General features: G+C 37.9%; 108 protein-coding genes (1 of these 108 only partly in view). 2 read left to right on the top strand and 106 right to left on the bottom strand.

Going from position 1 to position 111065, the window contains the following annotated elements; genetic code table 11:
* Positions 1-323 precede the first annotated feature (323 nt).
* From AC1RNS_RS07140 to AC1RNS_RS06630, 103 genes are all read right to left on the bottom strand, one after another.
* Positions 324-1547 carry a M16 family metallopeptidase gene (locus AC1RNS_RS07140; RefSeq protein ID WP_492991620.1) on the bottom strand — a complete coding sequence of 408 codons (1224 nt, stop codon included), beginning with the start codon at positions 1545-1547 and terminating at the stop codon, positions 324-326.
* Positions 1548-1614: 67 nt separating this feature from the next.
* Positions 1615-3729 carry a polyribonucleotide nucleotidyltransferase gene (pnp, locus tag AC1RNS_RS07135; protein WP_492991619.1) on the bottom strand — a complete coding sequence of 705 codons (2115 nt, stop codon included), beginning with the start codon at positions 3727-3729 and terminating at the stop codon, positions 1615-1617.
* A 534-nt stretch (positions 3730-4263) separates the two neighbouring features.
* A complete protein-coding gene (gene rpsO / locus AC1RNS_RS07130) occupies positions 4264-4533 on the bottom strand; it encodes a 30S ribosomal protein S15 (RefSeq protein WP_492991618.1) in 270 nt (89 codons plus the stop codon).
* Between the two features lie 195 nt (positions 4534-4728).
* Positions 4729-5679: a riboflavin biosynthesis protein RibF gene (gene ribF, locus AC1RNS_RS07125; protein ID WP_492991617.1), complete on the bottom strand. Its 951-nt coding sequence runs from the start codon at positions 5677-5679 to the stop codon at positions 4729-4731.
* A gap of 12 nt (positions 5680-5691) precedes the next feature.
* On the bottom strand, positions 5692-6603 hold the full coding sequence (gene truB / locus AC1RNS_RS07120) for a tRNA pseudouridine(55) synthase TruB (protein WP_492991616.1): 912 nt from the start codon (positions 6601-6603) through the stop codon (positions 5692-5694).
* Between the two features lie 118 nt (positions 6604-6721).
* A complete protein-coding gene (gene rbfA, locus AC1RNS_RS07115) occupies positions 6722-7063 on the bottom strand; it encodes a 30S ribosome-binding factor RbfA (protein WP_492991615.1) in 342 nt (113 codons plus the stop codon).
* Between the two features lie 102 nt (positions 7064-7165).
* Positions 7166-7444 carry a DUF503 domain-containing protein gene (locus AC1RNS_RS07110; RefSeq protein WP_054770642.1) on the bottom strand — a complete coding sequence of 93 codons (279 nt, stop codon included), beginning with the start codon at positions 7442-7444 and terminating at the stop codon, positions 7166-7168.
* Complete coding sequence (gene infB / locus AC1RNS_RS07105) at positions 7444-9729, bottom strand: translation initiation factor IF-2 (RefSeq protein ID WP_492991614.1); 2286 nt, start codon at positions 9727-9729, stop codon at positions 7444-7446. Before infB ends, AC1RNS_RS07110 begins: the two co-directional genes overlap by 1 nt.
* A 14-nt stretch (positions 9730-9743) precedes the next feature.
* Positions 9744-10052, bottom strand: a complete 309-nt coding sequence (locus tag AC1RNS_RS07100; RefSeq protein WP_054770641.1) for a YlxQ family RNA-binding protein — start codon at positions 10050-10052, stop codon at positions 9744-9746.
* Complete coding sequence (gene rnpM, locus AC1RNS_RS07095) at positions 10049-10327, bottom strand: RNase P modulator RnpM (protein WP_492991613.1); 279 nt, start codon at positions 10325-10327, stop codon at positions 10049-10051. The genes AC1RNS_RS07100 and rnpM overlap by 4 nt, the downstream gene beginning before the upstream one ends.
* A gap of 163 nt (positions 10328-10490) precedes the next feature.
* Positions 10491-11630 carry a transcription termination factor NusA gene (gene nusA, locus AC1RNS_RS07090; protein ID WP_492991612.1) on the bottom strand — a complete coding sequence of 380 codons (1140 nt, stop codon included), beginning with the start codon at positions 11628-11630 and terminating at the stop codon, positions 10491-10493.
* Between the two features lie 24 nt (positions 11631-11654).
* Positions 11655-12131, bottom strand: a complete 477-nt coding sequence (gene rimP, locus AC1RNS_RS07085; RefSeq protein ID WP_492991611.1) for a ribosome maturation factor RimP — start codon at positions 12129-12131, stop codon at positions 11655-11657.
* Between the two features lie 402 nt (positions 12132-12533).
* The gene (locus tag AC1RNS_RS07080) at positions 12534-16865 is read right to left on the bottom strand and encodes a PolC-type DNA polymerase III (RefSeq protein ID WP_492991610.1); all 4332 of its coding nucleotides are present in this window, start codon (positions 16863-16865) and stop codon (positions 12534-12536) included.
* A gap of 206 nt (positions 16866-17071) precedes the next feature.
* A complete protein-coding gene (locus AC1RNS_RS07075) occupies positions 17072-18778 on the bottom strand; it encodes a proline--tRNA ligase (protein ID WP_492991609.1) in 1707 nt (568 codons plus the stop codon).
* Between the two features lie 369 nt (positions 18779-19147).
* A complete protein-coding gene (gene rseP / locus AC1RNS_RS07070; protein WP_492991608.1) occupies positions 19148-20404 on the bottom strand; it encodes an RIP metalloprotease RseP in 1257 nt (418 codons plus the stop codon).
* A 46-nt stretch (positions 20405-20450) separates the two neighbouring features.
* Positions 20451-21596 (bottom strand): 1-deoxy-D-xylulose-5-phosphate reductoisomerase, encoded by a 1146-nt coding sequence (gene dxr, locus AC1RNS_RS07065; protein ID WP_492991607.1) that lies wholly within the window; start codon positions 21594-21596, stop codon positions 20451-20453.
* Positions 21597-21660: 64 nt separating this feature from the next.
* A complete protein-coding gene (locus AC1RNS_RS07060; protein ID WP_492991606.1) occupies positions 21661-22461 on the bottom strand; it encodes a phosphatidate cytidylyltransferase in 801 nt (266 codons plus the stop codon).
* Positions 22458-23252, bottom strand: a complete 795-nt coding sequence (uppS, locus tag AC1RNS_RS07055; protein WP_492991605.1) for an undecaprenyl pyrophosphate synthase — start codon at positions 23250-23252, stop codon at positions 22458-22460. Before uppS ends, AC1RNS_RS07060 begins: the two co-directional genes overlap by 4 nt.
* A gap of 389 nt (positions 23253-23641) precedes the next feature.
* Complete coding sequence (frr, locus tag AC1RNS_RS07050; protein ID WP_427540398.1) at positions 23642-24199, bottom strand: ribosome recycling factor; 558 nt, start codon at positions 24197-24199, stop codon at positions 23642-23644.
* Positions 24199-24924, bottom strand: coding sequence for a UMP kinase (gene pyrH, locus AC1RNS_RS07045; RefSeq protein WP_427540400.1), 726 nt, complete (start codon positions 24922-24924; stop codon positions 24199-24201). Before pyrH ends, frr begins: the two co-directional genes overlap by 1 nt.
* Positions 24925-25137: 213 nt before the next feature.
* Positions 25138-26025 carry a translation elongation factor Ts gene (gene tsf / locus AC1RNS_RS07040; RefSeq protein ID WP_492991604.1) on the bottom strand — a complete coding sequence of 296 codons (888 nt, stop codon included), beginning with the start codon at positions 26023-26025 and terminating at the stop codon, positions 25138-25140.
* A 101-nt stretch (positions 26026-26126) separates the two neighbouring features.
* Entirely contained in the window at positions 26127-26846 is a 720-nt protein-coding gene (gene rpsB, locus AC1RNS_RS07035; protein ID WP_427540405.1) for a 30S ribosomal protein S2, read from the bottom strand.
* Between the two features lie 157 nt (positions 26847-27003).
* Positions 27004-27582 carry a hypothetical protein gene (locus AC1RNS_RS07030; RefSeq protein ID WP_492991603.1) on the bottom strand — a complete coding sequence of 193 codons (579 nt, stop codon included), beginning with the start codon at positions 27580-27582 and terminating at the stop codon, positions 27004-27006.
* Between the two features lie 9 nt (positions 27583-27591).
* The gene (locus AC1RNS_RS07025; protein WP_492991602.1) at positions 27592-27897 is read right to left on the bottom strand and encodes an RNA polymerase subunit sigma; all 306 of its coding nucleotides are present in this window, start codon (positions 27895-27897) and stop codon (positions 27592-27594) included.
* A 37-nt stretch (positions 27898-27934) separates the two neighbouring features.
* Complete coding sequence (locus tag AC1RNS_RS07020) at positions 27935-28705, bottom strand: FliA/WhiG family RNA polymerase sigma factor (protein ID WP_492991601.1); 771 nt, start codon at positions 28703-28705, stop codon at positions 27935-27937.
* 437 nt (positions 28706-29142) lie between these two features.
* Positions 29143-29514: a hypothetical protein gene (locus AC1RNS_RS07015; RefSeq protein WP_492991600.1), complete on the bottom strand. Its 372-nt coding sequence runs from the start codon at positions 29512-29514 to the stop codon at positions 29143-29145.
* Positions 29514-30017 (bottom strand): chemotaxis protein CheD, encoded by a 504-nt coding sequence (locus AC1RNS_RS07010; protein WP_286926830.1) that lies wholly within the window; start codon positions 30015-30017, stop codon positions 29514-29516. Before AC1RNS_RS07010 ends, AC1RNS_RS07015 begins: the two co-directional genes overlap by 1 nt.
* Complete coding sequence (locus AC1RNS_RS07005; protein WP_492991599.1) at positions 30018-30650, bottom strand: chemotaxis protein CheC; 633 nt, start codon at positions 30648-30650, stop codon at positions 30018-30020.
* 9 nt (positions 30651-30659) lie between these two features.
* Positions 30660-31106, bottom strand: a complete 447-nt coding sequence (locus AC1RNS_RS07000; protein ID WP_427540425.1) for a chemotaxis protein CheW — start codon at positions 31104-31106, stop codon at positions 30660-30662.
* A gap of 31 nt (positions 31107-31137) precedes the next feature.
* On the bottom strand, positions 31138-33537 hold the full coding sequence (locus AC1RNS_RS06995; RefSeq protein WP_492991598.1) for a chemotaxis protein CheW: 2400 nt from the start codon (positions 33535-33537) through the stop codon (positions 31138-31140).
* Positions 33538-33552: 15 nt separating this feature from the next.
* Positions 33553-34707 carry a protein-glutamate methylesterase/protein-glutamine glutaminase gene (locus tag AC1RNS_RS06990; RefSeq protein WP_492991597.1) on the bottom strand — a complete coding sequence of 385 codons (1155 nt, stop codon included), beginning with the start codon at positions 34705-34707 and terminating at the stop codon, positions 33553-33555.
* Positions 34708-35583: a MinD/ParA family protein gene (locus tag AC1RNS_RS06985; RefSeq protein WP_492991596.1), complete on the bottom strand. Its 876-nt coding sequence runs from the start codon at positions 35581-35583 to the stop codon at positions 34708-34710.
* Positions 35580-36776: a flagellar biosynthesis GTPase FlhF gene (gene flhF, locus AC1RNS_RS06980; protein WP_492991595.1), complete on the bottom strand. Its 1197-nt coding sequence runs from the start codon at positions 36774-36776 to the stop codon at positions 35580-35582. Before flhF ends, AC1RNS_RS06985 begins: the two co-directional genes overlap by 4 nt.
* On the bottom strand, positions 36773-38806 hold the full coding sequence (flhA, locus tag AC1RNS_RS06975; RefSeq protein WP_492991594.1) for a flagellar biosynthesis protein FlhA: 2034 nt from the start codon (positions 38804-38806) through the stop codon (positions 36773-36775). Before flhA ends, flhF begins: the two co-directional genes overlap by 4 nt.
* A gap of 23 nt (positions 38807-38829) precedes the next feature.
* Positions 38830-39918 carry a flagellar biosynthesis protein FlhB gene (gene flhB, locus AC1RNS_RS06970; RefSeq protein WP_492991593.1) on the bottom strand — a complete coding sequence of 363 codons (1089 nt, stop codon included), beginning with the start codon at positions 39916-39918 and terminating at the stop codon, positions 38830-38832.
* A 1-nt stretch (position 39919) separates the two neighbouring features.
* Complete coding sequence (gene fliR / locus AC1RNS_RS06965; RefSeq protein ID WP_492991592.1) at positions 39920-40696, bottom strand: flagellar biosynthetic protein FliR; 777 nt, start codon at positions 40694-40696, stop codon at positions 39920-39922.
* A 4-nt stretch (positions 40697-40700) separates the two neighbouring features.
* Positions 40701-40970, bottom strand: a complete 270-nt coding sequence (gene fliQ, locus AC1RNS_RS06960) for a flagellar biosynthesis protein FliQ (RefSeq protein ID WP_492991591.1) — start codon at positions 40968-40970, stop codon at positions 40701-40703.
* 13 nt (positions 40971-40983) lie between these two features.
* On the bottom strand, positions 40984-41649 hold the full coding sequence (fliP, locus tag AC1RNS_RS06955) for a flagellar type III secretion system pore protein FliP (protein WP_492991590.1): 666 nt from the start codon (positions 41647-41649) through the stop codon (positions 40984-40986).
* On the bottom strand, positions 41646-42323 hold the full coding sequence (locus AC1RNS_RS06950) for a flagellar biosynthetic protein FliO (protein WP_492991589.1): 678 nt from the start codon (positions 42321-42323) through the stop codon (positions 41646-41648). The genes fliP and AC1RNS_RS06950 overlap by 4 nt, the downstream gene beginning before the upstream one ends.
* A gap of 4 nt (positions 42324-42327) precedes the next feature.
* On the bottom strand, positions 42328-42690 hold the full coding sequence (locus tag AC1RNS_RS06945; protein ID WP_008180756.1) for a response regulator: 363 nt from the start codon (positions 42688-42690) through the stop codon (positions 42328-42330).
* Between the two features lie 21 nt (positions 42691-42711).
* Positions 42712-43932, bottom strand: a complete 1221-nt coding sequence (fliY, locus tag AC1RNS_RS06940) for a flagellar motor switch phosphatase FliY (RefSeq protein ID WP_492991588.1) — start codon at positions 43930-43932, stop codon at positions 42712-42714.
* A complete protein-coding gene (gene fliM, locus AC1RNS_RS06935) occupies positions 43925-44920 on the bottom strand; it encodes a flagellar motor switch protein FliM (protein ID WP_492991587.1) in 996 nt (331 codons plus the stop codon). Before fliM ends, fliY begins: the two co-directional genes overlap by 8 nt.
* A gap of 32 nt (positions 44921-44952) precedes the next feature.
* Positions 44953-45381, bottom strand: coding sequence for a flagellar basal body-associated protein FliL (fliL, locus tag AC1RNS_RS06930; RefSeq protein ID WP_427540461.1), 429 nt, complete (start codon positions 45379-45381; stop codon positions 44953-44955).
* Entirely contained in the window at positions 45371-45592 is a 222-nt protein-coding gene (locus tag AC1RNS_RS06925; protein WP_049668748.1) for a flagellar FlbD family protein, read from the bottom strand. The genes fliL and AC1RNS_RS06925 overlap by 11 nt, the downstream gene beginning before the upstream one ends.
* A gap of 157 nt (positions 45593-45749) precedes the next feature.
* Entirely contained in the window at positions 45750-46718 is a 969-nt protein-coding gene (gene flgG, locus AC1RNS_RS06920; protein WP_492991586.1) for a flagellar basal body rod protein FlgG, read from the bottom strand.
* Positions 46719-46795: 77 nt separating this feature from the next.
* Entirely contained in the window at positions 46796-47167 is a 372-nt protein-coding gene (locus AC1RNS_RS06915) for a TIGR02530 family flagellar biosynthesis protein (RefSeq protein ID WP_492991585.1), read from the bottom strand.
* Positions 47168-47182: 15 nt separating this feature from the next.
* Positions 47183-47872: a flagellar hook assembly protein FlgD gene (flgD, locus tag AC1RNS_RS06910; protein ID WP_492991584.1), complete on the bottom strand. Its 690-nt coding sequence runs from the start codon at positions 47870-47872 to the stop codon at positions 47183-47185.
* A gap of 2 nt (positions 47873-47874) precedes the next feature.
* Entirely contained in the window at positions 47875-49149 is a 1275-nt protein-coding gene (locus AC1RNS_RS06905; protein WP_492991583.1) for a flagellar hook-length control protein FliK, read from the bottom strand.
* A 25-nt stretch (positions 49150-49174) separates the two neighbouring features.
* Positions 49175-49783, bottom strand: coding sequence for a MotE family protein (locus AC1RNS_RS06900; RefSeq protein WP_492991624.1), 609 nt, complete (start codon positions 49781-49783; stop codon positions 49175-49177).
* A gap of 4 nt (positions 49784-49787) precedes the next feature.
* Positions 49788-50237 (bottom strand): flagellar export protein FliJ, encoded by a 450-nt coding sequence (gene fliJ / locus AC1RNS_RS06895; RefSeq protein ID WP_492991582.1) that lies wholly within the window; start codon positions 50235-50237, stop codon positions 49788-49790.
* On the bottom strand, positions 50238-51563 hold the full coding sequence (gene fliI, locus AC1RNS_RS06890) for a flagellar protein export ATPase FliI (RefSeq protein WP_427540479.1): 1326 nt from the start codon (positions 51561-51563) through the stop codon (positions 50238-50240).
* Between the two features lie 5 nt (positions 51564-51568).
* Entirely contained in the window at positions 51569-52357 is a 789-nt protein-coding gene (gene fliH, locus AC1RNS_RS06885) for a flagellar assembly protein FliH (RefSeq protein WP_492991581.1), read from the bottom strand.
* Positions 52350-53363: a flagellar motor switch protein FliG gene (gene fliG, locus AC1RNS_RS06880; RefSeq protein WP_492991580.1), complete on the bottom strand. Its 1014-nt coding sequence runs from the start codon at positions 53361-53363 to the stop codon at positions 52350-52352. Before fliG ends, fliH begins: the two co-directional genes overlap by 8 nt.
* 15 nt (positions 53364-53378) lie before the next feature.
* Complete coding sequence (fliF, locus tag AC1RNS_RS06875) at positions 53379-54974, bottom strand: flagellar basal-body MS-ring/collar protein FliF (RefSeq protein WP_492991579.1); 1596 nt, start codon at positions 54972-54974, stop codon at positions 53379-53381.
* A gap of 123 nt (positions 54975-55097) precedes the next feature.
* The gene (gene fliE, locus AC1RNS_RS06870) at positions 55098-55403 is read right to left on the bottom strand and encodes a flagellar hook-basal body complex protein FliE (RefSeq protein WP_492991578.1); all 306 of its coding nucleotides are present in this window, start codon (positions 55401-55403) and stop codon (positions 55098-55100) included.
* Between the two features lie 23 nt (positions 55404-55426).
* Positions 55427-55888 (bottom strand): flagellar basal body rod protein FlgC, encoded by a 462-nt coding sequence (gene flgC, locus AC1RNS_RS06865; protein ID WP_492991577.1) that lies wholly within the window; start codon positions 55886-55888, stop codon positions 55427-55429.
* A gap of 3 nt (positions 55889-55891) precedes the next feature.
* Complete coding sequence (gene flgB / locus AC1RNS_RS06860; protein WP_492991576.1) at positions 55892-56284, bottom strand: flagellar basal body rod protein FlgB; 393 nt, start codon at positions 56282-56284, stop codon at positions 55892-55894.
* A 677-nt stretch (positions 56285-56961) separates the two neighbouring features.
* Entirely contained in the window at positions 56962-57741 is a 780-nt protein-coding gene (gene codY, locus AC1RNS_RS06855; protein ID WP_283871157.1) for a GTP-sensing pleiotropic transcriptional regulator CodY, read from the bottom strand.
* Between the two features lie 87 nt (positions 57742-57828).
* Positions 57829-59229, bottom strand: coding sequence for an ATP-dependent protease ATPase subunit HslU (hslU, locus tag AC1RNS_RS06850; protein ID WP_492991575.1), 1401 nt, complete (start codon positions 59227-59229; stop codon positions 57829-57831).
* Positions 59229-59774 (bottom strand): ATP-dependent protease subunit HslV, encoded by a 546-nt coding sequence (gene hslV / locus AC1RNS_RS06845; protein ID WP_492991574.1) that lies wholly within the window; start codon positions 59772-59774, stop codon positions 59229-59231. Before hslV ends, hslU begins: the two co-directional genes overlap by 1 nt.
* 21 nt (positions 59775-59795) lie before the next feature.
* On the bottom strand, positions 59796-60695 hold the full coding sequence (gene xerC, locus AC1RNS_RS06840; RefSeq protein WP_492991573.1) for a tyrosine recombinase XerC: 900 nt from the start codon (positions 60693-60695) through the stop codon (positions 59796-59798).
* A gap of 262 nt (positions 60696-60957) precedes the next feature.
* Positions 60958-62271, bottom strand: coding sequence for an FADH(2)-oxidizing methylenetetrahydrofolate--tRNA-(uracil(54)-C(5))-methyltransferase TrmFO (trmFO, locus tag AC1RNS_RS06835; protein WP_492991572.1), 1314 nt, complete (start codon positions 62269-62271; stop codon positions 60958-60960).
* A gap of 18 nt (positions 62272-62289) precedes the next feature.
* Positions 62290-64368, bottom strand: a complete 2079-nt coding sequence (gene topA, locus AC1RNS_RS06830; RefSeq protein WP_492991571.1) for a type I DNA topoisomerase — start codon at positions 64366-64368, stop codon at positions 62290-62292.
* A 91-nt stretch (positions 64369-64459) separates the two neighbouring features.
* Positions 64460-65356, bottom strand: a complete 897-nt coding sequence (dprA, locus tag AC1RNS_RS06825; protein WP_492991570.1) for a DNA-processing protein DprA — start codon at positions 65354-65356, stop codon at positions 64460-64462.
* 187 nt (positions 65357-65543) lie between these two features.
* A complete protein-coding gene (gene sucD / locus AC1RNS_RS06820) occupies positions 65544-66446 on the bottom strand; it encodes a succinate--CoA ligase subunit alpha (protein WP_492991569.1) in 903 nt (300 codons plus the stop codon).
* Between the two features lie 17 nt (positions 66447-66463).
* Complete coding sequence (gene sucC, locus AC1RNS_RS06815; RefSeq protein ID WP_427540524.1) at positions 66464-67624, bottom strand: ADP-forming succinate--CoA ligase subunit beta; 1161 nt, start codon at positions 67622-67624, stop codon at positions 66464-66466.
* A 162-nt stretch (positions 67625-67786) separates the two neighbouring features.
* Positions 67787-68089, bottom strand: coding sequence for an EscU/YscU/HrcU family type III secretion system export apparatus switch protein (locus tag AC1RNS_RS06810; protein ID WP_492991568.1), 303 nt, complete (start codon positions 68087-68089; stop codon positions 67787-67789).
* Positions 68086-69984 carry a TP0910 N-terminal domain-containing protein gene (locus AC1RNS_RS06805; protein ID WP_492991567.1) on the bottom strand — a complete coding sequence of 633 codons (1899 nt, stop codon included), beginning with the start codon at positions 69982-69984 and terminating at the stop codon, positions 68086-68088. The genes AC1RNS_RS06810 and AC1RNS_RS06805 overlap by 4 nt, the downstream gene beginning before the upstream one ends.
* 4 nt (positions 69985-69988) lie before the next feature.
* Complete coding sequence (gene rnhB, locus AC1RNS_RS06800; protein ID WP_492991566.1) at positions 69989-70744, bottom strand: ribonuclease HII; 756 nt, start codon at positions 70742-70744, stop codon at positions 69989-69991.
* Positions 70745-70910: 166 nt separating this feature from the next.
* Complete coding sequence (locus AC1RNS_RS06795; protein ID WP_492991565.1) at positions 70911-71111, bottom strand: S-layer homology domain-containing protein; 201 nt, start codon at positions 71109-71111, stop codon at positions 70911-70913.
* A 1-nt stretch (position 71112) separates the two neighbouring features.
* On the bottom strand, positions 71113-71268 hold the full coding sequence (locus AC1RNS_RS06790; protein ID WP_492991564.1) for an S-layer homology domain-containing protein: 156 nt from the start codon (positions 71266-71268) through the stop codon (positions 71113-71115).
* Between the two features lie 213 nt (positions 71269-71481).
* A complete protein-coding gene (ylqF, locus tag AC1RNS_RS06785; protein ID WP_492991563.1) occupies positions 71482-72360 on the bottom strand; it encodes a ribosome biogenesis GTPase YlqF in 879 nt (292 codons plus the stop codon).
* 55 nt (positions 72361-72415) lie between these two features.
* Positions 72416-72985 (bottom strand): signal peptidase I, encoded by a 570-nt coding sequence (lepB, locus tag AC1RNS_RS06780; RefSeq protein WP_492991562.1) that lies wholly within the window; start codon positions 72983-72985, stop codon positions 72416-72418.
* Between the two features lie 106 nt (positions 72986-73091).
* Positions 73092-73436 (bottom strand): 50S ribosomal protein L19, encoded by a 345-nt coding sequence (gene rplS, locus AC1RNS_RS06775; protein WP_054770625.1) that lies wholly within the window; start codon positions 73434-73436, stop codon positions 73092-73094.
* A gap of 126 nt (positions 73437-73562) precedes the next feature.
* On the bottom strand, positions 73563-74291 hold the full coding sequence (trmD, locus tag AC1RNS_RS06770; RefSeq protein ID WP_492991623.1) for a tRNA (guanosine(37)-N1)-methyltransferase TrmD: 729 nt from the start codon (positions 74289-74291) through the stop codon (positions 73563-73565).
* Positions 74291-74806: a ribosome maturation factor RimM gene (rimM, locus tag AC1RNS_RS06765; protein ID WP_492991561.1), complete on the bottom strand. Its 516-nt coding sequence runs from the start codon at positions 74804-74806 to the stop codon at positions 74291-74293. The genes trmD and rimM overlap by 1 nt, the downstream gene beginning before the upstream one ends.
* Before the next feature lie 900 nt (positions 74807-75706).
* Positions 75707-75940 carry a KH domain-containing protein gene (locus AC1RNS_RS06760; protein WP_427540557.1) on the bottom strand — a complete coding sequence of 78 codons (234 nt, stop codon included), beginning with the start codon at positions 75938-75940 and terminating at the stop codon, positions 75707-75709.
* Between the two features lie 15 nt (positions 75941-75955).
* Entirely contained in the window at positions 75956-76228 is a 273-nt protein-coding gene (gene rpsP, locus AC1RNS_RS06755; RefSeq protein WP_004269411.1) for a 30S ribosomal protein S16, read from the bottom strand.
* A 94-nt stretch (positions 76229-76322) separates the two neighbouring features.
* A complete protein-coding gene (gene ffh, locus AC1RNS_RS06750) occupies positions 76323-77681 on the bottom strand; it encodes a signal recognition particle protein (RefSeq protein WP_492991560.1) in 1359 nt (452 codons plus the stop codon).
* Positions 77682-77693: 12 nt separating this feature from the next.
* Positions 77694-78029, bottom strand: coding sequence for a putative DNA-binding protein (locus AC1RNS_RS06745; protein WP_492991559.1), 336 nt, complete (start codon positions 78027-78029; stop codon positions 77694-77696).
* A gap of 481 nt (positions 78030-78510) precedes the next feature.
* On the bottom strand, positions 78511-79752 hold the full coding sequence (ftsY, locus tag AC1RNS_RS06740) for a signal recognition particle-docking protein FtsY (protein WP_492991558.1): 1242 nt from the start codon (positions 79750-79752) through the stop codon (positions 78511-78513).
* The gene (gene smc, locus AC1RNS_RS06735; protein ID WP_492991557.1) at positions 79749-83330 is read right to left on the bottom strand and encodes a chromosome segregation protein SMC; all 3582 of its coding nucleotides are present in this window, start codon (positions 83328-83330) and stop codon (positions 79749-79751) included. The genes ftsY and smc overlap by 4 nt, the downstream gene beginning before the upstream one ends.
* A gap of 3 nt (positions 83331-83333) precedes the next feature.
* Positions 83334-84098 (bottom strand): ribonuclease III, encoded by a 765-nt coding sequence (gene rnc, locus AC1RNS_RS06730; RefSeq protein ID WP_492991556.1) that lies wholly within the window; start codon positions 84096-84098, stop codon positions 83334-83336.
* Between the two features lie 339 nt (positions 84099-84437).
* The gene (acpP, locus tag AC1RNS_RS06725; RefSeq protein WP_403003449.1) at positions 84438-84674 is read right to left on the bottom strand and encodes an acyl carrier protein; all 237 of its coding nucleotides are present in this window, start codon (positions 84672-84674) and stop codon (positions 84438-84440) included.
* A gap of 58 nt (positions 84675-84732) precedes the next feature.
* A complete protein-coding gene (fabG, locus tag AC1RNS_RS06720; RefSeq protein ID WP_492991555.1) occupies positions 84733-85479 on the bottom strand; it encodes a 3-oxoacyl-[acyl-carrier-protein] reductase in 747 nt (248 codons plus the stop codon).
* Positions 85472-86425: an ACP S-malonyltransferase gene (gene fabD, locus AC1RNS_RS06715; RefSeq protein ID WP_492991554.1), complete on the bottom strand. Its 954-nt coding sequence runs from the start codon at positions 86423-86425 to the stop codon at positions 85472-85474. Before fabD ends, fabG begins: the two co-directional genes overlap by 8 nt.
* A gap of 256 nt (positions 86426-86681) precedes the next feature.
* The gene (gene plsX / locus AC1RNS_RS06710) at positions 86682-87674 is read right to left on the bottom strand and encodes a phosphate acyltransferase PlsX (protein WP_492991553.1); all 993 of its coding nucleotides are present in this window, start codon (positions 87672-87674) and stop codon (positions 86682-86684) included.
* An 11-nt stretch (positions 87675-87685) separates the two neighbouring features.
* A complete protein-coding gene (fapR, locus tag AC1RNS_RS06705; RefSeq protein ID WP_492991552.1) occupies positions 87686-88249 on the bottom strand; it encodes a transcription factor FapR in 564 nt (187 codons plus the stop codon).
* Positions 88250-88379: 130 nt separating this feature from the next.
* Positions 88380-90425 carry an ATP-dependent DNA helicase RecG gene (recG, locus tag AC1RNS_RS06700; protein ID WP_492991551.1) on the bottom strand — a complete coding sequence of 682 codons (2046 nt, stop codon included), beginning with the start codon at positions 90423-90425 and terminating at the stop codon, positions 88380-88382.
* Positions 90426-90985: 560 nt separating this feature from the next.
* A complete protein-coding gene (locus tag AC1RNS_RS06695; RefSeq protein ID WP_492991550.1) occupies positions 90986-92101 on the bottom strand; it encodes a mandelate racemase/muconate lactonizing enzyme family protein in 1116 nt (371 codons plus the stop codon).
* A 32-nt stretch (positions 92102-92133) separates the two neighbouring features.
* Entirely contained in the window at positions 92134-93279 is a 1146-nt protein-coding gene (locus AC1RNS_RS06690; protein ID WP_492991549.1) for a M20 metallopeptidase family protein, read from the bottom strand.
* 15 nt (positions 93280-93294) lie between these two features.
* Positions 93295-94710: a YfcC family protein gene (locus tag AC1RNS_RS06685; RefSeq protein ID WP_492991548.1), complete on the bottom strand. Its 1416-nt coding sequence runs from the start codon at positions 94708-94710 to the stop codon at positions 93295-93297.
* Between the two features lie 261 nt (positions 94711-94971).
* Positions 94972-95832 (bottom strand): LysR family transcriptional regulator, encoded by an 861-nt coding sequence (locus AC1RNS_RS06680; protein ID WP_492991547.1) that lies wholly within the window; start codon positions 95830-95832, stop codon positions 94972-94974.
* A 182-nt stretch (positions 95833-96014) separates the two neighbouring features.
* On the bottom strand, positions 96015-96923 hold the full coding sequence (gene sdaAA, locus AC1RNS_RS06675; RefSeq protein ID WP_492991546.1) for an L-serine ammonia-lyase, iron-sulfur-dependent, subunit alpha: 909 nt from the start codon (positions 96921-96923) through the stop codon (positions 96015-96017).
* Between the two features lie 13 nt (positions 96924-96936).
* Positions 96937-97599 (bottom strand): L-serine ammonia-lyase, iron-sulfur-dependent subunit beta, encoded by a 663-nt coding sequence (gene sdaAB / locus AC1RNS_RS06670; RefSeq protein ID WP_492991545.1) that lies wholly within the window; start codon positions 97597-97599, stop codon positions 96937-96939.
* Between the two features lie 350 nt (positions 97600-97949).
* Positions 97950-99599 (bottom strand): DAK2 domain-containing protein, encoded by a 1650-nt coding sequence (locus tag AC1RNS_RS06665; RefSeq protein ID WP_492991544.1) that lies wholly within the window; start codon positions 99597-99599, stop codon positions 97950-97952.
* A gap of 18 nt (positions 99600-99617) precedes the next feature.
* Entirely contained in the window at positions 99618-99980 is a 363-nt protein-coding gene (locus AC1RNS_RS06660; RefSeq protein ID WP_054770620.1) for an Asp23/Gls24 family envelope stress response protein, read from the bottom strand.
* A gap of 109 nt (positions 99981-100089) precedes the next feature.
* The gene (locus tag AC1RNS_RS06655) at positions 100090-101295 is read right to left on the bottom strand and encodes a GGDEF domain-containing protein (protein ID WP_492991543.1); all 1206 of its coding nucleotides are present in this window, start codon (positions 101293-101295) and stop codon (positions 100090-100092) included.
* Between the two features lie 574 nt (positions 101296-101869).
* Positions 101870-103186: a hypothetical protein gene (locus AC1RNS_RS06650; protein WP_492991542.1), complete on the bottom strand. Its 1317-nt coding sequence runs from the start codon at positions 103184-103186 to the stop codon at positions 101870-101872.
* A 259-nt stretch (positions 103187-103445) separates the two neighbouring features.
* A complete protein-coding gene (locus AC1RNS_RS06645) occupies positions 103446-105050 on the bottom strand; it encodes a M20/M25/M40 family metallo-hydrolase (RefSeq protein WP_492991541.1) in 1605 nt (534 codons plus the stop codon).
* 42 nt (positions 105051-105092) lie between these two features.
* A complete protein-coding gene (locus AC1RNS_RS06640) occupies positions 105093-106478 on the bottom strand; it encodes an amino acid permease (RefSeq protein ID WP_492991622.1) in 1386 nt (461 codons plus the stop codon).
* A gap of 147 nt (positions 106479-106625) precedes the next feature.
* Positions 106626-107387 carry a dimethylarginine dimethylaminohydrolase family protein gene (locus AC1RNS_RS06635; RefSeq protein ID WP_492991540.1) on the bottom strand — a complete coding sequence of 254 codons (762 nt, stop codon included), beginning with the start codon at positions 107385-107387 and terminating at the stop codon, positions 106626-106628.
* A gap of 75 nt (positions 107388-107462) precedes the next feature.
* Positions 107463-108335, bottom strand: coding sequence for a dimethylarginine dimethylaminohydrolase family protein (locus AC1RNS_RS06630; RefSeq protein ID WP_492991539.1), 873 nt, complete (start codon positions 108333-108335; stop codon positions 107463-107465).
* 243 nt (positions 108336-108578) lie between these two features.
* Between AC1RNS_RS06630 and AC1RNS_RS06625 the strand changes: the two genes are divergently transcribed.
* Both AC1RNS_RS06625 and rpmB read left to right on the top strand, forming a co-directional pair.
* Entirely contained in the window at positions 108579-109319 is a 741-nt protein-coding gene (locus AC1RNS_RS06625) for an IclR family transcriptional regulator (RefSeq protein ID WP_492991538.1), read from the top strand.
* A gap of 181 nt (positions 109320-109500) precedes the next feature.
* Positions 109501-109689 (top strand): 50S ribosomal protein L28, encoded by a 189-nt coding sequence (rpmB, locus tag AC1RNS_RS06620; RefSeq protein WP_004227417.1) that lies wholly within the window; start codon positions 109501-109503, stop codon positions 109687-109689.
* 249 nt (positions 109690-109938) lie between these two features.
* Here the strand turns inward: rpmB and spoVM are convergent, their stop codons facing one another.
* The 3 genes in view from spoVM to rpe are tightly spaced (at most 18 nt apart) and all read right to left on the bottom strand, a layout consistent with a single transcriptional unit that may run on beyond the window.
* The gene (gene spoVM, locus AC1RNS_RS06615) at positions 109939-110040 is read right to left on the bottom strand and encodes a stage V sporulation protein SpoVM (RefSeq protein WP_283872749.1); all 102 of its coding nucleotides are present in this window, start codon (positions 110038-110040) and stop codon (positions 109939-109941) included.
* A gap of 18 nt (positions 110041-110058) precedes the next feature.
* Positions 110059-110712 (bottom strand): thiamine diphosphokinase, encoded by a 654-nt coding sequence (locus AC1RNS_RS06610; protein WP_492991537.1) that lies wholly within the window; start codon positions 110710-110712, stop codon positions 110059-110061.
* Positions 110709-111065: the 3' portion of a ribulose-phosphate 3-epimerase gene (gene rpe / locus AC1RNS_RS06605; protein WP_492991621.1), read on the bottom strand. It continues 312 nt past the right edge of the window; the window shows 357 of its 669 coding nt (coding positions 313-669); its start codon lies beyond the right edge, outside the window; it ends in the stop codon at positions 110709-110711. The genes AC1RNS_RS06610 and rpe overlap by 4 nt, the downstream gene beginning before the upstream one ends.

Genomic DNA, 111065 nt, shown 5'->3' with positions numbered 1-111065 from the left:
AAAGCGAAGCGTCAGCGACAAAGCGAGTAGCCTGGAACGGAAATCACCTTCATTTGACTTAGTAGTATTCACAAAGATTCCCTTGACCATTTAGTTTTTCAACACTATGAGGCTACCAAAAACGGTAGCCTGTTTTTTATTAAAGTATTGTTTGTGATATCTATCGCTAATGCTCTAAAGGAGTTAGCTCGAATTGCAAAAAATCAAGTGAACGCAAAGTTCCACCATTTCGCTATCGACAGCCGAAAATGCTCAGTGATGCGGCTAGATTTCTTTTATTATTTTATTTATAATGTTTTCACTTTATTTATTCTACAGGTGTTTTATGCATTAGGACCAATTATCGCAATAGCTGGTTCCGCTTTTAATATTTTCGCAATTAAGCGTTCCACTGATTCCATTGAAACTGCATCAATAGCTGCTAATACCTCGTCTACAGAACGATGCTTGCCATGAACCAGTTCACTTGTACCATTACGATTCATACGTGCACCAGTACCCTCTAGTCCAAGTACAAAACTGCCCTTAAGCTGCTCCTTCGCATTATCAAGCTCCTCCTCTGTTATGCCATCAGCCACAATATCAAGCAATGTCGCATCAATTGTATGCTGGAGCTGCGATAATTGTTGAAGACTTGTACTACCGTATATCGTAAATGCTCCGACGTCAGCATAGCAGGATTGATAAGAAAAAATCGTATAAGCTAGACCACGGTCCTCGCGCACTTCTTGGAACAGGCGAGAGCTCATATTACCACCAATAATGTTATTAAGAGCAATAAAACAATACATATCTGGATCTTTTACACCAATTGCTGGGTAAGATATAGCTACATGTGCTTGCTCTGTATCACGTATTTTTGTCACCTCTCCCGGATGAAACTGCGGGTTTGTTAATACTGGAGCAACCTCAAGAGGGGATGCTTGATATTTTCCGAATAAATCCCTTATTGTTTGTATAAGTTTTTCGGAAATATTACCTGCTAATGAAATCACTACCGATTTCGGACCATAATGCTTTGCCATATAATCACGAATCGTATCTGCTGTAAATGTTTTTAACGTAGCAGCCGTACCCAATATTGGACGACCAAGTGCATCGTTGGGATACATTACTTCCCATAGCTTTTCATGCACATCGTCATCAGGTGCATCTTCACTCATTAGGATTTCCTCGAGTACCACTTGTCGTTCCTTCTCTAACTCTTCTTCTGCAAACGTAGAGTTGAAGAACATATCAGCTAGTATTGTGACAGCAAGCTCTGCATGATGATCTAAAACTTTTGCATAATAGCATGTATTTTCCTTAGAGGTAAATGCATTTAATTCTCCTCCAATACGATCAAATTCCTCAGCAATTTGACGAGCAGTACGCGTTGCTGTTCCTTTAAACAGCATGTGCTCAATAAAATGTGTAATTCCATTCTCTTCAGGTAATTCATAGCGAGAACCTGCATTCACAAAAATGCCTAAAGCTACAGATCTTACATGATCAATTTGTTCAGACACAATACGCACACCATTGTCACATGTATGTACTTGTACCATAAAATTCCCTCCATCTTGATTTAAAAAAGGCTGCGCAACATACGCAGCCTTTGCTATATCCTATTATTTACTTACCTTGCTCTGCGCGCTCTTTTTCCTCTTGAATAACAACTTTACGAGATAGATTCACACGTCCTTGCTTGTCAATTTCAATCACTTTTACAAGTAATTGATCGCCAAGTTTTAAAACATCTTCTACCTGCTTTGTACGCTCCTCTTGGATTTCAGAGATATGAAGTAAGCCATCCTTACCAGGGAAGATTTCACAGAATGCACCGAATTTTTCAATACGCTTAACTGTCGCTAAGTAGTACTCCCCTACTTTTGCTTCACGTACGATATCTTCAATAATTTGTTTTGCACGTGCATTCATTTCTTCATCTGCAGAAGAGATATAAATTGTACCGTCTTGCTCTGTATCAATTTTTACCCCTGTTTCTTCGATAATTTTGTTGATTTGTTTACCGCCTGGTCCAATAACATCACGGATTTTATCAGGGTTAATTTTCACAATGACAATTTTCGGTGCGAATTGAGATAATTTTCCACGCGGTTCAGCAAGTGTCGCAAGCATTGATTCTAAAATATGCATACGGCCAATTTTAGCTTGTGTTAATGCTTCTTCTAAAATATTGCGAGATAATCCATCGATTTTAATATCCATTTGAAGAGCTGTTACACCTTTAGCTGTACCTGCAACTTTAAAGTCCATATCTCCAAGGTGATCTTCCATTCCTTGAATATCTGTTAAGATGGAATAATGCTCACCTTTTTTAATAAGACCCATTGCAATACCTGCTACAGGCGCTTTTAATGGAACACCTGCATCCATCATTGCTAACGTGGAAGCACAGATAGAAGCCTGAGAAGTTGAACCATTCGATTCAAGCACCTCTGATACACAACGAATCGTGTATGGGAATACAGACTCATCTGGAATAACCGCATCAAGCGCACGTTCTCCTAGCGCACCATGACCGATTTCACGACGTCCTGGTCCACGAATCGGGCCTGTCTCCCCTACTGAGAATTGAGGGAAGTTATAATGATGCATAAAGCGTTTAGATTCTTCCACACCTAATCCATCAATAATTTGAACATCTCCAAGTGCTCCTAAAGTACAAATAGACAATGCTTGTGTTTGTCCACGTGTAAATAATGCTGAACCATGTGTACGTTGTAGTAATCCTGTTTCTGATGAAAGTGGACGAATCTCATCAAGTTTACGACCATCTGGACGAATTTTATCCTCTGTAATTTGACGGCGTACTTCGTCTTTTACCATCTTATCTAGAATCGTATAAACCTGCTTCATTGTTACTTCATCAGCTTCTTGCTCTTCGTAAGAAGCAATAACACGATCTTTTACTGCCTGAATCGCTTCATCACGTGCATGTTTTTCTGCTGTTTGAATAGCATCATGCATGTCAGTCTCACAAGCTGCTTTTATGTCTGTTTGAATCGCTTCATTAATTTCAAATAATGTTACTGGTAATTTTTCTTTTCCTACTTCAGCAACAATTTGCTCTTGGAAAGCAATTATTTTTTTAATTTCTTCATGACCAAACATGATGGCCTCTAACATTACCTCTTCTGGAACTTCAAGTGCGCCTGCTTCAACCATGTTGATAGCATCTTTGTTACCAGCTACAGATAAATGAATAGTTGAGTGATTTGATTGTTCCACTGTTGGGTTCACGATGAATTCACCATCAATATAGCCAACTTGTACACCTGCTATTGGTCCGTCGAATGGTATATCGGAAATAGCTAGTGCTAATGAAGAACCAACCATAGCTGCCATTTCAGACGTACAATCTGGATCATTGGACATAACCATTGAAATCACTTGGACTTCATTACGGAATCCATCTGGGAACATCGGACGAATCGGACGGTCGATTAGACGGCTTGCAAGAATTGCTTTTTCAGACGGACGACCTTCACGTTTAATAAAGCCGCCAGGAATTTTACCTGCAGCATATAGGCGTTCTTCATAGTTTACTGTTAATGGGAAGAAATCAAGTGGTTTTGGTGATTTTGACATTGTTGCTGTTGAAAGTACTGAAGTATCGCCATAGCGTACTAATACAGCTCCATTTGCTTGTTTTGCTAACTGTCCAACTTCAATCACAAGTGGACGGCCAGCCCATTCGTAGGAATAGACTTTCTTCTCGTTCATTCAATGAACCCCTCTCTATTATAAAAACACTTACTTCGTCTGTATGTACTAATAGTAAGTGTACCAAAAATGCTTGTTCTATGCTAAAAAATATTTCATGAAATAATCATACATTTAAAATCAGTTATTGCCAATTTATTTAAGATTTATTTTTATATTTTATTGAAAAAGCAATTTTATACTCTTGTTATATGAATTTGACTTAAATTGATTCCTTCCTGACGAAAAGTAATGGATACAACATTATTTTTAAATGCAGGTTTACACAATAGACTATCATACCACATCCTACTAGTATAAAGAAAGTTAGGTACATAGTAAAGTTTTAGTGGGCATCCAATAAACCCTTGCTCCACTAAAAATTTCCCTCATGGAACAAGGACATGCATTTTAACAATAAATCAAGATTATCACATGACTTTTTTAATTTTGGTTTTTATCAGAATCTAACTAACAATCCTAACTAAAAACAAAAAAAGACTATAGACAAACTTAATTGTCTATAGTCTAAAACAGGAGTAATCCTGCTTTTAATTAGCGACGTAAGCCTAAACGGTTAATTAATTCACGGTAACGTTGTACGTCAGCTTCACGAAGATATTTTAATAAGTGGCGACGACGACCTACCATTTTTAGAAGACCACGCTCAGAGTGGAAATCTTTTTTGTGTGTGCGTAAGTGTGTGTTTAGAGCGTTAATTTCCTCTGTTAACATTGCAACTTGTACTTCTGGTGAACCAGTGTCACTTTCGTGAGTGCGGTACTCAGCGATAATTTCGTTTTTACGTTCTTTTGTAATAGCCATTTGTATGGACCTCCTAAATTGTAATTAATCCCCATTAGCACAGTACACGTTGGAGTCATCGATATACCGAGCTAAGGTTAAGCATTTATGCACTTATGAATGTTACCATAAATCAAAAGGTCAAGCAAGCGATAACGTAATTCTCTTCAAATACTGAAGCAGAAAATACATCATATTAGGTGCTATCTAGCTTTATTATTGGAAAGCATTAAAATAGTCAATTGCTTCCTGTTTATCCTTTTCAATTTGTGCCTTTAATGCTTCTATACCATCAAATTTTCGTTCACTTCGAATACGTTTATACCAAGCTACATGCACCTCTTCGCCATAGATGCTCTTTTCGAAGTTTAATATATGGACCTCAATGGATAATTGCTTATCATTTGGGTCTTTAAATGTTGGTTTGTAGCCTACATTACATACGCCATCATACCAATTATTTTGAACAAATAAACGGACAGCATAGACACCGCTTGCTGGAATATAAGTACCCTCTAGTGCCTGAACATTTGCAGTAGGGAAGCCTATTGTACGCCCTCGCTTATCACCATGTATAACAATACCTGCGATTTCAAAAGGTCGACCTAGCAGCATTCTTGCAGCTTCCATGTCTCCCTCCTGTAAAAGTTTACGAATTCGTGTAGAGCTAATTTTTTCAATATCATCCGTTTTCTTTTCAACAATCGTCACATCATAATCGCCATTACTCAAAGCACGCATCTCCTCCATTGTGCCTTTACCGAATGCACCAAAGGAGAAATCAAAGCCCGCTGCAACATGTTGGATATTTAACCCACGGATAAATGTATCAATAAAGGCTGCTGGAGAAAGTTTGGCAAAATCTGATGTGAAATGTACGACAAATACTGTATCCACGCCTTGTTCTTGAAACAATTGCAATTTTTGCTGCAGCAATGTAATATAAAAAACCTTTTCATTTCGTCCACCAAGGACTATAGAAGGATGTGGATCAAAAGTCATCACTGCAGTTGAGATTTGACGCTTGTCCCCTTCTTCCTTCGCTGCCTTGATAACTGCCTGATGCCCTCTATGTACACCATCAAAAAAGCCAATTGCTAATGAATACGGCTGCATACTTTCTTGTTGCTGTAGTTGATGCGGGTATTTTAAATGAATGACCTCCATACAAAAATCCTCCTACTCTATCGTCGGAAACATCTTATGTGGTTTCATCAACCCTTCTTTCGTAGGATGTGATTGATAAACCGCCATCGCTTTCCCATTGATTCCAAAAACAATTTTATCATGTATCTTTAATAATGTATCTGCCGGAAGCACTTGTCCATTGAAAATTTCTTTTTCATTGGCAGCAGTGATTTCAATATATGGAAAGTCTGTTAATGCATACTCAACTGGTAACATACATCTATCAATTTGTTCAGCTTCCATCAGCTCAGCAACCTGTGACAATGTAAAGCAATTTTCTTGTGTAAATGTGCCTGAGGCCGTACGTACAAGCTCTTGCATATGTGCTGGATAACCAAGTGCTTCCCCGATTTGTACCGCAAATGTGCGTATATATGTCCCCTTACTACAGGCTATACGTACAGGGAACGTAATTTCTTGTCCTTCATATATTTCTCTCTCATCTAAAAGCTCTAAAGCATAAATTGAAACCTTACGTGTCGGTCTTTCAACCGTTTCCCCCTTACGTGCATATTCATAAAGACGTTTACCATTGACTTTGACCGCAGAAAACATAGGTGGTGTTTGTTCAATCACACCTGTTAAAGAAGCTAGTACCTCTAATAGTTGATCCCGAGTGAATTTCTTCATAGTGTTATCTTGTTGAACTGTTTCACCTTCTGCATCCTCAGTTGTCGTTGTTCGACCAATAGATATAATAGCTTCATAGGTTTTTCCTGCATCTGTTAAATATTCTGCAATCCTTGTTGCCTGTCCAATACAAATTGGCAGAACACCCTCTACTCCTGGATCAAGCGTACCTGTATGCCCTACTTTTTTTGTGCGTAAAATTTTTCGTAATTTAAAAACACAATCATGGCTTGTCATGCCACGTTCTTTCCAAAGCGGTAAAATACCGTTCATATAGTTCCTCCCAAAGTCTTCTTTGTTGTAGCTTTGCCAAAACAACAAATTTTTTCTACAATAAAAAGCCTGCCTGCATGAACATGCATGTGGCAGACTCTTTACCTTTACCTTTTCCTTATTCTTCGTGTAGACCTCGTAGCAATGTATCAATACGGTTCCCATATTCAATCGATGAATCAAATTCAAAGATTAATTCTGGTGTACGGCGTAATCGGATACGGGAACCGATTTCTGAACGAATAAAACCAGAAGCTTTTACTAAAGCTTTAAGCGTTTCTTCTCGTTCACGTTCATTGCCTAAAGATGTAATATAAATAGTCGCTTGCTGTAAATCACCTGTTACCTCAACACCCGTAACAGTAACAAACCCAACACGCGGATCTTTTATTTTACGGCCAAGAATATCACCGAGTTCTTTTTTCATTTGCTCAGCAACACGGTTTGAACGTAGAGACATAATTTGTCACCTCTATTTCGATGTACAGATAGTCGTGTGCTCATCCTTTTATAGGTATTAGAATCATCTCTACATATAAATGACACAGCTATCTTCAGTTACTTATAAATAGTCTCGCCACACATTGAGCTGTTCCCATGACGGATTTGACTGTAAGAAATGAAGCGCATGATTAATTTCTCGCTCGGCTGCTTCTTTTGAAGAAGAAACAGCAACAAGTGCTAATTTCGTGCGCTGCCATACATTTTGATGGTCAATTTCCGCAATAGATACATTAAATTTTTGCTTTGTGCGGGTAATCATACGCTGTAAGACAGCACGTTTTTCCTTTAACGAATGGGCAGTTTGAATGATGAATTCAACCTCTGCGTAGACAATCATTAGACGCGTTTAACTTCTTCCATAATATAGGCTTCAATAATGTCGCCTTCTTTAATATCATTGAAGTTTGTAATTGTAATACCACATTCGTACCCTTTCGCAACTTCTTTCACTTCATCTTTGAAACGTTTTAGAGTATCTAACTCACCTTCAAAAATAACTACATTATCACGAATGACACGTACGCCAGAATCACGCGTTACTTTTCCGTCTGTTACGTACGAACCAGCGATAGTACCAACTTTAGAAACTTTAATTGTTTGACGTACTTCTGCTTGACCAATAATTTTTTCTTCAAACTCTGGATCAAGCATACCTTTCATCGCTTGTTCAATTTCTTCAATTACTTTATAAATAATGCGGTGTAAACGAATATCTACGCCTTCTTGTTCTGCTGCACGTTTTGCATTAACGTCTGGACGAACGTTAAAACCAATTACAATGGCATTTGATGCCGCAGCAAGAGATATATCTGATTCTGTAATTGCTCCTGCGCCTGTGTGAATAATTTTTACGTTAACGCCTTCTACATCAATTTTCATTAAAGATGCAGCCATTGCTTCAACAGTACCTTGAACGTCAGCCTTCACGATGAGGTTAAGTTCTTTCATTTCACCTTGGCTCATTTGTTCAAATAGATTATCCAATGTTACGCGCTGTTTTTCAGAACGTTGTGCTTGAATGGCAGACATTGCACGTGTTTCACCGACTTGACGTGCTGTTTTTTCATCTTCAAAAACAACGAAGCGGTCACCAGCTTGTGGTACATCATTTAAACCAGTAATTTCTACTGGCGTTGATGGTCCAGCCTCCTTCACACGACGGCCCTTATCATTTACCATCGCACGTACTCGCCCGTAAGCATGACCAACAACAATCGGGTCTCCTACTTTTAGTGTTCCATCCTGTACTAACAGCGTTGCAACTGAACCACGACCTTTATCAAGCTGTGCTTCAATAACTGTACCTATAGCTAGACGGTTAGGGTTCGCTTTTAATTCGCCTACTTCTGCAACAAGTAAAATCATTTCAAGTAATGTATCAATTCCCTCGCCTTTTAATGCAGAAATCGGTACAAAAATTGTATCTCCGCCCCAAGCCTCTGGAACAAGACCATGCTCTGTTAATTCTTGCATCACACGATCAGGGTTCGCTGAAGGTTTATCCATTTTATTGACAGCAACAATAATTGGTACTTCTGCTGCTTTTGCATGATTAATAGCTTCTACTGTTTGAGGCATGACACCATCATCCGCAGCTACCACTAAAATTGTTAAGTCTGTTACTTTTGCTCCACGTGCACGCATTGTTGTAAAAGCAGCGTGACCTGGTGTATCAAGGAACGTAATTTTTTTGTCGCCTTCAGTTACTTGGTAAGCACCGATATGCTGTGTAATACCACCAGCTTCTCCTGCTGTAACTTTTGTATGACGAATAGAGTCTAATAACGTCGTTTTACCATGGTCAACGTGACCCATAATTGTTACGACAGGAGGACGTTCTGATAATTCTTCCTCATTAACTTCTTCTGTTTGTTCGAAGTGCGTTTCTAAATCCGTAATATCTACACGAATTTCTTCTTCAACTTCTACACCATAGTCTGCACAAATTAATTCAATTGCATCCTTATCTAATTCTTGGTTAATTGTTGCCATCACACCAAGCATAAATAACTTTTTAATGATTTCTGATGGTTCACGATGTAGTTTTTTTGCTAATTCCGCAACAGATAGTGATTCAACGAATGTAATTTTTTCTGGTAATTCCTTTTGTTTCACTGGTACTGATGGTTGATGTGTTTTTGGATGGCGACGTTTGCCTCCGTGAATTCCTGGTTTTGGACGTTGGTTAAAACCACCGCCACCTCTACGATTATTATTATTGTTATTATTATTATTATTTTGTGTCATATTTCGATTTTGATTACCTTTAGTATTCTTAGATTTTTCGTTAGACGAATTTGAGTTTTGACGCATTTGTTGCTGATTGTTTGCTTTAGGCTTAGAAGTAGCAGATTGTTGCATTTGCCCTTCTTGCCTTCTCATCGATTGCTGTGGTTTTTGTTGGCCATTTGCTTGTGTTCTTTGTGATATGTTTTGAGTAGGTGGTTTCACTTCTTTTTTTCCTGATGTACTAAATGATTGGTTTAACTTCGACACAATGTCCTTTTCTAACATAGACATGTGATTTGTTACACTCACATTTAATTTACTTAGTGCTTCAATAACCTCTTTACTCGTTTTATTCACTTGTTTTGCATATTCATGAACTCTGATTTTGGTCATCTGCTCACCCCCGATTATTTTTCGTTGAGTAGACTAGACAATTTACTTGCAAAACCTTTATCGGTAATAGCTAAAGCCACTCGGGCCTCCTTACCTGTAGCATGTCCTAGATCATAACGATCACCAATTACATGATACTCAACGTTGTAGTACGTGCATTTATCTTGAATTTTCTTGCTAGAGTTTTTAGAAGCATCGTTTGCAAGCAGTACTAGCTTAGCATTACCATTGCGGACTTCTTTCACTACTAACTCTTCTCCTGAAATAACTTTACGGGCTCTGGCCGCTATTCCAAGCAAATTAAACACTGCTTGCTGGATCATATAATAGACTCCCTGCGAATCAGCAACAGTAGTTCATCGTAAATTTCTTCAGGAATTTTCACATCAAGTTGGTGCCCTAAAACATTTTTCTTGCGGGCGATTTCAACTGCCTCCTCTGATTTAGAGACATAAGCACCACGTCCAGATTTTTTTCCAGAAACATCCACACTTACCTCGCCCTCTTTTGAACGAACAACACGAATCATTTCTTTTTTTGGTAGCATTTCTCCAGTAGCTACACATTTTCGAAGAGGTACTTTTTTATTAACAGCCATAAGAATCACCTTTCCTCTCTGAAGCTTGTCGTAAGAGGTGGACTAGCCACGCACTACCTCAGTTATGTCCTGATTAATCCTAAGTAGACAATGCCATTATTCAGTCGACGCCCTCAACGTCCACTGAATAATGGCAGTAGACTAGTCACACGGCCTTTCTTACTTATTCTTCGTCGTCTTGATATAAGTCAACTGCTACATCATCAAAATCACTTTCATCATCCTCAGCAGGAATGAAAGTGCTTGTAGCAGATGGATAAATTCCTAGCTCACGAGCATCTGTTTCACTCTTAATATCAATCTTCCAACCAGTTAGCTTTGCAGCTAAACGTGCATTTTGACCACGTTTTCCAATTGCAAGAGATAATTGATAGTCAGGTACGACAACCGTTGTAGATTTTTCTTCTTCGTTTACTTGAACATCTAAAACCTTTGAAGGGCTAAGCGCATTTGCCACGAAGACAACTGGATCTTCTGACCATTCAACGATATCGATTTTTTCACCGTTTAATTCATTGACAATAGTTTGAACACGAGCACCTTTTGCTCCTACACATGAGCCGACTGGATCTACCTCTTCATTGTGTGCATGTACAGAGATTTTTGAACGATCTCCCGCTTCTCGAGCAATCGATTTAATTTCTACAATACCTTCATAAATTTCAGGTACTTCCATCTCAAATAATCGGCGTAATAATCCTGGATGTGTGCGTGACACAATGACTTGAGGTCCACGAGTTGTTCTCTCAACCTTTGTAATATAAACTTTAATACGATCATGTGGGTGATATTTTTCACCTTGTATTTGTTCATTGACTGGCAGTGCAGCTTCAACTTTACCTAAACCTACATAAATATTGCGAGCATCTAGTCGCTCTACTACACCTGTAACAATATCGTCTTCACGGTCTACGTATTGTTCATAAATTAAGCCTCGTTCAGCCTCACGTACGCGTTGTGTCACGACTTGTTTCGCTGTTTGAGCAGCAATACGACCGAAGTTACGAGGTGTCACTTCTTGTTCAACCACATCTTCTAATTGATAAGCTGGGTTGATAGCTTTTGCATCCTCTAAAGATATTTGTAAACGATCATCCTCTACCTCTTCTACAACATCTTTACGCGAAAAGACACGAATAGAGCCCTTATCTAAATTTAAGTCCACACGAACATTCTGTGCTTGATTAAAGTTGCGTTTGTAAGCTGTAACCAATGCCGCTTCAATTGCTTCAATCAACACTTCTCTTGAAATTCCTTTTTGTTCTTCTAGCGCAGTTAGCGCATCTAACAAATCACTACTCATTTTGTTTTCACTCCTAAATATGCATTATGCTGAAAAATCGATGGCTAGTCGTGCCAATGCGATTTTTTCTTGTTCAATGGTTACTTTTATTTTGCGTGTTTTAATACTTACTTCCATCACTAATGTATGTTCATTGTATGACGTTAAGTAGCCTTGGAATTCCTTCATGTCCTTAATGGGCTCATAGGTCTTTACGTAAATAAATTTACCAACCGCTTTTTCAAAATCAGCATCTTTTTTTAGTGGACGTTCTGCTCCAGGTGAAGAAACTTCTAAATAATAGTTTTGTGTAATTGGATCTTTTTCATCCAGTAGTAGACTTAGTCTTTCACTTACTTGAGCACATTGGCCAATGTCAATTCCGCCTTCAGGTGTATCAACATAAACACGTAAAAACCAGTTACGTCCTTCTTTTACGAACTCGATGTCCACTAACTCAAGGTTTAACTCTTCTACAATTGGTTTAGCGAGCTCTTCAATTAAAGATGGTACTTTGCTCATTGTTGCCTCCTGTATCTATTAAATTCTAGCGTAATAAGGATTCATTACTAAAACAAAATGTTGTAATGAACCATAATAAAACAGAAATTCCACCATTGCTTTGGTGAAATTTTACGGTCTTACCTGCTGTTAGTCAAAAATTTGTTTTGCTACGGTATAACAACAGAAAAGAGCGGGAAGGCCCCACTCTTTTGCTGGAAAATTATCAACAAATTATTACCATAAGAATAGCACAGTTTACAGCACAATGCAAATTTCCTTATTCTAGACACCACTGGCACATGGCCATAAATGTGTCTAGAATTCGAAAATGTCCATTAGTTTACCATAAAAAATCATTTTCGCCTTATGTTTTCCATACAAAAACATTTGCTGAATGAAGATAAATAACATACGTAATCATTAGAAAAGTGATAGCTGATTAGCATCTGGCATGCCTTCTAGACAACCCAGTTGATCCATATATTCAATTAAAGTTTTAGACACACGACCTCGTTGCTGTAAATCTTCCTTCGATAAAAACTCACCATCCTCACGTGCCGCCACAATTGTTTTCGCAACGTTCGTACCAAGTCCAGGAATTGCATCGAATGGAGGGATTAATGTGTTACCATCTATCACAAATTCACTAGCCTTTGAACGGTACAGGTCAACCTTTTGGAAGCTCATACCACGCTCGCACATTTCAAGAGCAAGCTCCATTACGGTTAATAAGTTTTTCTCCTTAGTAGATGCATCTAAGCCTTTCATATTGATTTCATCAATTTTGGCACGAATCATTTGTGAACCCTGTACCATCGATATTAAATCAAAATCATCGGCACGAACTGTGAAATAAGCTGCATAATAAAGGATTGGGAAGTGTACCTTAAACCAAGCAATACGTACAGCCATTAACACATAAGCTGCTGCATGGGCCTTCGGGAACATGTATTTTATTTTTTTACATGATTCGATATACCAGCCTGGTACTTTATTTGCAAGCATCTCTGCTTCAAACTCTTCAGATAGTCCTTTCCCTTTACGCACGGACTCCATAATTTTAAAAGCCAATGACGGTTCTAGTCCTTGGTAAATTAAATAGACCATAATATCGTCACGACAGCCAATTACCTCTTTCAGTACACATGTACCGTTTTGTATTAATTCCTGAGCATTTCCTAGCCATACGTCCGTTCCGTGGGAAAGCCCTGAAATTTGCACAAGCTCTGAGAAAGTTGATGGCTTTGTATCTTCAAGCATTTGACGCACAAAACGAGTACCGAACTCTGGAATTCCTAATGTTCCTGTTTTACAGCCGATTTGTTTTTCTGTTACACCTAAAGTTTCAGGAGAACTAAAAATCTTCATAACGACTGGATCATCTGTTGGAATTGTTTTTGGATCTATCCCTGATAAATCCTGCAACATACGAATCACAGTCGGATCATCGTGCCCAAGAATATCCAGCTTTAAAATATTGTCATGAATGGAATGGAAATCAAAATGAGTTGTTCGCCATTCAGCATCCTGTGCATCTGCAGGGTATTGTACTGGGGAGAAGTCGTAAATATCCATATAATCTGGTACTACGATAATCCCCCCAGGATGTTGTCCTGTTGTTCGTTTAACACCTGTACAGCCCTGCACTAAGCGATCTACTTCTGCCCCACGAAAATGCAGGTTATTATCACTTGCATAGCCCTTTACATAGCCATACGCTGTTTTCTCGGCAACCGTACCGATTGTTCCAGCACGATATACATAATCTTCACCGAATAGAACTTTCGTATAGTTATGGGCATTTGGTTGATATTCACCAGAAAAATTCAAATCGATGTCAGGCACCTTATCTCCTTTAAAACCAAGGAATGTTTCGAATGGAATATCTTGTCCATCCTTTTTATAAGGTGTTCCACATTCCGTACAATCTTTATTCGGTAAGTCAAAGCCTGAGCTAACAGAACCATCATCAAAAAACTCGGAATGCTTACAATTTGGACAAACATAATGAGGTGGAAGTGGATTTACTTCAGTAATCTCCATAAAGGTCGCTACTAATGAAGATCCAACAGATCCACGGGAACCTACTAAATAGCCATCAGCTAATGATTTTTTCACAAGCTTCGCAGAAATTAAATAAATTACACCGAAGCCATGACCTAAAATCGATTTTAGTTCCTTCTCAATACGTGCCTTCACGATTTCAGGCAAGTCATCACCATAAATGCGATGGGCCATTTCATAAGTTAAATTTGTTACCTCATCATCCGAGCCTTCAATTTTAGGTGTATATAAATCGTCTTTAATAGGCTTCACATCACCAATCATGTTTGCAATTTTTTGAGAGTTGGTAACAACTACCTCTTTTGCAAAATCTGGTCCTAAAAAATCAAACTCTTTGAGCATTTCATCTGTCGTTCTGAAATGAACCTCAGGTAGCTTTGATTTATTTAAAATGTTGGCACCACCTTGTGAACCAATTAATATTTGTCTGAACATCCCATCTGTCGGATCTAAATAATGAACATTCCCTGTTGCCACAACTGGTTTATCCAGCTTCTTCCCAAGCTTTACAAGTTTTCGAATAATATCCTCAAGCGTCCATTCATCACGAACGACATTACGCTCAATTAATGGCGCATACACTGCCTTAGGTTGGACTTCAATATAATCATAAAATCTTGCAACTTTCTCAGCTTCCTCTGGTGATTTATTCATCATTGTCTCAAATACTTCACCATTACTACAGCCAGATCCGATCAATAAACCTTCTCTATATTGCTCTAGGACTGCTCGTGTAACACGAGGCACACGATAGAAAGTTTTTGTATGTGAGTGAGTGACGATTTTAAATAAATTTTTAAGCCCGGCATTATCTATTGCTAAGATTGTGCAGTGCATCGGTCTTCCTTTTTTATAAGCATCTCCACCACCAATATGCTTATTAAAATCATCATGGTATTTAATATTTAATTCATCTGCATCTTTTAATAGCTGTAAAAGTAAGTAACCTGTTGCCTCTGTATCATAAATAGCTCGGTGATGTTGAGTTAATTCAATATTGAATTTTTTACAAAGTGTATTTAAACGGTGATTTTTCATCGTCGGGTAGAGTAATCTGGCAAGCTCCAGCGTATCAATGACTGGATGAATGGTGCCCTCTAGCTCATATTTTTTATAGCCTGTATATAAAAAGCCAATATCAAATGATGCATTATGAGCTACAACAATGCCATCTCCAATAAATGCATGGAACTCCTTGATGACTTGCTCCACCTCTGGCGCATTTCGAACCATATCGTCTGTAATACCCGTTAATTCAATGGTCGTCGCTGATAACGGATGGTGTGGATTGGCAAAGCTTTCGTATTTATCAATCACATTTCCATCCTTAATTTTAACTGCTGCAAGCTCAATGATTGTATCATAAGCTGTGGAAAGACCTGTTGTTTCCACGTCAAATACAACATAGGTAGCATCAGTTAATAATTGATGCTCAGGGGCATAAGCAATTGGCACGCCATCATCCACTAAATTTGCTTCCATGCCATAGATTACTTTGATGCCATGTTTTTTTCCTGCTGCATACGCATCTGGGAAGGATTGTACTACTGCATGGTCTGTAATAGCGACAGCAGGATGCCCCCATTTTGCGGCCTGAGCCACAAGGCGATCAACTGGGGTAACAGCGTCCATTTGACTCATTGGTGTATGGAGGTGTAATTCAACACGTTTTTCACCCTCTGGTGCCTTATCCTGTCGTGTTTCCTTTTTGATTTCATTAATGTCATTGGCCATCACGATTAAGTCACGAATAAATGTATCTGTTTGAACAGAGCCTCGAACTTTTATCCACATACCCTTTTTCAAATATTGCATCAGTTCAGCATCATCATTATCGCGAGAGAACATCTTGACAATGATAGAATCCGTATAGTCGGTCATTTTGATTTGTAATAATGAGCGACCACTTTTCAGTTCCTTAATTTCTGTATCGAAGACAAAGCCTTCAATAATAACCCGACGTTCTTCCTCAACAATACGTTTAATTTCCATAATTTCATCGTCTTTAATATGCGTTCCCAGCTGGAATGGGCGATCACCAAGGTTCGCAATTGCTGGATTGTCTTTCTTCTCCTGCTCCCGTTTTTGGTAATCTTGTATCGCTTGCTGGGCTAATGCCGCTTCTTCCAAGCGTTTCTGTTCCATAAAAGCTTCCTGTGCTGCAATCATTTCTTCTGTTTCATCCTGCAACACAAAGTCTATAGCCATCTGTGGAAAACCAAATTGACTATAACTTATGGAAAGCTTTTCTGCATACTTCGTCTTTAGCATCATAAATTCCATTTCTTGCATACAGGATAAAGTAATCTTTTGACCATTCCACATTGGCATTTGAGATGCAAGACAGTTTTTAAGGGTTGGTGCCATTTCATCTATTTGTTCAACTACAGTTAACCAATATGCCTGAACAAGCTCTTCTGTCACATCTTTCTCTATCGTTTCAAAAGTTGTATGGATCTGAGCAATAGCAGAAAATTTCTCCGTTAAATGTGTACGAAAAAGCTGATATAACGGAAACGGAAGTATTCCTCGTAATTTAATGGTGAAATGCCATAGTCTGTTTTTTTTGTGAACGGTTAAACGTGATAATTCACCTTCTTCAAAAAAGGACATATACACATCTTCTGTTAACTCTAGTTGCTGCAAGAGCATTCGAAATCTCGTTCTTGCCTCTTGTTGCTGTTCCAATTTAGTGACACCTGCTTTCTACAATCTAAATTGAAGAAAAAAATTCGCACCCTCTCTACGGGCGATCTACAAACAACAACAGATACTTTCTGTCATTGCTTGATTGGTTCATTGTCCCGCAGAAGTGTCGCGAATTCTTTACTACTATCTTATCAAAATTAAAGGGCAGCCTCTATTGGAAGCATTTACACCTTTGTTAAAGGAAACTAGTTTTTACGGAAAAATTCATTTAAGCGATCAATAACCTCTTCTTTTTTCCATTCAAATGTCTCACCTGTTTGACGGAACTTGACTTCAACAATACCTTCAGTTGCTTTTTTACCAACGGTTACACGAACAGGTAAGCCAATCAAATCTGCGTCCGCAAATTTAACTCCAGCACGCTCGGCACGATCATCGAAAAGCACATCATAGCGGTAGGACTTTAATAAGCCGTATAGCTCATCTGCCAAGGCTACCTGTGTTTCATCCTTTGTATTTACAGGTACAACATGAATATCATATGGCGCTAATTGTGTTGGCCAAATGAAACCATTTTCATCTTGGAATTGCTCAGCCACAGCAGCTAAAATACGTGAAACACCAATACCATAGCAGCCCATAATAAATGGCTGTGCCTTCCCTTGCTCATCTAAGAAAGTACCATTCATTTTTGCAGAATAAGTAGTCCCTAATTTGAAAATATGACCAACCTCTATGCCTTCTGCAAATTTTATGATACCTTGTCCATCTGGTGATGGATCTCCCTCTTGAATAAAGCGAATATCTAAATAATTATTTACTGCAAAATCACGCTCTGGATTTACATTGATTAAGTGGAATCCATCCTCATTTGCACCAGCTACTCCATTACGGATAGATTTTATTGCATTATCCGCTACTACCTTGACATCTACTGGTAATTTAACTGGACCGATAGAGCCAACTCCACAGCCTAATAGGTCTTGAATTGCTGCTTCACTAGCAAGTTCAACTGAGCCAGCCTCTAGGGCATTTTTCAGTTTAATATCGTTTATTTCATGATCGCCTCGTGCAAGTACAACGACTAATTCACCATCAACATCAAATACTAACGATTTAATCACATTTGAAGATTCAATATTTAAGAAAGCAGATACTTCCTCAATTGTTTTTTGATCTGGTGTTGCTACTTTTTCAACGTCCTTTAATGCTTCATCTGATGCTTGATAGTCCACTACTACTTCTGCCATTTCAATGTTAGCAGCATAATCAGATGTGTCAGAATATGCAATTGTATCCTCGCCAATAGCAGAAAGCACCATGAATTCATGCGTACCTTTCCCACCGATGGAACCAGCATCCGCAATAACCGCACGATAATTTAAACCTAATCGAGAGAAAATATTAGAGTATGCACGGTACATATCATCATAGGTTTCATCTAAGCTTTCACGTGATGCATGGAATGAATAAGCATCTTTCATAATAAACTCTCTACCTCGTAATAATCCAAAGCGAGGACGTTTTTCATCACGGAACTTTGTTTGAATTTGGTATAGTGTTAATGGTAATTTTTTATAAGATTTAATTTCATCACGTACAAGAGTTGTAATGACCTCTTCATGTGTAGGCCCTAATGCAAAGTCACGATCATGACGATCTTTCAAACGCATTAATTCTGGACCATATTTCTCCCAGCGGCCAGACTCCTGCCATAGCTCTGCAGATTGTAATGCAGGCATTAACAATTCTATAGAGTTAATGGCTTCCATTTCTTCGCGAATAATATTTTCAATTTTTGATAACACACGTTTTGCAAGCGGTAAATACGAGTATACCCCACTTGTATTTTGTCGAATAAACCCTGCACGTAGTAATTGCTTATGTGATTTAACATCTGCATCAGCAGGTACTTCACGTAGCGTTGGGATAAATGTTTTACTTTGCTTCATTCAGTGTTCCACCTTTTTTCATCAATTTCGCTTTGGCGTAATTGCGTCTGGATTTTGAATTGTGCATGCATAATTCATTCCTTTGAAAATCCGTGACATCCGCCGGAGGTTTTATCTTCATTCAGCATGTGTTTGGACACCTACTGAAAAGGAACCAAAACTGCATTCATCTCACCACCTGTAATGGTGGAAGTCTTCTGCTGAATGAAGATAAATAAGTTTATACTCTAATTAGCATAAACAAATTTAGCTTTGAACGCAATGTTTCAAATAAATTGCGCTCAAAGCTATGTTTTCCATCCATGTTAGCCTTGACGTAATAATCACGCATAGGCTTCCTCTAACTATGATGTAATGTTATTCTTTCTTCTAAAAGAAGAATCGCTGTATATCATTCCATGTGACAACTACCATTAAAATCATTAATAGTACAATACCAACAAAATGGACCATACCTTCTTTTTGACGATCAATTGGCTTACCTCTTAAAGCCTCGAAGCCGAAGAATAATAGGCGGCCACCATCAAGAGCAGGAAGTGGTAATAAATTCATGATGCCTAGATTAATACTTAACATGGCTGCAAAATTCATTAAAGCAAAAATTCCCCATGTGGCAACAGTCTCTGTCGTTTTGTAAATTCCAACAGGACCTGATAATGCATCAATTGTAAATTGACCAGTAATAAGCATTCCCAGTAATTCAAATATACGCATTGTCATATGATATGTTTCTTGAGCACCATAGACGACAGCTTTTAACGGGTTATAGACTTTAGGACTTGTCACTCCAATTTGACCATATGTCTCCCCATTCTCTTTCTTCTCTTTCACTGTCATTGTGAGATTTTTCGTTGTTCCCTCTCGCTCAACTGTAACATTAATCGTCTTACCAGGTCGACTTTGTACAATGGAAACTAAATCCTGCCACGTCTCAACAGCATGTCCATCTATTGATTTCACCCTGTCACCTGCAAGCATACCTGCCTGTGCAGCCGGATGATCTTTTACTACATCTGTAATAATTGGCTCATTTGTTGGTACACCATTTAACAAACCAATCATTAAATAAATGAAAAATGCTAATATAAAGTTAAACAATGGTCCCGCAAAGATTGTCATCGCACGTTGTCCCACTGTTTTAGCGTTAAATTGACGGTCATATGGTGCGATCAATGTTTCTTTTCCATTTTCGACCAAAATACAATCCCTTGTTACACTATAACGCACTAAATTCTCTTCTTCATCATAGCCTTCAATATATAAATCTTTTTCTAAATCAGCTCGTTCAACTTCTAAAAATAATAAGTCTGGTAACTGCTTATTATTTTGATTGAAAATAATTTTTTTGACACGATTATCTTCATCAACAATAAGCCCTACACGGTATCCAGGTAGCAATTCAGTACCATCCATGTCATCACCAGCCATACGAACGTAACCACCAATTGGCAAAAGTCGTACCGTATAAATTGTTTCACCATGTGTTTTTCCATAAATTTTTGGACCCATACCGATAGCAAATTCACGAACCATAATTCCTGCGCGTTTCGCAAAAAGGAAGTGACCAAGTTCATGGAAGAATACGAGCAGACCAAAAATTAATATAAATGCAATGGCTGTTTGCATAATACCCCACCTTTAAAAGTGAATAGTTAACGTAATCTTACTTTTGTTATTTTACCATGTCTAACACTGTTTTTCTTGTTTCACCGTCTACCTGTAAAATTGTCTGCAAATCTGGCACTAATATGTTGTTATGTGCCTGCATTACACGTTCGATTGTTTCATCGATTTCTAGGAATGTTATTTTCCCTTGTAAAAAGGCTGCAACTGCTGCTTCATTTGCTGCATTCATGGCTGTCAAAATCGTACCGCCTGTTCGCCCAGCCTCATAGGCAAGACGCAATGCTGGATAACGTTTGAAATCCATTTCTTGAAAATGAAGTTGACCAATCTGTGCTAAATTGAGCCGTTGTCCGTTATGCAACGGCATTCGATCTGGGTAGCTTAAGGCATACTGGATAGGTACACGCATATCTGGAGTACCGAGCTGCGCAATGACACTAGTATCATGATACTCAACTAGAGAGTGAATAATACTTTCTCTATGTAAAAGTACATCAATTTTATCATAAGGCATATCAAATAGGACATGTGCTTCTATGACTTCTAGTCCTTTATTCATCATTGTAGCCGAATCTATGGTAATCTTCGCACCCATTGACCAGTTTGGGTGATTGAGTGCATCCGCAACGGTTACATGCTTTAAATCATCACGTGATTTGTCACGGAAGCTACCACCAGAAGCTGTAATAATTAAACGTTCGATATTTTTTGGATTTTCACCATTCATTGACTGAAAGATTGCAGAATGCTCACTATCAACTGGTAAAATTGTTACATTGTATTTCTTGGCTTCTGCCATCACTAAATGCCCAGCCGTTACAAGTGTTTCCTTATTTGCAATAGCAACTGTTTTCCCCATTCGAATTGCGGCTAATGTTGACTCAAGACCAACACTACCAAGAACAGCATTAACGAGAACTGTAGAATCAGGATGTGTAGCCACCTCAACAAGCCCTTTTTCTCCAAATGAAAATTGGATTTGAGGATACTCTTTAGCCAGTGTCAATGCATCCTCTTCTCGCTGAACAGATACCAGCTCTGGCTTCAAAGCTTCAATCATTTCACGCGTTTTTTCGATATTCTTCCCTGAAGAAAATGCGACTAGCTGAAAGGCATCACGTTCTTCCTTTAAAATATCATAGGTTTGCCAGCCAATGGACCCAGTTGCACCAAGTAAACTAATTTTTTTCACGACAAATTGTCCCCTTCTTCTCTCTAACAAATGAAATACTACGTTATCATTAATCTAGATGGCTTTAATTCCCTAAAAAATGCAAAAAGTGTAATAGTGGCACAACAAATAATAGACTATCAAAGCGATCTAAAATTCCGCCGTGTCCAGGTAATATAGTTCCTGAATCCTTTACATTGAAATGACGCTTTATGGCGGATTCCACTAAATCACCCATCTGCCCAATGATAGATGCAAAAATTGTGATGAAAATAAGTGAGATGTAGCCATTTGCAAATGGGTACATTGCCTGCATCCCTATTGCAAAGATTACTGCAATTACAATACCGCCTACAAAACCTTCTATCGTTTTCTTCGGTGAAATTTCTGGCCATAGCTTATTTTTACCTAGCTTTCTTCCAACAAAATATGCTCCTGAGTCCGTCGTCCAAACAACTAGTAAACAGTAGACAACATATACAAGTCCTTCATTTCTTGTTTCAACTAAATAATGGAAGCCCAAGCCTACATAAAACGCACCTAATAAAATAAAACCAACTTCATCAAATGTGATTTTATTTTTCACAAGAACTACATATATCAGCAAAAGCATAACGATGCCATACACAACCATCAAATTAGAGGAATAGCCAATTGCTTCTACTACCTTACCCGACCAATCCTTAGGTATAACAAGTAATATTAAAATCAGTAGCCCTAAAATACCGGGCACTGAAAAAAGTGATATACCTTTCATTTTTAGTATTTCATAAAAGCCGACAACAGCCATTGCAAGCACAAGTAGTGTAAATGGTACATTTCCATAAATAACAAATGGAATAAAAAGCGCAGCTGCAATTATTGCTGTGATGATTCTTTGTTTCAAGTTGTTTCTTCTCCCTTCAACCCACCGTAACGGCGATTACGTTTTTGATAGTTTTCCACCGCTTCCAATAAGGTTTCCTCGCCAAAATCTGGCCATAATGTATCTGTAAACCAAAATTCTGTGTAGGCGAGCTGCCATAGCATAAAGTTACTTAATCGTACTTCACCGCTGGTACGAATTAATAAATCTGGCTCTGGTAAATGAGCTGTCATTAAATGAGATGTTAAACATTCTTCTGTTATATCTTGTAACGTTAATTGACCATCTTGCACTTTTTGAAGCATCGTTTTCATTGCATTTACCATTTCAGAACGACTTCCATAATTCAAAGCAAAATTTAAGATTAACCCTGTGTTATGCTTCGTCTCCTCCATCGCTTCAAACAATGCCTTTTGTGTATGTGCGGGCAATAAAGCAGGATCTCCAATCATTTCCACACGTACATTACGTTCCATCATCTCTGGTAAAAAGGAGCCTAAAAATTCAACAGGTAAACGCATAAGAAAATCTACTTCTGTTTTTGGCCGCTTCCAGTTTTCTGTTGAGAACGCATACACCGTTAAAACCTTTATTCCAAGATCTGACGCAAACCTAGTGACTTTTCGTACCGTCTTCATACCTTCATGGTGCCCGGCAACACGAGGCATCGCGCGTTTTTTTGCCCAACGTCCATTTCCGTCCATAATAATCGCAACATGGGCAGGAATTGGCTCGCTTTTAGCAAGGGCAACACGTTCCCCCAATGATAGTGTATTCATATTTATTTGTTTACCTAATAGCTTTTTAAACATGCTAACTCCCCCACTACAACTAATCGGACGTATACTAACCTATCATAACAAACAAAAGCACGTTTTGTCTTTCTCTAAATTGACTATGTATGAACCAGCTTTATTTAGAACTATTTACAAGTAAGGCTTTTAAAGGGCTTTTCCCTTAATCTCATGCAATCCTCATCTGTGTTTCCGTTTCACGTAAAGAACTGTTCTTCTTAATCCAAAAAAGAAAGCAAAAATAGTTGAAAGGTATTTCTCTAAGACAATTAAAAGCTTGAATGTATGAGATTTGACTAAATCTGATACATTAAGATCTAATTGTAAAGAGAAAAGACGTCCTGATATATATAGGACGCCTTCATCTCCTTAAAAAGTTCCATCTTAGATAAATGTAAAGCGTCTGCTTACACCTCTAGAATTTCTTTTTCTTTTTCTTTCGTTACTTGATCTACTTTTACAATGAATTCATCTGTTAATTTTTGAATATCTTCACCGTAGCCACGTAGATCATCCTCTGTGATTTCGCCAGCTTTTTCAAGTTTTTTCAGATCGTCATTAGCATCACGACGAACGTTACGTACAGCGATTTTTGCATCCTCTGCTTCTTTTTTCACTTGCTTCACAAGATCTTTACGACGCTCTTCTGTTAAAGCAGGAATCATTAAACGAATGACAGAGCCGTCATTTGTTGGTGTAATACCAATATCTGATTTCATAATCGCTTTTTCGATTTCACCTAAGATTGTCTTATCGTAAGGCGTAATAACTAATAAACGCGCTTCTGGTACCGCAACACCTGCAAGCTGATTAATCGGTGTTGGTGCACCATAGTAATCAACCGTAATGCGATCTAATAGTGATGCGTTAGCACGCCCTGCACGGATTGATGATAATTCACGACTGAAGGCAGCGATTGTTTTGTTCATTTTTTCTTTAGCTTGTTCCAATACTTGTTTAGCCATTATGCATTCCTCCTAACAACTGTTCCAATTTTCTCGCCTAGTACGGCACGTTTAATATTACCTTGTTCTGTAATTGAGAAGACAATTAACGGAATATCGTTATCCATACATAAAGTAGAAGCTGTTGAATCCATTACTTGTAAACCTTGTTGAATAACGTCTAAGTATGTGAGTGTATCGTATTTAATGGCATTTGTATCTATTTTAGGATCTGCAGAATAAACACCATCTACATTATTTTTAGCCATTAAAATCGCATCTGCATCGATTTCCGCTGCACGTAATGCAGCAGTTGTATCAGTAGAGAAGAACGGATTACCTGTCCCTGCTGCAAAAATAACCACACGTTTTTTCTCTAGATGACGAACTGCTTTACGACGAATATATGGTTCTGCTACTTGTGTCATCACAATAGAAGATTGGACACGTGTTTCAATGCCTAATTTTTCAAGTGCATCTTGTAATGCTAGAGAGTTCATAACCGTTGCAAGCATACCCATATAATCGGCTGCCGCACGATCCATCCCCATTTCACTACCGATTTTTCCACGCCATATATTACCGCCACCTACAACAACAGCAACTTCTACATCAAGATCTACTACTTCTTTTACTTCCTCTGCAACAGCCTTGATTATTTTTGGTGATAAACCGAAGCCAGCTTCTCCCGCTAACGCTTCACCACTTAATTTTATAACTACTCGTTTATATTGTGGCACACTCATTGTAAACCTCCGTCAGACTTTATTTAAAACATCTCTATTCCCTTTTCCATTATAGTATATATTACAATAATTACTAGTTGTGAATAAGGCAGAATAGAAAATTATATCCTTCTTTTCGCTCTCTTCGGAAAAATAGGGAACACGTTAAATTGTGTTCCCCATTTTTTTCTAGAAAATCTAGATATTATTTGATTAGGATCAAATGTGACTAAATTAGTTACCTTTAACTTGGCTCATTACTTCTTCAGCAAAGTTATCTTCACGTTTTTCGATACCTTCACCTACAGCATAGCGTACGAAACCATTTACTGAACCACCAGTTGATGCAACGAAGTCACGGACTTTTTGGTCAGAGTTTTTAACGAATGTTTGGTCAAGTAAACAAACATCCTCGAAATATTTACCAAGGCGACCTTCCACCATTTTAGCAACGATGTTTTCTGGTTTACCTTCGTTAAGTGCTTGTTCAGTTAATACTTTACGCTCACGTTCAACTTCGTCAGCAGAAACTTCATCGCGAGAAACATAAGTTGGGTTGATTGCTGCGATATGCATAGCAACATCTTTAGCAGCTGCTGCATCAGTAGAACCTTCTAAAGTTACTAATACACCGATACGACCACCCATGTGTAAGTAAGAACCAAATGCATCTGCATCTGATTTTGTTTTCACTTCGAAACGACGTAGGTTGATTTTTTCACCAATTGTTGCAACTGCTGTTGAAATTTGGTCAACAATTTTTACACCTTCAGCGTTTGTAAGCTCTAATGCATCCTCAACAGATGCAGGTTTAGCAGCAAGTAATTGCTCAGCTAAAGATGTAACTAAAAATTGGAATTTATCATTTTTAGCAACGAAGTCAGTCTCAGCGTTTACTTCAAGAATAATTGCTTCGTTTCCATTTTCTAAAATGTAAGTTGTACCTTCTGCAGCGATACGGTCAGCTTTTTTAGCAGCTGAAGATAGACCTTTTTCGCGTAAGAAGTCGATTGCAGCTTCTAAATCGCCTTCTGTTTGTACTAACGCTTTTTTACAATCCATCATACCAGCGCCAGTTTTTTCGCGTAATTCTTTTACTAATTGTGCAGTAATGTTTGCCATTTAGTGTTTCCTCCTCAAATTGGTTGGACAAATTTTAGTGATAGGTTCTAAAAAAGGTGATAAGGGTTCTGAGCCACTTATCACCTTTTTGTAAACGTGAATTACTCAGCAGCAGCTTCTACAGCTGGAGCTTCTTCTTCACCTTGTTTTGACTCGATTAAAGCGTCAGCCATTTTAGCAGTTAATAGTTTAACAGCGCGAATAGCATCATCGTTAGCAGGGATTACGTAGTCGATTTCATCTGGATCACAGTTTGTATCAACAATACCTACTAGAGGGATGTTTAATTTACGAGCTTCAGCAACCGCAATACGTTCTTTACGTGGGTCAACCACGAACATTACGTCTGGAAGATCGTGCATATCACGGATACCGCCTAAGAATTTGATTAGACGTTCGTGTTCTTTTTTAAGTTGGATTACTTCTTTTTTAGGTAGAACTTCGAAAGTTCCTACTTCTTCCATTTTTTCGATTTCTTTCATACGTGCAACACGTTTTTGAATTGTACCGAAGTTTGTAAGAGTACCACCTAACCAACGTTGGTTGATGTAGTAGTTGCCTGAACGTTCAGCTTCATCTTTGATCGCTTCTTGTGCTTGTTTTTTCGTACCAACGAAAAGAACTTTACCACCGTCTTGACCAACTTGACGCATGAAGTCATAAGCTTCCTCTAATTTTTTAACAGTTTTTTGTAAGTCGATGATGTAGATCCCGTTACGTTCAACGAAGATATATTTCTTCATTTTTGGGTTCCAACGACGAGTTTGGTGACCGAAATGTACACCAGCTTCAAGTAATTGTTTCATAGAAATTACTGACATGTGAATTTCCTCCTAGTATGTTTGGTTTTTATCCTCCGCATTTATCGCTTGCAACAAGCTACCCTAATCTTAGAGCACCACTTACTACATCAAAATGCGTGTGTAGTAACAACACCATTTGCAACTATATCATAGCTTTACCCTATTCGCAACTGTTTTAGCCATGAAATTTCAATAAAAGCTCGATTTCTGTCTTGCCTTTTTGGAGTTGTTTCGCAATTTCCTCTGGTGTTTTTCCTTGTTTCGCTAATTCAATGGCTTGTTGCTCCGTTGTTAAAATCTTTGATTGTTCCTTTTCTGCTTCATTCGTCATATTAATACTAGCAGATTGTGCTGCTTTTGAAACAGTCTGTTGCTGACGTGAATAAGCACTCGCAACAATATTTTTAGGTATATACTTTCGCGAGTCCGTCTCTAAAGTAGCAGATTCTTGTTCTTTCTTTATTGTGCCAGTAAGAGGTTCCTGCTCCTTCTGAAAGACAATTTGTTCAGTTTGCTGCAAAGCATTTTCTTTCACTCCTGATTTTGAAACACTCTGCAGTTCTTGTATTAAACGATCATTCTCATCTTTCATGTCTGCTAAATAGACACTAATTGTATCATCCATTTCGCGCATTAAACGTTCCTGTTTTTTTTCTAAATCTTTAAATTTAGCTAATTTCGTATTTAAAATAATAAGGAAGTAAAATGAAAGCAACTGTAAAAAAAATAGAATCGTAATTAGTATGGTTGCCATAGTAAACTCCTATCCACTAAAATCCACAAAATTTCCTTTAAACGGATGTGGTGCCTGTTTTTCTTGCTGTTCACCCTTTTTCTTTTTTTTGCGAGTCCCCATAATGTATTCGCCACCTGCTTCTTCATCCTCACTAATTTCATCCATACCTTCTGAAGTATTCACAATTTTTTGCTTGCGATCTATTTCTTTTTTTAATGCTTCATTTGCATGTGCTTGTTGAGCCAAAGTTTGCTGCTGTGCCTGATCTGCCATTTTCCCTGCCTCAAACGTTTTTGGAATAGCAATTTGTAATTCGACACCCTTTAAACTCATTGGAATTCCTCCCTTAATGTTATGTATCTAATCATCATTAGGCATTAATCATCTCATTAGATAATAATTTTCGTAGCTTTAATAGCGCCTTTGAGTGAATTTGTGATATACGTGAAGTTGATAATTCAAGCATTTCACCGATTTCTGTTAAGGTCAATTCCTCTGTATAAAATAAACTAAGCACCAATTGTTCCTTTTCATTCAATTTTTGAATATTTTCCGCTAAATCACCCAATAATTCTGATTTAATAATAATCTGTTCAGGTGTTTTTGTTGTATCATCCCTAATAACAAATGACTTGCCATCCGTTTCTTCCTGATCTTGTTGTTCATTAATGGAAAGGACATTTGAAAAGAAATGCTCCTGTACAGTTTGGTAGACTTCCTCCACTGGTAATTCCAAATTTTCAGCAAGCTCCTCAGGTGTTACATGACGCATATATTTTTGTTCTAACCGTTCAATTTGGGCATCCAATTTTTTAGCTTTTTCACGAGCAGAACGCGGCAACCAATCTTCCTTCCGTAAACCATCTATAATTGCTCCTCTTACTCTAAAAGAAGCGTAAGTATCAAATTTCAAATCTCTCTTAATGTCAAATTTATTTAATGCATCAAAAAGACCTACCATGCCCAAGCTTGTTAGATCGTCTCGAGATACATTTTTCGGTAAGCTCGCACCAATGCGTTGTACATGATAAGATACTAGTGAAATATATTTTTTGATAAGCAAATCCCCAGCATCTGGATCACGGTCATATATCCAACGGTTCCACAGCTTTTGTTCATCGTTTAGATTTGGTTGTGTCATGAAATCCACCTCTCTTAAGAAAACGCCTCTACGCGCCTGTTCATTTAGAAAACACTAAGCTTTACTGTTGTGAGCCGCCAAGATCAATTTCGCCTTGGCATAATTGCATCCGGATTTTGAATTGTGCCCAAGCCTGGGAGTCTCCTCCTGAATGAAGATAAAATGATTACCATTCTTTCCTACATTATAGCAATAATCGACCATAATTTCATTTGTTTCTCCTACTCTCTCACATATTGTTTAAATTTTTGAGTGTGTATAATTTAGTTGATTGCTAGGTATTTAACTTAGTTTTTACAACTTGTGTATTTATGAAAAGATGTTTATAGAGAGGTAATTAACAAGAAATGAAGTTCTCATTCAAATTTCTTTCATTGCTTGATGCTATTCAAGTTCACTATAACAAAAAAAGAGCCGCAACTCGCGACCCCCTTATATTATGCATTTACTTGTTGTTGATCTTCTCGACTCATCATCGTTCGTACAACTTGTGCAATTTCTTCCGAGCTTTCATCCTGAAATTCAACAGTTGAATTAGCAGAAGATGCTTCTTGATTGCCTTCTTGAAGTTCGTCGGATGTGTTTTCTTCCAACTCACCTTCACCCATTTCTTCTTTATCCTCTGGTGTATATAAAATATAGGCAATTATAAAGCGAATTATATACATTGCGAAAAACACAATTATGGCTGCTACAAATGATCCTATAAGAATACGTAGTGGCGTAAGAGGTTTTTGAAATGTACTAAAAAAATAAATTGAAAAAGCAATTAGCGCTCCCCATAGGTTGTAAAAAATAGAACCAAACATTATATTTCGCTCACTCCTTGGTTAACTGTTCGAATATGTAATGTTGACGTCGCGGGATTAAATTCAATTGTTCTACCACTATTACCACCAGTGTCTTCAGCAACTAATGGGATGCCATGACGTTTCAACTCACGTTTTACAGCCTCTACATTACGTGGACCAATGCGCATCGAGTCTTTATCTGAAGTGAATTGGAACATCTGCGCACCACCTGCAATTTTTGCCTTTAACTTGAATTTTTGTACGCCTTCTATTTTTAATAAGTCAATCATAGCCGAAATACCTGTATCAGCAAATTTGGCTACGTTTATTGACTCTTGTCTACCTAAACTTGAATCTGGCAACATCACATGTATTAAACCAGCAATTTTTTTTGACTCATCATATAAAATAACACCCACACAAGATCCAAGACCTGATGTTCTGATGGTGTTTGGTAACTTTACCACATCCATTTGTGCAATTCCAACTTTAATCACTAGCCCACTACTATTCAGCATCATCTATGAAACTCCCAATGCCTTAAAAATAGCATCAAATGAGTCTGGATCAGGCAATAAGAAAAAGTGGCCCCTTACTGTTTCATGATCCTCTACACCGTCTTCAAAAATGGATGTGTTTATGACGATAACATTATCGCTTACATGTGATAATTCAATTAAGCCAATACTGATAATAGCACCAAACATATCAACGCTTAGTCCTGGTACAGTTGGATAAATTTTTAAATTTGTAAAGTCAGATAACGCGGATAAATAGGAACCCGATAAAATATTCCCCATTTCCTGCATGGCAGATAATCCTAACTCTGAAACTGGTCGTTTTTTAAAGTCAAATGATTCATCATAAATAAGACGACGAATAAATCGATTCGCTTGTTCTATTGGCAAGATAAAGAACATACTGCCTTCAGCATCACCTTCGATGCGTAGATAGATGCCAACTACAACATTTTCAGATCCACCAGCAAGCTCCATCATGTCATTAAACGACACCATTTCTACCTTTGGTACTCGCATATCAATTTTTTTTCCGAGCAAATTGGAAAGTGCTGTCGCAGCATGCGCAGCACCAATATTCCCAATTTCCTTCAATACATCTAAATGTAGTGATGTAATCTTTTGATTAAATGTCATTATCGATCCCTACTTTAGTGGATTTAGTACTTTCTCTAAATGCAATAAAATTAATAATCGTTTATCAATTTTAGCAACTCCTGAAATAAACTCTTCTTCAAGCGAGCCAACTACTTCTGGCTGTGGTTCGATTGAATTAGCAGGGATGTCTAATACATCATTTGCAGAGTCTACGACGAAGCCTACTTCCATATCTTCTAATGAAATAATGATAATACGCGTTGTTTCTTCGTGCTCAGAAATTGGTAAATCAAACCTTTCTCGTAAATCAACAATTGGTGTTACGACACCACGAAGGTTTATGACACCTTTTACATATTTCGCTGTTTTTGGTACACGCGTAATATGCATTAATTTTTCAATCCCTTGAACATGTGACACTGGGATTGCATATTCTTTATCGGCTAATTGAAAGACAATTACTTTAATACTTTCTTGTTCCACTGCATTTGTCATGATTAACACCTCTCTTATTCATTCACCTTACTTATTTTATAAGTGCGTTACAGTCCACAATTAAGGCTACTTTTCCGTTACCTAAAATAGTTGCACCTGAAATAGCAAAGATATTCGTTAAGTAATTGCCTAATGACTTCAGTACAATCTCTTGTTGGCCAATGAATGAATCCACAACTAGACCAGCAAGTTTCTCACCTTTTCGAACGATCACTACTGAATGGAATTCATCATCCTGCTGTTCTTTCCGAGGTACTTCAAAGATTTCTTCTAAGAACACAAGTGGGACAACTTTACCACGGAAGTCAATTACTTTTTGATTATGCGCATTCATAATCTCTGATGAACGGATAATAGAAGTTTCAATGATTGATGAAAGTGGAATAGCATAAATCTCTTTTTCAATTTCTACTAACATAACAGAAATAATCGATAATGTTAGAGGTAATTGAATTGAGAAAATTGATCCTACATCTTGTGTGGATTCAATTGAAATATTTCCACCTAAAGATTCAATTGTTGTTTTCACAACGTCTAATCCAACGCCTCGCCCGGATACATCTGAAATGACATCAGCTGTAGAGAACCCAGATGCTAAAATTAACTCGTTAATTTGCTTATCTGACATTGAATAGGATTGCTCTTGTGTCACAACACCTTTTGATATTGCTTTTGCTAATACTTTATCACGGTTAATCCCTGCGCCATCATCCTCAATTTCGATAAAGACATAGTTACCACTATGATATGCACGTAGTACAACTGTTCCTTCTTCTGGCTTGCCTTTAGCACGACGCGCAGTAGGATTTTCAATACCATGATCAACAGAATTTCGGATTAAATGAACAAGTGGATCCCCAATTTCATCGATAACTGTACGATCTAGCTCTGTTTCAGCACCAATAATTTCGAGGTTAATTTTCTTGTTTAGATCACGAGATAACTGACGAATCATTTTCGGGAAGCGATTGAATACTGTTTCAACCGGAACCATACGCATCGTTAAAATAATAGTTTGTAAGTCACCCATGACGCGGCTCATACGTTCCACTGTTTCATTTAACTCTCCATGGTTAACTTCAGTTGCAATAGACTGTAGTCGTCCTCGATCGATAACAAGTTCTTCAAATAAGTTCATTAATATATCAAGTCGCTCGATATTTACACGAATTGTTTTATTACCAACAGGCGCATGATTTTTTTCAGCCTTAGCAGGCGCCGCTGCTTTTGCAGGTGTAGGTTTTGCAGTATTTGTTTTTGGTGCAGTAGCAGGTTGAGCCTCAACTTCTACCGTTGCTGTTGCCACTACTTCTTGAATTGCTTGTTCTTTTGCGCTATGTTGCTTTAGTTCGATAATTGCGACAATCACTTCTTCGACTTCAGAAACTTTCATAATCTTTTTCCGCATATCTTCAGCAGATTCTTTTGTTACGAAAGCTACGTAAAATTGTTGGTCGAACTGTTCGTCTTCAAGCTTATCTACAGATGGAGTTGATTTAATGACATCCCCATCTTTTTCTAATATTTCAAACACCATAAATACACGTGCTGCTTTCAAAAGACAGTCCTCACGTAATTTCACTGAAATTTCGAATGCATTGAAACCTTGTTCAGCAGATTGTGAAATAACAGTTTGTTCAAAGCCGTCATACTCTAACACACTTGCTACATCAGTAGTTGGTGTCTCAATAGTTGCGACAATCACTTCTTCAACTTCTGAAACGCTCATAATCTTTTTCTGCATATCTTCAGCAGATTCTTTCGTTACGAAAGCTACGTAAAATTGTTGGTCGAACTGTCCGTCTTCAAGCTTTTCTACTGATGGATTTGCTTTAATAACTTCCCCATCTTTTTCTAAAATCTCGAACACCATAAATACTCGTGCTGCTTTTAAAAGACAGTCCTCACGTAATTTGACTGAAATTTCGAATGCATTAAAACCTTGTTCAGTAGATTGAGCAATAACTGTTTGTTCAAAGCTGTCATACTCTAACACACTTGCTAAAGCTGTAGCTGGTGTCTCAGTAGTTACTACTTCAGGAATCGCTTCCTCACCTAATTCAATACGCTTTAATTGAGCAACGGTTGAAGATACATCTCGCTTTCCATCTCCACCATTTGCAATGTCCATCACCATTTCTTCTAAATGATCTACAGACTCAAAGACAACATCTAGAATTTCTGGCGACACATGAATTTTCTCGTTTCGGATTGCATCTAATACATTCTCCATTTTATGCGTTAAATCTGCTAAATCCTCGAAGCCCATCGTTGCAGACATACCTTTTAATGTATGTGCCGAACGGAAAATTTCCCCAACAATCGCCAAATCTTCCGGATTTTTTTCTAATTCTAATAAATGTTCACTACATGCTTGTAAATGTTCTTTACTTTCTTCGATAAACATCTCTAAATATTGATTTACTTCCATAAGAGGACACCCCTTTTAAGGCAAATATTTCATTATTGTTTGTGCAATATCATCTACATCTGCAACTTCATCAATAAGCTGCGTTTCTACTGCTGCTTTTGGCATTCCATATACAATGCATGTTTCGGCTGACTCAGCGATAGCAATTACATTGCCAGTACTTTTTAGTACCTTTAGTCCATTTGAACCATCTTGACCCATACCCGTCATAATCACTGCTACCTTATCAAAATCTTTCCATTGACTCACATCTTCGAACATCACGTCTACAGAAGGTCGATGTCCGGATCTAGGTGGTTCATTATTATCTAGAACAATGCCAAAGGAGGTACCTACTTTCCGCAGTTTCAGATGATACCCTCCAGGTGCAATATAGGCCACTCCATTTTGGAGAATATCGCCTTGCTCGGCTTCTTTTACAGTAATTTCACTCAATTGATCAAGACGAGTCGCAAGTGATTTTGTAAACCCAGCTGGCATATGCTGGACAATTAAAATCGGTGCTTGAATTGTTTTAGGTATTTTCGTAATGACTTCCTGTAACGCTCTTGGTCCACCAGTAGAAGTACCAATCAACACAATTTTCCTACCTATTTTATTCCACTCCACACGTGACCTTGATAGCTCTACTCTTGTTGGAGAAATACTGACAGGAGGGGCTATCTTTCCTTCATTAAGTGATTCTCTTCTTATGGTACTCACGTTTAATGCCGGTTCTTGTTGTCTTTTACTACCAGAAGGCTTCTTTAATTTTGAAATAGGTACCAATGATGCTTGTTCAACCTTGTGGACAAGTTCAGTTTGGATTTTATGTAAATCAAGAGAAATTGTTCCGCTCGGCTTCGCAACAAAATCCACTGCTCCAAATTCGATTGCTGATAAGGCATTTTCAGCACCTCGTTGAGTTGTACTAGAAAGCATCACCACAGGTACTGGACATATTGTCATTATTTCTTTTAAAGCATCAAGTCCATTCATTTCAGGCATCTCAATATCCATTGTCACAACTGTCGGCCTCAATGTTTGAATTTTTTTTATCGCATCTTTCCCATTTCGTGCAGTTCCAACTACTTCAACCTTCGAATTACCAACAAAAAAGTCACTAATTAGCTTTCTCATAAAAGCAGAATCATCAACTACCAATAGCTTGCTTTTATGTAAAAAGTCCAATTAATCACGCCCTTTCGAAAAAATACTTCTTAATTTAGTTAAGAATTTACTCGCTGACTGATCATGTGCGTGAACTTCCTCCACACGGTGTTCCATAAAACGAGCCACTATAAGTTGAAGTGTCTTCGAAATAAGTGCGTCCGGATAAGCAAGTGAAAAAGGTACTTGCTCGCGCACAGCCTTACGCACAACTGCATCCTCGGGTAATGATCCTAAAACAGTAACCTCTTTGTCCAAAAAACGTTTCATGGTCTGCTTTAATCGTTCATTGGTTTCCATTCCTTCTTCCTTACTATAAGCACGATTACAGAGAATATAAAACTGTTTATCCATATCTCTTACATGAATATATTTCATCATCGAATAGGCGTCTGTAATAGAAGTTGGCTCAGCCGTTGAGATAACAATAATCTCATCGATTGATTTCAGTAAATCTAATGACCAGCTAGTTGCTCCTGCCCCCATATCAAATAAGATATAATCAAAATTTTTTTGTAGTTGCTCAAATGCATGTATGAGTCGTTCAAGCAACACTTCTGACCATTCTAGGACACTCGACATGCCAGATCCACCTGAAATATACTTTAAACCGTATGGACCCTCAAATACCACTTCATCTAGTAACTTATTTCCTTCCAAGTAATCTTTTAAACTATAAGAAACATTTTTTCCTATTAAGATATTGATATTCCCCATACCAATATCCATATCAACGATTGCAACTTTTTTCCCTTTATTCGCTAGCATAGTTGCAAAATTCATTGTGAAGTTACTTTTACCTACCCCACCTTTGCCGCTTACAACAGCAATTGCTCTACCTAAATCACCTTGCCGCCTTAGCATTTTCAAGCGTAATGTTTCAGCTTGGTCTCTCATTTTTCTTCACCTTGGAAAAACAAATTAAGCACTGCTTCTAGATTAGCTTCTTCAATATCTTCTGGTACTTCTTGACCATTTGTATAGTAAGCAAGTCCTTTATTATATTTAATCATTAAATTAATCATTGTGCCAATAGAATTTGTTTCATCTAGCTTTGTAAAAATGAATTTTTCAATTGATAATTGCTTAAATTGCTCTATAATGTTTGCCATGTCCTTCTCTTTTGTTGTCATGGCAAGGACTAAGAAGGATTCTGCTTGATCATCGAATTTAATTAGACGCTGTAAATCATCGACATATTTTACTTCTTTATAATTTCTACCTGCTGTATCGATAAATACTAAATCTAAATGAGCCAAACGATGAACGGCTTGTTCAAAGTCTGTTGCATTATAGGCAATCTCGACAGGTGCCTGTAAAAGTCCTGCATATGTTTTCAATTGCTCAATTGCTGCAATCCGGTACGTATCAGTTGTAATAAATCCTATTTTTTTCTTTTTCTCTAAAACTGCTCTAGCTGCCATTTTTGCGATAGTTGTTGTTTTACCAACACCTGTAGGACCAAGAACATTAATATATTTTCTTTCATAGGATATTCCTCCTATTGGGAGATCCTCTAGCCTTTTACGCAATAAATTTTTCGTTATCAGCTTGCATTGTGAAAAATTAATTTCTGATGCTTCTCTAAAATGCATAAAAAGCTCATCACCAATCTCCGTGATGAGCTCTTCACTTAGCTCCTGCTGTCTTAAGTATTCAATGAAGGGGAAGAGTTCATCGGGATATTGAGCTTGGGTAGTCTTTTTATGCATAGATTGCATTAAAGATTTTAAATCTGCAATTTCCTTCCTCAATTCATCAGGAATGCCTGTGTCTTCATGTAAGGACACATCTTGCTGCGGTTGTCCCTGGTGTATTTTGGCTTGAACAGCATGGGTAATTTCTTGCAGCCTTACATTTTCTTTTTTAAGCGGTATTTCTGGAACAACAGCAGGTGCTGGAGCCAAGTTCTTGGGCTCCATTGAATCGATACCTGCCACTACCTCAAAACTTTTCTTTTTTATGATCCCGAAAAATTTCTTGTTGATTACTACCTTTGAATTCAAAATGACAGCGTCCTCACCTAACTCAGCACGCACAAGCTTCATAGCCTCTGGAATGGAAGATGCATAATATTTTTTCATTTTCATTCTACATTCACCACCCCAACACTTTGAATTTCAACCGTAGCATCAAGTTCGTTATACGACAGAACAGGAATCTGCGGGAAGTAACGCTCTGTTAGCTGGCGCAGGTACATACGAACAGCAGGAGAGCATAAAATAATAGCTGATTGCTCCATAAAGGAAACACGTTCTATTTCTGCTGCAATGGATTCCAGTACAATTTGAGAATCTTGTGGATCCATTGCCAAATAATTACCATGATCGGTTTGCTGAATACTATCAGCAATCATTTTCTCTACTTTACCCGAAACAGTAATAACCTTCAATGATGAACCGTCTCCAACAAATTGTGAAGTAATCTGACGCGCCAGAGATTGACGCACATACTCCGTTAATATATCCGTATCGCTAGTTAATTTTGCATAATCAGCTAATGTTTCAAAGATAATTGGTAGATTGCGGACAGAAACATTTTCTCGAAGTAATTTACCCAGTACTTTTTGAATTTCCCCTGTTGATAAAGGAGTAGGCGTCAATTCTTCTACTAAAATTGGATGTGTCTCGCGTAAATGATCGATCAGCTGCTTTGTCTCTTGACGACCAAGTAGCTCATAAGCATTGGCACGAATCATTTCTGTGAGATGTGTTGAAACAACACTTGGTGGGTCAACGACTGTATAGCCAAACATTTCAGCATCTTCTTTCACTTGCTCAGTTATCCATTTAGCAGGTAAGCCAAATGACGGCTCGACTGTGTCAATGCCCTCAATAGAATCATCATCTCCTGGACTCATTGCTAAATAATGATCGAGCAATAGTTCACCTCGTGCCATTTCGTTCCCCTTAATTTTAATTCGATATTCATTTGGCTGTAATTGAATATTATCTCGAATACGTACAACTGGAATAACAATCCCTAATTCTAATGCTAATTGACGACGAATCATAATGACACGGTCTAATAAATCCCCACCTTGAGCTGCATCTACTAAAGGTATTAGTCCATAGCCAAATTCAAATTCAATAGGGTCCACATTTAATAAATTCACAACGTTTTCAGGGCTCTTCATGCCGTCTGTTGCCACTTCTTCCTCAATTTCAAGTAATTCTTCTTCATCCTCTGGTTTCTTACGCTCCATCATATATGCACCAGCAATTAGTGAGACACCAATTGGCAGTGTAACCCAGTTTGGAATAGGCGTAAATAACCCTAGTAATACAATCGTACCACCTGCAACATAGAGTAGTTTTGCCTGGGCAAAGAGCTGGCCCGTAATATCTTGTCCAAGACTTCCTTTAGAGGATGCACGTGTTACAACAATACCTGTCGCTGTAGAAATTAATAGCGCAGGAATTTGAGATACAATACCGTCACCAACAGTTAACTTAGAAAAATGAGTTGCTGCTTCTGCAAATGGAAGCTTCATCTGCACAACACCGATGATAATCCCAAATAACAGGTTGATAATAACCATTACCATAGAGGCAATGGCATCCCCTTTAACAAATTTTGTGGCACCATCCATTGCTCCGTAGAAATCCGCTTCACCCGATACTTTATCGCGTCGTTCACGTGCTTCTCGCTCAGAAATAACTCCTGCATTTAAGTCAGCATCAATACTCATTTGTTTACCAGGCATCGCATCCAGTGTAAACCGTGCCGCAACCTCAGCTACACGTTCTGCTCCTTTTGTGATAACGATAAACTGTATTAACACTAGAATTAAGAATACAACTAATCCAACAAGAACATTACCACCGACTACGAAATCACCAAAGGTTTCAACAACAGAACCAGCGTCTCCATTCGCCAAAATGGCACGTGTTGTGGAAACACTCAGTCCAAGTCGGAACAAGGTTAACAGTAAAATAACGGAAGGAAATATAGAAAAATCTAATGCTTCCTTCATACTCATTGCTGTTAAAAGTACGATTAATCCCAATGTAATATTAATGACGATTAAGAAACTTAACATCCACGGAGGAAGAGGGATGATGAGCATCGCAACGATTAAAATAACCGCACCTAAAACCCCTATATCGCGAACTTTCATTTGTGTCCCTCCTACTTAAAACTTTAAATTTTCCGCTTAATTCGATATACATAAGCAAGCACTTCTGCCACTGCTTTGAAAAACTCGTCTGGTACTTGATCGCCAACTTCTACCTGATCATACATTGCTCGTGCCAATGGTCTATTTTCAACCATAATGACATCATGTTCTTTAGCAATCAGTTTAATCTTTTGAGCGATAAAGTCTGTCCCCTTCGCCACAATACGAGGAGCATCCATATTATTCTCATCATATTTGAGAGCAATTGCATAGTGCGTAGGGTTTGTAATGACAACATCCGCGCTAGGAATTTCCGACATCATACGACGCATCGCCATTTCGCGTTGACGCTGTTTGATTTTTGATTTAATTAGCGGGTCACCCTCACTATTTTTATATTCATCTTTAATATCTTGCTTAGACATTTTAAGATTTTTTTCATAATCATGTTTTTGGTACATCCAATCTAAAATGGATACACAGAGCAGGACGAGAGAAGCTGCAATTCCCATGATTCCTACAAGCTTGCCCACTGTAATAAGCGTAATTCCAGGGCTTTTAAAGGATAATGCCAAAACCTCTGGCAAATTAGTCCATACAATAATTGTCGTAACGCCACCGATAAAGCCAATCTTTAATACGGATTTAATCAGCTCTACAATGGCCTTAACTGAAAATATTTTTTTTAATCCCTTGATTGGATCCATCTTCGTTAAATCAAATTTCATAGGCTCTAAAGTAAATAAAAAACCAAATTGTAGAAAGTTACCTGCTAATGCTCCTACAAAGGCTATTGCCATAATTGGAACAACGATATAAGCCATCTCCACCAACATTTCTATAAATAAATGCATGACACTTTCAATCGTTAGAGTTTCTACGTGTATATTATGAATGAAAGTTTGTCTGAAAAAGGCCAATAAATCGTCTCGCATTGAACCTGCGAAGAAGAATAAGAAGATAAAGACCATGAGCATGACAATTGCACTGGAAATATCCTGACTTTTGACAACCTGACCCTTTTTTCGTGCATCTTGACGTTTTTTAGGTGTCGCCTTTTCCGTCTTTTCTCCAGAAAAATATTGTAAATCTAAGTCTAGTAGTAGCTTCATTTTATCCACCACCTAAAATTGCCATAAAATCTCGCATTGCATAAATCATGATACTAATCAGCTTTTGGATAACCTGAATCATGACAGCCATCATTGTAAATAACACTAGAAAACTTACACCAATTTTAATAGCAAAACCGACTACAAAAATGTTTAACTGCGGGACTGTTTTAGCAGTAATACCAAGCGCTAAATCAACTAAAAACAATGTTGCTACTACAGGCGCAGCCATTTGAAAGGCAATAGCAAAAACAGCTGTAAATGTTGTAATAATAAACGTTATATAATTGTCACTCGAGAAATGAGGAAATCCTTGATCTATCGGTAAAAATTGATAACTATAATAGATGCCATCTAGAATCATATGATGTCCATTAATGGCTAATAGTAAGAGGATTGCTAACATATTAAAAAATTGACCAATTAAAGGACTTTGTGCACCAGTTTGCGGGTCAATTATATTGGCGATAGCAAATCCCATTTGAAAATCAATAAAGCTTCCGGCTATTTGAATTGCCGACATGATGATATAGCCTACTAGACCAAGTAACAGTCCTATGAGGGCTTCTTTCATCACTAACAGTATGTAATCACCATTAAAGGCTAATGGCTCGACGTCTATCGTATAATACATCATCCAAGCTAAAACGAGTGCGAGAGTTATTTTGACTTGTGGTGGAATCGTTCTGTACGAGAAGAAAGGAACCGTAACAAAAAATGCTGATACACGCACAAGCACTAACAAGAAAACCGTAAAGTGCGGAATTAATTCATTCATCTACTCACCCTATATAACGCGTTAAATTCTCAAAAATATCTCTCGCATAGTTTGTCACCTGGGATAACATCCATGGCCCGAAAAATACAATGGCCACTAATACAGCGATGATTTTTGGAACAAATGCTAATGTTTGCTCTTGAATCGAAGTTGTTGCTTGAAAAATACTTACCGCTAAACCTGAAATTAGTGCAACTAAGAGTAGTGGACCGCTTGTTAGAAGGATAACCATAATGGCACGCTCTGCAATTGAAATAACCAATTCACCTGTCATACTGTATCATCCCCTAAAAACTTTGTAGTAATGATTTCATCACGAGATACCAACCATCAACGAGAACAAATAATAAAATCTTAAACGGTAATGAAATCATAACCGGTGGTAACATCATCATCCCCATCGACATAAGCGTACTTGCAACTATCATATCGATGACTAGAAATGGAATAAAAATCATAAAACCAATTTGGAAAGCGGTTTTAATCTCACTTAATGCAAAAGCAGGTACAAGCATTGTTAACGGAATTTCTTCTAACGATGCAGGTTTTTCCGCCTGATTGTATGTTAAAAACAAATCAAGATCCTTTTGCCTTGTATGCTTACTCATAAACTCCTTAAAAGGCACACTGGCACGATCATAAGCTTCCTCAAGCCCAATTTCTTCAGAAAATAAAGGCTGCAATGCCTCTTTGTTAACCTCTTGGAATGTCGGAGCCATGATAAAGAAAGTTAAAAATAAAGAAAGACCAACAATGACTTGGTTTGGCGGCATTTGCTGAGTCGCCAACGCAGTTCGAACAAATGATAAGACAATAACAATTCGTGTAAACGAAGTCATCAAAATCAATATACTTGGTGCCAGTGAGAGAACCGTTAACAGTAAAAGGAGCTTCACAGAATTGGAGACATTTGTCGGGTCGCTGTTGGACAAAATACTGATTGCATCATTCATTTATCATCATTCTCCTTTTGCTTCCATCTCTCCAGTTCTTCATTTCGCTCCTGTTTAATTTCGGATATCTTTTTTTCAAATAGCTCACCAAATGAGTCTTTTCCTTGCTCTATGGATGAACTCCCATTATTTTTTCTCTTAAACTTTGAAAATACTTCTGCAATATACGGTGATGTTGCTGCAAGTTCTTGTCGTTCATTATAAAGTGCTAAAAGTGCTGCAACTTCTTCAGGATCAGTAATTTCACGTAACAGCTGAACATCCTCGCCAACCCCAACTAAATAGAGTGTTTTCCCTACTTGTAATAACTGCACTGACTTTTGTGCACCTAACGATAAACCGCCTAAATTTTGTACCAATTGATTACGTTGAAAGTTTAAATTTCTTTTATTTAAAAACTTCATTAATCCATAAAATAAAGCTACAACAAAAATAAGCGCCAAAACCATTTTTATGTATTCCCATGCAGATATATCTCCAGCTGCTGATACTTTTGAATCTTGCGGAGCAGCTGGATCAGTATCTTCTTTACATGCTTCTGTTTTATTGATGCAATCATCGACACTGCCTGTGTTAGATTCAGCGAAGACAGAAGCAGGTGCAGGGTACAAAAATAGGAAGGGTACAAGAAATGCAAAAATCATCGTTAGACGAAATGATTTTAACATTTGCATGCAATCATCCTAGAGCTTTTTGAATCGCTTCAATTACACGATCAGCTTGGAAAGGCTTTACGATAAAGTCTTTCGCACCTGCTTGAATTGCATCGATTACCATTGCTTGTTGCCCCATTGCTGAACACATGATTACAGTTGCACTTGGATCTGAGCCCTTAATTGCTTTAAGAGCAGCAATGCCGTCCATTTCCGGCATTGTAATATCCATTGTTACTAAATCTGGCTTCAGTTCATTGTACTTTTCGACAGCTTGTAAACCATCAGCTGCCTCTCCAACCACTTCAAATCCATTTTTCGATAAAATATCCTTGATCATCATGCGCATAAATGCAGCGTCGTCTACAATCAAAATTCTTTTAGACATGGTTAACTCCTCCAATTGAAACTATCTTAAATTATTTAAACGCTCTGCTTGACTTAAAACATCTGTAATGCGGACACCGAAGTTTTCATCAATAACAACGACTTCACCTTTAGCGATTAAACGGCTATTTACTAAAATATCAACTGGTTCACCAGCTAATTTATCCAGTTCAATAATCGAACCACTAGATAGTTCTAATATCTCTTTTACAGAACGTTTCGTACGTCCTAACTCTACAGTAACTTGCAATGGAATATCAAGTAGCATATTTAAATTTCTAGCTTCAGATTGCGAGATTACATTCGTATCAAAACTAGCAAACTGCGCTTGTTGAACATTGACAGGCTGAACAGGTCTTGTTGCATAAGGGATTTGTTGTTGCTCTTGATACATTGGTTGCTGCTGTACTGGCGCCTCCTGCTGTTGATAAACTGGCTGTGCTGGTGGTGTTGCTGGCGCTTGTGGTTGCATTGGCGGTGGCGCTACTGGTGCTTCAGGTGCAATCGTCGCAGCTACAGGTTCTTCTATTGTTTGTGTTTCTCCTAAAAGTGACTTAACAATATTTTGACTAAATTTAAGTGGTAATAATTGCATTAAATTTGAATCAATTAAATTACCAATACGTAATCTGAAGGATACTTTTACAAGCAGATCATCTTCTGGAATATTTTCTCGCCCTTCATTTTGAGAAATATTCATTAAATCAATTGTTGGTGGAGAAATATCCACTTTTTTGTTGAATACAGTCGACATGGACGTAGCCGCAGAACCCATCATTTGGTTCATAGCTTCTTGAACAGCACTTAACTGAATCTCACCTAAGTCTGGTTTTGGATTTAAACCATCTCCGCCTAACATTAAATCAGCAATAATCGCTGCATCAGATTGTTTAATAACAAGTAAATTCATACCTGTTAAACCAATCGTATATTCAACTTGGACTGCCACATAAGGATGAGGAAATTCCTCTTCTAACTTATTGCGGTTAATCATTGAAATACTTGGGGTAGTAATATCTACTTTTTGACCTAACAACGCTGAAAGTGCTGTAGCAGAGCTACCAAAAGATATATTACCTACCTCACCTAATGCATCTTGGGCAAACGAATCGAGATAATCCTCTACTCGTATATCATTCATATCATCAATTGTAGAAGCTTCAGAGCCGCTGTTTTTATCTTCCAACGTCTCGCCCCTTAATAACGCTTCAATTTCTTCTTGGGAGAGCATTTCATCACTCATCTTCGTCTCCTCCTTTCAAAGGGTCGATAATTTGGATTGCTAATTTTTTGCCTTGCTTACCTGGTTGAACAGTAAATTTCGGTAATGTTCCTACTTTTAACATTAAAGGATTTTCGAATTTTTGATCTAACTGTATGACATCCCCAACTTGCATTGTCAGGAAATCCTCAATCGTGATATCTGTATTACCTAATTCAACGGTAAGTGGTAATTGTGCTTGTTTAACACGTGTTTCAAGCATTTTTGTTTGTTCTGGAGACATCTCTTTCGTATTTGTTTGCATCCAGTAACGAACAGAAAGATTTGGAACAATTGGTTCCAGTACGACATGCGGAATACAAATATTAATCATGCCACTTGTTTCACCGATAATCGTATTTAAGGAAATGACTACAACTGTTTCATTGGGTGAAATCATTTGTAAAAATTGAGGATTCACCTCAAGCTCCACTAAAATCGGATCAATTTCCGCAACATTTTCCCACGCTTCACGTAAATTATCAAATGAACGTTCAAATAGGTTAGTCATAATCTTTGTTTCAATTTCTGTTAAATTATCCACATTACTATGACTTGACCCACTACCGCCCATTAAACGATCTAGCATGGAGTAGGCGATATTCGGATTTATTTCCATCAATATATTACCATCTAATGGCGGCACTTCAAACACATTAATGAGCGTCATATTCGGAATCGAACGTACAAACTCTTCAAATGGTATTTGGTCCACTGATGCAACCGTTATCTGCACATAGCTTCTCAGCTGTGCAGAAAAGAAGGTTGTCAGTAGTCGTGCAAAATTTTCATGTATTCGGGTCAAACTTCGGATTTGATCTTTGGAGAATCGAAGTGCTCGTTTAAAATCATAGACCTTAACCTTGCGCCCCTCGTCCTCTTTCTTTATGTCGTCCGCTGACATTTCCCCAGTTGATATTGCGGAAAGCAGCGCATCTATCTCGGATTGAGATAACACATCTCCTGCCATTTGCCCACCTCCATTTCAAGCAGTTTTTCGTTTTATGAAGTAATAAAGGAGGTAAAATAAATCTCCTGAACTTCTCCCTCTTGCATCAATTCATTTATTCGGGTTTTTAATGATTTTTGGAAAATTTGTTTACCTTGCTTACCTTCTAAATCTTTTTGCTCCATTTCGGAAAGCTCCTGAATAACAATATCTTGCACCTGGAACATACGTTTCGTTAATTCTTTAGCTGCATCTTCACTTGATGTTTGAATTTTTAACGAAAAGCGTACAACTCTGTTATCAGCTAGATTTGTCGTTATTTCTGGAACCTCTACAGAAGCTTTTACGATGTCATCAATCGATGGTTCAAGCGATCCAGCTGGCTTATTAAATTGGGTAAGCAATACAAACGCAATACCCCCGATAAGTATGATTGCTACTAGTACGATAATAATCATCGTCAACATTTTGTTATTCTTCATCTTCTTCACCTCGTAGATGCGGGTTTGATAGTATTTGTATATTTTTATAAAAGGCGGTTACCTTTTGTCGCACCTCATCTTCACTCTGTAAAACAATGATTTTGGTTCCAGTCGTTAATGTTATAGTCGTATCTGGAAAAGATTCGACCGTTTCTATGTATAAAGCATTCAATGTGAATGCTTTGCCATTTAGACGTGTTAGTTCAATCATTGAAATAGGGCCGGGTCTAGCGTGAGAGCCGGCCCGACCCTCCCTCATATGAAATTATGTTTTGATAAATCTGAATGCCGTATTCATATCCTAGTAATATATGCGTTAGTAAGTATTTCTTAACAAATAAAGCATACAAAATTAAAACTATTTTAGTCTATCGTTTTAAGTTTACTAGCTCTTGAAGTATTTCATCAGATGTTGTAATGATACGAGTATTTGCTTGGAAACCACGCTGTGCCACAATCATCTCAGTAAATTCTTCTGATAAATCAACGTTAGACATTTCTAATGCTCCCGGAGCAATTGTTCCCATTCCTGCTACTGTTGCTACTTGAGCATACGGTGCACCTGAGTTCGTAGTAGCTTGGAAATAATTACTACCCACTTTTTCTAGACCACCAGCATTAGGAAATTTAGACATAATAATTTGGCCTGCAAATTTTGGCTGTCCATTAAAATCAATATAAGTAATTGAACCATCATTACCAATACTAAATGATTGAGCAGTAGTAGGAATTCGAATAGTTCCTATTTCACCTTCATTTGGTTCTAGTACACCATCCACCATTAAATTCTCACCGTCTGTACCAGAAACATCTGGCTTGTCGTCTAACACAACACCGTTATCATTATTTGCGTCTACAGAATAATCATCTGCTCTTACACCAACTAAATATTTCCCTTCTGAGTTGACAATATACCCATTTTCATCCATATAGAAATTCCCTGCACGAGTATATAGAATATTGCTAAATGCTTCTTCTCCAGTTTCTTCAATAACTCCATCATCATTTGGTGCAGTTCCATCAGCTACCATAAAGAATCCCTCACCTTGAATGGCAAGGTCAAGTCCCCTAAATGTATTTTGACGTGATCCGGAGCCATGAACTGTATCTATCGTAGCAAGCGTTGAACCGAGACCAACTTGAATTGGATTCGTTCCTCCACGAGTAGCTGTTGGTGAAGAAGCACCTGATGTTGTTTGGGACATAAGATCTTTAAATACCACACGACCTTTTTTAAAGCCATGTGTGTTAACATTAGCGATATTATTTCCAATAACATCTAATTTAGTTTGGAAGTTTTTAAGACCTGAAATACCTGAATACATAGAACGTAACATAAATGCCGTTCTCCCTTCATTTTAAATTGTGTGCGTCTATCATTCAGCACACTAGGCTTCCAATTAAGGTCCAGCCCTTAAAGCACAATGGTGCCATCAATATTTGTAAATAATTGTTGCTTTGCCTCCGTGCGATCCATTGCTGTAATGACAGTAGCATTTTTAGCACTGACAATTAAAGCCGCTTGATCCATCAAGACTAATGGTTGTTTGACACCTTTTGAATGTGCCTCAAATACCTTGTCTGATACAACCTGCCATTCTTGATCAGAAATCGCTATTTTACGCTCAATAATACGTTCTTGGGCATGCTTGCTCACTTTTAGTTCTTGTTGTTTGGTAGCCTCCTGTAAATGAGCTTGAAACGATTGCTGCGATTTTATTGGCGAGGGCTGTGTTTGGCGAATAGATGGATGCAATGGTACACGATGAATTGAAAATTTATCCATCATTATTCTCCACCTTTATTCGCTTATTACTGTAAAATCCTTATCTGTTAACCTTTTGTCATTATCTAATATATATTGTATAATGCCATCTTTATTTGTAACAGAAACGATACGTCCTTGCAGTTCTTGTTCTCCGTCTTTATAAGTAACATTTTTACCAATCAATTTGCTTGCTTGTACAAGTGGCGATTCTGTAACAGAATTATTACCGTTTGAATTTGCTGTTGAGCCATTTAAAATAGCTGAGATATTACCAGGAGTTATTTCTTTTCCATCAGTTAATTTGAAGACTACATCGCCATCAACAAATTTAAGTGATTCGATAATCCCTGTTCCTTCATTGACAATAAAATCTCCTTTTTCATCCTTTTGTTCAGTTAGTTCATGCCACTTTATTTCTTTACCTATAAATGTTGAATAATTCATAAGTTGTGTTTGTTGCTGTGAAGCAAGTAATGATTCCATTGCTTTTGTCATGTTTTGCATTTGTTCTAACGAAGAGAACTGAGCCATTTGAGAGATAAATTCTCGGTCATCCATTGGATTTGTTGGATCCTGATGTTGTAACTGAGTAATTAATAATTGTAGAAAGGCATCTTTACCAAGTTCACTATTTCCAGTTTGCCTTGTTGGTTTTTGATAATTAGAATAGTATAAATCATCAGTTATTGTTTTATTTACAGTTTTTGTTGTTGCATCTGCCATACTTACACCTCCTCGTTTATTAGATAATCACTAAAGGATTTGCCTTCATCGTCATCTTCGCTGCTTTGCTCCTGTTCTTCTTGCTGTTGCTGCTTAAAGAAATTACTAAAGAAGCTTTGATCTCTTTGTTGACGATCTGCATCCTGTAGCGATTGAGCAATATCTAGACGCTCAATTTGGATATTTTGCTGAACAAATGCTTGCTTTAACTGATGAGCTTGACTATCCAGTAATTCTCGTCCATGTGCTGTTGAAGCAAGCAGTCGAGCTGTTAGGACTCCATCATTCTGCACTAGTTCAATTCGAATTGTTCCTAAATTCTCAGGATACAATTTCAATGTTAAACGTGTAATACCCTGCGCATTCGATATTTGAGCTTTATTCATGATAGCTTGCATCTCTTTTAATAATGCCTCAGACTGTGCAGGTTTCGCTGCTGGCAACGTTACTTGGAATGTATCTGCTTTTGTTTGCACTGTATTGGCCGTTACCATTTCATTGGCGCTTGTGTCAGTCTGCTTTGTTACCTGAACCTGCTGTATCACATTCTGAAAACCCTGCAATGGAAGAGTTACAGTTGTTTTTGTTGTTACCTGTGGTGTAGTTTGAATTGTCTCTACATTCGTTTGTAACACTGTTAAAAGGCTTTTAATATTTGTCAGCACGTTTTCTTGTGGAGCTGTTAAATCTGTTTTTTGTCCAACTAATTGTGCTAATTTTAATACTTGAAGTAATTGCGTTGCCTCTTTTGGTGTAACCTGTCCTTCACCCTGTAAAGCAGTAACCACTTGTGCCTGTAGTACAGGTGCCTGAACGTCTACTAATGCTAAAAGCTCCCAAACATCCTTTGCTTCTTTATCTTCACCTAGCAACTTCTGTACTAAATTTTGAAGCTGTTCAGAATCAATGCCTAATGCATCCATTAAATTCTCAAGATTGAGCATTTCATCAATCGCAACAGCTTTATCATCCTCACCAATTTGAAGCATTAACAGACCATCATCATGTGGAATATCTAGTAAGTCAAGTACTTCCTCAATTGATTCAGCGTTAAGAACAGCTGCTAACTGAGCAATCTCTCCTGTTGCTGTTGGTTGTGCAGGCTGAGTTGTTTGATTTGAAGCAGACATAATTTGTCCAAAAACTGAGCCAAATGCAGATAGGTTATCATTTTTTGACCCTCCACTAGCTTTAACATCAGAACCACCATTTGTAGCAGTAGCTGCTGTTTTAGGTGGTATTGCTTTGGATATCATTTGCATCATTGCTACATCCATCTTTTTTCACCTCCTTTCATGTGTGTTATTGCTTAGCCATCATTTCTGTATATTTCGCAGCATTCTCTGGACTCATTTTTTCTAGAATAGCTGCTAATTTATCTGGCTTTAAATTTGTTAAAATACGAAGAGCCTCAGCATCACTCATTTTGATTAACACGGGTGCTGCAGCTTTAGGAGACATTTTATCGAATGTTACTAAAATATCATTAAAATCTCGCTTTGCATCGCTTTGTTCTCTATTTAGTTTTTCAATTTCAAATTGGAGCTGCTCTTTTTCTGTCAATAATTTTTCCTTTTCAGTCGTTGTAGTATCCAATTTCTTTTGTAGCTGTGCAATTTCAGCTTCTTTTTCCTGTATTTCCGCTTGTAGATTTACAAGTTTTGAATCATTGTTAACGACTGCATCTTTTGCCTGTTGTTCTTGTGAAGGAACAAATGGCAAGCTTTCAAAAGCTTTCTTTCCTAAATCAAAGACATTCGTATTCATTAGCGTTGCTACAACAAGTAACACGGCTACCACAAACATAATAGGTATGACAAACCAGGTGAAAAATTTTCTCAAGCCTCCTGATTTACGCTTTGGTTGTTGCTCTGCTAATTCTACTGAAAGTCGATTTTCCTTTTTCGCCATGAAATCACCTGATTTCTCTCTTGTTATACGTAAGGGTTGAAATTTCATCTAAGAAAATACCTTCAATCCGATCTTGCTCCTGCTGGAATAACTTAAAATCCTTTTCTCGCATTTTTTCAAATTTACGTACTTCCAAGTTTTTTTCTAACAGTTTTTCTTCGTACCAATTCATTTTTGAACGTGCTTGCACTACCTTCTGTTGTACATCTACAATTGTTTTTTCGAGGCTATCAATAAATCTTGCATAATGATGAATCTCATCTATAGATGAGCCAACAGCTAAGCGCTCTTGTTGAAAGTCAATTAAATCCTCTTTCTTTTTCAACAGTTCATACAGCTTAGTTGCTATTTCTTCAAAAGAACGAACTGATTCTTTATAAGCTATTTCTGTTTCATTTTTTTCTTGTTCACGAATGGTTAACACTTTTTCAAAACGATATAAATAATTCACCATTTATTTTCCACCACCGTTCGATAATGTAATTAACTCATTCATACTTTCAATAAGAGTCACTTTATCTAAATAACCTTGCTTAAGATATGCTGTTATTAGAGGCTCATAATAGATGGCTTCATCGATTTCTTTGGATGTGCCGCGTTTGTATGCACCGATATTGATTAAATCCTCTGATTTGTCATATGTATAATAAAGCTCTCTTAATCGTTCTGCTGCCTTTTTATGCTCTGGTTCTGCCACATGATTCATCAAACGGCTAACGCTTTTTAAAACATTGATGGCTGGATATTGACCTTTATTGGCAAGGTTCCGATCAAGCACAATATGACCATCTAAAATCCCTCGTACAGTATCTGCAATCGGTTCATTCATATCATCCCCATCTACTAATACTGTATAGAAGGCTGTAATAGAACCATTTTCATTCGTTCCTGTACGTTCTAACAGTTTAGGTAAAATGGCAAACACCGATGGCGTATAGCCTTTTTGAGCTGGTGGTTCGCCAGTAGCAAGACCAATTTCACGCTGCGCCATCGCAACACGAGTGACAGAGTCCATCATCAACATGACATTTAAACCACGGTTTCTAAAATACTCTGCAATGGCAGTTGCGGTAAAAGCTCCTTTAATACGCATGAGTGCAGGTTGGTCAGAAGTGGCAGCAACAACGATTGAACGTTTTAAACCCTCGGATCCTAAATCACGTTCTATAAACTCACGTACTTCACGACCACGTTCTCCGATCAGTGCAATAACATTTAAATCAGCTTGTGTATTTCGTGCAATCATGCCCAGCAAGGTACTTTTCCCTACACCAGAACCAGCAAATATACCAACACGTTGACCATTCCCGACTGTCAGCATACCATCTATTGCCTTTACGCCCACTTCAAGCCTTTCATCTATTGGTGGACGTGTCAGTGGATTTGGTGGATCCTGCTCAGTTGGAACCGTTAATAATCCCTTTGGCAACACTGTTCCATCAATAGGATTTCCCATTGAATCTAGTACTTTACCAATTAGCTCGGGTCCTACTTTTACTTCAAGTGGTGCTCCAGTCCCTTCAACTAAGCATCCAATTGAAATTTCTCGCAGAGAGGTAAAAGGCATTAAGACAACTATTTCATCCTTAAAACCAACCACCTCTGCCAGTATGATTTGATGACCATTTTTTGAAGTCTCCACATGAATTTTACAAACATCGCCAATGGAACTATCTGGACCTTGGGACTCAATCATTAAGCCGACAACTCGAGTAACCCTACCAAACTTTTTAAAGGTTGATATATGAGGAATTTGTTCGATTAATTGAGCCGTTTTCATCTAGATCATTCCTTACTTTCTAATATTTCATAGAGTTTTAATCTTAATTCATTCAATTGTTCATCAATGCTGACAACAATTCGACCATGATTTGTTTCGATAAAACAATCTGTTTCATTTTCTAAGTCTTCATTAACAAAAATCATGAATGGGACATCAGTTGGAAACATTTCAGCTAATTCATCACGATTTGCAGTAATTAATGCATAGTAGTTCGGTGAAACATAAATTTTTATTTCTTTCATTTCTCTTGCTTCTTTAAGTCCTCTGCGAACGATAGAAACAAATAATTCATTTTCACGCTCCAAGGATGCATCAATAATTCGCTCTGCTGCTGTTAAGCCCAGCTCTAATATGACTGCCTCTTGATCCTCAATATATTTCCGTGCATTTTCCTTAGCATGTATGATGACCTCATTGGCAGTTTGGAGAGATTGCATCATCGCTTCATTCGCCTTGTTTGTCCCATCTTCATATCCTTGGCCAAATCCTTCATCATATGCCTCTTGCACGCGATTAGGGCGTTCTTCCTCCCAGTTATGCTTTAGATGCTCAATTTCCTGATAGAACATTTGCTTCTCCTGTTCAAAAGCTTCACGTTCTGCCTGCAATTCGGCTCTCGCTTCTGTCAATACACGGTCTCTCTCTTCGAGAATTTCTTCAATCGTAATTTGTTTTTGTAATGGTGTTTCTTCCCCTTCAATTTCGGGTATTTCAAACATATCACGAATTTTTATCGTTTTAACATTATCGCCATTGGACTCTGTATAGATAGAACGGATGATTCTAGACAATGACGTCATCTCCTCCACCACGTGCAATAATAATCTCACCAGCATCCTCTAAGCGACGAATCACTGCAACAATTCGAGATTGTGCTTCCTCTACATCACGTAAACGTACAGGTCCCATAATCTCCATTTCTTCTTTGAAGGTTTCAGCCATACGTTGTGACATATTACGGAAGATAATGTCCTTCACTTCCTCACTTGAAACTTTCATAGATAGTAATAAGTCTTCATTTTCACAATCACGAATAACACGCTGAATCGAACGGTTGTCGAGTGTAACAATATCCTCGAATACAAACATACGTTTTTTGATTTCCTCTGCAAGCTCTGGATCTTGAATTTCGAGTGCATCCAAAATTGTTTTTTCTGTTTGTCGATCTACACCGTTTAATACTTCAACGACTGCATCAATACCACCAGTTTCCGTGTAATCTTGTGTAACTGTTGACGATAATTTACGCTCTAAGACAGACTCAATTTCACTAATTACTTCTGGCGAAGTGGACTCCATCATTGCTATACGTTTGGCGATATCTGCCTGCACCTCTTGTGGAAGTGAAGATAAAATAACACCTGCTTGCCCTGCTTCTAAATAAGAAAGAATGAGGGCAATCGTTTGTGGATGTTCATTTTGAATAAAGTTAAAGATTTGCGACGGGTCAGCTCTACGTGCAAAGTCAAATGGCCGCACTTGTAAAGAAGATGTTAAACGATTAATAATCGTTTGTGCTTGTTCAACACCCAGTGCTTTCTCCAATACTGTTTTTGCATAGCCAATACCGCCTTGTGTAATATAATCTTGCGCAAGTGCAATATTATGAAATTCCTCTATAATCTCTTCTTTAACGTTTGCTTCTACCTTTTTAACACTTGAAATTTCTAATGTTAAGCGTTCAATCTCTTCCTCTGTTAAATGTTTATAGACAGAAGCTGAAACCTCAGGCCCCAACGAAATTAACAAGAGAGCGGCCTTTTGTTTTCCGGTTAATTCCTTATCTTTCTTGGACACAGCCGAACCTCCTAGTTAGTCTTCAGCAATCCAACTACGCAGTAACTTTGCAAAATCGTCTGGCTTTTCTTTTGCCATTTTTTCAAGCTGCTTACGACGCATTGTAGCTTCCGTTTCAATTTCTTCATTTATATCATCAATCATTAGTTCTTCTTGTTCTTCTAAGATGCTAAGTTCCTCTTCTTCCTTCGCACGTTTACGTGAGCGGATAATGAAGAATGCTAGCAATAGTATTACAGCTAATAAGATACCGCCAATGACCCAAACCCACCATGGAATAACAGGCGTTTCTTCAGCCACATCAGTTGCTTTACCATTTAAAGGTTGTACTGAAACAGCCACTTTTTCATTAATTTGCTCTTGAGTAAGCTCGGCTGCGACATCCTTTGAAATCGTTGTACGAACAATAGTACTTAAAATTTTCTCAATATCTTCTCGAACCCCATCAGGTAATGAAGCTGCATCAGTCGCTGTCGGTGGCTCTACAATTACTTGGATACCAATATCTTGAATTTTATAAGGTGCCTCTTGAATATCTTTGCGGATACGGTTTACGTCATTATTAATCGTTTCTTCTGTACGTTCATAATCCCCGTTCCCCATCGCACCTTCATTATAAGTTGTGAAGTTATCAGTAGTTGTTTCTGCTTCAGGTGTACCAGTGGCTGCAGCTCCAGTACCAGAATATTGTTCTGTAATGCGCTGCGCACTTATGGCGATCCCTTCCATATTCTCTTCATCAACTGGCGAAACTAAGTTTTCTTCACGATTTTCTTTTTTGAAATCAATGTCTGTTGTTACAGAAGCAATTACTTTATCTTGTCCCATCAGTGTACCAAGTATATTTTGCACTTGACGTTGTAGGTCACGCTCCACCAATTTCTTTGCTTGTAATTGACCCTCAGCTGTTGTTGTGGAAGCTCCATCAGCAGTTGCAGCGTTTAAATCAAAGTACTCAGAAAATTGGTTTGAGATTACAATATTATCCGTACTTAAGTTCGGAACACTTTTCGCTACTAAATTATACATTGTTGAAATTTGCTGCTCTGTAAATTTATAACCAGGATCAGTATTCAAGACAATAGATGCAGTAGCTTCTTCTAAGTTAGCGTCTTTTACAAAAACACCCTTTTCAGGAACATTTATCATCACTTTCGCATCTTTGACACCTTCAAGATTTTTAATGAGCTTAGCAATTTCTGTTTCAGTTGCTGCTTTTTTTAATAGATTAAACTCATTATCTGTCATACCAAATCCAGAGCTGTTTGCAAATGAATAATCAATTGTACCTGTTTGTGGATATCCCTCTGAAGCTAATTGTACTAATAGGGAATCCACTTGTTCCTCTGGGACTAAAATGGATGTTCCACCTGGGGCAATTTCATATTTGACCCCTTGAGAATCTAAAGCTTCCTTCACTTGTCCGATTTCTCTTGTTGATAAATCTTTATAGAGAGGTACATATGTAGTCTTAGTAGCAATAATTGTAATAACAGCAGCTAGTGCTATTACTCCGATGACGGATCCAATCATTAAAATCTTTTGTTTTTTACTACGACTTGTCCAAAATTGGCTGGTGTCGTTTTTTATTTTCGTCAATCGTTCATTCATTATGAATCCTCCGGTTATAGTGAATAACCTAACCATCAATAATTCGCGAAAGCAGTGATAACCCCAATAAACAAGTTATTTTGGGTTATAATCTTCATCGAACTGTTCAACTATTCGATAAAGCTAGACACTCATTCGCATTATTTCTTGGTAAGCTTCAATCACCTTATTGCGAACTTCAATTGTTGCATTTAATGTAATGCTTGCTTTTTGTGATGCAATCATCACATCATGCAGCTCTACATCTCCACCAGTAATTAGCTTTTGTGTAAAATTATCAGAAGTAATTTGCTGATCATTCACTTTTGCTATTGCTTCTTTTAAAGAGTTCGCAAAGTTTTGCTGTGCTTCATAAGGTGTCGTCTGGAGTTTATTTGTTTGATTTATTACCTGAGTTGGTGTCATTAGTGAAACGGACGAAATTGTCATTATGTATCTTCCTTTCTTCTTAGTTATTTACCAATCTCTAAAGCCTTTGTCAGCATAGATTTATTTGCATTGAATACAGTTACGTTTGCCTCATAAGAACGAGTAGCTGACATTAAATCTACCATTTCTCTTAATGGATCCACATTTGGCATGTTTACATAGCCATCTGCGTTTGCATCTGGATGAGTTGGATCATACACAAGTTTGAAAGGTGTTTCTCTATCTTCTTTTATTTGTGTTACTTTTACGCCGTTACCGACTCCACTTTTTGCGTTTTTCCCAAGAGCAACATTGAAATATTTTGAAAACTGTCCCTCTTGAGCAGTAAATGTTACTGTTTTACGGCGGTAGGGCTCCCACTCTCCATTTACTTGTCTAGCACGCGCAGTATCCATATTGGCCATATTTGAAGAAATGACATCCATTCGTAAACGCTGTGCTGTTAAAGCTGAGGCAGTGGTATTCATCCCATAAAAAATAGACATTTATTACTTACCTCCTTTTATTACAGTATTTAATGTATTTAATTTACCATTAACACGGTCAATTAAAGCATTATAATAAATTTGATTTTCTGCCAATTTCGCCTGTTCAGCATCCATATCAACACCATTACCATTATTTCGATATCTTAAGCCATCAATATTATTTACACCAGGTGTAGATTGTCGAATCGAAAAATCAAAATGTCTGCTATCTGTACGATATGCTGAAATTGATAGTTGTTTTTCTTGTTCTAGCATATCTTTAAAGCTTACACTTTTCGCCTTATAATTTGGCGTATCAACATTCGCAATGTTATTGGCAATTGTTTTATGATTTAAAGTTGCATAGGAAAGTCCATTTTCCAGGCTACTAATAGTTCCTCCAAATAAATTCAAAACCATTCACCTCATTTTATTTCAATCTATGTACTTCTTAATTTATCCAATAATACAATTGTAATTAAGATGATACGTAGTGTCTATTGTCTTTTGTCATTTTTTAATAGTAGATACGCCCTATTTTTTCTCATGATTAACCGTAACAAAACTCCCGAACCCCTTGAGCCACATGCTTTCACAGAGTTTCAAGTTGAATCTAGTTATTTTACACTATTTCGACAGTGCTTACGGTTTCAGTATTGAATATTCCCTTTTTTTCGCTTTTTCGCCGTTGACTCAGTACTAAATTTTAAGTCCATTTTTACTATTTCAATTAATAAATATAATGGATTAAACCGATTAGTTGCTATATGACAAATAAATTAAGATCTGCCTTTATTTTTATACTATTAGTAATAGAAAAGTGTAAATGTTATGATGGTATGTATTGCCTTTAGCAAAAATTAAGAAGTTAATAATGCATGATAAGCCACAGGGAGACAGAAATTATTCACATTTTAAGGGCATAAACCATTCACAAAGACTTCCTGATCATTGATAATTATAGCCTTCTATAGAGAGGTTAAATAAAGTTAAATCATCGCTACTAGTAATTCTAAAAACTTCAAAAAAGGTATCCGGAAAAAACTTTTCCAGATACCTTCTGTAGTTCCTATACGCGAGGAAAATTTAACTTATTTCATTTTAATTTCTGCTAATGCATTTAAAAACTTATCATTGAGCACTTTAATATAAGTACCTTTCATCCCAAGAGAACGCGATTCGATAACACCTGCAGACTCTAGTTTACGTAATGCATTTACGATCACTGAACGTGTAATCCCCACTCGGTCTGCAATTTTCGAAGCTACTAGTAACCCTTCGTTACCATCAAGTTCTTCGAAGATGTGTTCAATGGCTTCTAGCTCACTGTAAGAAAGTGAATTAATCGCCATTTGCACAACAGCTCTGCTACGAGCTTCTTCTTCAATTTCTTCAGATTTCTCACGTAATATTTCCATACCAACCACTGTTGCACCATACTCAGCTAAAATTAAATCATCATCCTCAAATTGTGCAGATAAACGAGCAAGGATTAATGTTCCTAGGCGTTCTCCACCACCAACGATTGGCACAATAGTTGTTAGCGCATTTTGGAATAACTCTTTGTTTTCTACTGGGAAAGCAGTATGCTCGTTATTAATATCAAGATTTGATGATGTTTCTGAAATTGTAAACAAGCTATGTGTATACTCCTCAGGGAATTGACGCTCTTCAAACATCTTCTTCATTCGCTCATTTTCAATTTGCTGATGGATGGAAATGCCTAAAAGCTTTCCTTTACGGCTCACAATATATACATTACTGTCTATTATATCTCCTAGCGTATCAGCCATTTCCTTAAAGTTTACCGGTTTACCAGCAGATGCTTGGAGCATTGAGTTAATTTTACGCGTTTTTTCTAATAAATTCATTATATGTTCCTCCTATAAATGGTCCAAAGAGTATTTTCTTACTATTCTAAAGGTTTTTACAACTGAATGGTACTATTCAGCTTTATCTTACAATATAAACTGTGACAAATCTTTGTTTTTTACTATACCCGCCAGTTTTTGATCAACATATGCAGCAGAGATTGGAATATTTGCAGGTGCAATTTCTGATGCCTCAAACGATAATTCCTCTAGCAAGCGCTCTAAAATCGTATGCAAACGTCTTGCTCCAATATTATCGGTTTCTTGATTTACCTCAGTTGCAATTTCGGCAATACGTTCAATGGCATCTTCTGTAAAGTTAATCTCTACACCCTCTGTTTCTAACAATGCCTTATATTGCAAAATAAGCGATTGATCTGGCTCTTGCAAAATACGGACAAAATCTTGCTTCGTTAACTTTTCGAGTTCTACCCGAATTGGGAAACGCCCCTGTAGTTCAGGAATTAAATCTGATGGCTTTGACATATGGAATGCTCCTGCAGCAACAAAAAGCATATAGTCTGTTTTTACAGCGCCATACTTCGTTGTAACTGTAGATCCCTCAACGATTGGCAGAATATCACGTTGTACACCTTCTCGTGATACATTCGCAGAAGAGTTACTTTCCTTACTAGCAATTTTATCGATCTCATCAATAAAGATAATGCCTGATTGCTCAGCCCTTACTATTGCTTCTTGTGCAACTTCATCTGTATCAATGAGCTTGTTCGCTTCTTCAATTGTTAAAATGCGTCGTGCATCCTTCACTTGGACTCTGCGTTTTTTCGTTTTCTTAGGCATCAAGCTAGATAACATATCCTGCATACCGCTATTAGCAGACATATCCATACCTGTTCCTTGTAATGCATCAAAAATAGAAGGATTTTGCTCTGTTACTTCAACAGTAATCCACTCGTTTTCTAATTTACCATTACGTAAATCTATCGCGATTTGTGCGCGCTTTGAACGCACTTCGGTCTCCTCAGATGAGTTTTCATCCGTTGACTGCTGATCTTTACCACCAAATAGCATTTCGAAAGGATTTTGCATCGATTGTTTTTTTCGCAAGGAGGGAACCAATAATTTAACGATTGCCTCATTCGCTAATTCTTCCGCTTGCTCTTTCACAGATTCCATCATCTCTTCTTTTACTAGACGATGTGAAGCTTCTACAACATCACGTACCATAGACTCTACGTCACGTCCAACATAGCCTACCTCTGTAAATTTTGTTGCTTCCACTTTGACAAATGGTGCATTCGTTAACTTTGCAATTCTTCTAGCAATTTCTGTTTTTCCAACACCTGTAGGCCCTATCATCAAGATATTTTTAGGAATAACCTCAGCCTTCATGTCATCATTTAACAACGAGCGACGATAACGATTACGCAAGGCAATAGCAACTGCTCGCTTTGCTTCATTTTGTCCTACGATATAACGGTCCAGATGCTCAGTAATCTGTCTTGGCGTTAAATTATTTTGCGTCATTAGCTCAGCGCCTCCACGATAATATTATGATTCGTAAATACACATATTTCAGCAGCCGTTTCTAGTGCTGCTTCGGCAATTTCACGAGCAGACATTGTTTCACCTGCATATTTTTTAAGCGCTCGGCCAGCAGATAATGCATAGTTTCCACCAGAACCTATCGCTAATATACCATCATCAGGTTCAATAACTTCTCCTGTACCAGAAACAAGAAGAAGGGTGTTTTTATCCATTACAAGAAGCATTGCCTCCAATTGACGAAGCATTTTATCACCACGCCATTGCTTTGCAACTTCTACAGCTGCACGTTGTAAATTACCATTGTATTCATTTAACTTTCCTTCAAACATTTCAAAAAGTGTGAAGGCATCGGCAACTGATCCAGCAAAACCAGCAAGGACCTGTTCATTAAACAGACGTCTGACCTTCCTTGCTGTACCTTTCATCACAACTGCATTCCCTAAGGTCACTTGGCCATCACCAGCCATTGCACAGCCTCCGTTATGATGAACTGCAAATATCGTTGTCGCATGAATTTGTCCCATTCGTCTTCCTCCTTAGCTCTATTATGCCCTTGGATGAGCATTCATATATGTTTGACGAAGATGCTCTTTCGTTACATGTGTGTAAACCTGTGTAGAAGATAAATGTGCGTGGCCTAATAATTCCTGCACCGTACGTAAATCTGCGCCATTATTCAATAAATGTGTAGCAAAAGTATGACGAAGCATATGAGGATATATTTTCGTATGGAGTGAGGCCTTGTCAATCATTTCTGTTAAAATATGACGTACCCCTCTTGGAGTAAGTTCCCCACCACGCATGTTGACAAACAATTGCTGATGACTTGTTTTTTTCATCAATCGTGGACGAGCTTGCTCTATGTAATCCTGCATCGCTAAACTCGCAAATTGACCGAATGGAATAATACGCTCTTTTCGTCCTTTTCCCATTACTCGAATAATTGAATAATGAAAATCTACATCCTTCACTTGAATTGAAGTAAGCTCACTGACACGAATTCCTGTCGCATATAACAGCTCTAATATAGCTATATTTCTGATTGATTTCAAATCATCACCAGTATTTGCTTCAAAAAGCTGCATCAATTCCTCTTCGTAGAAAAAACTAGGTAAGCGTGCTTCTTTTTTCGGATGATAAAGTGAACGAAATGCTCCATCATCTAATCCGTACTGTCTATTTAGAAAGCGAAAAAAGGAGCGTATTGAAGAAATTTTTCTAGATACTGAAGATCTTGCTCTTTTTTCATCATACAACTTTGTTACATAAAGACGTGCATGTATATACTCAACACTAGCTAAATCATTAACACCCTCTGCCTGTAAAAAGGTTAAAAAATCTAGTAGGTCTGATTCATATTCTCGCACCGTATGAACAGAGAAGTTCTTTTCTACCTGGATGTAAAGCATGAACTGTTCAAGTGCATCTTGGGACGAAACTAACATGAAAAGATTCACCACCAATGATTTATTAATAATCTTCTCAAATGACGAACACTTACAATTTAAATGGATAAGCTTATCAGTACCGTATCGTTAATAAACATACATACTGACACTATACCTATCTACATAATATAGCAAGTGAAAATGGTTATATTTTGAGAAAATCTCCATACAAAATAATAAAATACGTGTAAATCAGCATTTTGTCTACAAAAAAACAAAAGCCTCTAAGAGTATAACAACTATTAGAGGCTTATTGCAATTAAATTGTTTGTGAATTCACAAAATTACGAATTGTGCTTATTGCACGGTTAGCATGCATCTCAGCACGCTCTGGTTTGGAACGACGACCCGGTGGTAATTCAGGGAAAATGCCAAAGTTAACATTCATTGGCTGGAAGTTTTTCGATTGTGCTTCTGTTATATAACGCGCCATACTGCCTAATGCCGTTTCGAATGGGAAAATAATTAGTTCTTGTCCCAATGCTAAACGGGCTGCATTAATTCCAGCAATTAGTCCGCTTCCAGCTGACTCAACATACCCTTCAACACCTGTCATTTGACCAGCAAAGAAAATATTCTTTTGTTCACGAAGTTGATAGGTTTTCTCTAATACTTTTGGTGAATTAATAAAGGTATTTCTATGCATCACACCATAACGAACGATTTCCACATTTTCTAACCCAGGGATTAGCTGTAGTACTTCTTTCTGTGGTCCCCATTTTAAATGCGTTTGGAAACCAACAATATTATAAAGAGTACCCGCAGCATCGTCTTGGCGTAATTGGACAACAGCATATGGACGCTTTCCTGTCTTTGGATCTTCAAGACCTACTGGTTTCATCGGTCCAAATAACATTGTTTTCTCTCCGCGAGCTGCCATTACTTCAATTGGCATACAGCCCTCAAAGTAAATTTCCTTTTCAAATTCTTTCAATGGTACAACTTCTGCTTCAATTAATGCTAGGCGGAAACGATCAAACTCTTCCTTTGTCATAGGACAGTTTAAATAGGCTGCTTCCCCTTTATCATAACGGGATTTTAAATATACTTTATCCATATCTATACTATCTTTTTCGATGATTGGGGCAGCCGCATCATAAAAATATAGATAATCTAACCCTGTTAAACCTTGAATTTTTTCAGCTAAGGCTTTTGATGTTAAAGGACCTGTTGCAATAACTGTTATACCTTCAGGAATTTCTGTGACCTCTTCATTGATAACCTCTACAAGCGGATGATTTTTTACAGTCTCTGTCACATATCCAGCAAATTCGTGACGGTCTACTGCTAATGCACCTCCAGCAGGTACTGAGCATTGGTCTGCTGCCTTTAAGATAACTGAATCTAGCATACGCATTTCTTCTTTAATAACGCCTACAGCATTTGTTAAACCATTCGCACGCAAAGAATTCGAACATACAAGCTCTGCAAATTTATCAGTATGGTGAGCTGGTGTTTGCTTTACGGGACGCATTTCATAAAGTTTAACTTTCACACCACGTTTGGCAATTTGCCAAGCAGCTTCACTTCCTGCAAGACCTGCACCTATTACATTTACTACTTGTTCCGTCATGTGCTTACCATCTTTCTATCATTGAGTTGGTGCTTCTTCATAGTCACATTTTGTACACTGAATTTGTACACCTTTTTTAATTTTTTTCTCTACTAATAATGCACTACATTTTGGACATGGTCTACTAATTGGCTTGTCCCATGAAACAAATTCACATTCAGGGTACTGATTACAGCCATAGAATAAACGCTTTGTTTTACTTTTACGTTCTACGATCTCGCCAGTTTCACACGCAGGGCATTTTACACCAATCGGCTTCATAATCGCTTTTGTATTACGACAATCTGGGAAGTTTGAACAAGCCATAAATTTCCCATATCGTCCTAACTTAAATACCATTGGCGATCCACAAAGCTCACAATCCTCGCCAGCTGGCTCATCTTTTATAACGACCTTTTCCATCGCCTCATCTGCATATTTTACATGAACCTCAAAGTCTTTATAAAACTCTTCTACAACATTTTTCCATTGGCGACTACCTTCTTCAATATCATCTAAATCTTGCTCCATTTGTGCTGTGAATTCGATGTTTATGATATCAGGGAAAAATTCTAGTACGAGTTGGTGTACGATTTCTCCCAGCTCTGTTGGCATAAATCGCTTTGCATCTAACACGACATAGCCACGGCGCTGAATTGTATCGAGGGTCGGTGCATATGTGGACGGGCGCCCTATACCTAGCTCTTCCATTGTTTTTACAAGACGCGCCTCTGAATAACGTGGTGGTGGCTGGGTAAAATGTTGCTTTGGCTCGATTTCAAGAGATTTTACTTGATCGCCAACTTCCATTTCAGGTAGAAGCTTGGTTGTTTCCTCTGTTTGATCATCAGTACCCTCAATATATAGCTTCATAAAGCCTGCAAATTTAACTTGTGAGCCGTTTGCACGGAATAAAACATCACCATTTTGAAGATCTACCGCAACTGTATCAAGTATAGCTGGTGCCATCTGGCTTGCGATAAAGCGCTCCCAAATTAAACGATATAAGCGTAATTGATCACGGCTAAGTACTGCTTTTAATTCCTCTGGAGATCGCATCGTGCTAGTTGGACGAATCGCCTCATGGGCATCCTGTGCATTTGATGCTTTTTTTGCCTGCTTCGTTTCTGTTGAGATGTATTCTTTGCCATATTTCGATTCAATGTATGCATTCGCTTCCGTTTTTGCAGTATCAGAAATACGAGTTGAATCGGTACGCATATAGGTAATTAAACCGACTGTACCCTCTTTTTTACCAATATCAATTCCTTCATATAATTGTTGCGCTAGCATCATGGTCTTCTTCGCACGGAAATTTAACTTACGTGCCGCTTCTTGCTGTAAAGAGGAAGTTGTAAAGGCTGGTGCTGCATTTCGTTTACGTTCTTTTTTAGAAACATTGGCAACAGTAAAATCTGTACCCTTTACATCTTTTAAAACAGCCTTTACTTGTTCTTCATTGGTTAATTTAATTTTGTCTTTACCATTACCATAATAAAGTGCATCAAACGTTTTTTTGCCTTTCTCAAAAGAGCCCTCAATTGTCCAATACTCTTCAGGTTGGAAGTTTTTAATTTCATTTTCACGGTCAATAATCATGCGCAATGCTACAGATTGTACACGTCCTGCTGATAATCCCTTTTTAACCTTTTTCCAAAGAATTGGACTAATGTTATAGCCAACAAGTCTGTCCAATATACGTCTTGTTTGCTGTGCATCTACTAGATCCATATTAATTGGACGTGGATTTTTAAAAGATTCTAGAATTGCATCTTTTGTTATTTCGTTAAACACAACACGACAATCTGAATGAATATCAATATTTAACGCAGTCGCAAGGTGCCAAGCAATCGCTTCTCCCTCACGGTCTGGATCGGCCGCTAGATAAACTTTCTTCACTTTTTTTGCCGCAGATTTTAATTCCTGTAAAACAGGTCCTTTACCACGAATAGTAATATATTTAGGCTCAAAGTTATTTTCAGCACTAACGCCCATCTGGCTACGTGGTAAGTCCCGAACATGCCCGATTGACGCTTTTACTTTATATTTTTTTCCTAAATACCGTTCAATTGTTTTTGCTTTTGCTGGTGATTCTACAATCACTAAATAATCCGCCATCTATGTCTCCCCCTTAGCGAGGTCTATTGCTAATTTTTTAAGTTACCTGTTGCAAAATGTATAACAGATTTTAAGATAATGCAACTTTTTTTCAATTTTTGTTAGAAAAGAGTGCAAGGGATGCAACGATTTCATGACCATTACATACTGGAATAGCTCCTTCTACCAGTAACCTATTTGTCCCTTTTGATTGCTCAGCATCAATTGGACCTGGCACAACAAACACATCTTTTCCTTGCTCTAGCGCACATTCCGTCGTAATAAGTGTTCCACTTCTTAATGAGGCTTCTGTGACAACTAATGCTTGTGATAAACCGCTAATGATACGGTTTCGCATTGGAAAATGCCATTTCTCAGGTTTCATGTATGGTGGGTACTCCGTGACTAATAAATGATGCTCCGCTATACTCTCTGCTAGAGCTTTATTCTCCTTAGGGTATATATAGTTAAAACCGTGACCAAGCACTGCAATTGTCTGCCCACCAACTTTTATAGTTGCCTCATGAGCCATTGTATCTGCACCTCTTGCAAGCCCACTCACTACCGTATACCCGTGTTCAACGAGAGGTGGGACAATTAAGTCCATTGCGGTTTTTGTATAAGCTGTAGCCTTTCTAGAGCCTATTATAGCTATTTGTTTTCCTTTCATTAATTGCAAATACTGACCTTTCACATACAATACAGTAGGTGGACTGGAGATTTCAAATAATTGCGCTGGATAATAAGGATGATGAAAAGGTATGGGGAAAATATGGGAACGTTCATAGGCCTCTTCAAACGGCCATGTCATAATTTGTCGAAAATTTCGAGAAATTTGCAAGGCTTTGTGCGATGATATTTGCAATGCATTTGCAATCTCATTGGGGGCTGCTTCTTCAAAATAACTTAATAAATCTACTGGAGACAGTAATTGTTGAAGTTTTTGAAGTGGTAACGGGTAAATATAATGCAAAGCTAGTAATCTTTGTGTATCAACTGAAAAAATCATTTAAAAACCTCCTTTTAAATAGAAGAAAGATAAATGACCGCAATCTTAATTTTCATCACATAATCAATAAAAATATAACTACTAGTTAGGCTGGTACTTTTATATCGGGCAAGCAGGAAAAGTACTTAATTTATGTCCATTTAAAGTAAAGAAAAAGATGTAGCCACAATGTGCTACATCTTCCATTTTAATGGGTTTTACACTTTTCGTATAGCCCTTTTTCTTTTATTACTTTAATAAGCGTTTCACCAATGACAGATGGTGTTTCAGCTACTTCAATACCAGCTGCATTCATAGCCTTAATTTTTTCAGCGGCTGTTCCTTTACCACCAGAAATAATGGCACCAGCATGGCCCATACGTTTTCCTGGAGGTGCAGTTTGTCCACCGATAAAGCCAATGACAGGTTTCGTCATATTTGCTTTAATCCATTCAGCAGCTTCCTCTTCTGCAGTACCACCGATTTCCCCAATCATAACAACTGCATATGTCTCTGGGTCATTATTGAAAGCTTCTAATACATCGATAAAGTTTGTACCATTGACAGGGTCTCCACCAATACCTACAGCCGTAGTTTGACCAATACCCTCTTGTGTTAATTGATGAACTGCCTCATATGTTAATGTTCCAGAGCGAGAAACCACCCCTACATGTCCTTTTGTATGAATATAGCCAGGCATGATACCAATTTTACATTCATCTGCTGTAATAACACCTGGACAGTTTGGTCCTACTAGGCGGGTTTTTTTACCTTCCATATAACGTTTAACCTTTACCATATCAAGGACAGGTATATGTTCTGTTATACAGATTGTTAATTCTAATTCAGCATCTACAGCTTCTAGAATTGCATCTGCTGCAAATGGAGCTGGCACATAAATAACTGATGTAGTTGCACCTGTTGCAGCTACTGCTTCTGCTACTGTATTAAATACAGGTACTCCCTCGATTTCAAGACCACCTTTACCAGGTGTTACACCTGCTACGATTTTAGTACCGTACTCAAGCATTTGTTTTGTATGGAAAAGCGCCGTTTCGCCTGTAATCCCTTGTACAATTACCTTCGTATCTTTATTAATAAATACAGCCATTATTCTCCCTGCCTTCCTTAGCCTACTAGTCCCACAATTTTTTGTGCACCGTCAGCCATTGAATCCGCTGCAACGATGTTTAAACCAGATGCATTTAAAATTTCTTTTCCAAGTTCTACATTTGTACCTTCTAAACGTACAACCAACGGCACAGCTAAGCCAATTTCTTTAGCAGCTGTTACCACACCTTCAGCAATAATGTTACATTTCATAATTCCGCCAAAAATGTTTACGAAAATACCTTTTACATGTGGATCAGAAAGGATAATTTTGAAAGCCTCTGTTACTTTTTCAGCTGTTGCACCGCCACCTACATCAAGGAAGTTAGCGGGGCTTCCGCCGTAATAGCTAATTGTGTCCATTGTAGCCATAGCAAGACCCGCACCATTAACCATGCAGCCAATGTTGCCATCTAGTGAAATATAGCTAAGGTCATATTTGGATGCTTCGATTTCCTTTGCATCCTCTTCATCAAAGTCGCGCAATTCGACAATATCTTTATGACGATATAATGCATTGGCATCAAAATTGAATTTAGCATCTAGTGCCACTACATCGCCTTGTCCAGTAACAACAAGCGGATTGATTTCAACAATTGATGCATCTTTGTCGATAAATGCTTGATATAAACCTAACATTAATTTAACAGCTTTCCCTACAAGGTTTGCTGGAATATTCATATTAAACGCCATACGACGTGCTTGGAAACTTGTTAATCCAACCACAGGATCTACTACTTCCTTGAAGATTTTTTCCGGATTTGTTTCCGCTACTTCTTCAATATCCATACCGCCTTCTTCCGATCCCATCATTGTAACACGGGATGTTGCGCGGTCTAATACTAAACTTAAATAGTACTCTTTTTGAATATCAGAACCCTCTTCAATATATAAGCGTTTTACTTCTTTTCCTTCAGGACCTGTTTGATGAGTCACTAAAATTTTACCTAGTAATTCCTTTGCGTACGTACGCACCTCGTCAAGGTTTTTAGCGATTTTAACACCGCCTGCTTTACCGCGTCCACCTGCATGAATTTGCGCCTTGACTACCGTTACATTAGAGCCAAGTTCCTTCGCTACTTTCACTGCCTCATCAGGGGAAAAAGCAACTTTTCCATTTGGTACAGCTACACCATACTTTCTCAGAATCTCTTTCCCTTGATATTCATGGATATTCATAATACATCCTCCCATCAAACATTTGCATAAAATTGTTTTACTAACATAATCTATTCTAACGAAAGATTCTGATAAAGTCTACACTTTGTCTTTTGTTCGAATTTTCTCTCTTATTATGACACTTTTTTCTACTTCGTGTACTAAAACAGATTTTTCAAACTATCAGAATTCTTTATCTTTTCTATCTTTTTGTGCATGTTGCTGATCTAAATGATAAATAAATGCAAAAACTTCAGCGACAGCTTGGTACAATTCTTCAGGAATCGACTCATTTAAATCCAATTGCCCAAGTAATTGAACAAGGTTAGGGTCCTCATATATCGGCACGTTGTGCTCATTTGCTCGTGCTAAAATATTTTCTGCTATTTTCCCTTTTCCTTTTGCAACGACTTTTGGACTATCAAAACGTCCTAGCTTATATGTGAGCGCGATAGCCTCTTTTCGAGTAAATTTTTCTTCACTCATACGCGGAAATCCACCCCATTATGTTCCTCCTGCTGTTCTACTACAGCGGTTATTTTTTCAGGTTTAGCTTTTTCAAATTCTTTAATAAATACTCCTGATAGTTGATAATTTTTTTCTTCCAAGCCAATTTTTAATGCTGTTTTTAATGGTTCTGCAAGTGGAGCAATGTCATGATTTTCATTAAAGACCGTCACTGTAACGACACGATTTTGAACCTGCATATCAATTACAGTTTCTTTCATTGACTCCATTTGTAAATAAAATAAAATACGCGCATAATTGGCATCAATTTTCCCATCTTCCTTCATGCGACCATTCCATTGTAGTGTTGCATCCATTTTTCTACCGAAGAATTCAAGCGGTACTTGCATAATAAGCTGATGCTGATGACCATTCTCTCCCGATACAAGCTGCATGCCATTCATACGTGTCATTAACATTTCTGCAGCTTCCTTCAACTGAGGTGTAATTTGTGCATCCTGCAAGAGTGTATGAAGCTGAGGTTTTAATTGATGTGCAATCACTTGTAAATCCGCAGATTTATTATTAAGCGCAGCCTCGTAGCTAATACCTAAATTCTTTAATACCGTTTTAAGAGCGTGCTCCATCGCTTTATTATCCATTGAATTTTGTACCTGTGCATCTGCTTGTGTAACTATTTGCTGAATCAAAGATTGCGGGGAATCTACGCTACTTTTCATAAGATTTCTCATCCATGCTTCGTTTTGTAGAGAAGTAGTTGCATCATTTTTTAATAATGATAATAAATGATCCTTTGCTGAAAGAGCATTACTATCTTGTGTGAATAAACGCTCTGAAGCATTTTGTGCAAATGCTTTCATGAGTTGTTCTTGCATCTGCCTCGCAAAAATCTCTAATGTTTGTTTAGTAGCTGGTATTTGGTTTAGTCTATCGATTAATTGATTAATTTGCTGTTTTTGCTCATTCGTTAATAGGCTTTGGTTGGCCGTCCAAGATTTAAGCTCGTTGATGAGCTGATTTTTATCTTCAGGGCTTGTCGTTAGAATTGCTTGAATAACTTGTCCAGCCTGCTGAGGTTGAATTGTTTGAACAGACTTGGCTTCGTTAAGATTTGACCAATTTTGTAATGTAGCTTGCTGAGATACAATACCTGCCTCTTTTAAAATATTCAAAGCTTGAATCTTTTCACTCATAGAAGCAGCTTCACTCGTTAATAATTGAATGGACTTAGCGAGTACTAAACCACCTGTTTCTACTTCAAATGGCTTCGCAATTGCCTGTACTTGTTGCATTAGATTTTGCCTAAGGCTTTCTGGTAAAGATGTATCCTTTGCTAAAAGTTGAGTAAAGTTTTCCATAACCGAATTCATCCCTGTAGTTTTTTGCCCACTAATTAGTGCTTGAAAAACCTCATTCGTCATCGGCATTTTTAGCTCTACCATTTTTTGAATAGCTTGCAGGGCATCCATTTTAGTAATGCCTTCAGGTAAGGCCTTTAACCACATTTCAGCCTGCATCAGCTGTTCTTTTGAAATCGGTAGTTCTGCCTTCATAAAATGAGCTAGAAGCTGTTGCATTTCAGGTGTCTTTGGCAAATTCATTGATTCAAGTAATTGATTGATTTGTTGACTAGAAGAAGCCGTTTGTACCATAGGACCTGTAACCACTTTTAGTTCCGTTTGGGGGCTTGTACCTGTCACCTGAAAGAAATGTGCGTCTCCTGCTTTTAATGGCGCTTCAAGCTTAGCAATAAACTTTTGTTGACCAACTTGGATCTCTGCCATTTGATCTGGATATAGCTGTTTAACTGTTCCGTGAAATAATTGACCCTGTTTCATCGCTAATGGTTGATTCGTTGATAGCGCCTGTGTTTGAGTTTGTCCTGCAATCGGATTAAATGATGTAGATGTCATATCATTACTCCTTCATCATAGATTTTATCGGTTCAAAACTTGCTCGATGGTGAATAGTCGGTCCATACTTAGTCAGTGCCTCTAGATGCTGTTTTGTGCCATAGCCTGCATGCTGCTCAAAGCCATACTGTGGAAATTCTTGTGCAAGCTGCTCCATGTATTCGTCACGCGCCGTTTTCGCCAAAATAGAGGCGGCAGCAATCGCTAAGCTTTGTGCATCACCTTTAATAATTGACTGCTGAGGCAAATTGATTGGCAGTGTCATTGCATCTGCTATAACAAAATTCGGTTTTATTTTTAGTGTCTCTATACTTGCGACCATTGATTGTTTCGTAGCCTCATAAATATTGATGTCATCGATTACTTTTGCATTTTGAAAATGTATGCTATAGCTTATTGCATGCTCTTTTACTAACTTACTCATTTTTTCTCTTGTCTCTTTCGACAGTTGTTTAGAATCATTTAAGCCTAGTAATACCTGACAATTTTCAGGTAGAATTACGGCTGCAGTAACGACAGGACCTGCCAATGGACCTCGCCCAGCTTCGTCTATACCTGCAACTAGCTGGCCAAATTGTGCGTCAAATGCAATTTTCGCATCATGCTCCCGTTGTAATTGCTGCTTTTTTTCCATACGCTTTAAAAACTGCTGCCACGCTTTTTGCACGCCTGCTCGCCCATCTTGCTGCACGTTATCCATCCAAGGTTCATGCGCTGTAGCGGCTTTTAAAGCAATTGTAATTTCTTTTATAGTTTGCATATAGTATTACCTCATCTCTCTTATGTATATCGGCTTGTTTATTTAATTATATAACAAAATAAAGATAGGGCTTGTAAGGAAAAAAATGCATTTCCCTACAGCCCTTTTACAAAATTATATGTCGTTGAAAAAATTGCCTGTATGCTAGCAAGAGCTTGATAACATTTTATTGTTGCATAATACGATATAAAAATGCCACGAACTGCGCACGTGTCACAGGCTCATTTGGTCGGAAATGACCATTATCTCCTAGCGCGATCCCTTCACGCTCTAGCACAGCAATATAACCTGCACCCCAATGATGTCTATCTACATCGGCAAATGGACTTGTTTCCTCTGATGTTAAACCTAGTACACCAACAAGCACCTTAGCAAGTTGCGCGCGTCATCTTTTCTGCTGGTCGGAAAGCTCCGTTTGTTCCATCAATAATTCCTGCCTGTTGCAACGTAATAATTGCATCGTAGTAAGGATGTGTTGAGGAAACATCGTTGGACTTGTCGCTCCATGATGAGCGTACCTCCACTTGTTCTGTTTGTTGTATTTTGATACCACTGATAGCTAAGAGAGGCTCCTCATTTCCTTGCAGATAGATATAAAGACGAAAGGTTAATTAATAACATTTTTTGTGAAAATCTAAAAATATTAATAAATCACTTACGCACAGTAAAGTTCTGCTAAATCCAGATAAAAAGTTATAAAAACGGCTGTCGAGATTTTCGACAGCCGTTTATAACTTCTATTCTTCTGTTAATGCCTCTTTCTCCAGTTGCTCATCTACAAAATCAAATGTTAGTTTTCCTAATTGTAAGCCTCGAATATCACGTACGATTAGTTGAGCTACTTGGTCATAATCAATTTCGCCGCCTTGTCCAAAGACGCGACGAAGCTTACCGATATGGTCGAAGGTTTCCACTAAATCTTCATGGAGAAATTCAAAGCCATAGCGCTCCTCCATGCGCTTTGGATAGTGAATAGATAAAAAACGCAGACCATAGACAGCTAAATCCTCCATATTTGTAATGGTATCTTTAATAGCACCAGTTAATGCTAGTTTATAGCCTACTTCCTGATCTTCGAATTTTGGCCATAAAATACCCGGAGTATCAAGTAATTCGAGCTCCTTACCAACCTTTATCCATTGCTGAGCCTTTGTTACCCCTGGAGTATTCCCTGTTTTTGCAATATTTTTTTTAGCTAGGCGATTGATTAGGGTTGATTTTCCTACGTTAGGAATGCCGACAATCATCGCTCGGATTGCTCTAGGTTTCATCCCACGCGCTTTCATACGTTCGAACTTTTCTTTTAAAATTTCTTGTGCTGCTTTTGTTACCAATTGTAAGCCTTTGCCTTCAAGAGAGTTGATAGCCACTGCCTTATGACCACGCTGTGCAAAGTAATCTACCCATTTCCGTGTTTCCTGCTCATCAGCCATATCTGATTTATTTAAAATAAGAAGACGTGGCTTTTGATTGATTACTTCGTCTATCATTGGATTACGCGAGGATAATGGTAAACGGGCATCAATTAATTCAAATATAATATCAACAAGCTTCAATTTTTCTGTTACTTCTCTTCGGGCCTTTGCCATATGCCCTGGAAACCATTGTATAGTCATACCTATACCTCCTAAACTAAAAGAAAAAGGGAGTGTAAGTTCTCCCTTTCTTGCATTACTTTACAATTTTTATATCACTAAACGGCCAGAAAATTAAGCTTGTATTCCCGATAATCTCTTTTTGATCAACAAGACCAATATGACGACTGTCCTTACTATATCGACGATTATCTCCCATTACGAACACAAAGCCCTCTGGAATAACATTCTCGTTTAGGGAAGCATCAATATCATTTAATGAAAAATCTTCTGTTAATGTACCTTCAGTAATTTGTGATTTGTAGGCATCTAAATAGGGCTCATCGATTGGTTCACCATTTATATATAATTGATCATTTTTATATTCTAATGTCTCTCCTGGCAGCCCAATAACACGTTTAATATAGTTTTTCTTCTCTGGAGCATGGAACACTACTATATCAAAGCGTTTCGGCTCTCCTATTTTATAACCAATTTTGTTCACAATCATACGGTCGCCATTTTCAAGGGTTGGCATCATAGACTCACCATCTACTGCAATCGGTGTAAATAAAAAATAACGAATAACTGCTGCAATCGCAAATGCAATTAGAAGTGCCTTCGTCCATTCCCATAATTCATTCTTTTCCTTCACTGGTTTTTCCATCGAGATTTGCCCCCTTGTCTATCCTCATTTTAGATGATAGCTCTTTAAGATGACAAGCAAAAAGAAAAGGGGCTTGCAATACAAGCCCCTCACTTTTTAGCCATAATTATCGAATTTCTTTAATACGAGCAGCTTTACCACGTAGGTTACGTAGGTAGTAAAGTTTAGCACGACGTACTTTACCACGACGTACAACTTCTAAGTTAGCGATTTTTGGTGTGTGTACAGGGAAAGTACGTTCAACACCTACACCGTAAGAAATTTTACGAACTGTGAAAGTTTCGCTAATACCGCCGCCACGACGTTTAATAACTACACCTTCGTATACTTGGATACGTTCACGAGTACCCTCTACTACTTTCACGTGTACTTTAACAGTATCACCAGGACGGAAAGCTGGTAGATCAGTGCGAAGCTGAGCTTTTGTAATTTCTGCAATAATGTTTGACATTGTTTTCTCTCCTTAGACAGATGCTCTTGCACGCAATCTATGCCACAGCGGAACACCGTAATTCAGTACTTCACATAGAAGTACAGATTAGATGTTATCACAAATATAAACAGCAATCAAGCATCTTTATGGTTGTTTTTTAAGTTTTTCTATATACACTTTTTGTTTATCTGTTAATGGATAGTTATCTAGTAAATCGGGGCGACGCTCCAATGTTCTTTTGAGTGACTGCTCTTCACGCCACTGCTCAATTTTTGCGTGATTCCCTGACAGTAAAATATCAGGTACTTTCATTCCACGAAAATCAGCTGGTCGCGTATAATGAGGATGCTCTAAAAGGCCTGTGGAAAATGAATCTTGTATATGGGATTCCTCTTGCCCTAAAACGCCAGGTAGTAATCGTACAACACTATCAATAACCGTCATAGCTCCTAGCTCTCCACCAGTTAAAACGAAATCTCCAATAGAAATTTCGTCTGTGACAAGATGCTGTCGAATGCGTTCATCATAACCTTCGTAATGACCGCATAAAAAAACAAGCTCCTTTTCTTGTGCTAGCTCTTCAGCCTTTCTTTGAGTAAATCGTTCTCCTTGTGGGCACATCAAGATGATTCGAGGATTTTTCCCAGCTGTAATCTCCTCTACAGCGCTAAACATCGGTTCTGGCTTTAATACCATCCCTGCACCACCACCATAAGGATAATCGTCCACTTGATTATGCTTGTTCCCTGAAAACGTTCGAATATCAGTAACTTCTAGCTGAACAGCGCCTTTTTCCTGCGCCTTCTTCAATATTGAAGCACCAAAAACGCCTGTAAACATATCAGGAAACAGACTTAACACATGAATATTCATCATAGTAGACCATCCATTACATGAATCACAATTTTCTTGTCATCAACATTAATCTCCTTGACGATGTCTTCGATATATGGGATGTAATGCTCTTTTTTAGCACCCTTTACCACCCATACATCGTTGGCACCTGTTTGAAGAATATCAGACACTACACCAATCTTTTCTCCTTCTTCAGAAACAATCTCACAGCCAATGATCTCATGGAAGAAAAATTCGTTTTCCTGTAATAAATCATCTGACAATTGGTCTTTTGTAACTTTTAGCATACCTTCTTTAAAAGGTTCTACAAAATTAATATTGTCCATGCCTTCAAAAGATAATAAAATAAAGTTTTTATGACGACGTACGGATACAATTGTTACCCATGTCGGTTTTTTATCATCTTTTTTAAATGCTGCAAGCCTATTCCCTACTGCAAATCGTTCTTCTTCAAAATCTGTTGTTGATAATATACGCACCTCACCACGAATTCCGTGCGTATTGACTATACGACCTACATTAAACCATTCCACAAATTTCACCTCATATCAATTTCGCCTTGGCGTAATTGTAGCTGCCGCTTTGCTTTCGCTACAGAAAACATTTGTTGCTGTCACTTCACTTTCGCACAGATAAACAATGCGTCAGGATTTTGAATTGTCCACGCACAATTCATTCCTTTGAATATCCGTGACATCCGCCAGAGGCTTTGGACCAACAGATGTTTTTTGTGCGAAAGCGTAGTGCTAACGCAGCGACAGCAACATGATGTTGGTCACTCAGTCGTGTGTTGTTGTTGTTGTTGCTGTTGCTTCGCTTTCGCACAGATAAAACCGTGTTGCTGTTGCTTCGCTTTCGCACAGATAAAACCGTGTTGCTGTTGCTTCGCTTTCGCACAGATAAATTGCCACAGAACGTGGCGTTCTTAGAATGAGTTCCGCTATTTCAGTAGGTGTTTGGATACCCACTGAAAAGGAACCAAAACCGCATTCATCTCACTACCTGTAGAGGTGGGAGTCTTCTGATGAATGAAGATAAAAAATGTTAAAACATACTGCCTCCTTTAAGCTACTTGCTAATCAGAGTTAAAAAGTAACCATTCTCACACTTATCTCTAAAAAGCAGATGAACATTTTGGAGGAGATGTTTTAGCTAAAGTATCTCTTATGTCATTATGCTCAATTATTCCTCAATATAATTACTTTAAGTATATACCTATGAGGCACAAGGCACCAGGTAACATCCCATTAAACATCCCATCCCTAAAGATGAAAGAAGATAAAAAAAGGAAGGAACCGACAAGCTCCCTCCTTCATAGTCCAGATTTTACGCTCCATGCTCAAGACCACCCCGAATTCCTAAATGCATGTAAACATACCAATCAGGACTCTCCTGTGCTTGCCGCGTGTAAAAGAGCGTGAACATCTTTTCTATCAATCCAATATATCGACGTAGGTCTTTTTTTGATGGTGACTACCTGCCGCTGAATAAACAATTGTACGAATCGCTTTCGCTACTCGCCCTTGCTTGCCTATGACTTTCCCTCGATCCTCTGAATGAACAAAAAGTTTATAAACAATTCGATTTGCATTTTCATCCGTCTCAATACGAACTTCTTCTGGATAATCGACTAACGGTAAAACGATTGCTTCAATCAGCTGCTTCAAAAACGTCGCCCCCGATTATTTACTGAATTTTTGGTTATGGAATTTTTCCATGATACCTTGTTCTGAGAACAAGTTACGCACTGTATCTGATGGTTTTGCACCGTCAGCTAACCATTTAAGAGCTTTCTCTTCATCGATGTTTACAGTAGCTGGTTGAGTTAGTGGGTTGTAAGTACCAACTGTTTCGATTTGACGACCGTCACGTGGTGAACGAGCATCTGCAACTACGATACGATAGAAAGGAGACTTTTTAGCTCCCATACGTTTTAAGCGAATTTTAACTGCCATTTTAATAGCACCTCCGAATAAGTTTCACACAAGATAGTATATTATCAATGTTTAGGTTGTTTGTAAAGTGTTTTTTCTTAACACCTAAAAATTATTATTTAAACAATGAATCAAAGCCTGGTAATTTCATTTTTTTCTTCCCTTTACCACTTGCCATTCCAGTCATTTGCTTCATCATTTTTTTCATTTCATCGAATTGCTTTAATAAACGATTCACCTCTTGAATAGACGTTCCAGAGCCTTTTGCAATACGCTTTTTACGGCTGCCATTAATGATTTCTGGATTCGTCTTTTCTGCCGTTGTCATGGAATAAATAATCGCTTCTACACGGCCCATTTGTTTATCATCTACTTTAACATTGTCTAAGCCTTTAATTTTATTTGCGCCAGGCAGCATTTTCAAAATTTCATCAAGAGGTCCCATTTTCTTCACTTGCTGTAATTGTTCAACAAAATCATCAAACGTAAAGGTTTGGGATTTAAATTTTTCCTCTAATTCTTTGGCCTTTGCTTCGTCAACATTTGCCTGAGCCTTTTCAATAAGCGATAGAACATCACCCATCCCTAATATACGAGACGCCATTCGTTCTGGATGGAAAGGTTCCAGTGCATCCATTTTTTCGCCCATACCAACAAATTTAATTGGTTTCTGAGTAACGGAACGAATTGATAATGCCGCACCACCACGTGTATCACCATCAAGTTTTGTTAAAACTACTCCGGTAATACCAATTGCTTCATTAAAGCTTTCTGCTACATTTACAGCATCCTGACCTGTCATAGCATCTACAACTAGGAATACTTCATCTGGCTCTTTTAACGCACGTATATCTTTTAATTCCTGCATTAAATCTTCGTCAATATGCAAACGACCAGCTGTATCGATAATAACGACATCATGATGCTCTTCTTTCGCCAGTTCAATTGCCTGACGTGCAATTTCTACAGGAGAAACATCAGTGCCTAATGCAAATACAGGAAGAGATAACTGTTTACCTAATGTTTGTAATTGCTGAACAGCCGCAGGGCGATAAATATCTGCTGCTACTAGTAGTGGCTTACGATTATATTTTTTACGTAACACATTTGCAAGTTTACCTGTAGTCGTTGTTTTCCCTGCGCCCTGTAAGCCAACCATCATAATTACTGTTGGGGGCTTTGTATTAAATTTAATAGGGCTTTGCTCGCCACCCATCAGTTCCGTTAATTCGTCCTGTACGATTTTAATTACTTGCTGGCCAGGTGTTAGGCTTTGCATAACATCTACACCAACTGATCGTTCACTGACCTTTTTCACGAACTCTTTGACTACTTTTAAGTTAACATCCGCCTCGATTAAAGCAAATCGGACTTCACGCATCATTTCTTTAACGTCTTGTTCCGATACCTTACCTTTACCTTTAATCTTTTGGATCGTTCCTTGGAGTCGTTCCGCTAATCCTTCAAAAGCCATTGCTTTCGCCTCCTAATCCCATTCTTTCAACTGCTCAATAAGCGCCAGCTGTTCTTCAGACGTCATGCTTTGTCCTGTTATTCCTGCTGTTAGCTGTGCAAGCATTTGTGTACGTTTTTGAAATTTGTCTAATAAACAAAGTTTTTCTTCATATTCTTCAAGCATCGCTTCTGTTCGACGAATATTATCATAAACAGCTTGACGTGAAATTCCGTATAGTTCAGCGATTTCTCCAAGTGAGTTATCATCTAAATAATACAGTTCCATATAACTTCGTTGCTTATCTGTTAATAATGCTTGATAAAAGTCGAAGAGAAAGTTCATGCGTGTTGTTTTTTCAAGTAGCATCGAATGTTTCTCCTCCTGTCCTTAGTCATTTGTATCATAACGAAAAGCGCCCGTCTGTGTCAAGGTAATTCCCTTGTCTAAAAGCCTTCATTCAATGCTTTCAGGCATCTTTCACCTATAGCAGCATTCCCTTTAAACAATGAAATGTCCATTTTACAAACGAGCGTTTCACCTAACTAAATTACATAACTATCCATTGCACCCTAGAGTAAATTCGTCCAGAATTTTCGAGCTCACTAGAAAGCACCTCATTAATCCTTGACATCCGCCTAAAGCTTTAGGCAAACACGATGCTGTTCACTCAGGTGTTTTCACAAGATGTGAAGATTTTTAGCCTGAGTTCCTCTATTTCAGCGGTGTTTGTACGCCAATTGAATAGAAAAAAAATCGCATTCATCTCGCCACATATAGAGAGGTGGGAGTAATCTGTACCTGACGCTGCGGTTTCTCAGTAAAGATTTGCTCAATCAAGATAAATCTGTTAATCCTCATTATATTGTAATTCTTTATCTAACCCTTCAGCAAATAAACCATAGACATAGCGTTCTGCATCAAATGGCTGAAGATCATCCATCTTCTCACCAAGACCTACAAACTTAACAGGAATGTGTAATTTATTACGGATTGCGAGGACAATACCACCTTTTGCTGTACCATCTAGCTTCGTTAAGACTATTCCTGTAACATTTGTCGCTTCCTTAAACGTTTGGGCCTGCACAAGTGCATTTTGGCCAGTAGTTGCATCTAAAGCCAATAATACTTCATGTGGTGCATTTGGTATTTCACGCGAAATGACACGATGTACTTTTTCAAGCTCATTCATTAAATTGACTTTGTTTTGCAAACGTCCAGCTGTGTCACAAATTAACACATCTGCTTTGCGATTTTTAGCTGCACGAATAGCATCATACATCACTGCTGCTGGGTCAGAACCCTCTGATTGTTTAATTACTTCACAGCCAACACGGTCACCCCATACTTGTAATTGATCGATGGCTCCAGCACGGAACGTATCACCCGCAGCCAAAACAACCGTTTTACCCTGCGATTTCAAACGATGTGCGAGTTTACCAATTGTTGTTGTTTTCCCAACGCCGTTGACTCCAACAAATAAGATCACTGTTAGCTCACCATCGGGCTGCATGTTTAAATCAATTAAATCTTCTTCACCCTGCTCATAAATTTCAACAAGCTTCTCAGAAATCACTGCTTGGATGCCATTTGTATCTTTAATATTCTTTCGTTGAACCTCAAAACGTAATTTTTCCATTAGCTCCATCACTGTTTCAAAGCCAACGTCAGCCTGCAGTAATAAATCTTCTAGCTCTTCAAAGAAATCCTCATCCACTTTTCGATAACGTGCCACTAAATCGTTTACTTTCGAGGTAAAGGAATTTCGCGTTTTTTCCAGACCCGCTTTGAATTTTTGTGTAATGGACCATGCAGAAGGTTTTTTCTCTTCCACAAGCGCAACCTCTTGCACTTCTTGCTGCTCCGGTTCCTCCTCTAATTCAGGAAGTTCCGTTTCAATAGGACTCTCTGTTTTTGAAGTCTCTACCTTGTCAATCTCTTCTACAGTTGTTTCGATAAGAGCAGGCTCTGCGGAATCCTCAAGCTTCTGCGCATCGGCAATCCTAGCCTCATTTTCATTAACTTCTACAACTTTTTCTTCTTCTGCTGGATTACCCATCAGCTTATCTTTTAAACGTTTAAAAAAACTCATGCTTGTTCGCTCCTTTGCTCCGCAAGTACGGGTTCATCTTCTAATTTCACTGATACAAGTTTCGAAACACCTGACTCCTGCATTGTAATTCCATACAATACATCTGCTCCCTCCATCGTTCCTTTACGATGCGTGATAACAATGAATTGTGTGTCATGGCTAAATTTTTTCAAGTATTGACTATATCGAACAACATTTGCCTCGTCTAACGCAGCCTCTACTTCATCCAAAATACAGAAAGGTACAGGTCGTATATTTAAGATGGAGAACAATAATGCGATGGCAGTAAGTGCACGCTCACCACCAGAAAGCAAACTTAGATTTTGCAATTTTTTCCCTGGAGGTTGGGCCACAATTTCTATACCTGTTTCAAGTAGGTTTTGAGGCTCCAATAATACTAAATCTGCTTGCCCACCGCCAAATAATTCACGGAATACACGTTTAAATTGATCACGTATAGCATAAAATGTTTCGCTAAATCGTAATGTCATCTCCTCGTCCATTTCTTTAATGGCTTCATGCAATGTTTCCTGAGCAGCAAGCAGATCCTCACGTTGCTCTGTTAAGAATAAATGACGTTCTAGCACTCTATCATATTCTTCAATTGCACCCAAATTAACTGGACCAAGCTCTTCAATTGATTTTTTCAAGAGCTTCACTCTACGACGCATATGCTCTTCATCTATAATTTCTATCGCAATCTCCTCAGCCTCCTCAAGGATTAGCTGATAGTTTTCCTCTAGCTGCTCATTAAAACTTTTAATTTCAAATTCTAAGCGACTCTGCTTTAGCTCATTTGCACGTATTGCTTCAAGGTAACCTTTATGTATACGTTGCAATTCTTTAAGCTGTTCCTCTAAAGCAGCAAGTTGCTGTTGTTGTGCTACTTTTTCATCCTTTTTCTGAGTAATCGTGTTTTGTAACGACTCTCTTCTCTCTTTCCAAGTAGCAACCTGTTCCTCTACTTCTTCATCACTTAACAGTTTTGTTGACTCATCTGATTGTAACCAGATTATTTCCTGAGAAATACTATTCATCTTTTGCTGAGTTTTGTTTAATTGCAAAGCTATTTCTGCTGTAGCAATTTGTACTTGTGACATTTGCTCTTGGATAACTGCTAATTGGGAGCGTTTTTCTGCCAATTGTTCACGCAGTACATCTTTCTCCGTTTCGCTCTGTAGCTTTATTTTACTAAGATGCTCAACAGTACCATTAATCTCTAATAGCTCTGTCGCAAGGGTTGTTAAACGATTTGTAGCCACTTCCCTTTGAGCTAAAAGTGTTTCCTCTCGTGTCTTAACATCTTGTGTCTCATTTGATGCATAGGATACACGTGCAGATAAGCTTTTCTCGACAACCTCAAGCTCCCGAATACGACTTGCCTGTTGTAATTCGTCCTTTCGAAGCTGCTCACCTTCAAGTTTCAATTGTTCTACTTGATCTCGCAATGCTGCTAGCTTCTCCTTTTCCACTGAAACAGCCTTTTCAGCACTAAGAATAGATGCTTCCAAAGCTTCTAATTTGACAATTAGACCATCTAATTCGGCCTTTCTTGTAAAAAGTGAAGATTGTTGCTTCGTTGCACCACCAGTCAATGAACCACCTGCATTAACAATATCACCATCAAGTGTCACCACACGATAACGGAAGCTGCATAATCGAGCAATTTGACTCGCACCCTCTAAGCTAGATGCAACAATTACATTGCCTAGAAGATTCTCAACAATTGTACGATTATCCTCATGGAATGTCACAAGTCCATCTGCCATTTGCACAAAGGCAGGATGCTCTATTGCTAATTGAATTGTAGATGGATTGATTTTACGTGATTTTATAACTGTCTTTGGTAAAAATGTTGCACGACCAGCTCTTTTTTGCTTCAACCAATGTATTGCCTGCTGAGCATGACGCTCATCGGAGGTCACAATATGTTGAGAAGCTGCACCTAAGGCTGTTTCAATCGCTTGAGAGTATTTTCCATCTACTTGGATTAATTCTGCGACAGCCCCCTCAATACCTACCAAATCCCCTTTATCACGTGCAAGTAATACTTCTTTTACACCTTGGAAGAAACCTGAAAAGTCAGCTTCTAGCTCTGCCAATGTTTCCTTTCTAGCCTTAAGCTGCTGTTGGTGTTGATAAGCTTTAAAAAGCATATCCTGCTTTTCATTAAAAGATGTATTGACCTTTTTAAGCTCTATTTGCAATGATTCGTACTGTTCAAGCTTTCCATGCAGTTCCTTTGTTGTGATATTGTGAGCCACAATTAGCTTATCTTTTTCTGCAATACTTTGCGCAAGCTCTTGTCCGATTTCATCCGTTTGATCTGACATTCGTGCTGCCATCACTTTTTGCTGTGCCAATTGCTGGTCAATATTCTTTAATTCATTTTTAATCGTTGCTTCTTCATTTAAGGAGTCAATATAGCGGTTTTTTTGCTCTTCAATCTCTTGCTCAATTTCAGTAACAGAGCGATTTAATGATTGTTCCAATTGCTTGATGCTCTGTTTTAACACCTGTACGTCTTGTTGCTTCTCTGTAAATAGCTCTTTTTTTTCTACTTCTTGTAAAATCAGAGCCTCTACCTCAGCCTTTGTTTCCTCTAATGAGGCGTTCAATTGTAGCAATTGATTAGATGCATTTTGCCGCTTCTCTGCCATCAGTGCCTTACGACCATCCCAACGTTCGACTTCCATTGTCGCATTCACAAAGTCAGCTTGTGTAGTGTCTAAGTAGTCATCGAGCTCCTTTAACAGTTTACGAATACTTGCTGTTTGTTTTTCAACAGTAGCAATGGAATGGGCTTGTTTTTGCTCTGTCTCAGATAACTCTGTGAACTCAGCTTCAAGAGCATGCAAAGATTGTGCACAATTTTTCAAATCGTGCACAAGTATAGTGATATCAAAATCTTTTAACTCTGTAGACATTTGCACATAATCTCTTGCACTTGATGCCTGAATTTCAAGTGGTTCAAGTCGACTATCTAATTCATGTAATATATCTAACACACGATATAAATTTTCATCTGTTTCAACAAGTTTATGCTCTGCCTTTTTCTTTCTCAGTTTGTACTTTAATACGCCAGCTGCCTCTTCGAAAATCGAACGTCGGTCATCGGGTCTGCTATTTAAAATCTCATCAACACGGCCTTGCGAAATTATTGAAAATGCCTCTTTCCCAAGACCTGAATCCATAAACAAGTCCGTAATATCCTTCAGGCGACACTGTTGGTTATTTAATAAATATTCACTATCACCTGAACGGTATACGCGTCTTGTTACGCTGACCTCTGTATATGAAAAAGCAAGTTGTTCATCTGTATTATCTAAAACTAATGTTACCTCCGCAAAATTTAGCGGCTTTCGAGAATCGCTGCCAGCAAAAATAACATCCTCCATCTTAGAACCACGTAACGACTTTGCCGATTGCTCCCCAAGTACCCAACGAATAGCATCAGTGACATTACTTTTCCCACTGCCATTTGGTCCGACAACTGCTGTAACACCAGGTACAAAATCAATTCCAATGCGCTCCGCAAAAGATTTAAAGCCAATCACTTCTAGTCGTTTTAGGAACATTTATTAAGCCTCCTCTTTCGCAGCTTGCTCACGCATTGTTCGCATTGCACTCTGTGCAGCTTGCTGCTCGGCTTCTTTTTTCGATTTCCCTCGACCAATACCAAGCTCCTGTCCATTCAATAGAACACTTGATACAAAGGTACGGTTATGTGCAGGACCCTTTTCATCAATAATTTCGTAATGAAGTAATCCGTTATTTGTTTGTTGTACCATTTCTTGCAATTGACTTTTAAAATCCATCACATGCGAAAAAGCACCGATTTCTACTTTTGGGAACACGATACGTTCTAAAAATGACACGACCGTTTGTAAATCTTGATCTAAATAAAGAGCACCTACAAATGACTCAAAAACATCAGCAAGTAGCGCTGGGCGTTCCCGTCCACCTGTCAATTCCTCACCTTTTCCTAGTAATACGAAACGACCAAAACCTAATTCATTTGCAAAAATAACAAGAGATGGCTCACATACAATAGATGCTCGTAGCTTCGTTAACTCGCCTTCACTCATATTAGGATATTTCTCAAAAAGGTATTTAGAAACAGACAGTTCAAGTACCGCGTCTCCTAAAAATTCAAGACGCTCATTATCCGTAAACAATTTACGGCGATGCTCATTCACATAAGATGAATGCGTGAATGCTTGATACAATAAATTTTTATTAATAAATGTGATATTTAATTCATGCTGTAACAGCTCGAATTGATTGCGTACTTTTTCAGGAAGTACGCCAGATTTCTGCATAGTTCCTTTTCTTTTCATAGCCATTGAACAATCTGCCTTCCTAATAGTTTCTACCGTATTAGTGTACCTTTTTCAAGGCGTTTATGCAAAAGTATTTCAACTTAAATACAATGTTTTGGAAGTTTTTTTGCGAATTATTTTCCAAAACAAAAAAAGGGACGACGATAGTTCAAAAAATGAACCATTTCGCACCCTTTTAAATACATCTTAGCAATATAAATCTGCTCTTTTAACGAAAAAAGAGTAGTAATAATTTCTACCAGAGGCTTTAACTTTATTTAACTAGCCCATACATATTAAATAAAAACGATAACCGCATTTATGACTAAATCTATTAAAGCGCTAAATAAAGTTAAAACGAAATTAGTTTACTTTACTTTCAATGTATGAAATTGCAGAACCTACTGTTGAGATTTTTTCAGCATCTTCATCAGAAATTTCCATATCAAACTCGTCTTCAAGCTCCATTACAAGTTCAACTACGTCTAATGAGTCAGCACCTAAATCATCACGGAAAGAAGCTTCTAGTGTTACTTCGCTTTCTTCAACACCTAAACGGTCCACGATTACTTTTGTTACGCGCTCTAATACTGTAGACAAATCATTCACCTCCCCTCAAATGATTATACAAAAAAAACTTATTGATGACTAATTGAATTTACATCACCATGCCGCCATCTATATGCAATGTCTGACCCGTCATATAATTTGCATCATCTGAAGCTAGAAAAGCCACTGCCTTTGCAATATCTTCTGGCTGCCCAAGCTTTGCCAGAGGAATTTGAGTTAGCATTCCCTGCTTTAATTCTTCTGATAATTGATCCGTCATTTCTGTTTCGATAAATCCTGGTGCTATCGCATTTACTAAAATATTTCGTGATGCTAATTCCTTTGCTGTTGTTTTTGTTAATCCAATTACACCAGCCTTGGCAGCTACATAATTTGCCTGTCCAGCATTACCAGCAACCCCAACGATAGAAGAAATATTAATAATGCGTCCCGCTCGCTGCTTCATCATTTGACGTGTTACAGCTTTGGTGCAAAGGAACACACCTTTAAGATTTGTAGCTAACACGTCATCCCATTCGTCTTCCTTCATACGCATTAACAAGTTATCACGTGTGATTCCTGCATTATTCACTAAAATATCAAGTGAGCCAAATGTCTTCACCGCTTTATCCATTAATGCTGTAACTTCCTCTGTTTGTGACACACTCGCTTGTACGGCAATAGCCTCTCCGCCATTTTCTTGAATCATTGTGACAACCTCTTCTGCCTTTGCCTGCGAGCCACTATAGTTAACCACAACTTTAGCTCCTTCATCAGCAAGCTTCAACGCAATAGCGCGTCCTATTCCACGCGAAGCACCTGTTACAACGGCTACCTTACCCTCTAATTTACGCATTAATTGTCCACTCCTTTGCCGCTTCTATCACTGCCTCTAATGATGCTTCATCATAAACACAATAAGTCGCAACAGAGCGATCGATTTTTTTCACTAGGCCGCTTAATACTTTGCATGGACCACATTCTATAAAGACATCAACACCTTGTGCAATCATTTCTCGCACAGAAGCTTCCCACTGTACAGCACTATAAACTTGTTCTACTAATTCTTGTTGAATAGCAGAGACATTTTCTAATTCTTTTGCCATGACATTACCGATTACTGGAATCTGAGGCTCTGATAATAATATTGCTGCTAATGTTGCTGCTAATTTATCAGAGGATGGACGCATTAACTCTGAATGGAACGGACCACTAACAACTAAAGGAATTGCTCGTTTTGCACCTGCTTCCTTCGCAGCTACAGAAGCTTTTTCAACGCCTTCTTTTGTACCAGAAATAACGATTTGTCCTGGACAGTTAACATTCGCTACTTGAACCGGATTACCTGCTTCAGATACTTTTTCAGTTACTTCATGTAGTCCCTCAAGCTCCATCCCAAGAATGGCTGCCATTGCCCCCTGTCCAGCAGGCACAGCTTCATTCATATATAGACCACGCTTATGCACAACAGAAACTGCATCCTCAAAGGATAACACGCCTGCTATAACTAGTGCTCCGTATTCTCCAAGTGAATGTCCAGCAGCATAATTTGGCGTAATTCCTGCTGCCTGCAATTTTTCTGCAACCATTACACCAGTTGTTAATAAAGCTGGCTGTGCATGGTATGTTAATGTTAATTCCTCAGCAGGACCCTCTAACATAAGCTTCGATAGTTCAAAGCCAAGTGATTGATCTGCACGATTATAAAAGGCCTTGCTTTCGGCTGAATTTTCAACAAACTCCTGCCCCATACCTACTGCCTGCGAGCCTTGACCAGGAAAAATAAATGCTATTTTCGTCATTCTTCGTTAACCCCTTTTTAATCAATTATGCCTCGGAATAATTGCGTCCAGAATCGGCTTTGTGCTTAGGCCTGCGTGAGGGCCGACACGATGTCGGTCATTTCGGTAAAGCCACAGGACGTGGCGTTTTTTACCGATGCAGGTCAGTTAGCCGTTATCGCATGGATGCGATGGTTTTAGGCTAACACCCTTTAAGAACTCCTTTCCGATTCCATGGCATTCGCCGGAGGCTTTAACTTCTTTCAACTGAAAGAAGTTAATCAATTTCTAAGTGACGTACTGTCTCTGTAATCGTTGAGATCACTGTATGCTCTACCATTGTACTTGCTTGACGAATTGCACTGTAAATGGCTTTTGCATTGGATGAACCATGTGCCTTAATAACAGGTGCCTGTAAGCCAAATAAAGCTGCACCACCATACTCTGTATAATCCATTTTATTTTTCAAATCACGTAAATTATTTTTCATAAGGGCTGCGGAAATTTTTGTTTTTGTAGAAGACATAAATGCTTCCTTCAGCATTGAAAATAAAGCGCCCGCTGTACCTTCAATCGATTTCAGCACCATATTTCCTGTAAAACCGTCAGTTACAACAACATCCGCTACCCCTTCTAGTAAATCACGTGCTTCCACATTGCCAATAAAGTTTATATCCGCTTCTTTTAACAGTTCAAAAGCAGCTTTTGTTAATTCATTCCCTTTTTTATCCTCAGTGCCGATATTAAGCAACCCAATACGTGGCTTTTGTAAGCCACCTACCTTTTTGGCATAAATATCACCCATAATTGCATATTGCAATAAATGCTCAGGACGTGCATCAGCATTTGCCCCAAGATCTAGCATTAAAAAACCCTTACCATCTAATGTTGGTAATGTAGTCGCAAGCGCAGGTCTAGCAATCCCTTCAATTCGCCCGACTTTAAACAGGCCTCCTGCCATTAAAGCTCCCGTATTGCCTGCAGAAAGACATGCATCTGCTTTCCCTACTTCCACTGCATCCATTATTTTCGCCATAGAAGAATCCTTTTTACGACGAACAGCGCGTGCTGGATCGTCAGTTCCTTCCACAACTTCTTCACAATGTATAACAGTCAATCTGTCATGTATTTTTAAAAATGGCTCAAGCTTTTCTTGCTGACCATATAATTGTATCTCTAAATTTGGAATTTGCTCTAATGCCAATAGCGCACCTTCAACAACTGATTTTGGTGCGTTGTCTCCACCCATTCCATCAAGCGCTAATTTCATTGTTGTTCACCTTAACCTTTCGTGCGGTACATATCAAATTCACCAACAAAAACAGTTTCACCATTAACCGTAGATGTTACCTCTACTTTTGTTCGATGATTTTCATCATCACGTGCGATAACAACTGCCTTTGTAATAACACGATCTCCAGCTCTAACAGGTTTCACAAATGTTATATTCGAATGCACTGTCAATGCCAGTTCATCATCAATAACCGCTACCGCTAATGAGTTTGCCTGTGCGAACAAATGATGTCCGCGTGCGATGCCATTGCGCTGAAAAACATGCTCTTCTTTTACGTCAAAAATAGATAACGCACGATTATCCAATTCAATATCAATAATTTCACCGATTATTTCATCAATCGGAAGTGATTTCACTTCATTTTCATAGGTTTTCGAAGCAACATCTTTAATTCGCTCTCGCAATTCCGGAATTGCTAATTCCATGCGATCTAAACGAATCGTTTGGACACTCACCTGAAACTGTGTTGCAAGCTGTTCATCTGTGACGAATGGATTTTCAGCTATCGTTTCAGATAATAGTCGCTGTCGCTCTTTTTTCGTTTGTCTCAACATCATTCGCCACCCTTTTAGTTGTTATTAGCACTTGGTACTAATATCAGTATATAGACTATAAAAAAAGAATGCAAGACCTGTTTTCAAAACAAGTCCTTACATTCCGTTGATAGCATCCGAATGATTATTAATCGAAACGTTCTCCTTGCAATACTCCTGACTGTTCAAGCATTGCCCGTAAAGCCTGATAATCATCATGATGCCAAAAAGCATCTGTCTTAAGTATCTCGATAGCATCTTTTCTCGCAGTCTCAAGAATACGATAATCATGCACTAAATCTGCTACTTTAAAGTCTGGCAGACCACTTTGCTTCCGACCAAAAAAATCTCCTGGTCCCCGTAGCTCCAAATCTTTTTCAGCCAGCCTGAATCCATCATTCGTTTCCGTCATTGACTGCATTCGCTCTTTCCCTTCGTCTGATTTTGGGTCAGCTAGTAATACACAATACGACTGGTGCTCCCCACGTCCAACACGCCCTCGCAGCTGATGTAATTGTGCTAGCCCAAAGCGTTCTGCATCATAAACAAGCATAAAAGTTGCATTCGGTACATTCACCCCAACCTCAACCACTGTTGTTGAGACAAGTACATCTATTGCTCCCTCACTAAAGGCACGCATAACAGCATCTTTTTCATCAGCTGTCAGACGACCATGCATTAATCCAACATGGTATCTACCGCTAAAATACGTGGCAAGCTGCTCATAAATCTCAACTGCATTTTGGACATCAAGCTTATCTGATTCCTCGATGAGCGGACAAATCGCATAAGCCTGTCTACCAGCAGCAAGTTCCATTTCAAGCTTTGACAGTACAGAGCCAAATTGCTCCTTTTTCATCCAGTGCGTTTCAATCTGCTTACGTCCTGCTGGCATTTCATCAATAATGGAAACATCCATTTCTCCAAACGCTGTGATAGCAAGGGTACGTGGAATAGGCGTTGCCGTCATAAAAAGCACATCTGGATTATCCCCTTTATCACGCAGGATTCTTCGCTGCTCAACCCCAAAACGATGCTGTTCATCAGTAATAACAAAACCAAGTTTACAAAAAATAACATCCGGCTGAATCAGAGCGTGTGTTCCAATCAAAATATCAATACTTCCATTAGCAAGCTCCTCTAAAAGTAAGCGGCGCTCTTTTGTTTTTGTTGAACCAGATAGTAAAGCAACACGTACACCAAACGGCTCAAACCATTCAGCCAAGTTTTCAGCATGTTGTTCTGCTAATATTTCTGTCGGCGCCATCAACGCTCCCTGAAAGCCTGCAGTTACAGCCCCATAAAGGCAGATTGCCGCAACGACCGTTTTCCCTGACCCTACATCTCCCTGAAGTAAACGATTCATACGATGTGGTTCCTTCAGATCTTTGCAAATTTCATTAACCACACGTTTTTGGGCAGCTGTTAATTCATAAGGTAATGATGCAATGAAGGCACGCAGTTTTTGTAAATCATATTGTATAATGGTACCATGCTCACTATCCTTTCTAATTTTACGTAAAGCTTGAATTCGCAGCTGAAAGAAGAGTAACTCTTCATAGGCAAAGCGTCGTCTAGCCTGTTTTGCATGTTCAGCATCGAGAGGGAAATGAATTCCTTCAAGACCATCAGCTATTGGAGCAAGCTTATAGGCCTCTTGTAAATGTAATGGAATAGCATCTAGTATCTCTGCGCCAATGTCATCTAACGCCTGTCGCATATATTTACGAAATCGTTTTTGCGGAATCAAGCCTTTTAAGCTATAGACAGGCTCAAAGTCAACTTGCTCTGTCTTTGGACCAAATGTAACAGATGTTCCATTGATTACCTGTCTGCCTCTGTCCCACTTACCTGTGACCGTAATAATAGCTCCGGGAATAAGCTTTTGCTTTAAATAGCCTTGATTAAAAAACACAACCTTTACTAAATGGCGACCTGCCAGCACTGTCACCTGTAATCTTGATTTATTGCGACCTAAAAACAATATTGTCGGCTCACGTTCAACTTTACACTCAACGGTAACACGCTCATTATGTGGTGTTTGTGCCAAATCCTTTAACCGAAAATCCTCATGCCTATGTGGAAACGTCCATAATAAATCTGCTATTGTCTCGATGCCTAATGCCTCTAAATGTCCTGCAGTTTCCTTCCCGATTCCCTTTAATCCGGTGACTGGACTCGTTAAATCAGTCATCTTGTACGACAACTCCTTTCATGATGCTGGCTATATCAATTTCGCCTTGGCGTAATTGTAGCTGCCGCTTCGCTTTCGCACAGATAAACAATGCGTCCGGATTTTGAATTGTGCTCAGGCCTGCACGATGCAGGTCAGTTAGCCGTTTTCGCAGGATGCGAAGGTTTTAGGCTAACATCCTTTTATTCATTCCTTTGAAAATCCGTGACATCCGCCGGAGGCTTTAGGTCAACATGATGTTGGTCACTCAGTCGTTGCCACAGGACGTGGTGTTCTTAGACTGAGTTCCGCTATTTCAGTAGGTGTTTGGACACCCACTGAAAAGGAACCAAAACCGCTTTCATCTCACCACATGTAGAGGTGGGAGTCTTCTGCTGAATGAAGATAAGTTAAATGTTCTATGTAGTTAATAGCTATTTCATTTACACTGTATCATAAATCTACGGTCTTTCCTTACAATAAACATTTTCAAATGCACTAAAAAATCCCTACCTCAAATTGAAGGTAGGGCCTTTCAACATTTCTATTCTACATATTGTTTAAAAATGTAAATGTTCCTATCATATTGGTTTGTTAATTTCACAGGAAAAACGAGTAATTTCATTTACATATGCTTCATCTACTTCTATGCCTAGTCCTGGCTTATTACTAAATTGAATGACATCTCCATTATAGTGGACCTTAGCCACATCCTTTATAAACATGAGGGGACCGACCATCTCATTTGTTTGAATAATGTTTTTACTCATCGCTAGATGTGCTCCAGCCATTGTACCGATAGCTGATTCAACCATCGAACCAACTTGACATGGCATGTCGGCTGCCTCTGCTAAACTCGCTAAAGCTAAAGCAGGATAAATGCCACCAGATTTCATTAGTTTAATATTAAGCATATCAGCTGCTCGCATCTCAATAACATTCACTAAATCGTAAATATTATGTACACCCTCATCAATCATTACTTTATTATTTACAACAGATCTAATTTCTTTTAAAGCTCTTATATCATGTGCCTTCACTGGCTGCTCATACCAATCCACATGACAATCAGTCGTTTCGCGTATTACCTTTAATGCCTCAATTCTATTCCAGCCTTGATTAGCATCAACACGAAGCTGAATAGTGTTTCCTATAGCATTTCTGACAGCTTTGATTCGTTCAATATCAGTGTCTGCGTTGGTACCTACCTTCATTTTTATATTCCTAAAACCTGCTGCCACAAAACTCCGTGCATCTTCCGCCATTTCCTGAGGATCTTTAATACTAATTACTCGTGGAACCTGTAGCTCCTCATGTGCTTTCCCACCAATTAATTGATATACTGGCTGCCCTGTAATTTTTCCCATTAGATCATAGATAGCTATATCTAGTGCAGCTTTTGCAGAAGGAACGCCATTTATCTTATGATTAAATTTTTGATGAATGCGATCAATAGCAAATGGGTCTTCATTTATAATTAATGGAGCTAATTCATGTTTAATAATTTGATAAGTACTTTCCCAAGTTTCTCCTGTTACATTTTGATCTGGAACAGCCTCACCCCATCCTACTATCCCCTTATCCGTTTCAATTCTTACAAATATGGTTGGCATATCATCTAAATGAACATATGAAATGATAAAAGGTTCTTTTAATAATAATCGCGCAGCAAACACTTCAACTTTCTTTATTCTCATGTTTAACATCCTTTCTACTTCATGCAAATCCTTTATTGATAATGATTTACTAGTTCAATAAATAACTTTATCGCATCAGGAAACACATCTTCATCAAGATCAAACTTTGGATGATGATGTGGATATTGACTCTTTTCTCCACCCATACCGACAAAGATGAAGGTACCAGGTTTTTTCTGTAAATAATAGGAAAAATCCTCCCCTCCCATAACTGGATTAACCAATTCAAATACTTCATGCCCAAATTCTCTGCAAACAATGTTTTCCACAAATTTTGACTCATTTGGATCATTTATAAGCGGTGGGGTGCCTATTATAAAACGAATCTTTCCTTCTGCACCAAAAGCTTGACATATTCCCTCTGTTAAATTGACCATTTTTGTTTGAATGATATTGACTGTTTCTGGCGTCAATGCTCTTATTGTTCCTATTAATCTCGCTGAATCAGGGATAATATTATACGTTGTACCAGCTTGAACATTTCCTACTGTAATAACTCCTGCTTCAATTGGATTTATGCTTCTGCTTATTATACTTTGAAAGGCTTGGATTAAACTGCTTGCAATATAGATGGGATCAATTGTTTCATGAGGCATTGATCCATGGCCACCGTATCCTTTGATATCAATTTCAAAATCATCAATGGAAGCCATCATTGGCCCATGAGTTAACCCAATTTTTCCTTTTTCAAGACCCTGCCATAAATGAATACCAAAAATAGCATCTATTCCTTCTAAAATACCTTGTTTAATTAGTAAGTCAGCTCCACTTGGTGTGATTTCTTCTGCAGATTGGAATATGAGTACAACATTTGGTTCAACCTCATTTCTCGATAGCCATTCAGCAACAGCTAGTAATATTGCAGTATGACCATCATGACCACACATATGAGCAATCCCTGGTTTTTTAGAGATATATGTTTTTTCTCCCTCTTCAACAATCGGCAGCGCATCTATGTCTGCTCTTAGTGCTATAGTTTTCGAACCTTTTGACCCCTTTACTAATCCAACAACACTAGGTGGTCCAAAAGACAATATGTCAATATTCAACTCCATCAATCTATTTCGAATGAATTTACTTGTTTCAAATTCCTGACCAGAAAGCTCAGGGTATTGATGAAGATATCTTCTGTCTTCAATTGCTCTTTTTGTCAAAGACTCTAAATTTATGATTTCCATTAGTAAAACTCCTTTTTAAAACGGCCCATACTGAATAATCTGCGCAATAATTAGTGATACAACAGCAACCGTAACCTGCAATAACATGAAAGGTAGAATCCATCTTATCCATTTCCCCCATGGTATCCCTGCAATGGAGAGTCCAGCCATAAGAAATCCGACTGTCGGAAAAATGATATTAGACATACCATCACCAAATTGATAAGCAAGAACTGCCGTTTGCCTTGTAACACCGATCATATCAGATAAAGGAGCCATGATTGGCATAGTTAAGGCAGCTTGTCCGCTCCCTGATGGCACCAAAAAATTCAAAAATAGTTGGAAAACAAACATACCTACCGCATTTAATGCTGGAGGAATAGTATCAAGTATTGAGGCTGTATGATATAAAATAGTATCGATAAGCCCGGAATTATTAAAAATAACAAGAATCGTTTGAGCTAACCCAATAATTAATGCACCACCAATTAAATCTCCCGCACCTTTCATAAAGGAATTAGCAATTCGAGATGGCGATAGCTTTCCAATAAGCCCCATTAAAATACCAAATAATAAAAACAAGCCAGCTATTTCAGTAATATACCATCCTAATTTTATGACACCATACATCAGGACAACGAAATTCAAGATAAATGTTAACATAACGAGCTTATGACTTAATTTCATCTTGATTGACTGATTCGCAAGCCCCTCCTTATTGCCAAATTTAAAATTTCCATAGAAACCGAGTGAAGGGTTATTTTTTACCTTCCTAGCATAGCGATAGACATAAACGGTAGCTGTGACATATAAAATGACAAAAATGATAAGACGTAAAGCAATACCAGAGAACAGTGGCAGTCCAGCTATTTCTTGCGCTATCCCGACAGTGAATGGATTCATTACTGCTGCTGAAAAGCCAACTGATGCTCCAAGAATGACAATAGCGAATCCTGTAATAGCATCAAAGCCCAAAGCAATGGCAAGTGGGACAAGTATACCCACATAAACGATTGTTTCATCAGACATTCCCATTAATGAACCTGCACATGCGAAAAATAACATTAACACGGGAATAATCAACATCTCACGCTTTGCCATTTTCACTGACAGCATTGCAATAAACGATTCTAATGCCCCTGTTGCTGAGAGTATTCCAAAGGTTCCCCCAACAATTAAAACAAAGAAAATAATACTCGCACCCTGCATCATACCAGAATGAATACTGCTAAAAACATCCAAAAATCCTATTGGGTTCATATCCGTGTAAGTAAAGGTCCCTGGCTGGATCACTTCTCGTCCATTCAATTCTTCTCGTTGAAACTCACCTGCCGGAATGATATACGTCAACACAGCCGATAGAATGATAAGGCAAAATATTAAGACATATACATTTATTCCTTTCTGTTGATCATTTAATTCTATATCTTTTTTAGTTACAAATTTACCCATAAGCAGTCCCCCATTTTATAAACGCTTTTATTTCTCCCACAACGTCATCCCCTTTTTTTGAAATTTCCGTCTTCTAAATTGTAAGTGATAGTATCGAAAATAAAAAATTGCTATTTCTAATAGTAACTATTGATAAATTTACATATAGATAAAGAACATTTCCTATGTTTCCCTATTTATGTTATTAAAAATTTGATAATAAAAACGCTCCATTCTACAATACATTTGCAGAAAAGAGCGATGGTCATTTCATTTTTATATTTAAATCGTTCGCCAAGTATCTTTCACTAAATCGATAAACGTACTCACATTACTAAATTCCTTAGAATTATGTGGATAAATCAAATATGTTGGTAACCTTTTAGGAAAACGATTTAACACCTGAAGACTTCCCTTATTTACCTCCTTTTTTATCAATATATCACTTAGTAATGCTAAACCCACTTGTCCCACAGCCGCTCTTTTTATAGCCTCTTCACTTCCAAATTCGACAATTGTTTTTGGATCACAATGAATGTCACGAAGGCAACTTCTTATATTATCATCCAATCCGTAGGTTATAAATGGGTATTCATCAAATATTTCCTCAGTTGTTCTGTCCTTTATAATATTAGGGTTACCGACTAGTACTAAATCCTCTTCCTCAAGTAGAACTCCTTCTATACCTGAATAATTAGGCTTTCCTGCTACAAACCCTAAATCTGCCTGATTAGAGCTTACAAGTGCAGCTGTTTCCTTACTGTTCGCACATAGAAGCTTTAAATTTACCTGTGGATATAGCTTTAAAAATGAACCTATAATATGGGATAAATAATATCCACAATAAAATTCTGGAGCGGCAATTGTTAAATGACCATAAGGCTTTTCAAAATTTTTCAAATCCTCCTCCATTTCTTCTAGGATGTTAAATAATTTATCTGTATGCTCCTTTAAAATCTTTCCGACTTGAGAAAGAAACATTTTCTTTCCCATCCTATTGATTAAAGTATGGCCTATTTCATCCTCTAACGCCTTAATTTGCTGGCTAATCGTTGGCTGACTGTAATTTAATAGTTGAGCTGCTTTGGTAAAATTAAGATAAGTCGAAACAACGTGGAATGTTTTTAAATTGCGTAAATCCATTACCTCACTCACACCCTTGTTAGAAAATCAATTTAAATTTTTTTATTAAATATCATACTATCAAAAATAATGAAACGTAAGAGAATGTTATTTCCAAGTATGTAGAGGGTGCTAAAGTACTAACCCATCGTGATAAAATAAACATGCTACCCCATAAATAGATAGCATGTTTAGTCAGCAACTTATTGAATTGCTTTAATACTCTGTAATCCACCATTTTCTAAAATGGCTTTACTGATCGCTTTACCTGTAGGTGTCGCAGCCAAACCACCTCGGGCAGTTTCCTTTAAATTAGGACTCATAGATTGTCCGATACGATACATCGCCCCAATTACTTCATCACAAGGAATACGGCTTGTGACACCTGCGAGGGCCATATCAGCTGCCACAAGTGAATTAGCGGCCCCCATTGCATTTCGTTTCACACATGGGACTTCCACTAACCCAGCTACAGGATCACAAACAAGGCCTAGCATATTTTTAAGTGTAATCGCAAATGCTTCAGAACATTGCTGCGGCGTACCACCAGCCATTTCAACGATAGCTGCCGCAGCCATACCAGCTGCTGAGCCAACCTCTGCCTGGCAGCCACCAGCAGCACCAGAAATGGAGGCATTATTGGCAACCACAAAGCCAAAGGCACCTGAAGTAAATAAATAGCGAATCATTTGCTCACGCGTTGGATTTAACTTATTTTTGACAGCAAATAATGTACCTGGTACAACCCCAGCTGAGCCTGCGGTTGGTGTTGCACATATTGTTCCCATCGCCGCATTAACCTCATTTGTTGCAACCGCCTTGCTGACAGCATCTAATAATAAATCTCCAGATAAAGATTTTCCTTGTGCTATATAAGTTTGAAGTAATACAGCATCTCCACCTGTTAAGCCTGTCACAGACTGCACGCCTTTTAAGCCTCGTTCAACAGCCTCCTCCATGACCGTTAAATTACGATCCATTTGCCCTATAATTTCTTCTCTCGAGCGTCCCGTTATTAACATTTCCTGCTCAATCATAATTTCAGAAATTAGTTTTCCCTCTTGCTCTGCTCGTTGAACAAGTTCACGAACATTATGAAACAATACGTCCATAGTAAGACACCCCCTAATTGTTAATTTTTGATACCTTTGTAATATGTGGTATTAATGAAATTTGTTGCAATACTTTTTCCTCTATATTTTGATCGACTTCAATTACCATCAGAGCCATTAATCCTCTCTCAATACGTGAAACCTCCATATGACCGATATTGACATCATGCATCGCTAGGCAATTAGCAACATTGGCAATACAGCCTGCCCGATCATCATGCACTACAAGAATGGCTGGCATTCCCCCAGTTAAACGTAGCTTGAAACCGTTTACTTCACTTACTTCAATTTTACCGCCGCCAATAGAAATACCAACGACAGACATTTCTCCCTCATCATCACCTATGACAAGACGTGCAGTATTTGGATGCTCAGTATTCGCAGTTTCTGGGATAAATTCATAATCTAGCCCAGCTTTTTCGGCTTCAGCAAAAGCTATTTTAATACGCTCATCAAATGTATCAAAATTTAAAAGGCCCCCGATTAATGCAACATCTGTTCCATGCCCTCTATACGTTTCAGCAAATGATCCATATAAGTGAATTTTAGCCCACTTAGGCTGTCTACCAAATAGATCCCTAGCAACACGCCCAATACGAGCTGCCCCTGCCGTATGAGAGGAGGAAGGCCCAATCATAACGGGTCCAATAATATCAAATACTGAAGTAAACTTCATTCAAACACCCCTCTATTCTATCCATATAATAATATTTACATTTACTTATATCATGCTTGATAGTAACTATAAAAGTAAAGCAATAATTTATCAACTTTCAGAAAATTTACACGACTATAATTTACACGATGAGAATATTGTTATTTATTGTCCATTCTCTACATACAGTAGCATCGAAAGGCTTATATCCCAGCATTTCCAATTTTATCGTCCTCTAGGTACGTACAGTGAGTTGTTTATTTATGGCTACTGTAAGTCAGTAACTATCTTCTATTCTCCTTATAGCATAAACAAAAGCAGTACACGAACTGTGCACTGCTTTATCTATTCATTTGCTAAGTAGCATCGAATTATTCTACTGAAATAATATATGGATATAATCCTTGTTTACCATTAAATAACTCAATTTCTACCTCTGGATAGTTCTCTTCAATAAACTTTACTAACTCAGAGGCACTTTCTTCTGTTGTATCCTCACCATAAATAACTGTCACAATTTCAGCATTTTCATCCACTAAATCAGTAATTACCTTTTCAGCTGCATCTTTTAATGCTGGTGTAGACAATACAATTTTTCCTTCTGCAAGAGCCATGAAATCATCCTTATGAATTTGGATGCCATCTATAGACGTATCACGCACTGCATAAGTTACTTGCCCCGTTTTTACGTTAGCAAACGCTTCTGTCATTGCTGCTTGGTTTATGCCAACTGTCGCTTCTGGATTGAACGATAAAATAGCTGCCATCCCTTGAGGAATAGTTTTAGTAGGTACTACTGCTGCTTCAATATCTAGAAGCTCAACCGCTTGTTCAGCTGCCATGACAATATTTTTGTTATTCGGTAAAATTAACACCTTATCAGCACCAATTTCTTGCACTGCTTTCACGATATCCTCAGTTGAAGGGTTCATTGTTTGACCACCTTCAATTACGTAAGATGCACCGATTGAACGAAGTAATTCAGCTACGCCCTCACCCATTGCAATTGTTACTATAGCATATGGATGTTTTTCAACCTTTTTGACTGTAGTCGTTGCTCTATGATCCTCACCAACAATTGCAGAATGTTGTTCACGCATATTGTCAACCTTAATTTTAATAAGACTACCATATTTTTGTCCCATTGCTAAAACAGCACCTGGCTGCTCAGAATGGATGTGCACTTTTGCAATTTCTTCATCTGAAATCACCAGCAAAGAATCACCAAGAGGGTTTAACTCATTTCTAAATTGTTCTTCACTAAAAGGCTCTTTGCCTTCCTCAAAGCGCACCATAATTTCCGTACAATAACCGAACTCAATGTCCGCTGTATTCATGAAATCCTGTGCTCTATGATGTTCTGCATTAATTAGATCATCTAACGTCGCTTCGTTTTTCTCTGGTAATGGTTCGCCTTTCAAGGAAGCTAAAAACCCTTCATATACAAATAAAAGACCTTGACCACCACTATCAACAACACCCACCTCTTTAAGAACTGGAAGTAACTCAGGTGTACGCTCTAAGGATGCTTTTGCTTCCGCTGTAAATGCCTCCATCACCGCAATGATATCGTTTTCAGTTTCAGCTACTTCAACGCCTTTTTTTGCCGCTTCACGAGCAACTGTTAAAATCGTACCTTCAACAGGTTTCATGACTGCTTTATAAGCCGTATCTACGCCAGCTTGGAAGGCACCTGCAAATCCTTTTGCGTCAATTGTCGCCTCTTTTTCGATAAACTTACCAAAGCCTCGAAATAGCTGAGATAGAATAACGCCAGAATTACCACGCGCTCCCATAAGTAAACCTTTTGACAAAGCCTGTGCTGTTTTGCCGATATGCTCTGAGGCAGAATGCTCTGTTTCCTTGGCGCCAGATGTCATCGATAAGTTCATATTTGTTCCTGTATCGCCATCTGGCACTGGAAATACATTTAATGAATCAACATAATTTGCATTTTGGAATAGGTGATGCGCACCCATTTGCACCATTTCCGCAAACTTTATTCCGTCTAAAGACTGCATTCGATTTAGTTCCTCCTCTTAATCATTCGCTACACGAACGCCCTGCACAAAAATATTGACAGATTTTACGCTCATACCTAACGTTTTATCCACTGTATATTTCACTTTAGACTGTACTTGGTAAGCCACTTCCGAGATTTTCGTACCATAACTAACAATAATGTACATATCAATATGTAAATCGTCGTTCTGCTGTCGAATAACAACACCTTTTGCAAAATTTTCTTTACGTAAAATATCAGTTAGACCATCACGAATTTGATGTTTAGATGCCATGCCAACAATACCGTAGCATTCTACAGCAGCGCCACCAGCAATTTGTGCAAGTACATCTGTTGAAATATCAATTTGGCCGAATTCATTGTTTAATTCAATTGACATAGAAATGCCCCCCTTGGCTCTTTTTGACTAAATTATATTGTAACACTTTCGTTATACAATAAGCAACCTAAGAGGGCATGAAAACGCTCTGTATCAACGTTTAATGGCATTATATAGGATGAAATACACCTTCATCGAATAATTCATTTTTGCCATAAAAGTTGTTACGACCGTTTTGCTTTGCTTTATATAATGCTTGATCAGCTAATTCACAGCATGTTTCTAATTGTTCAATAGTTGAAATTTTGGCATGGCACATTCCGATACTGACTGTTACGGTATCGGCTATTTTTGAATGTTCGTGACGAATGTTTAAACTACGGACTTCCTCTAAAATTTCCTCACAAACATGCTCAGCAAATTTGGATGCATGTTGGCTAATAATTACAAATTCTTCGCCTCCCCATCGTGCAGCAAACGCATTATACTTTCCAGCAATTTCGTCTAGTACAGCAGCAACCTTGATTAATGCCTCATCACCTTGTAAATGACCATAATAATCATTGAAATTTTTAAAGAAATCAATATCAATCATCATCACTGTTATGTTTTTGGCTTTATGAAGCTGCTGCCCTATTTGCGTAAGTTTGTTATTAAAAGCTCGTCGATTTGGAAGATTTGTCAACGAATCACGAAGTGCTTGCTCTGACAGTTCATTATTTTTTTCAGCTAATAATTTTGATAATTGCTTGGATTTCGTCATTTCTTCTCCCAACAAAATATGTTGCGTTATAAATTGTTTCTGAACCTTGTAGATATGATGCTGAATAACGAACCCTATCGGAAGAATAAGGGACATCGGCAGGAAAACTTTGATACTTTCACCTAATATTCCATTACCCAAATAAGCACTGATAAAAATTGCTAGTGCTGTTACTACAACAAGTGGATATATCTTACGAAAAGAAATGGCGAAAACCGTACAAATAATTAAAAACAGCACCTCATATAAAGCCGCATGCTTAAAATAATATACATCCATTACTGTGATAGCTGTAATTAACAATAAAACTATATAAATATACATAAGTAGGATCATTTCATATTTGCGCAAATTTAAGAATGTAACATGTAATTTCTTTTCTTTAATAAGTAATAAAACAGCCAAATCAATATAAAACAAAATAACATGAATCGCAATATAAGCTGGCACCATCACTCTTTCTGTTTTTGAAAAGAAAACCTCACCATAATGTATGATTGTAACGACGGCTGATACATACATCAATGACCATGCCACTGTCCGCATACGCTTCAAATTAAAATAGACCATTTCTTTACGTATAGCGAGAGCAAGTTTTTCTTGATTTTCCATACTGTCCGCTCCTATTGCATTTTAGTAAATAATATTTCCTATATTTATCGTCTAAATAATAAAAAATACAAGTAGTATCCTAAAAATTGTTGAAATACAATTGAAAATAGTTGCTATTCACATTCATTACTTTTTTGACTTCGTAAATTCTATTTTTAAGGATACTCATTCGTAAACGAAACGCAATATATCAGCTTTTAAATAATCCCGTCTTAAATCTCCTACAATTTTATCCTATTCTTTTATAGGAAAAGATTGCTCTTGCATTGCTGGACATCCCATATCCTTTCCCAAATAATTTTTATCTTCAATAGCTATCCCTAATTCGGTATTTTTATTAGAAGCATCTATATGTTCTAAATCAGCCCATGACTTGTTCAGTTATAATCACTTTTTGTTCGTTGCCATTTGTACGATTCATACTTTTTTTAATTCAACTTATCGTTACGTCACAGCTAAATGGAGGGTTAGGACAATCAAAGCCCTAAAATTAAACAGGTGAGGAAAAACTATTCTTTTTCCTCACCTGTTTATTAAGATTTTCACCCTTCAAGCAAAAAAAGCAAAGGTTTGGTTATTCATAAGACCTTAGCTCGCTGCTATATCCCTTAATATAACCATAGCCTGGTGCAAAAAATTCACCATAGGACGTTTCCACAACATTGTCGAACGTACCTGATGATTCTGTAAATGTGTAATGAATGGCACGAACAAACCCTTCATTTTTCATTCCGTTCTCTATTTTAGTCACTTTTGAGCCTTCTGTAACTGGCTTATCAAAAATATATTTGATACCATCCTTTTCATAATTAAAGGTTTGTTCTGTTTCATGATAGTCAATGAACTGATTGTTGTTCTGCACCTCAAAACGATTATTAGCCTTTTTCTTATATACACCATTCGTATATACTAGTTGCTGAAGCGTATCATTTGGCAAGAATGATGATGTAATAATCGGTGATTCGTTCGGTTTTATGGTAGCTAGGACTTTTTTCGGTACATAATATGTTTCCCCATCTATCTCAATCCAAGCTGTCATATTTTTTTCCGTCAATAACATTACTTCATCAAAACGCTTTAGCTCTCTTGACTTATTACCTTTACCAATAACACCATATCGAATATAGCGTTTCTCTTGAGCTTGCACAGGTTGGAGTAATGTTACAGGAATATATGTAAAAATAAAATCTTCTCCCCATGTTCCAAGCTCTTGCATTCTAAGATATCCATTTATTTCAAGCCCTAACGATTGAAAAACAGTTCCTTTTGAATATTTTCCTCCCGCATTTCCTCCAGCCATTGGACCTCTTAAGTGCCGTGTATCGGCTGTTAGCTTATAGAGTCCTTTATCTCTTTTTATTGTTTCGGCAATGCGAATATCAGTGGCATCAATATAGCCCCCTCTAATATTTCCCTCAGATGGGTACGTATAATCGTAGTATAGATTTTCACCAATAACAATATCATAACTAGGTGCCCCATATTCAAATCCTTTTAAATAATGTGTTCCATAGTTTAAGTTTGAGGCTTGACCATTGATGTTGATATAGCCAGGATTATCATAAAAAGAAGCGCGTATGTTTAGAGGTACTTTCTTAAAAACAACTAAATCTGTTGCTTGTACACGGTAACCCGAGCTCATCCAATAAAACGTTTTATTGTCATACTTTTCAATATCATACACACGGAAATAGTTGTTGCGCTTAACTGTCATCGAGCTATACGTACCATTTGCATTTTTCTTATATACTTTTACATCTTTTGTAAAGGTCATTTTTCCCGTTTGCCCCTTCGCAACTTGAGACCCGTCCCACTGTACTTCCGCTTTAGATGACAATGGATTTGTTAAAAAAGCTAAAACGATTAGCAAAGTGATAATATATTTCTTCATCTATTTCCCTCCGTTTATTTTTAATTAAATTCCCTTTTTTATTTTACCATATCAAACCTGTTACAAATTAACTAATTCTCCTATCTAAAAGCCAATGAAAGAAGAGCGACTTTTCCATATAGGCATAAGTCGCTCTCAATCAATTTCGTCTTGGCGTAGTTGTATCTTCCACTATGCTTTCGATACAGAAAACATTTGTAGCTGCAGCTTTGCTTTCGCTACGGAAAACATTTGCTGAATGATGATAAATCTACTACTATTAAAATAGACTCTTAATAAGAGTATCAAGCATCACAGGCATTTCCTTAAAGGCACTGTCCACATGTAATCTTTCTGTTTTTTGATGGGCGTCCTTGCCGAAGGGACCAACATTCAGAACAGGACATTGTAAGGCAGACATGGCTTCAAATGGAATACTATACGTATCGCCATATACAGGTGTGTTGCGCTCAAAAGCAGTCCATCCATTTGAATCATCTGAATAGTTCACGTAGCTCAAATCACAAATACCATTAAAATAATGAATTTGCTCTACTTCAATATCAAATGTTTTGGCTGTTTTCTTCATCAATTCAATCGATTGAATTACTAATGGATGATTCGATGAATTGATAGCAGGATAGTAAGGTGGAGCATACAGTAATACAGTTGCTGGCGTAAGTTCTTGACACCGAATCATTAGCTGATCCACAATTCGGATGGATTTCTCACGATCATCCCATACACTGTTTTCTAGAACCTGTCGCTTTATGGATGCCACTTCCTCGACGCCTAGTTTATGAATTGCGTGCTCCAAAAGTGCCTCATAGCGCAGGACTTTCACCTCCCCAACACCTTTGACTTTTTCCCGCTCGCAAATTTGTTGATAGGACTGATTACAACCTGACATAGCCTCTAAAGCTACTTGCTCAAATATATCCATTACTTCGTATGCAGTTCTCTTTAATAGGAACACATTGTAAAGAGCAGCCGCTCGATATGGCGTTTGTGTGGAATACTCCATTTTCAAATCCTTTAATTGTAAGGATACGGGTAATGGTGTACTCTCACCAAGATCTGTTTCACGGAATATTGGATTCCACTCCATATGCTGTGTCATATAAGAAGCAATAAAGTTCGCGGTCATCCCCTTTAATGGCTCTCCCACATGTGTCTCTTTACCATAGAATAAAGCGGCAGGCATAATTTTACCGATAGTTCCTGAATAGATATATTCATTTATATCAGCAGGTCCCTGTGAAAAAGAAGGCTCACTATTTAAAAATAGTTTATAAGATAAACCATATTGTTCACGAAGTCTGACTAGCTCCACAACTGCCGCTCTCATCCCCGCCGAATTCACTTCTTCATCAGGTACAGCCGTTAAAATTAAATTAATGGGCCATTGTTCTATGCTTGCTTTTTCAATTAATTGCATATGCAATGCAAGTCCCATTTTCATATCCATCGTTCCACGGCCAAATAGATAATTACCAGATTCTAAATCAATTCTTGCGGTCTCAGGTAAATCCTTTTTGTATTTTGGCTCCATTAACTTTTTCGTTAATTCTTCTGGATAAAAGGCAAAAGGTTCAAGCTCACCATACTCCTCCGTATGGACAGTATCAAAATGACTAATTAGTACCACTGTCTCTGTAGCAGTTGGATGCTTATACAAGGCTGTTACAGCATTACGCCCAAGTCCTGCATCATGCAGCTCAATGAATTGCGGATTATCTTGAAAATAAGAAAGCGTTTGCAATATATTTTTTAATTTATAGGCAAACTCATTCTCACCTTTCGTTAGTGTTCTACTTTCCCAGCTAACAATTTCACATAACAATGCTCTTAATTTTTCAGGTGAGTCCCAATAATAATTTTTCATAAAAAAGTCTCCTTTATTCGATTTCTTAAGATCGAATGCATTTCATTGTCTATCTAGTGATTCTTGTTCTGTTATTTCCAGCTCAGAAGAAACCGTATTTGTTTTACTCAATTTCACCTTGTAGAAAATCATGCATGCGATAAAGAATCCAATACCATAGAGTAAACCAATTCTTTGCGTTGGATCGAATGCTAAAAAGGCAAGGATTATCACGCAAAAGCTTATACAAAACACTGGGATTAATGGATAAAATGGCGTTTTAAATTTTAAATCTGCTACATTCCCTCCAGCCTTTACATAACGATAGCGGAACATCAATTGAGAAGCACATATTCCCATCCAGGAAATCGTAACGGATATTCCTGCAATAGACATGAGTAAAACAAATACTGCATCTGCTTCCATTACACTTGTTAAGAGCGAGAGCAATGAGAAAAGCATCGTAAAGATCAATGCATTCAAGGGCACTTTATTTTTAGTGAGACGTCCAAATAATTTTGGAGCCATTCCCTCTTTAGACATCGACCATAGCAATCGTGTTGATGCATATAAGCATGAATTTCCTACTGATAAAATAGCCGTTAAAATAACAAAATTCATAATACCGGCAGCATATGGAACACCAGCTAAATTCATTAACGTGACAAATGGACTTTCTAATAAGCCCAGCTCAGAAGAAGGGAATATTGCAGACAATACAATAATAGAAGCAATATAGAAAACAATGATTCTAAAAAGAATTGTCCGTATTGCTCGTGGAATATTTTTTTCAGGACTCTCCGTTTCCCCAGCAGCAATACCAACAAGCTCAGATCCCTGATAAGAAAAGATAACATTCATCATCGTGACAAAGATAATACTTATTCCTGCCGGGAATAACCCAGAAGGTGCTAAATTTGCAAAATGTGGTGTAGGGCGATCCGCTAATGGAATCAAACCAAAAATCGCAGCACCCCCAATAATAATAAATGCTATGACCGCAATGACTTTAATACTCGCAAACCAGAATTCTGCTTCTGCAAAACCCTTTGTTGTTAGTGCATTTAAGACAAATAGAAGAACCATAAACACTGCACACCAGATCCAAATTGGCACATTCGGAAACCAATGCTGCATCAAAATTCCAGCAGCAGTAAATTCGACCCCAGCTGTTGCTGCCGATCCAACAAAGTACATCCATCCTAATGAGAAACCAGCTGATGGACTGATAAAACGTGTTGCATAGGTTTGGAAAGATCCTGTTACAGGCATATAAACAGCAAGTTCTCCAAGACAATTCATAACCATATATAATATTAAACCACCAAACAAATACCCAATTAAAGCTCCCCCGGGACCTGCCTGATTGATTGTATAGCCAACATTTAAGAATAAACCTGTCCCAATAACGCCGCCAAGTGATAGCATCAATAAATGACGGCTTTTCATTGAACGGTTTAAAAGTTGTTCTCCGTTATTCACATTCCATCCCCACTTTCCACATATCCTCAAAATAGTAAATATTCTGATATTTCAAGTATTAAAGTACCCAATCAATTTATCCCTTATAAATTGATTGGGTAGTTGTACATTTGATTAAAAGCGTAACGATAAACAGCTTAGTCCACCGTCATGTTTTCTGAATTCAGACATCTCAAGCTCAATTGTTTGATAGCCCAAATCATTTAGCTTACGGTTAGTTTCTGGATAGCCGGCTGGTATAATCACATAATCATTCACTTGAATACAATTTGCTGAATACTCATGTTCTTTTGGAATGATAATTTTTTCATAAGAGGCAAAGGCTAGGTGATCGATAAATTCACCTGCAAGAACCATGCGATTTTGACCCACATAGGCAATCCCTGTTTTTAAATGGAAGAATTCTTTTAGTGGGATAATCGTTGCCTCATAGCCCTCTTTTTCAACTATTTCTTTAAATTGTCTTGCTCCCTCTTCATTTGTTCTCTCAGAAATACCAACATAAAATTTCTTTTCAGCCTGTAGCACGTCTCCACCATCTAGTGTTCCAGGACCTTCAATATAATATAATTTCTCGTAGAATTTCTTTACCGTTGGTTCGATATCTTCTATTTCACGATTGCGAGCCTCTGCACCCGGATTTGAAATAATCGCAAACTCAGATGTTAAAACAGCAGTGTCTTCTACAAATGTTGAATCTGGAAATGCCTCATTTGCAGGAAGCTGAGTTACTTCTACGCCACATTTTTTTAACGCTTCCACATACTTTTCATGTTGTTCAAATAATTTCTCCAATACTGGTTTTCCTAAATCACTTGTTGTTAAACCGTTTACAAAACTATTACCTGGATTCTTTACAATAACATTTTTAAACATGTATTTTGTCTCCTTTTATATCTTATATTCCTAGCAATACCTGCTATTCAGAGGGATGAAGAGCATTCCTTCACTTTATCCCCTTATCACTGGACAAGTTAGACAAGTTGGTCCACCTGTCCCTTTTACTGAGATTTCATTACCTTTATATTCATAAACTGTAGCCCCTGCATCAAGTAGCTGCTGTTTTGTTAATGGATTTCCTTGTGGAATTATACATACTCTTGGTGCTAGTGCTAGCACATTGCAGCCTAATTCGTCGTATTCATCTTTTGGTACCTCAATTAATTGAATACCTCGTTCGATTAGTAGCTGACGGAAGAATACTGGCATTAATCGCGAATGTACGACCGCCAGATTTTTATCAACCATGCTAATAAAGGACATTAAGTGTAAACATTCTGCCTCTCCTAAATCATGTGGAAGTTGTACAACAATAAATTCATCAACGATACCAGCTGTCATATCCTTTAGCTGACGAATTGCTTCATCATTTGTTCGATACCCTCTCCCTACAACAAGTGTTTGATCATCAAGCCAAACAATATCGCCGCCATCTGAAACTGCATCCCCTTTTAATTCGCCAATGATTGGAATACCTTTTTCTTGTAAAAAATCTTTATAAATGGCTGCTTCAGATTGTCTGAGTGTTTTACCTGATTTTAAAATAATAGCTCCTTTTGGCGTAAATTTGACTGGATCATGTGCATAAAGGGAGTCTAAGCCTACATTCTCTGATTCTGGTAAATAATCAATTTTGTCAACATACTTTTTAAGAATCGCAATAAATTCTGCATATTCTCTTTGTGCCTCATCAAAATTTGGTTCTGATAAGTAGTTAAATGTTTTCCATTCATTTCTAAGATGATCCTGGCTTCGGAAAGCATCTTGTGGATGTTTTACTATTACGTGTTTTAAAGGTGCATACATTGATGAACAATAATGCATTCCTTTCACCCCTTTTCCGTTTGGTGGAAAACGTTTCCGTTAAGAGGAAAGTTTATAAGAAAAATATATGTGTTTTATGCTATACTGTCAATATATTTAGAAAAATTTTTATATTCATACTACTCTTTGCGATAAAATTGAATACTTATAATGCTTTCTAATGTAAAGGCAATACTGTGATTATAGAGCTAGACGCAGACAAGGAATAAAAATAAAATAATAGGAAGGAGAGGTGGGAATGATATGCAATTATTAGAACGTGCAATGACGATTGCTAAAGTTTTAGCTTCTGAAACAAGTGAAAACAGCTTGTCCATATCAGAGCTTTCGGCAAAATGTGATTTGCCGCTTAGTACATTACATAGAATTTTAAAAGCGATGATTAAGCAAGGAATGATTGAGCAAGACGAGCAGACAAAACAATACCGACTCGGTACAATATGGATGGAGCTTGGTTTACAAGTGTATGATACGATGGATTACATTAGTAAAATAAGACCTGAATTAGAGCGTTTAGCGAGAAAAGTAGAGGAAAGCGTTTATTTAAGTAAACCTGCTGGATTAGATACGATTATTATTGAAAGAATAGACAGCGCTGCTAATCCAATTCGTATTTACGATCAGCTGGGAATTCGTATACCAATGCATATAGGTGCTGCAAATAAAGCTATCTTAGCTGCTATGCCTGTTGCTCAAGGAAAAGAAATCATGGAGCAACTCATGCCACATGAAGAAATCACTGAATTTGAGGCACAACTTGCCATCATAAGACAACAAGGATTTGCCATTAGTCATGGAGAAAGAACAGCAGGGACCTCTTCTATTGCCGTCTCCATCCTAAATGGTTTTGGTGAGGTAGTAGGTGCCGTAAGCATAGGCTTTGTAAGCTTCAATGTTTCTCCAGAACATATTGAAAACCTAACAGATTCTCTAGTGAAAACTGGTAAAGATGTCTCAGCTAGGCTTGGCTATCGAGGAAAATAAGAAGCCTTCTCTTTATTAAACAAAATTAGAGAATGGTTTTCTGTCTGTAAAGGTTTTTTTCTTGAAAGGTTATGTGAAAACTGTTGCACTGAACGTCATGGTATGTTAAATTATTATGGTATGTGAAATACCGAACTGAAATAATAATCTTTCAGCATTAACAGTAAGGAGGGAATACAACATGCCAAAACAATGTGTAATCACTGGACGTAAAGCTCGTACTGGTAACAACCGTTCCCACGCTATGAACGCTAACAAACGTACTTGGGGTGCTAACCTTCAAAAAGTTCGTATCCTAGTTGACGGTAAACCAAAACGTGTATGGGTTTCTGCTCGTGCATTAAAATCAGGTAAAATCGAGCGCGTTTAATCGCTGCTTCTAAAAAATCGATTTGGCTATAGCGCAAATCGATTTTTTTCTTTCTAATTGGGCATACTACCAACCGCCTTTGTACATTTAAATATAGTGCAACAAGCAGCTAAAGCCTCTATTCATTACACTGAACATAATGAATAGAGGCTTTAAATTTATTCGCTCAGAACTATAAAAAAGATTCTAATAATCGAACAGTCTAATAGAAAATTTCAAACGCTGGAACAGAAAAAAATCCGACCAGAGTTAGTCGGATTTTTTTACTTTCTTGTCTTTTTTAAAAAGATTAATACATGTACGTGTAATACTACTCACAACTTTTGGCAACTGAAAAGTATAGACTTTCAGGACTATCTCCTCCTCACGCTAATCTATGCTTCTTATCATTAAACATATGCCTTGTGAGAAAGATATAGACCCTGAATCACCTATTATTTCATTACTTGTAAATCGGGATGTACCTAAAGTAATTTCTTCATTGGTTGTTTCATATTTCACTTGCCTTAATGTAACATTTTTAATCGGTTCTTCATGTGCAAAAAAAGATAAATAACGGTACTGTTCATCTGCTTGAATAGTGTGAGTACCTGGCATTAAAAATTGTAATAGATTTGCATGATTCATAATCTTTAAGACAATATGCGGATGCTCCCTTTGCAAACGATAAATGGAGCGGATTGCTGCCTCATAATGATCCAAGCGTCCACCAGTAACACCTGTGAGTACAATCTCCGATGGTTGGTAGGTATAGGCCTTTAACAGTGCTAAATCAGTATCTGTTTCATTTTTTTCTTCCTGAAATCGCTGTCTATCATTGGTATGCTTCATTACAAGCTCATATTCCTCATGTGTTAAAGAATCAAAATCTCCAACAATCGCATGTGGTGTAATGCCTTGCTCGATTAAATATAGTGCTCCTCGATCAGCCCCAATAAATAGTACATCCTCTTTCTTTGTAAATGGAACGAATGAACATAGCTCCTCTTTAGGACCACCAGCACAAACAACAACTAGTGTCATCCTTTAATCGCTGCCTCACCAGCAGCAAGAATTTCCTGAAGTGCTGCTGTACGATCCTCTTTGCTATAAATTGCTGAGCCTGCTACAAAAATTGTCGCCCCTGCCTTTGCACAAGGCACAATTGTCTCTGCATTAATGCCTCCATCTATTTCTATAGCAATATCAAGATTGCGCTCTTTAATAATAGCCGCTAAAGCTTCAATTTTCGGCACCACAGAATGGATGAATTGCTGTCCGCCAAAGCCTGGATTCACTGTCATAAACAGCACCATATCAATATCCTCTAAAATATGTTGAATCGATTCTATCGGTGTATGCGGATTTAACACAACACCAGGTTTGACTCCTAATGA

This window comes from Lysinibacillus sp. GW821-FHT14F06, from assembly GCF_058803665.1.
Note: the sequence above shows the minus strand (reverse complement) of the source record. Positions and strands in the feature narration are given on the sequence as shown.

Excerpts from the sequence above, each read along its gene's own strand:
- AC1RNS_RS07140 (WP_492991620.1), bottom strand. The coding sequence starts at position 1,547 with ATGGTACAAGTACATACATGTGACAATGGTGTGCGTATTGTGTCTGAA.
- pnp (WP_492991619.1), bottom strand. The coding sequence starts at position 3,729 with ATGAACGAGAAGAAAGTCTATTCCTACGAATGGGCTGGCCGTCCACTT.
- rpsO (WP_492991618.1), bottom strand. The coding sequence starts at position 4,533 with ATGGCTATTACAAAAGAACGTAAAAACGAAATTATCGCTGAGTACCGC.
- ribF (WP_492991617.1), bottom strand. The coding sequence starts at position 5,679 with ATGGAGGTCATTCATTTAAAATACCCGCATCAACTACAGCAACAAGAA.
- truB (WP_492991616.1), bottom strand. The coding sequence starts at position 6,603 with ATGAACGGTATTTTACCGCTTTGGAAAGAACGTGGCATGACAAGCCAT.
- rbfA (WP_492991615.1), bottom strand. The coding sequence starts at position 7,063 with ATGTCTCTACGTTCAAACCGTGTTGCTGAGCAAATGAAAAAAGAACTC.
- AC1RNS_RS07110 (WP_054770642.1), bottom strand. The coding sequence starts at position 7,444 with ATGATTGTCTACGCAGAGGTTGAATTCATCATTCAAACTGCCCATTCG.
- infB (WP_492991614.1), bottom strand. The coding sequence starts at position 9,729 with ATGACCAAAATCAGAGTTCATGAATATGCAAAACAAGTGAATAAAACG.
- AC1RNS_RS07100 (WP_054770641.1), bottom strand. The coding sequence starts at position 10,052 with ATGATCCAGCAAGCAGTGTTTAATTTGCTTGGAATAGCGGCCAGAGCC.
- rnpM (WP_492991613.1), bottom strand. The coding sequence starts at position 10,327 with ATGGCTGTTAATAAAAAAGTACCTCTTCGAAAATGTGTAGCTACTGGA.
- nusA (WP_492991612.1), bottom strand. The coding sequence starts at position 11,630 with ATGAGTAGTGATTTGTTAGATGCGCTAACTGCGCTAGAAGAACAAAAA.
- rimP (WP_492991611.1), bottom strand. The coding sequence starts at position 12,131 with ATGAGCAAAGTACCATCTTTAATTGAAGAGCTCGCTAAACCAATTGTA.
- AC1RNS_RS07075 (WP_492991609.1), bottom strand. The coding sequence starts at position 18,778 with ATGAAGCAAAGTAAAACATTTATCCCAACGCTACGTGAAGTACCTGCT.
- rseP (WP_492991608.1), bottom strand. The coding sequence starts at position 20,404 with ATGCAAACAGCCATTGCATTTATATTAATTTTTGGTCTGCTCGTATTC.
- uppS (WP_492991605.1), bottom strand. The coding sequence starts at position 23,252 with ATGTTTAAAAAGCTATTAGGTAAACAAATAAATATGAATACACTATCA.
- frr (WP_427540398.1), bottom strand. The coding sequence starts at position 24,199 with ATGGCTAAACAAGTATTGGAACAAGCTAAAGAAAAAATGAACAAAACA.
- pyrH (WP_427540400.1), bottom strand. The coding sequence starts at position 24,924 with ATGAGTGTGCCACAATATAAACGAGTAGTTATAAAATTAAGTGGTGAA.
- tsf (WP_492991604.1), bottom strand. The coding sequence starts at position 26,025 with ATGGCAAACATTACTGCACAATTAGTAAAAGAATTACGCGAAAAAACT.
- rpsB (WP_427540405.1), bottom strand. The coding sequence starts at position 26,846 with ATGTCAGTAATTTCTATGAAACAATTACTTGAAGCTGGTGTACATTTC.
- AC1RNS_RS07030 (WP_492991603.1), bottom strand. The coding sequence starts at position 27,582 with ATGGCAACCATACTAATTACGATTCTATTTTTTTTACAGTTGCTTTCA.
- AC1RNS_RS07025 (WP_492991602.1), bottom strand. The coding sequence starts at position 27,897 with ATGAGTTTAAAGGGTGTCGAATTACAAATTGCTATTCCAAAAACGTTT.
- AC1RNS_RS07020 (WP_492991601.1), bottom strand. The coding sequence starts at position 28,705 with ATGACACAACCAAATCTAAACGATGAACAAAAGCTGTGGAACCGTTGG.
- AC1RNS_RS07015 (WP_492991600.1), bottom strand. The coding sequence starts at position 29,514 with ATGTTTGGTTCTATTTTTTACAACCTATGGGGAGCGCTAATTGCTTTT.
- AC1RNS_RS07010 (WP_286926830.1), bottom strand. The coding sequence starts at position 30,017 with ATGATGCTGAATAGTAGTGGGCTAGTGATTAAAGTTGGAATTGCACAA.
- AC1RNS_RS07005 (WP_492991599.1), bottom strand. The coding sequence starts at position 30,650 with ATGACATTTAATCAAAAGATTACATCACTACATTTAGATGTATTGAAG.
- AC1RNS_RS07000 (WP_427540425.1), bottom strand. The coding sequence starts at position 31,106 with ATGACAAATGCAGTGGAACAAGAAAGTATTAAAGTAATTGTCTTTCAA.
- AC1RNS_RS06995 (WP_492991598.1), bottom strand. The coding sequence starts at position 33,537 with ATGGAAGTAAATCAATATTTAGAGATGTTTATCGAAGAAAGTAAAGAA.
- AC1RNS_RS06985 (WP_492991596.1), bottom strand. The coding sequence starts at position 35,583 with ATGAGAGACCAAGCTGAAACATTACGCTTGAAAATGCTAAGGCGGCAA.
- flhF (WP_492991595.1), bottom strand. The coding sequence starts at position 36,776 with ATGAAAATGAAAAAATATTATGCATCTTCCATTCCAGAGGCTATGAAG.
- flhA (WP_492991594.1), bottom strand. The coding sequence starts at position 38,806 with ATGAAAGTTCGCGATATAGGGGTTTTAGGTGCGGTTATTTTAATCGTT.
- flhB (WP_492991593.1), bottom strand. The coding sequence starts at position 39,918 with ATGAAGCTACTACTAGACTTAGATTTACAATATTTTTCTGGAGAAAAG.
- fliR (WP_492991592.1), bottom strand. The coding sequence starts at position 40,696 with ATGAATGAATTAATTCCGCACTTTACGGTTTTCTTGTTAGTGCTTGTG.
- fliQ (WP_492991591.1), bottom strand. The coding sequence starts at position 40,970 with ATGACAGGTGAATTGGTTATTTCAATTGCAGAGCGTGCCATTATGGTT.
- fliP (WP_492991590.1), bottom strand. The coding sequence starts at position 41,649 with ATGAATGATGCAATCAGTATTTTGTCCAACAGCGACCCGACAAATGTC.
- AC1RNS_RS06950 (WP_492991589.1), bottom strand. The coding sequence starts at position 42,323 with ATGCAAATGTTAAAATCATTTCGTCTAACGATGATTTTTGCATTTCTT.
- AC1RNS_RS06945 (WP_008180756.1), bottom strand. The coding sequence starts at position 42,690 with ATGTCTAAAAGAATTTTGATTGTAGACGACGCTGCATTTATGCGCATG.
- fliY (WP_492991588.1), bottom strand. The coding sequence starts at position 43,932 with ATGAGTGATGAAATGCTCTCCCAAGAAGAAATTGAAGCGTTATTAAGG.
- fliM (WP_492991587.1), bottom strand. The coding sequence starts at position 44,920 with ATGGCAGGAGATGTGTTATCTCAATCCGAGATAGATGCGCTGCTTTCC.
- fliL (WP_427540461.1), bottom strand. The coding sequence starts at position 45,381 with ATGAAGAATAACAAAATGTTGACGATGATTATTATCGTACTAGTAGCA.
- AC1RNS_RS06925 (WP_049668748.1), bottom strand. The coding sequence starts at position 45,592 with ATGATTGAACTAACACGTCTAAATGGCAAAGCATTCACATTGAATGCT.
- flgG (WP_492991586.1), bottom strand. The coding sequence starts at position 46,718 with ATGTTACGTTCTATGTATTCAGGTATTTCAGGTCTTAAAAACTTCCAA.
- AC1RNS_RS06915 (WP_492991585.1), bottom strand. The coding sequence starts at position 47,167 with ATGGATAAATTTTCAATTCATCGTGTACCATTGCATCCATCTATTCGC.
- flgD (WP_492991584.1), bottom strand. The coding sequence starts at position 47,872 with ATGGCAGATGCAACAACAAAAACTGTAAATAAAACAATAACTGATGAT.
- AC1RNS_RS06905 (WP_492991583.1), bottom strand. The coding sequence starts at position 49,149 with ATGGATGTAGCAATGATGCAAATGATATCCAAAGCAATACCACCTAAA.
- AC1RNS_RS06900 (WP_492991624.1), bottom strand. The coding sequence starts at position 49,783 with ATGGCGAAAAAGGAAAATCGACTTTCAGTAGAATTAGCAGAGCAACAA.
- fliJ (WP_492991582.1), bottom strand. The coding sequence starts at position 50,237 with ATGGTGAATTATTTATATCGTTTTGAAAAAGTGTTAACCATTCGTGAA.
- fliI (WP_427540479.1), bottom strand. The coding sequence starts at position 51,563 with ATGAAAACGGCTCAATTAATCGAACAAATTCCTCATATATCAACCTTT.
- fliF (WP_492991579.1), bottom strand. The coding sequence starts at position 54,974 with ATGAATGAACGATTGACGAAAATAAAAAACGACACCAGCCAATTTTGG.
- fliE (WP_492991578.1), bottom strand. The coding sequence starts at position 55,403 with ATGACAATTTCGTCCGTTTCACTAATGACACCAACTCAGGTAATAAAT.
- flgC (WP_492991577.1), bottom strand. The coding sequence starts at position 55,888 with ATGTCTATTTTTTATGGGATGAATACCACTGCCTCAGCTTTAACAGCA.
- codY (WP_283871157.1), bottom strand. The coding sequence starts at position 57,741 with ATGAATTTATTAGAAAAAACGCGTAAAATTAACTCAATGCTCCAAGCA.
- hslU (WP_492991575.1), bottom strand. The coding sequence starts at position 59,229 with ATGACGCAAAATAATTTAACGCCAAGACAGATTACTGAGCATCTGGAC.
- hslV (WP_492991574.1), bottom strand. The coding sequence starts at position 59,774 with ATGGGACAAATTCATGCGACAACGATATTTGCAGTTCATCATAACGGA.
- xerC (WP_492991573.1), bottom strand. The coding sequence starts at position 60,695 with ATGTTAGTTTCGTCCCAAGATGCACTTGAACAGTTCATGCTTTACATC.
- trmFO (WP_492991572.1), bottom strand. The coding sequence starts at position 62,271 with ATGACGGAACAAGTAGTAAATGTAATAGGTGCAGGTCTTGCAGGAAGT.
- topA (WP_492991571.1), bottom strand. The coding sequence starts at position 64,368 with ATGGCGGATTATTTAGTGATTGTAGAATCACCAGCAAAAGCAAAAACA.
- dprA (WP_492991570.1), bottom strand. The coding sequence starts at position 65,356 with ATGATTTTTTCAGTTGATACACAAAGATTACTAGCTTTGCATTATATT.
- sucD (WP_492991569.1), bottom strand. The coding sequence starts at position 66,446 with ATGGCTGTATTTATTAATAAAGATACGAAGGTAATTGTACAAGGGATT.
- sucC (WP_427540524.1), bottom strand. The coding sequence starts at position 67,624 with ATGAATATCCATGAATATCAAGGGAAAGAGATTCTGAGAAAGTATGGT.
- AC1RNS_RS06810 (WP_492991568.1), bottom strand. The coding sequence starts at position 68,089 with ATGAGTGAAGAAAAATTTACTCGAAAAGAGGCTATCGCGCTCACATAT.
- AC1RNS_RS06805 (WP_492991567.1), bottom strand. The coding sequence starts at position 69,984 with ATGACATCTACATCATTTAATCCGATTGCAGGACAAACTCAAACACAG.
- rnhB (WP_492991566.1), bottom strand. The coding sequence starts at position 70,744 with ATGCAAACTATAAAAGAAATTACAATTGCTTTAAAAGCCGCTACAGCG.
- ylqF (WP_492991563.1), bottom strand. The coding sequence starts at position 72,360 with ATGACTATACAATGGTTTCCAGGGCATATGGCAAAGGCCCGAAGAGAA.
- lepB (WP_492991562.1), bottom strand. The coding sequence starts at position 72,985 with ATGGAAAAACCAGTGAAGGAAAAGAATGAATTATGGGAATGGACGAAG.
- rplS (WP_054770625.1), bottom strand. The coding sequence starts at position 73,436 with ATGTCAAACATTATTGCAGAAATTACAAAAGCTCAGCTTCGCACTGAT.
- trmD (WP_492991623.1), bottom strand. The coding sequence starts at position 74,291 with ATGAATATTCATGTGTTAAGTCTGTTTCCTGATATGTTTACAGGCGTT.
- rpsP (WP_004269411.1), bottom strand. The coding sequence starts at position 76,228 with ATGGCAGTTAAAATTCGCTTAAAACGTATGGGAGCTAAAAAGTCTCCT.
- ffh (WP_492991560.1), bottom strand. The coding sequence starts at position 77,681 with ATGGCTTTTGAAGGATTAGCGGAACGACTCCAAGGAACGATCCAAAAG.
- AC1RNS_RS06745 (WP_492991559.1), bottom strand. The coding sequence starts at position 78,029 with ATGCTACTTGAAAAAACAACACGCATGAACTTTCTCTTCGACTTTTAT.
- ftsY (WP_492991558.1), bottom strand. The coding sequence starts at position 79,752 with ATGAGTTTTTTTAAACGTTTAAAAGATAAGCTGATGGGTAATCCAGCA.
- smc (WP_492991557.1), bottom strand. The coding sequence starts at position 83,330 with ATGTTCCTAAAACGACTAGAAGTGATTGGCTTTAAATCTTTTGCGGAG.
- rnc (WP_492991556.1), bottom strand. The coding sequence starts at position 84,098 with ATGGCTATGAAAAGAAAAGGAACTATGCAGAAATCTGGCGTACTTCCT.
- fabG (WP_492991555.1), bottom strand. The coding sequence starts at position 85,479 with ATGCGTAAATTAGAGGGTAAGGTAGCCGTTGTAACAGGTGCTTCGCGT.
- fabD (WP_492991554.1), bottom strand. The coding sequence starts at position 86,425 with ATGACGAAAATAGCATTTATTTTTCCTGGTCAAGGCTCGCAGGCAGTA.
- plsX (WP_492991553.1), bottom strand. The coding sequence starts at position 87,674 with ATGAAATTAGCGCTTGATGGAATGGGTGGAGACAACGCACCAAAATCA.
- recG (WP_492991551.1), bottom strand. The coding sequence starts at position 90,425 with ATGACTGATTTAACGAGTCCAGTCACCGGATTAAAGGGAATCGGGAAG.
- AC1RNS_RS06695 (WP_492991550.1), bottom strand. The coding sequence starts at position 92,101 with ATGAGAATAAAGAAAGTTGAAGTGTTTGCTGCGCGATTATTATTAAAA.
- AC1RNS_RS06690 (WP_492991549.1), bottom strand. The coding sequence starts at position 93,279 with ATGGAAATCATAAATTTAGAGTCTTTGACAAAAAGAGCAATTGAAGAC.
- AC1RNS_RS06685 (WP_492991548.1), bottom strand. The coding sequence starts at position 94,710 with ATGGGTAAATTTGTAACTAAAAAAGATATAGAATTAAATGATCAACAG.
- AC1RNS_RS06680 (WP_492991547.1), bottom strand. The coding sequence starts at position 95,832 with ATGGATTTACGCAATTTAAAAACATTCCACGTTGTTTCGACTTATCTT.
- sdaAA (WP_492991546.1), bottom strand. The coding sequence starts at position 96,923 with ATGGACGTATTGTTTCATAATGTTCGTGAACTTGTTCAACGAGCAGAG.
- sdaAB (WP_492991545.1), bottom strand. The coding sequence starts at position 97,599 with ATGAAGTTTACTTCAGTATTTGATATTATTGGACCCGTTATGATTGGG.
- AC1RNS_RS06665 (WP_492991544.1), bottom strand. The coding sequence starts at position 99,599 with ATGCAGTCTTTAGACGGAATAAAGTTTGCGGAAATGGTGCAAATGGGT.
- AC1RNS_RS06660 (WP_054770620.1), bottom strand. The coding sequence starts at position 99,980 with ATGTCAATTGAATTAAACAATGAATTCGGCCAAATTGATATTTCAACA.
- AC1RNS_RS06655 (WP_492991543.1), bottom strand. The coding sequence starts at position 101,295 with ATGGAAAATCAAGAAAAACTTGCTCTCGCTATACGTAAAGAAATGGTC.
- AC1RNS_RS06650 (WP_492991542.1), bottom strand. The coding sequence starts at position 103,186 with ATGAAGAAATATATTATCACTTTGCTAATCGTTTTAGCTTTTTTAACA.
- AC1RNS_RS06645 (WP_492991541.1), bottom strand. The coding sequence starts at position 105,050 with ATGAAAAATTATTATTGGGACTCACCTGAAAAATTAAGAGCATTGTTA.
- AC1RNS_RS06640 (WP_492991622.1), bottom strand. The coding sequence starts at position 106,478 with ATGAAAAGCCGTCATTTATTGATGCTATCACTTGGCGGCGTTATTGGG.
- AC1RNS_RS06635 (WP_492991540.1), bottom strand. The coding sequence starts at position 107,387 with ATGTTTAAAAATGTTATTGTAAAGAATCCAGGTAATAGTTTTGTAAAC.
- AC1RNS_RS06630 (WP_492991539.1), bottom strand. The coding sequence starts at position 108,335 with ATGCATTATTGTTCATCAATGTATGCACCTTTAAAACACGTAATAGTA.
- AC1RNS_RS06625 (WP_492991538.1), top strand. The coding sequence starts at position 108,579 with ATGCAATTATTAGAACGTGCAATGACGATTGCTAAAGTTTTAGCTTCT.
- rpmB (WP_004227417.1), top strand. The coding sequence starts at position 109,501 with ATGCCAAAACAATGTGTAATCACTGGACGTAAAGCTCGTACTGGTAAC.
- AC1RNS_RS06610 (WP_492991537.1), bottom strand. The coding sequence starts at position 110,712 with ATGACACTAGTTGTTGTTTGTGCTGGTGGTCCTAAAGAGGAGCTATGT.